The sequence below is a fragment of the Pseudomonas sp. MF09150 genome (assembly GCF_059862355.1).
Window position 1 is genome coordinate 1 of sequence record NZ_JCBCUS010000009.1, and the last position, 115,343, is coordinate 115,343.

General features: G+C 64.3%; 82 protein-coding genes and 1 pseudogene (1 of these 83 running past the window's edge). 42 read left to right on the forward strand and 41 right to left on the reverse strand.

All coding sequences use genetic code 11. From position 1 onward, the window contains the following. Positions 1–573 precede the first annotated feature (573 nt). The 3 genes from AC19YX_RS28060 (at position 574) to AC19YX_RS28070 (ending at position 3,021) form a co-directional block, all read left to right on the forward strand. Positions 574–1,215, forward strand: coding sequence for a DUF6708 domain-containing protein (locus tag AC19YX_RS28060; protein ID WP_500607548.1), 642 nt, complete (start codon positions 574–576; stop codon positions 1,213–1,215). A gap of 73 nt (positions 1,216–1,288) precedes the next feature. Beyond that, complete coding sequence (locus tag AC19YX_RS28065) at positions 1,289–2,059, forward strand: DUF6708 domain-containing protein (RefSeq protein ID WP_500607549.1); 771 nt, start codon at positions 1,289–1,291, stop codon at positions 2,057–2,059. 467 nt (positions 2,060–2,526) lie between these two features. Then, entirely contained in the window at positions 2,527–3,021 is a 495-nt protein-coding gene (locus AC19YX_RS28070) for a DUF6708 domain-containing protein (protein ID WP_500607550.1), read from the forward strand. A gap of 324 nt (positions 3,022–3,345) precedes the next feature. On the opposite strand, the gene AC19YX_RS28075 is transcribed toward AC19YX_RS28070, so the two are convergent. After that, entirely contained in the window at positions 3,346–4,299 is a 954-nt protein-coding gene (locus AC19YX_RS28075; protein WP_500607551.1) for a GlxA family transcriptional regulator, read from the reverse strand. 98 nt (positions 4,300–4,397) lie between these two features. Between AC19YX_RS28075 and AC19YX_RS28080 the strand changes: the two genes are divergently transcribed. From AC19YX_RS28080 to AC19YX_RS28100, 5 genes are all read left to right on the forward strand, one after another. Further along, positions 4,398–5,192: an MBL fold metallo-hydrolase gene (locus AC19YX_RS28080; protein WP_500607552.1), complete on the forward strand. Its 795-nt coding sequence runs from the start codon at positions 4,398–4,400 to the stop codon at positions 5,190–5,192. Positions 5,193–5,270: 78 nt separating this feature from the next. After that, positions 5,271–5,780 carry a sigma-70 family RNA polymerase sigma factor gene (locus tag AC19YX_RS28085; RefSeq protein WP_421549547.1) on the forward strand — a complete coding sequence of 170 codons (510 nt, stop codon included), beginning with the start codon at positions 5,271–5,273 and terminating at the stop codon, positions 5,778–5,780. After that, on the forward strand, positions 5,777–6,760 hold the full coding sequence (locus tag AC19YX_RS28090; RefSeq protein ID WP_500607553.1) for a DUF4880 domain-containing protein: 984 nt from the start codon (positions 5,777–5,779) through the stop codon (positions 6,758–6,760). The genes AC19YX_RS28085 and AC19YX_RS28090 overlap by 4 nt, the downstream gene beginning before the upstream one ends. A gap of 134 nt (positions 6,761–6,894) precedes the next feature. Then, positions 6,895–9,312 (forward strand): TonB-dependent siderophore receptor, encoded by a 2,418-nt coding sequence (locus AC19YX_RS28095; RefSeq protein ID WP_500607554.1) that lies wholly within the window; start codon positions 6,895–6,897, stop codon positions 9,310–9,312. A gap of 182 nt (positions 9,313–9,494) precedes the next feature. Then, positions 9,495–10,730 carry a dienelactone hydrolase family protein gene (locus AC19YX_RS28100; RefSeq protein WP_500607555.1) on the forward strand — a complete coding sequence of 412 codons (1,236 nt, stop codon included), beginning with the start codon at positions 9,495–9,497 and terminating at the stop codon, positions 10,728–10,730. A 25-nt stretch (positions 10,731–10,755) separates the two neighbouring features. Here the strand turns inward: AC19YX_RS28100 and AC19YX_RS28105 are convergent, their stop codons facing one another. The 15 genes from AC19YX_RS28105 to AC19YX_RS28175 all read right to left on the reverse strand — a co-directional run bounded on the left by AC19YX_RS28105 (position 10,756) and on the right by AC19YX_RS28175 (position 25,211). Further along, complete coding sequence (locus tag AC19YX_RS28105; RefSeq protein WP_421549551.1) at positions 10,756–11,760, reverse strand: AraC family transcriptional regulator; 1,005 nt, start codon at positions 11,758–11,760, stop codon at positions 10,756–10,758. Between the two features lie 316 nt (positions 11,761–12,076). Next, positions 12,077–12,700 (reverse strand): NIPSNAP family protein, encoded by a 624-nt coding sequence (locus AC19YX_RS28110; RefSeq protein WP_078473997.1) that lies wholly within the window; start codon positions 12,698–12,700, stop codon positions 12,077–12,079. 96 nt (positions 12,701–12,796) lie between these two features. Then, positions 12,797–13,789, reverse strand: a complete 993-nt coding sequence (locus AC19YX_RS28115; RefSeq protein WP_500607556.1) for a 3-hydroxybutyryl-CoA dehydrogenase — start codon at positions 13,787–13,789, stop codon at positions 12,797–12,799. Then, the gene (locus AC19YX_RS28120; RefSeq protein ID WP_500607557.1) at positions 13,786–14,904 is read right to left on the reverse strand and encodes an NAD/NADP octopine/nopaline dehydrogenase family protein; all 1,119 of its coding nucleotides are present in this window, start codon (positions 14,902–14,904) and stop codon (positions 13,786–13,788) included. Before AC19YX_RS28120 ends, AC19YX_RS28115 begins: the two co-directional genes overlap by 4 nt. Positions 14,905–15,006: 102 nt before the next feature. Beyond that, on the reverse strand, positions 15,007–16,194 hold the full coding sequence (locus AC19YX_RS28125) for an alpha-hydroxy acid oxidase (protein ID WP_500607558.1): 1,188 nt from the start codon (positions 16,192–16,194) through the stop codon (positions 15,007–15,009). Positions 16,195–16,299: 105 nt separating this feature from the next. Next, complete coding sequence (locus AC19YX_RS28130; RefSeq protein WP_201131770.1) at positions 16,300–17,577, reverse strand: OprD family porin; 1,278 nt, start codon at positions 17,575–17,577, stop codon at positions 16,300–16,302. Between the two features lie 277 nt (positions 17,578–17,854). Further along, positions 17,855–18,346 (reverse strand): flavin reductase, encoded by a 492-nt coding sequence (locus AC19YX_RS28135; protein WP_078473992.1) that lies wholly within the window; start codon positions 18,344–18,346, stop codon positions 17,855–17,857. 19 nt (positions 18,347–18,365) lie between these two features. Beyond that, positions 18,366–19,325: a PDR/VanB family oxidoreductase gene (locus AC19YX_RS28140; RefSeq protein WP_201131771.1), complete on the reverse strand. Its 960-nt coding sequence runs from the start codon at positions 19,323–19,325 to the stop codon at positions 18,366–18,368. 76 nt (positions 19,326–19,401) lie between these two features. Next, positions 19,402–20,142, reverse strand: coding sequence for an SDR family NAD(P)-dependent oxidoreductase (locus AC19YX_RS28145; protein WP_201131772.1), 741 nt, complete (start codon positions 20,140–20,142; stop codon positions 19,402–19,404). Between the two features lie 10 nt (positions 20,143–20,152). Then, the gene (locus tag AC19YX_RS28150) at positions 20,153–20,629 is read right to left on the reverse strand and encodes an aromatic-ring-hydroxylating dioxygenase subunit beta (protein ID WP_078474010.1); all 477 of its coding nucleotides are present in this window, start codon (positions 20,627–20,629) and stop codon (positions 20,153–20,155) included. Positions 20,630–20,648: 19 nt separating this feature from the next. After that, a complete protein-coding gene (locus AC19YX_RS28155; protein ID WP_078473989.1) occupies positions 20,649–21,923 on the reverse strand; it encodes an aromatic ring-hydroxylating oxygenase subunit alpha in 1,275 nt (424 codons plus the stop codon). Between the two features lie 46 nt (positions 21,924–21,969). Next, complete coding sequence (locus AC19YX_RS28160) at positions 21,970–22,494, reverse strand: nuclear transport factor 2 family protein (RefSeq protein WP_078473988.1); 525 nt, start codon at positions 22,492–22,494, stop codon at positions 21,970–21,972. A gap of 15 nt (positions 22,495–22,509) precedes the next feature. Next, positions 22,510–22,869, reverse strand: coding sequence for an IacB protein (locus AC19YX_RS28165; protein WP_078473987.1), 360 nt, complete (start codon positions 22,867–22,869; stop codon positions 22,510–22,512). A 30-nt stretch (positions 22,870–22,899) separates the two neighbouring features. After that, positions 22,900–24,072 (reverse strand): acyl-CoA dehydrogenase family protein, encoded by a 1,173-nt coding sequence (locus AC19YX_RS28170; RefSeq protein ID WP_078473986.1) that lies wholly within the window; start codon positions 24,070–24,072, stop codon positions 22,900–22,902. Positions 24,073–24,098: 26 nt separating this feature from the next. Next, positions 24,099–25,211, reverse strand: coding sequence for an amidase (locus tag AC19YX_RS28175; RefSeq protein WP_500607559.1), 1,113 nt, complete (start codon positions 25,209–25,211; stop codon positions 24,099–24,101). Positions 25,212–26,003: 792 nt separating this feature from the next. On the opposite strand from AC19YX_RS28175, the gene AC19YX_RS28180 reads away from it, so the two are divergent. The 7 genes from AC19YX_RS28180 (at position 26,004) to AC19YX_RS28210 (ending at position 34,382) form a co-directional block, all read left to right on the forward strand. Then, positions 26,004–27,155 carry an ABC transporter substrate-binding protein gene (locus AC19YX_RS28180; RefSeq protein ID WP_201131774.1) on the forward strand — a complete coding sequence of 384 codons (1,152 nt, stop codon included), beginning with the start codon at positions 26,004–26,006 and terminating at the stop codon, positions 27,153–27,155. Between the two features lie 107 nt (positions 27,156–27,262). Continuing rightward, positions 27,263–28,300, forward strand: a complete 1,038-nt coding sequence (locus AC19YX_RS28185; RefSeq protein WP_201131775.1) for a branched-chain amino acid ABC transporter permease — start codon at positions 27,263–27,265, stop codon at positions 28,298–28,300. Beyond that, on the forward strand, positions 28,297–30,099 hold the full coding sequence (locus tag AC19YX_RS28190; RefSeq protein ID WP_421549556.1) for a branched-chain amino acid ABC transporter ATP-binding protein/permease: 1,803 nt from the start codon (positions 28,297–28,299) through the stop codon (positions 30,097–30,099). The genes AC19YX_RS28185 and AC19YX_RS28190 overlap by 4 nt, the downstream gene beginning before the upstream one ends. Positions 30,100–30,122: 23 nt before the next feature. Beyond that, positions 30,123–30,926 carry an ABC transporter ATP-binding protein gene (locus tag AC19YX_RS28195; RefSeq protein WP_078474009.1) on the forward strand — a complete coding sequence of 268 codons (804 nt, stop codon included), beginning with the start codon at positions 30,123–30,125 and terminating at the stop codon, positions 30,924–30,926. An 82-nt stretch (positions 30,927–31,008) separates the two neighbouring features. After that, a complete protein-coding gene (locus AC19YX_RS28200; RefSeq protein ID WP_500607560.1) occupies positions 31,009–31,995 on the forward strand; it encodes a ketopantoate reductase family protein in 987 nt (328 codons plus the stop codon). Between the two features lie 25 nt (positions 31,996–32,020). Further along, entirely contained in the window at positions 32,021–32,797 is a 777-nt protein-coding gene (locus AC19YX_RS28205; RefSeq protein ID WP_201131777.1) for a class II aldolase/adducin family protein, read from the forward strand. A 13-nt stretch (positions 32,798–32,810) separates the two neighbouring features. Beyond that, positions 32,811–34,382 (forward strand): methyl-accepting chemotaxis protein, encoded by a 1,572-nt coding sequence (locus AC19YX_RS28210; protein WP_500607561.1) that lies wholly within the window; start codon positions 32,811–32,813, stop codon positions 34,380–34,382. Positions 34,383–34,402: 20 nt separating this feature from the next. Here the strand turns inward: AC19YX_RS28210 and AC19YX_RS28215 are convergent, their stop codons facing one another. Continuing rightward, on the reverse strand, positions 34,403–35,383 hold the full coding sequence (locus AC19YX_RS28215; protein ID WP_500607562.1) for an AraC family transcriptional regulator: 981 nt from the start codon (positions 35,381–35,383) through the stop codon (positions 34,403–34,405). A 321-nt stretch (positions 35,384–35,704) separates the two neighbouring features. On the opposite strand from AC19YX_RS28215, the gene AC19YX_RS28220 reads away from it, so the two are divergent. Further along, a complete protein-coding gene (locus tag AC19YX_RS28220) occupies positions 35,705–37,048 on the forward strand; it encodes a spinster family MFS transporter (protein WP_500607563.1) in 1,344 nt (447 codons plus the stop codon). A gap of 177 nt (positions 37,049–37,225) precedes the next feature. Then, positions 37,226–37,702: a MarR family winged helix-turn-helix transcriptional regulator gene (locus tag AC19YX_RS28225; RefSeq protein ID WP_078473977.1), complete on the forward strand. Its 477-nt coding sequence runs from the start codon at positions 37,226–37,228 to the stop codon at positions 37,700–37,702. A 12-nt stretch (positions 37,703–37,714) separates the two neighbouring features. On the opposite strand, the gene AC19YX_RS28230 is transcribed toward AC19YX_RS28225, so the two are convergent. Then, on the reverse strand, positions 37,715–38,500 hold the full coding sequence (locus tag AC19YX_RS28230) for a sulfite exporter TauE/SafE family protein (RefSeq protein ID WP_078473976.1): 786 nt from the start codon (positions 38,498–38,500) through the stop codon (positions 37,715–37,717). A gap of 365 nt (positions 38,501–38,865) precedes the next feature. Here AC19YX_RS28230 and AC19YX_RS28235 point away from each other — a divergent pair, with 365 nt between their 5' ends. Together AC19YX_RS28235 and AC19YX_RS28240 are read left to right on the forward strand one after the other, a co-directional pair. Next, positions 38,866–40,125 (forward strand): MFS transporter, encoded by a 1,260-nt coding sequence (locus AC19YX_RS28235; RefSeq protein WP_500607564.1) that lies wholly within the window; start codon positions 38,866–38,868, stop codon positions 40,123–40,125. A 603-nt stretch (positions 40,126–40,728) separates the two neighbouring features. Then, positions 40,729–40,989 (forward strand): hypothetical protein, encoded by a 261-nt coding sequence (locus AC19YX_RS28240; protein WP_078474112.1) that lies wholly within the window; start codon positions 40,729–40,731, stop codon positions 40,987–40,989. A 15-nt stretch (positions 40,990–41,004) separates the two neighbouring features. Here AC19YX_RS28240 and AC19YX_RS28245 read toward each other — a convergent pair whose 3' ends face one another. From AC19YX_RS28245 to AC19YX_RS28255, 3 genes are all read right to left on the reverse strand, one after another. After that, positions 41,005–41,538, reverse strand: a complete 534-nt coding sequence (locus AC19YX_RS28245) for a DUF3087 family protein (RefSeq protein WP_078474113.1) — start codon at positions 41,536–41,538, stop codon at positions 41,005–41,007. A 282-nt stretch (positions 41,539–41,820) separates the two neighbouring features. Next, positions 41,821–42,567 carry a DUF533 domain-containing protein gene (locus AC19YX_RS28250; RefSeq protein ID WP_201131784.1) on the reverse strand — a complete coding sequence of 249 codons (747 nt, stop codon included), beginning with the start codon at positions 42,565–42,567 and terminating at the stop codon, positions 41,821–41,823. Positions 42,568–42,689: 122 nt separating this feature from the next. Beyond that, complete coding sequence (locus AC19YX_RS28255) at positions 42,690–42,884, reverse strand: hypothetical protein (protein ID WP_421549563.1); 195 nt, start codon at positions 42,882–42,884, stop codon at positions 42,690–42,692. 299 nt (positions 42,885–43,183) lie between these two features. On the opposite strand from AC19YX_RS28255, the gene AC19YX_RS28260 reads away from it, so the two are divergent. Together AC19YX_RS28260 and AC19YX_RS28265 are read left to right on the forward strand one after the other, a co-directional pair. Beyond that, positions 43,184–51,874, forward strand: coding sequence for a glycoside hydrolase family 94 protein (locus AC19YX_RS28260; RefSeq protein ID WP_500607565.1), 8,691 nt, complete (start codon positions 43,184–43,186; stop codon positions 51,872–51,874). Positions 51,875–51,964: 90 nt separating this feature from the next. Next, positions 51,965–52,696 (forward strand): Crp/Fnr family transcriptional regulator, encoded by a 732-nt coding sequence (locus AC19YX_RS28265; protein WP_201131786.1) that lies wholly within the window; start codon positions 51,965–51,967, stop codon positions 52,694–52,696. Positions 52,697–53,078: 382 nt separating this feature from the next. On the opposite strand, the gene AC19YX_RS28270 is transcribed toward AC19YX_RS28265, so the two are convergent. From AC19YX_RS28270 to AC19YX_RS28280, 3 genes are read right to left on the reverse strand one after another with little or no spacing between them, the layout of a single operon-like run. Next, positions 53,079–53,612 (reverse strand): hypothetical protein, encoded by a 534-nt coding sequence (locus tag AC19YX_RS28270; RefSeq protein WP_500607566.1) that lies wholly within the window; start codon positions 53,610–53,612, stop codon positions 53,079–53,081. Then, a complete protein-coding gene (locus AC19YX_RS28275; protein ID WP_500607567.1) occupies positions 53,587–55,383 on the reverse strand; it encodes an N-acetylmuramidase family protein in 1,797 nt (598 codons plus the stop codon). The genes AC19YX_RS28270 and AC19YX_RS28275 overlap by 26 nt, the downstream gene beginning before the upstream one ends. A 24-nt stretch (positions 55,384–55,407) precedes the next feature. Next, positions 55,408–56,370, reverse strand: coding sequence for a hypothetical protein (locus tag AC19YX_RS28280; RefSeq protein WP_500607568.1), 963 nt, complete (start codon positions 56,368–56,370; stop codon positions 55,408–55,410). Positions 56,371–56,632: 262 nt separating this feature from the next. On the opposite strand from AC19YX_RS28280, the gene AC19YX_RS28285 reads away from it, so the two are divergent. The 7 genes from AC19YX_RS28285 (at position 56,633) to AC19YX_RS28315 (ending at position 64,841) form a co-directional block, all read left to right on the forward strand. Next, positions 56,633–57,328, forward strand: a complete 696-nt coding sequence (locus AC19YX_RS28285; RefSeq protein WP_500607569.1) for a Crp/Fnr family transcriptional regulator — start codon at positions 56,633–56,635, stop codon at positions 57,326–57,328. Positions 57,329–57,511: 183 nt separating this feature from the next. Next, positions 57,512–57,940 (forward strand): hypothetical protein, encoded by a 429-nt coding sequence (locus tag AC19YX_RS28290; protein ID WP_238596250.1) that lies wholly within the window; start codon positions 57,512–57,514, stop codon positions 57,938–57,940. Then, a complete protein-coding gene (locus AC19YX_RS28295; RefSeq protein WP_500607570.1) occupies positions 57,937–59,430 on the forward strand; it encodes an ATPase domain-containing protein in 1,494 nt (497 codons plus the stop codon). Before AC19YX_RS28290 ends, AC19YX_RS28295 begins: the two co-directional genes overlap by 4 nt. A gap of 9 nt (positions 59,431–59,439) precedes the next feature. Further along, positions 59,440–61,041: a diguanylate cyclase domain-containing protein gene (locus tag AC19YX_RS28300; protein WP_500607571.1), complete on the forward strand. Its 1,602-nt coding sequence runs from the start codon at positions 59,440–59,442 to the stop codon at positions 61,039–61,041. A gap of 363 nt (positions 61,042–61,404) precedes the next feature. Further along, entirely contained in the window at positions 61,405–62,010 is a 606-nt protein-coding gene (locus tag AC19YX_RS28305) for an SCO family protein (protein WP_020296877.1), read from the forward strand. Next, a complete protein-coding gene (locus tag AC19YX_RS28310; protein WP_078473966.1) occupies positions 62,010–62,498 on the forward strand; it encodes a copper chaperone PCu(A)C in 489 nt (162 codons plus the stop codon). Before AC19YX_RS28305 ends, AC19YX_RS28310 begins: the two co-directional genes overlap by 1 nt. Positions 62,499–62,753: 255 nt before the next feature. Next, entirely contained in the window at positions 62,754–64,841 is a 2,088-nt protein-coding gene (locus tag AC19YX_RS28315; protein WP_500607619.1) for a sensor domain-containing protein, read from the forward strand. Positions 64,842–64,859: 18 nt separating this feature from the next. On the opposite strand, the gene AC19YX_RS28320 is transcribed toward AC19YX_RS28315, so the two are convergent. The 3 genes from AC19YX_RS28320 to AC19YX_RS28330 all read right to left on the reverse strand — a co-directional run bounded on the left by AC19YX_RS28320 (position 64,860) and on the right by AC19YX_RS28330 (position 68,333). Continuing rightward, positions 64,860–65,771: a universal stress protein gene (locus AC19YX_RS28320; protein WP_500607572.1), complete on the reverse strand. Its 912-nt coding sequence runs from the start codon at positions 65,769–65,771 to the stop codon at positions 64,860–64,862. A 110-nt stretch (positions 65,772–65,881) separates the two neighbouring features. Continuing rightward, positions 65,882–66,955, reverse strand: a complete 1,074-nt coding sequence (locus AC19YX_RS28325) for an NAD(P)-dependent alcohol dehydrogenase (RefSeq protein WP_020296873.1) — start codon at positions 66,953–66,955, stop codon at positions 65,882–65,884. A 139-nt stretch (positions 66,956–67,094) separates the two neighbouring features. Next, the gene (locus AC19YX_RS28330) at positions 67,095–68,333 is read right to left on the reverse strand and encodes an MFS transporter (protein ID WP_500607573.1); all 1,239 of its coding nucleotides are present in this window, start codon (positions 68,331–68,333) and stop codon (positions 67,095–67,097) included. A gap of 396 nt (positions 68,334–68,729) precedes the next feature. Between AC19YX_RS28330 and AC19YX_RS28335 the strand changes: the two are divergent. Both AC19YX_RS28335 and AC19YX_RS28340 read left to right on the forward strand, forming a co-directional pair. Next, positions 68,730–69,861, forward strand: a pseudogene (locus AC19YX_RS28335) (HlyD family secretion protein). After that, on the forward strand, positions 69,858–71,447 hold the full coding sequence (locus tag AC19YX_RS28340) for a DHA2 family efflux MFS transporter permease subunit (protein ID WP_078473962.1): 1,590 nt from the start codon (positions 69,858–69,860) through the stop codon (positions 71,445–71,447). Before AC19YX_RS28335 ends, AC19YX_RS28340 begins: the two are co-directional and overlap by 4 nt. A gap of 6 nt (positions 71,448–71,453) precedes the next feature. Here the strand turns inward: AC19YX_RS28340 and AC19YX_RS28345 are convergent, their stop codons facing one another. The 8 genes from AC19YX_RS28345 to AC19YX_RS28380 form a co-directional block, all read right to left on the reverse strand. Next, complete coding sequence (locus tag AC19YX_RS28345) at positions 71,454–73,520, reverse strand: YehQ C-terminal OB-fold domain-containing protein (RefSeq protein WP_500607574.1); 2,067 nt, start codon at positions 73,518–73,520, stop codon at positions 71,454–71,456. Then, positions 73,517–74,644: a VWA domain-containing protein gene (locus AC19YX_RS28350; RefSeq protein ID WP_500607575.1), complete on the reverse strand. Its 1,128-nt coding sequence runs from the start codon at positions 74,642–74,644 to the stop codon at positions 73,517–73,519. Before AC19YX_RS28350 ends, AC19YX_RS28345 begins: the two co-directional genes overlap by 4 nt. Beyond that, a complete protein-coding gene (locus tag AC19YX_RS28355) occupies positions 74,641–77,097 on the reverse strand; it encodes a DUF5682 family protein (RefSeq protein ID WP_500607576.1) in 2,457 nt (818 codons plus the stop codon). The genes AC19YX_RS28350 and AC19YX_RS28355 overlap by 4 nt, the downstream gene beginning before the upstream one ends. Beyond that, positions 77,081–78,181, reverse strand: a complete 1,101-nt coding sequence (locus AC19YX_RS28360) for an ATP-binding protein (RefSeq protein ID WP_078473958.1) — start codon at positions 78,179–78,181, stop codon at positions 77,081–77,083. The genes AC19YX_RS28355 and AC19YX_RS28360 overlap by 17 nt, the downstream gene beginning before the upstream one ends. A gap of 33 nt (positions 78,182–78,214) precedes the next feature. After that, the gene (locus tag AC19YX_RS28365) at positions 78,215–81,898 is read right to left on the reverse strand and encodes a DUF4132 domain-containing protein (protein ID WP_500607577.1); all 3,684 of its coding nucleotides are present in this window, start codon (positions 81,896–81,898) and stop codon (positions 78,215–78,217) included. A 107-nt stretch (positions 81,899–82,005) separates the two neighbouring features. Further along, a complete protein-coding gene (locus AC19YX_RS28370; protein WP_020295525.1) occupies positions 82,006–82,446 on the reverse strand; it encodes a carboxymuconolactone decarboxylase family protein in 441 nt (146 codons plus the stop codon). Between the two features lie 107 nt (positions 82,447–82,553). Then, positions 82,554–83,996: a mechanosensitive ion channel domain-containing protein gene (locus AC19YX_RS28375; RefSeq protein WP_500607578.1), complete on the reverse strand. Its 1,443-nt coding sequence runs from the start codon at positions 83,994–83,996 to the stop codon at positions 82,554–82,556. Between the two features lie 139 nt (positions 83,997–84,135). Next, positions 84,136–85,008, reverse strand: coding sequence for a pirin family protein (locus AC19YX_RS28380; protein WP_500607579.1), 873 nt, complete (start codon positions 85,006–85,008; stop codon positions 84,136–84,138). A 219-nt stretch (positions 85,009–85,227) separates the two neighbouring features. On the opposite strand from AC19YX_RS28380, the gene AC19YX_RS28385 reads away from it, so the two are divergent. Both AC19YX_RS28385 and dkgB read left to right on the forward strand, forming a co-directional pair. Continuing rightward, positions 85,228–85,764 (forward strand): PaaI family thioesterase, encoded by a 537-nt coding sequence (locus AC19YX_RS28385; RefSeq protein ID WP_500607580.1) that lies wholly within the window; start codon positions 85,228–85,230, stop codon positions 85,762–85,764. A 238-nt stretch (positions 85,765–86,002) separates the two neighbouring features. Beyond that, a complete protein-coding gene (dkgB, locus tag AC19YX_RS28390) occupies positions 86,003–86,806 on the forward strand; it encodes a 2,5-didehydrogluconate reductase DkgB (protein WP_500607581.1) in 804 nt (267 codons plus the stop codon). A 54-nt stretch (positions 86,807–86,860) separates the two neighbouring features. On the opposite strand, the gene AC19YX_RS28395 is transcribed toward dkgB, so the two are convergent. Beyond that, the gene (locus AC19YX_RS28395; RefSeq protein ID WP_078473952.1) at positions 86,861–87,289 is read right to left on the reverse strand and encodes a chemotaxis protein CheY; all 429 of its coding nucleotides are present in this window, start codon (positions 87,287–87,289) and stop codon (positions 86,861–86,863) included. 599 nt (positions 87,290–87,888) lie between these two features. Between AC19YX_RS28395 and AC19YX_RS28400 the strand changes: the two genes are divergently transcribed. Then, positions 87,889–88,203 (forward strand): hypothetical protein, encoded by a 315-nt coding sequence (locus AC19YX_RS28400; RefSeq protein WP_500607582.1) that lies wholly within the window; start codon positions 87,889–87,891, stop codon positions 88,201–88,203. Between the two features lie 29 nt (positions 88,204–88,232). Here the strand turns inward: AC19YX_RS28400 and AC19YX_RS28405 are convergent, their stop codons facing one another. From AC19YX_RS28405 to AC19YX_RS28420, 4 genes are all read right to left on the reverse strand, one after another. After that, entirely contained in the window at positions 88,233–88,949 is a 717-nt protein-coding gene (locus AC19YX_RS28405) for an MgtC/SapB family protein (RefSeq protein ID WP_020295518.1), read from the reverse strand. A gap of 345 nt (positions 88,950–89,294) precedes the next feature. Further along, the gene (gene mgtA / locus AC19YX_RS28410) at positions 89,295–92,060 is read right to left on the reverse strand and encodes a magnesium-translocating P-type ATPase (RefSeq protein WP_201131801.1); all 2,766 of its coding nucleotides are present in this window, start codon (positions 92,058–92,060) and stop codon (positions 89,295–89,297) included. 745 nt (positions 92,061–92,805) lie between these two features. Beyond that, on the reverse strand, positions 92,806–94,143 hold the full coding sequence (locus tag AC19YX_RS28415; RefSeq protein ID WP_078473949.1) for a lysine N(6)-hydroxylase/L-ornithine N(5)-oxygenase family protein: 1,338 nt from the start codon (positions 94,141–94,143) through the stop codon (positions 92,806–92,808). Between the two features lie 131 nt (positions 94,144–94,274). After that, complete coding sequence (locus AC19YX_RS28420) at positions 94,275–94,757, reverse strand: sigma-70 family RNA polymerase sigma factor (protein ID WP_500607583.1); 483 nt, start codon at positions 94,755–94,757, stop codon at positions 94,275–94,277. A gap of 327 nt (positions 94,758–95,084) precedes the next feature. Between AC19YX_RS28420 and AC19YX_RS28425 the strand changes: the two genes are divergently transcribed. Genes AC19YX_RS28425 through AC19YX_RS28435 form a run of 3 tightly spaced genes read left to right on the forward strand, consistent with a single transcriptional unit; the run spans position 95,085 to position 99,630 of the window. Next, on the forward strand, positions 95,085–96,257 hold the full coding sequence (locus AC19YX_RS28425) for an efflux RND transporter periplasmic adaptor subunit (RefSeq protein WP_500607584.1): 1,173 nt from the start codon (positions 95,085–95,087) through the stop codon (positions 96,255–96,257). Next, positions 96,258–98,228 carry a MacB family efflux pump subunit gene (locus tag AC19YX_RS28430; RefSeq protein WP_500607585.1) on the forward strand — a complete coding sequence of 657 codons (1,971 nt, stop codon included), beginning with the start codon at positions 96,258–96,260 and terminating at the stop codon, positions 98,226–98,228. Between the two features lie 7 nt (positions 98,229–98,235). After that, complete coding sequence (locus tag AC19YX_RS28435; RefSeq protein WP_500607586.1) at positions 98,236–99,630, forward strand: efflux transporter outer membrane subunit; 1,395 nt, start codon at positions 98,236–98,238, stop codon at positions 99,628–99,630. A gap of 151 nt (positions 99,631–99,781) precedes the next feature. Here AC19YX_RS28435 and pvdP read toward each other — a convergent pair whose 3' ends face one another. Next, positions 99,782–101,404, reverse strand: a complete 1,623-nt coding sequence (pvdP, locus tag AC19YX_RS28440) for a pyoverdine maturation tyrosinase PvdP (protein WP_500607587.1) — start codon at positions 101,402–101,404, stop codon at positions 99,782–99,784. A 186-nt stretch (positions 101,405–101,590) separates the two neighbouring features. On the opposite strand from pvdP, the gene pvdM reads away from it, so the two are divergent. The 6 genes from pvdM to AC19YX_RS28470 all read left to right on the forward strand — a co-directional run. Then, the gene (gene pvdM / locus AC19YX_RS28445) at positions 101,591–102,946 is read left to right on the forward strand and encodes a pyoverdine-tailoring dipeptidase-like protein PvdM (protein ID WP_421549524.1); all 1,356 of its coding nucleotides are present in this window, start codon (positions 101,591–101,593) and stop codon (positions 102,944–102,946) included. 9 nt (positions 102,947–102,955) lie between these two features. Next, positions 102,956–104,236 (forward strand): pyoverdine-tailoring periplasmic protein PvdN, encoded by a 1,281-nt coding sequence (gene pvdN / locus AC19YX_RS28450; protein WP_500607588.1) that lies wholly within the window; start codon positions 102,956–102,958, stop codon positions 104,234–104,236. 30 nt (positions 104,237–104,266) lie between these two features. After that, a complete protein-coding gene (gene pvdO / locus AC19YX_RS28455; RefSeq protein WP_500607589.1) occupies positions 104,267–105,175 on the forward strand; it encodes a dihydropyoverdine dehydrogenase in 909 nt (302 codons plus the stop codon). Between the two features lie 212 nt (positions 105,176–105,387). Beyond that, the gene (locus tag AC19YX_RS28460) at positions 105,388–107,037 is read left to right on the forward strand and encodes a cyclic peptide export ABC transporter (RefSeq protein WP_421549523.1); all 1,650 of its coding nucleotides are present in this window, start codon (positions 105,388–105,390) and stop codon (positions 107,035–107,037) included. A gap of 127 nt (positions 107,038–107,164) precedes the next feature. Continuing rightward, positions 107,165–113,662, forward strand: coding sequence for an amino acid adenylation domain-containing protein (locus AC19YX_RS28465; RefSeq protein ID WP_500607590.1), 6,498 nt, complete (start codon positions 107,165–107,167; stop codon positions 113,660–113,662). Then, a protein-coding gene (locus AC19YX_RS28470) for an amino acid adenylation domain-containing protein (protein ID WP_500607591.1) crosses the window boundary here: on the forward strand, positions 113,662–115,343 show its 5' portion. It continues 6,979 nt past the right edge of the window; the window shows 1,682 of its 8,661 coding nt (coding positions 1–1,682); the start codon lies at positions 113,662–113,664; the stop codon falls past the right edge of the window. Before AC19YX_RS28465 ends, AC19YX_RS28470 begins: the two co-directional genes overlap by 1 nt.

Here is a 115,343-nt window from a genome sequence, read left to right on the forward strand (position 1 = left end):
ACATCCGACCACGCAAGCGATTTAACTGGCTGTGTCCGATCGAGGTATTCACTCAGCTGATGGGCTTGCAACATGAGGCTCCTGCTTCAATTCAATAACCGTGTTGCACTCAGCTCCTGCAACCGCCCTGCTAAAAGTTTACCGCTCAGGGCAGGTAAATTGCCAAATTATTGCATCCAGTAATAATGACAGTCCACCTGCAGCACCTCCTTCTGTAGACTTAAAAAAACTTGATTACAACCCAAAAACAACAACCCCCAACATTTCATACAGTCCAACATCGAAGGCTCTTATCATACAAGGAAAAATTGCATTACATACATCTCATGAAATTACCGCAATGGACCTTGAAGTTTCTTTTTGGCCTGACAATAGCGATGAGGTCGGATGTGCTCGCCTGCTAACGAAAGAGGATAAGTTGGACGACATAGGAAATAGGCACTGAATATGGTAACGCCAAAACTTGAACCGCCATGTGCAGGTTGGCAGTCGGATCTACCAGGACCTGGGTGTGCTCCACCCCCCCTCATGACTCTGGGGTACGATGCCCCTAATCACTTAGATGAGATTTACTTGGAGCTTCCTCGTAATTCTTCAAAAAAACGGGGGATCATTATTTGGTTCTCGGCTGTGTTAATTTATTTTTTGATAGACTCCGTCTTGGAGTCTAGGTTACGTGAACATAAAGATCCTACTACTATCATTCTTTGGTTTGGGACATTTGTGGTTTCACTATGGGCCTGCACTGTATTTTTTCGACTCGATGCTGCACCTCCTAGAGATGAACCGATTCGTTTCAACCGCGCCCGCCAACGCATCTATGCCTACAACTTTAAATACCGCTGGTGGAACCCTTTCGAGCCTTGGCGAGTAGTCCCCGTGGCCTACGACTGGCCACAAGTCCGCGCCGAACGTTGGAAGCAACGTGGGACTACTGCCCAGGGCGCACTCATCATCAAATGGGGCGTGGTCCTGTCCATCGTCGAACCCGGCACCAATAAGGTCATTGATCGCTTTCCCCTGAGCACCATGGGCGCCGACGAGTTTGCCTGGGCTTATATCTGCACTTACATGCAGCAAGGTCCCTCGGCCCTGCCACCGCCAGGGCCACCGCACGACCATAACGATGTGCCCTGGTACAACTTGGCCCTGCGCCTGGCACCGAAGGTGAAGTGGCCTGCCGACATGGATCGTGAGTCGCGGACGGCGCCATGAGCAGAAACCATTAGGTGGCGTTGCCACCCTGCAAAATAAAAAATTTAGACGATAAGGCAGAGAGTTTTTGAATATGGAAAAACCAGAACTTGAACCTCCTTGTTCAGGATGGCAGGAAGACTTGCCAAGACCAGATGTTCACCCTCTCGCCGAACTAACTTTTACAATTGGTATTGTGAACTCCCAAGATGACAGCTTTCTAGAGATATCAAGAAGTCCATCTCGCATGAGAGGGTTCATGTTTTTTTTCGGCGTTGTAATCATGCTTTGGACATGCAAAATGGCCTTAGATACGATTTATTATTTTAAGTACCTAGACGTAAGCACGATACTAATAGGCATCGGATGCATAATATTGTCCATTTGGATAGTCTCATTCACAATCCGAGTAGACATATCTCAACCGCGAGATCTTCCCATACGCTTCAACCGCTCCCGCCAACGCATCTACGCCTACAACTTCAAATACCGCTGGTGGAACCCTTTCGAACGTTGGCGAGTTATCCCCGTAGCCTACGATTGGTCACAAGTCCGCGCCGAACGCTGGAAAAAGCGCGGCGCCACTGCCCAAGGCGCGCTCATCATCAAATGGGGCGTGGTCCTGTCCATCGTCGAGCCCGGCACAAATAAGGTCATTGATCGCTTTCCCCTGAGCACCATGGGCGCCGACGAGTTTGCCTGGGCTTATATCTGCACTTACATGCAGCAAGGTCCTTCAGCCCTGCCGCCACCGGGGCCACCGCACGATCATAACGATGTGCCCTGGTACAACTTGGCCCTGCGCCTGGCACCGAAGGTGAAGTGGCCGGCCGAGATGGATCGTGAGTCGCGGACGGCGCCGTGAGAAGAAGTTCATACCTTAAAGAAGATGCCAAGTCACACACGTTGAGCATCAGTGGCTCCATTGCTGAAAACCCAACTCATAACATCTATGCCATTGAACTACAGGTCTCATTTTTGCCGAATGTAAGATATGAATCTAGTGTGGCGCGCCTAGTAGCCAAAGAAGATAAAAAATATAATTAAACCAAGGATAACAGAGTGACATTCCCTCGACTAAAACCACCTTGCTCTGGATGGCAAGAAGACCTTCCCGAGCCAAGCGAGCCATCTACCGCAATGATCTATCTTGATACTCCAAACCATCAGAATGATATTTATTTGGAAGTTAGTCGAAACTCTTTAGCTAAACGAGGAGTTGTCACTATAGCTTGCTTGCCAGCAATGATTTGGTTCTTAACCACTCCCACCCTAATCATAGATACATTAGCTCTTGGCAATATAGAACTGATAGTTATCGGAATAACAAGCATGGCTGCCGCTATTTGGACGATTACGCTAGGACTACGGATGGACATCTCTCCCCCACGTGATGAACCAATTCGCTTCAACCGAGCCCGCCAACGCATCTACGCCTACAACTTCAAATACCGCTGGTGGAACCCCTTCGAACGTTGGCGCGTTATCCCCGTGGCCTACGACTGGCCACAAGTCCGCGCCGAACGTTGGAAGCAACGTGGGACTACCGCCCAAGGCGCACTCATCATCAAATGGGGCGTGGTCCTGTCCATCGTCGAGCCCGGTACCAATAAAGTTATCGATCGCTTTCCCTTGAGTACCATGGGTGCCGATGAGTTTGCCTGGGCTTATATCTGCACTTACATGCAGCAAGGTCCTTCAGCCCTGCCACCGCCAGGGCCACCGCGCGACCACAACAACGTGCCCTGGTACAACTTGGCCCTGCGCCTGGCACCGAAGGTGAAGTGGCCGGCCGAGATGGACCGTGAGTCGCGGACGGCGCCGTGAATTGAAGGTCATGAGGGTATCGGACAGGCGTTAGTCGGGGCGGTGGTTTCCTGTAGTTCGATGGAGTCTGGCAAAAGCAATAAGCCACTTTGTATGCGTAATGAAGCGCTTATCACACAGTCAAAAAGCAGCGGTCATGGGCTAATGCCGATCAGTTAAGAATGAACAGGGTATTTGTAGTGAAGGAGCTTGCTCCCGCTGGACCGGCCGGTGCGTCGGTGCGTGGCAGTCTCATTGTTGGGGCCGCTACGCGACCCAGCGGGAGCAAGCTCCCTCGTCACAGGTTACTTTGCGTTCGATCTATCGATTAGCATCACCCGCACCCTACTCGCCACCCCCGTATCGCTGCCGATAATCCTGCGGTGCCAGGCCGGTCAAGCGCTTGAACATGCGGCTCAGGTTGGAGTCGCTGCTAAAGCCCAGTTGTTCGCTGATCTGGCCGATGGAGGCGCGGCTGTACAGCAGGCGCTGGCTGACCTGGTTGAGTTTGATCGTGCGCACCCAAGTCGCCAGCGGCTGGCCTTGTTCGGCAGCGACGCGGCGGGCCAGGGTGCGTTCGGCCAGGCCCAGGGCGGCGGCCAGGCGCGCGACCGTGGCCTGTTCGGCCGGGGTGTCTTCGACCCACAGCTGCACCTGGCGCAGCAGCGGGCTGGCGTGTTCGATCAGGCTCAGGCCCTGGAAGGCGGGGTGGGCCTGGACCGGGCGTGGCAGGACCATCAGGCGCTGCAAATCCTGGAACACCTCGGCCCCCAGATGCTGCTGGATCAGCTCGCTGGCCAGAGGCAGGTAACCGTTGACTCCGCAGGCGCTGGCCACGTCCTGGTCGAATACCCACAAGCGTTCGTTGCGCCACTGCACCTCGGGGAATTGCCGACTCATGGCGTCCACCAGCCACCAGGTCAGGGTTGCGACCCGGCCCTGCAAGCGACCACTGGCCGCCAGCAAGCAGACCCCGGTGCAATAGCTCCACAGCGGTACCGGCAAGCGTGCCAGTTGCCGCAGCAAGGGCTGATTGGCGGCCAGCAAGGTACTCACCTGCTGCACCGATTCGGCCCAGAAGCTGGGCACCAACAGTGCATCCAGGGCCGCGTCATCCACTCCTTCGGCAGCGCTCAGCAGCACGCCATGGGCGCAGGCGACCGCGCCGGGTTGGCGGGCGACGTAGCACAGGCTGAACGCTTCATGCCCGACGCGGCGGTTGGCGGCGAGCAGCAGGTCGGCAAACGCCAGCAGGCCGGCGGGCATGCAATCGGGGTAGAGCAACAGGCCGATCTTCATCGCGCCTCCGGCAGAATTTGAATGAGATCTGTCAAAGCTGGCCATTCTGCAAGCCGTCGCCGCTGTCGACAATAGGTGCTCTGCCACGGAGGTCTTTGATGCGTATCCACCAGCTTCGCAATGCCACCCTGATCATTGAGTCCGGCGCCTTTCGGATTCTGGTCGACCCGATGCTTGCCGCGCGCCATGGCCTGCCGCCGCTGTGCCTGCGTGGCGGCTGGCAACGCAACCCGCTGGTGGACCTGCCGCCATCCGCCGCGGCGGCGCTGGACGGGGTCACCCATTGCCTGATCACCCATTGCCGCAAGGGCCATTTCGACCACCTGGACCGGGCCGGCGTGGAGTTTTTGCGGGAACGGCAGATTCCGCTGATATGCACCCCACACGACGCCCCGTACCTGGCCCGGCGCGGTTTGCGGGTGCAACCGCTGCCCCGGGATCACCAGCGGCCCAGCGCTTTTCTGGGTGGGCAGATTCGCACCCTGCGCTGCACCCATGGCCGGGGCCTGGTGGGACGGTTGATGGAGCACGGGGTCGGCTACTTTATCCAACTGCCCGGCGAACCCAGCCTGCACCTGTGCGGCGATACCGTGCTCAGCCCGGTTTTGCGCCGGTTCCTGACCGAGCAGCAGCCCGATATCTGCGTGGCCCCGGCCGGTGGCGCGCGCCTGGACCTGGGGGGCGAAATCATCATGGGCCTGGACCAGGTGCTGGAACTCACCACTCTGCTCAAGGGCCAGGTCGTGGCCAACCACTTGCAAGCCCTCAACCACTGCCCGGTGACCCGCGACGCCCTGCTGGCCGCGGCCCGCGAGGCCGGCCTGAGCCAGCGGTTGTGGGTACCTGAAGATGGCGAGGTGCTGCATTTCGAAGCACGCGAATCAAGGCGCTGAAAAATCCCGAGCGCAACTTAATGAGAAGCATTACCATAAACGCCCTTGTCGCTCGCGCTGGTCATGGAATCTTCTTCAATGCTGTCCACCCCTTCCCTGCATCGCGTCGTCGGTGAGCTGTACGCCCAGCACCATGGTTGGGTGGTGCAGTTGCTGCGACGCAAACTCGGTAATCAGGATCAGGCCCTGGACCTGGCCCAAGACACCTTTGTGCGGATACTGCGCAGTGAGCAGGTGCCGCTGCTGCGCGAGCCCCGGGCCTACCTCAATACCGTGGCCAGCCGTTTGTGCGGGCAGTACTTCCGGCGCCAGGCCCTGGAGCGGGCGTATCTGGAATCCCTGGCGGCGCTGGAGCCACAGTACCTGCCCTCGCCGGAAACCCGATTGCTGGTGCTTGAAGCCCTGGACGCCGTGGGCCAGGTGCTCGACGGCCTGGGCGCGCGGGTGCGCGAAGTGTTTTTGCTGTCGCAGCTGGACGGCCTGACCTACCCGCAGATTGCCGAGCGCCTGGACCTGAGCGTCAACGTGGTGCAGAAAGCCATGCTCAAGGCCTTCCGCCATTGCTACACGGCGGTCTACGAAGCATGAAACCCTTCCCGTCGCTGGACCCTCGGCAACGCCTCGATCCGCAGGTGGTGGAGCAGGCGATGCTGTGGATTGTGGCCCTGCAATCGGGCACCAGCGACGCATCGGAACACGCCGCCTGCCTGGCCTGGCGCCGCCTGGATGCGCAACACGAACTGGCCTGGCAACGGCTGGCCGGGCTCGGCCATGGCCTGCGCGAGAGCGTCGGGCCCTTGCCGGCCGCCGGCGCACGCAAGCTGCTCCAGGCACGCGGGGCCAGCTCGCGGCGCAACGTGCTCAAGGGCCTGGCCGGCCTGGGCGTGGTGGCGATGGGCGGGCTCAGTGTGCGCGAGCGCCTGTTGTTGCCGGAGCTGTTCAGCGACTACCGCACCGCCACCGGCGAACGCCGCGACCTGCAATTGGCCGCCGATGTGCGCCTGCAACTGGACACCCACACCGCCCTCGATATCCGCGGCGACGCTGCCCAGCGCGAAGTGCTGTTGAGCCTGGGCCGGCTGCTGCTGGAGGTCGGTGCCGGCACCCCGCACAGGGTCCGTACCGAAGATGGCTGGGTGCACCCGGCGCCCCTGTCGAAGCTGATGATCAGCCTCGCCGAGGGCAACCCATCAGGCACCCGGGTCCAGGTGCTGCTGGGCAGCGCAGCGATCAGCCCCCGCCAGGGCACCAGCGTGCAACTGGCGGCGGGCCGGCAATTGCTGTTCGACCCGCGCGCTGCCGGCCCCAGCGAGAACCTGCCGGCGTCCGCCTCGGCCTGGACCCGTGGCCTGCTGATCGCCGAGCGCATGCCTCTGGGCCAAGTGGTGGCTGAACTCAACCGTTACCGCAGCGGCGTCTTGCGTTGCGACCCGGCGGTGGCGGCGCTGCCGGTCTCCGGCTCGCTCTCCCTCGACCGACCCGATGCCAGCCTCGATCTGCTGGCCCGCACCCTGCCGATTCGCATCCAGCGTGTGCTCGGTTACTGGGCCAGCGTGGTGCCGGCCTGAGCACCTGCCCCCGATCCGAGGCGCAAAACTTTTTTCACCCCGGGCGGCAGTTTTTTCGTTCTCACGCATCAAGACCAGGGAAGACGCTGAAAAACAGCGCATCGCCTTCCCTTCTCAACCTATGGACAGTCTTTATGCACAGCCGCCTCACCCCGCTTGCCGGCGCCCTGCGCCTGGTCCTGTTCGGCCTCTCCCTCGGTGGCGTCAGCCACAGTGCACTGGCGGCCGACAGCAGCGCCCAGCACCAACCCCAGGCCTATGACATCCCGGCCGGCAGCCTGGACCAGGTGCTGGGCGCCTTCGGCCAGCAATCCGGGGCGATGATCGCCGCCGATTCGGCAATGACCCAGGGCCTGCACAGTGCCGGCCTCAAAGGCCGGATGGACGTGACCCAAGGCCTGGAGCGGCTGCTCGCGCCCCTGGGCCTGGCCGCCGTGGCCGATGGCGCCGGCTACCGCGTGCAGCCGCGCCCGACAGCCAGCGGCACGGCCCTGGAACTGGGGGTGACCAACGTCGGCGCCAATCAGTTGGGGACCATCACCGAAGGCACCGGCTCCTACACCCCGGGCACCATCGCCACCGCCACGCGCCTGGTGCTGACCCCGCGTGAAACCCCGCAGTCGATCTCGGTGGTCACGCGCCAGGTCATGGATGACTTTGGCCTGAACTCGATCGATGACGTGATGCGCCACACCCCGGGCGTCACCGTCAGCACCTACGACAGCGACCGCACCAGCTTCAATTCCCGGGGTTTTGCGATCAAGAACTTCCAGTACGACGGCATCCCGACCCTGCAGGATGCGTCCTACTCCGCCGGGCAGACCCAGACCGACATGGCGATCTATGACCGCATCGAAGTCCTCAAGGGTGCGCCGGGCCTGCTGGCCGGCGCCGGCGGCCCGGGCGGGGTGATCAACCTGATCCGTAAAAAGCCGACCGATGAGCTCAAGGCCAGCGTGCAGCTGGGCGCCGGTTCCTGGGACAGCTACAGCGCGCAGCTGGATGTCGGCGGGCCGCTGACCGACAGCGGCAATGTCCGCGGCCGCGCAGTGGCGGTGCAACGCGACAAGCACTCGTTCATGGACCACTACGAGCGCAAGACCAGCGTCTACTACGGCATTCTCGAAGTCGACCTGGACCCCGACACCCTGCTGACCCTGGGCGCCGACTACCAGGACAACGACCCCAAGGGCTCCAGCTGGTCCGGCAGCGCCTCGCTGTATGACAGCAAGGGCGAGCCCATCAGCACCCCGCGCTCCTACAACAACGGCGCCAATTTCAGTGGCTGGGCCCAGTACACCCGCACCGCCTTCGCCACCCTGGAACACAGCTTTGAAAACGGCTGGGTCGCCAAGGGCCAATACAACCACCAGATCAACGGCTACCACGCGCCCATGGGCAACCTGATGTCGCCCAACGCCAGCACCGGCCAAGCCTCGTTGCTGTCGCGCAAATTCACCGGCGAAACCGTCAGCGACAGCGGCGACCTGTACGTCAGCGGCCCCTTCAGCCTGCTCGGCCGCGAACACCAGTTGGTGGTGGGCAGCTCGGTGTCCAAGGCGGACTGGACCGGCAAGAACTACACCGACGCCATTCAGGTCGACAACAGCTACGACTACTACAACTGGGACGGCAACGGCCGGGTGCCGGACTGGGGCAAGGTCAGCCAGGTCAACGACGAAACCACGCGCCAGAGCGCCGGTTACGTCGCCGCACGCTTCAGCCTGGCGGACGACCTGTCGCTGCTGCTCGGCACCCGGGTCGCCAACTTCCAGGTCACCGGCAACACCGACCTGCAACAGAGCGGCAAGGTCGTGCCTTACGCCGGCCTGGTGTACGACCTCAACGACAATTTCTCGGCCTATACCAGCTACACCGAAATCTTCCTTCCGCAAAACTCCCGCGACCGCAACAACAAGATGCTGCGGCCCAACGAAGGCAAGAACTATGAAGTCGGGATCAAGGGCGAATTCTTCGGCGGCCGCCTGAATTCGAGCCTGGCCTACTTCGAAGTGCACGAAAAAAACCGTGCCGTCCCGGACGAAGCCTATAACGCCAACCCCGACTACAGCGTCATCGACTACGCCGAGATGGGCATCACCTCCAAGACCAAGGGCTACGAAGCGGAAATCTCCGGCGAACTGGCCCCCGGCTGGCAGCTGCAAGGCGGCTACACCCACAAGGTCAGCCGTGATGAAAGCGGGGCCAAGGTCGGCACCTCCGAGCCCGAGGACCAACTGAGCCTGTACACCTCCTACAAACTTGGCGGCAGCCTCGACAAGCTGACCCTCGGCGGCGGCACCCGCTGGCAGGGCGAATCCTGGCGCGTGCTGACCAACTACTCGAAAAACGGCGCCAAGGAAAAATTCTCCCAGGACCCGTACTGGCTGGTGGACCTGATGGCGCGCTATCAACTGACCGACAACCTCTCGGCCACCCTCAACCTCAACAATGCCTTCGACAAGAAGTACCTGACCAACATCGGTTTCTTCAACGCCGCCTACTACGGCGACCCGCGCAACCTGATGCTCACCACCCGCTGGGACTTCTGACCCCGCCCGCCCCGCGCCGTGGCAAACGGCGCGGGCGCATTCTTCTCCCTGCTTGCCGCACTTCTGCACGATCCGGCTAACGACTTGCCAATTCCGGCTTTTTTCGCCCTGCCCCTCGCTCCTAGAGTGCCTGCCACGGCCACGCAATCGCGGGCCGACCCGTCGACAACGAGGAAAGTGCCATGGGCAAGATGATCGAGATCCAAGCCACAGACGGCAGCGGCCACTTCAGCGCCTACCTGGCCCTGCCAGCCTCGGGCAAAGGCCCCGGGGTGGTGATCGGCCAGGAGATTTTCGGGGTCAACGCCACCATGCGCGGCGTAGCCGATTTGTATGCCGAGGAAGGCTATGTGACCCTGGTGCCCGACCTGTTCTGGCGCCAGCAACCGGGGATCGAGCTGGGCTACACCGAGGCCGATTTCGCCCGTGCCATCGAGTTGTTCCAGGGGCTCGACCTGGAGCTGGCGGTGCAGGATATCGACGCCGGCTTCCAGGCTCTGCGCCAGATGGAGCAGGTCGAGCCCGGCGGGCTGGGCTATGTCGGGCTCTGCATGGGCGGCAAGCTGGCCTACCTCACCGCGACCCACACCGACGTGGCCTGCGCGGTGGGTTACTACGGCATGGGCATCGAGCACCTGCTGGACCAGGCCGAGCAGATCAAGGGCCGCCTGGTGCTGCATTTCGCCGAACAGGACAGCTACTGCGACGCCACCGCGCGGGCGCAGATCCAGACCCGCCTGGGCGGGCGCGAGTCCGTCGAGATCTACACCTACCCCGGGGTCGACCACGCCTTTGCCCGCAGCGGCGGTATGCATTACGACAAGCCGGCCGCACTGATGGCCCACCAACGCAGCATCGCTGCGCTCAAGCGCGAAATCGGCCCGCACTACAACCTGTCTGAGCTGTGGGACAAACACGTCAAATACGAATTTGCCCTGCGCGATGTGCCGGCAACGATGGCCACCATGGTTGCCGAACCCTACGTCAACCACATCCCGACCATGACCGGCGGCGTCGGCCAGCTTGAGCTGAGCCGCTTCTATCAGCATCACTTTGTCCACGGCAACCCGGAGGACATGAAGCTGGTGCCGATCTCGCGCACCGTCGGCTCGTCGCAGATCGTCGACGAATTCATCATGAGTTTTACCCACACCAGCGCCATCGACTGGATGCTGCCCAACGTCGCGCCCACCGGCCGTTACGTGGAAATCCCCATGCTCGGGGTCATCAAGTTTCGCGGCGACAAGCTGTGCCACGAACACATCTACTGGGACCAGGCCAGCGTGCTGGTGCAGATCGGCCTGCTGGACCCCACGGGCTTGCCGGTGGTGGGGGCCGAAGCGGCGAAAAAACTGCTCGACGAGCAATTGCCTTCCAACACCCTGATGCATAGCTGGACCGCCAGCGCCGGGCAGTGAGCCACAGCCGACGCCCGCCCGGCGCCTAGCGGCTGCGGGTGTGGTGCGGCAATTCGCCGAAACGCTGGTGATAGTAATGGGCGAAACGGCCCAGGTGCGCGAAACCGTGGGCCAGGGCAACCTCGGTGATACTCAGGTCGCGCCGCGCCAGCAAGCGTTCGCGGGCAGCCTCCAGGCGCAGGGCGCGCAGACGTTCCATTGGCGTCTGGCGGTAGCAGCGCTGGCACAGGCTGTTGAGGCTGCGCACGCTCATGCCGCCCACCGCCGCCAGCTCGGCCAGGGTCAGGGCTTCACCCAGGCGCTGGCGCATCAGGGTTTCGATCTTCGCCAACTGGCGCAAGGCCTGGCGCTGCCCCGCCGATTCCGGGTCCGGCAAGCGCGGCGCCAGGCCCCGGGGCGGATGCGTCAATAAAAACAGGGCCAGACTGTGTTCCAGGTGCTGCACCCAGGGCTCGGGGGAGGCCTGCTCGCCGTGCAGGGCCATCTGGTCCAGCACGTTGCCCACCAGACGCATCCAGACCCGGGTCTGCATCGGGTCCAGGCAATAGGCCGATGGCAGTGGCTGATCCACCCCTCCCGCGTCGAGCACCTGCTGCCGGCCCTGCTCCAGCAGGCTGCGCGGAACCCGCAACATCAATTGCTCGCAGCCGCGCTGCCAGACCAGGCGCGCCGCCTGGCAGCGGGACAGGACCACCACCTGCCCGGCTTCCAGCTCCAAGCTCACACCGTCGCAGTCGACCCGGGCACGGCCATTGAGGAGCATCTGCACCAGCACAAAATCGCTGAACGGGCGCAAGCGCACTTCAACTTCCGCGCCATAACGCAGGGCGAACACCTGGCAACGCCCCAGATAGCGGCGAAACAACGCGGTGTCGACCCCATCGCCGCGCCACAGCAGGTCATGCTCCACCAGCTCCCGGCTCAGCAGTTGATGGCTGTGCAAAGGCGCCTGACTGGTAAATACCGGCGTCTGACACAGGTACGACAGGTCAAGGTCAGGGGATTGGGCGGTACTGGTGAATGCGGCCACGGTTCAGAGCCTTGGGCGCTGCGCGGTTTGGTCCAGGGTTCTTGCGGTCATCAGGGGCACCCACGGCTAGGTCATGGCCCGCTCTGGCGGCGGGCCTTTGCCTACTGGCGAGCAAGCTTCATGCCGCCACAAGCCTCGGTAAGCTCGATGGATAAGCATCGGCCAGCCAGCGGATAGCGCAGGGCTGTTGGGCCCCCGGGCTGCAACACATCGGGGCGTACGCTGCCTGCGCGCCCGAGCAATGGGCGAGCAGTCGGCAGCGACATGGGTATTCCCTGCACAGGCGTGTTACCTGCCCGCAGTCGGCAGGCGCCCTTCACTGCAACGGCGAAAACGCCGCCGGCAGATACAGCGTGGAATGCATGTCGCGCAATTGCGGGCCGGAGTTTTCCGGCGGCCAGACCCCGTCGCGCACCGCGCGGCTGCGCACTTCCAGGCGTTGTTCGAGGCTGGCGTAGGGCCAGATGTGCAGGTAGCGCGGGGTGCGGCCGTCGGTGGCGTAAAAGGCGGCGTACACCGCTGAATAGCCCTCGCCGGTGCGCGGACCGATGGCCTGGCGCCAGCCATCCAGGGTCGGTGTCAGGCCGGTGGGCACCAGGTCATATACCCGAAACTCGTAGAACGGCCCGTGGGCGCCGGCCGGCAACGGTTCCAGGAACGGAAACAGGCTGTAGTTCTCGACCCGCATATCCGTGAGCCAGGGCGCTACGCCAAAGGCGTCGGCCGTGTGCAAATAGCGTTCGCGCTCGGCCTGGCGTGCGCGCTCGTCGACAAACCCGCGCAGCACCGCGATCTGGTTCAGCGGGCCGATCTCCGAGGCCCAGCAGCCCATCAATTGCACGCCCTCGGCGCATTCGCCCAGGCGCCCCTGCAGCTGCTCCATGGCAGGGCCGACGGTGCGCACGCGCAGGGTAAACGTGATCAGTTCATACAGCTTCATGACAACCTCTAGCGGCGTCCGAGGGCCTGCGCCAGCACCCGCGAACCTGGGTAAAGGCCGGCGCAGACAGGCCGCGCCGACCAGATAAAACGGGTTTCAGGGGCCCTCCAGGGCACCGTTGAAACGCGGTGCCAGGCCCATCAGTTCCAGGCGCTGGGTGAAGGTGGCGAGGCGTTCGAGCTTGTAGGCATCGATGTCGACCTCGCGATAATCATAAAAACCCTGGCCTTCGCGCAGGCCGTTGCGCCCCTGGGCCATGTGCTCGGCGATCACCTTGGGCGGCAGGAAACGCGGGTCGATGGCGCCGGCCAGGTAATGGGAGGCGTAGTACAGAATGTCGCCGCCGCCCCAGTCGATGAACTCCAGCAGGCCGAGTACCGAGAAGCGCAGGCCGAAGCCGACGCGAATCGCCGTGTCGATGTCTTCAGCGCTGGCCACGCCCTCCTCGACCATGCGCGCCGCCTCATTCATGGCCAGGGCCTGGATCCGCGGCACGATGTAGCCGGCGGCCGGCGCGCATTGCACCGCCACCTTGCCGATGCGCTTGAGCAGGCTCATCAGGCGCTCGACCACGGCCGGGCTGGTGGCCGGGCTGCGGCTGACTTCCACCAGCGGCATCAGCAGTGCCGGGTTCAGCCAGTGGGCATTGACGAAACGCTCGGGGTGGCTGACCAGCGCCGCCAACTCGGTCACCAGGAAGGTCGAGGTGGTGGAGGCAATGATGCTGTCGCTGGCGCAGGCAGCGCTGAGCCAGGCAAAGGTCGCGGCCTTGACCTCCAGCACCTCGGGCACCGCTTCCAGCACCAGGGGCGTGGCTTCAAGATCCGCCGCACTGTGCTCGCGGTCGCACAGCCGCAGGCGGCCCATGGCCTGTTCGGCCTGGTGCGCCTGCAACACCTCCAGGCGCACCAGGCTGGCCAACTCGCTGCGCAGGTGGCAGATCACCTCGGCAAAATAGCTGGCTTGCTGCGCCGCACTGCGGGGCTTGATATCGATCAGGGTCACCTCCAGCCCGGCGTGGACAAAGGCCAGGGCGATGCCCTCGCCCATGCGCCCGGCGCCGACCACGCAGATCCGCGCGCCGTTCACGAGGCCAGGTCCTGCACCAGGCCCTGGCTCAGCAAGCGGGTCATCTGCTCGCGGCTCAGGTGCGCCAGCCCGAGGTTTTCCAGGGTCCGGCCCTGGGCATACAGGTCGATGCCGCTGACCACCGTGGCCAGGCTCAGCAGGCCCTGGGCCACCGGGGTCGGGACCTGCGCCCAGCGCCCGACCGAAACCAGGAACGACAAGCCCAGGCGCGTGTCTTCGAGCATGTAGCGGTGGGTCTGCAGATCGATGTCTTCGCGCCAGTCGCCGCTGTCGGTCAGCTTGCCGTGGGCGCCACGCCCGTACATCCATTCCTCGCCGTCGCTGGCGTAGTGATCGGCCAGGGGAAAGTGCGGCGCGCCGTAGCCCAGGGCTTCGCGGATGGCCATGCGTTCGGCGTCGAGGGCGCTGGTCACGCGCCGGATCGACGGCACCGTGCCTTCGTTGTGGATATCCCAGGCCGGGAAATGCTCCAGGGGCCCGGCGTTCATCAGGATCAGCGGCGGATGGATGATCGGGCCGGCATTCATCAGGGCCCCGCTCAAGGCATCCTCGATCGGCTCGACACTGGGATAGGCCTCGCGCAGCACGGCAAACGCTGCGTCGCTCAAGCGGCTGGGAAAGACCCCGGTCGGCAGGCGCGTGGCGTAGCCGCTGATCACCAGGCGCTCAGCGCCATGCTTGCGTGCCAGGTAGGGCAAGGTGCCGGTTTCGGCAAAGGCGACCTCGGCGTGGTTGCCGGCCGTGGCCATGGCCTGGGCAAACACCAGGCTGCCGAACGTGCCGGGCGGCAGGAACACCACCTGGCCCTGTTGCAGCAGGGGCGCCAGCTCATCGGCCAGGGCCGGGTGCGAGGTCGAGGGCAAGGCAATCACCAGCAGTTGCGCGTGGTCCACGGCAGCGGCCAGATCACTGCACAGCTGCAGGCAATCCCCCAGCTGGCCCACGCTCAACTGCCGCTCGCCGCGATAGTCACGGACCTGCAGATGGCCGATGCGCTGCAACTGTTCCAGGGCCTGTGCATCGCGCCGCCAGAGCCGCACCTGATGGCCTTTTTCCGCCAGTTCCACTGCCGCCGCGTAACAACCGTGGCCACCGCCGATCACACTGATATTCATAAGCACGCTCCTGTAAAAAGAGCCTTGATCCTAGCGGCCACGCCCCACCGCGACTGCGCGAAACGCGCAAGCACTGTGCCGATTCTGCAAGCCAATGCGCACCTAGGCACCCTGGCCGGGACGGCGGAACAAGGCCTCGCGGTCCAGATGTTCCAGGTGGCTGCACCCCATCAGATTGAGGGTCAGGCGCAGCTCGTCACCGAGCAGGTCCAGGGCCCGTCCGACGCCGGCTTCACCGGCCACCGCCACGCCGTACAGGGTCGAGCGCCCGAGCAGCACCGCGTCCGCCCCGAGGGCCACGGCCTTGGCAATATCACTGCCGCGACGGATGCCGCCATCGAGCAGCAGGCACAGCTTGCCGGCCGCCACCGGGGCAATCGCCGCCAGTGCCTCCAGGCTGCTCATGGCACCGTCCAGTTGGCGCCCGCCATGGTTCGACACCACCACCCCATCCAGGCCCAGGGCGATGGCACGCTCGGCATCGGCCGGGTGCAGCACGCCCTTGAGCAGCAGGCGCTCGCCCCACTGATCGCGCAGGCGCTGGAGCATCTCCCAGTCGAGCAAGGTGTCCATCTGCCGGCCGATAAATGCCATCGAGCCCAGGGCATTGCGCTCGCCCTCGGGCAGATAGGGATTGAGGTTGCCCATGCCCGGCAGGCCGTGGGGCCACATCACCTGCTTCAGCCAGCGCGGGTGGCGCAGCACGTCGAACTTGTTGCGCCAGGCCAGTTGCCGTGGCCGGGCAAAATTGCGCCGGTCCCATTCACGGTTGCCCAGGACCATGGCGTCGCAGGTCAGCAACAACGTCCGGCTGCCGCCGGCCTTGGCCCGGCGCAACAGGTCCGCCTGGACCTTGGGCTCGCCCATGGCATACAGCTGGAACCACAGCTCGACGCCGGGCACCGCGGCGACGATCTGCTCCATGGAGTTGTTCGACGCCGTGCTCAGGCTGAACGGCAGGCCGCGCGCGGTAGCGGCACGCGCCAGGTGGATATCGGCGTCGCGGTGCAGCAGGCCGTTGTAGCCGGTGGGGCCGATCAGCATCGGCAGTGGCAGACTGCGCCCCAGCACATTGCGCCGGGTCGCCGGCGGGTGGCACGGCACCAGCGCCCGGGCGTGCAAACCATAGGCACTGAACGCCGCCTGATTGTCACCCAGGGTCAGCTCGGCCTCGGCGCCACCGCTGAGGTATTCCCAGGCGAAATGCGGCAGGCGCCGCCGGGCCAGTTCGGCCAGCTCGGCAATACTGTGGACCCGACTCAAGTCGGTGCCGGTATAGAAACGGCGCATAGGCACTCCGTAGACGCGCGAAAAAAAAGACCCGGAGGAGCAATCCGGGCAAGAGGGAAGCGGATAAAAACGCCGCCCGATGCGCAGGCGGCGAGACGCGGTGTTTTAGAACTTCCAGGTGTAGGTGGTGATCAGGCGGTTCTCCTGATAATCCGGGCCCGCGGCCCGACCACTGCCATAGCGGGTCTTGACGTCGATGCGTCGCCATTCAAAGCCCAGGTCCTTGAGGGTGCCGCTCTGCACCACGTAGCCGAGGACGATGTTGCGTTCGCTCTCGACGTTCTGGTCCAGGGCATTGCTGCCACGGTCGACCCCGGTACCACGGATGTAACGGGTCATCAGCTTCAGGCCGGGCACGCCCATGGCGGCGAAGTTGTAGTCGTAGCGCAGTTGCCAGGAACTCTCGTTGGGCTTGACGAAGGCCACGGTCGACCAGTTCACCAGGTACGGCTGCGGCGCATAGCCGTTGAGGGTGGGAAAGGTCGACTCGCCGAGCATGCGCTGGTAACCGATGCCGAAGGCATGGCCGCCTTTTTTCAGGGTGGTCATCAGCCCGTAGGAGCGGTTGTCGATCTCGCCGTACAAGGCCTTGCCGTCTTCCTTGTTATTGAAGTAACGCAAGTCGGTCTTCAACCCATAACCCGCGCCCAGGTCATGGTTGTACATCAACCCCAGGTAGTGCTGTTGATAGATATCTTCCAACTGCCCATAGAAGTAAGTAGCCGATAAGTTGGGACTGAAGGCATAGGTACCGCCCCCGAAGTTGAGGCCATCACTGCGCCGCTGTATATCCGGGCCGTTAAACAGGTACATCTTTTCCCGATTGGAAGATTCCCGCGAACTGATCTCGGTAAAGCGCCCGCCGGTCAGGGTCAAGTTGTCGATTTCCTTGGATTCGATCTGCACCCCGTGATAGGTGGTGATCAACTGCCGCGAATCGTCGATATACGCCACCGGCAAGGTCGGTCGCAGTTCACCGATCTTGAGTTCGGTCTTGTTGTAACGCACTTTGCCGGTCAGCGCCGCGCGCCCGTAATCGCGAACCTGCTCTCCCTTGCTGTCGTCGTAGGGGATGATGCTGTCGGGGCCGCGACCGCCACCGCCGTCCAGGCGATAGGCGTATTGCGCCGACAGATCAAGGCCAAACTGCAGCGTGCCCTCGGTATAGCCGGAGATAGCGCGAAAATCGAAACCCTGGGTCCAGCTGCCGATCCGCGACTTGGGCGCATCCGATTGCTTGAAGTCACGGTCGATGTAGAAGTTGCGAGTTCCCAGGCTGATCTGTCGATCATCGACAAAATCGGCCTGCGCAATCAATGGCGTGAAGATCCCCATCACAGCCGTGGTGCAAAGGCCACGGTTAACCCAGCTCTTCTGAAACATGGAACTTTCCTTTCTTTTTATGACATGCACAAAGGCACGACGAGTGGAAGCAGATCAAATGAGCAAAAGAGTAACTTTGGCAGTCAACCTGCAATATTGTTTTTATAACCACTAGAAATGAAAGCAGCTGCAAGTTGCCAGCCTCAACCTTCGAGCTGAAAGAGGCAAACTTACAACATGACACTCACTACTTTCACGCAGCTTATAGAGCCTGCTTATTGTTCTTGTTTCTTGTTTCTTACTTATTGCTTCTACCTTGCAGCTTGTAGCTGGCAGCTCAAATCTGCCTCTGCCCTATTTCGTGATAAGCACGGTTGAAATAGACCAGCCCCTGCTGTCCTTCGCTGTTGCGAATCCCCAGGACCTCGCAATAGAAAATCGTGTGCGACCCCACTTCATGGGCCTGGGCGATGCGGCAGTCGAAGCTCACCAGCGCTTCGTCCAGCAGCGGTGCACCGCTTTCCAGGGTGGTCCAGCGGGCGCTGGAAAAACGCTGCTCGGCGTCCAGGTCGCGGTTGGCGAACACCCCGGACACGTCGCGCAGTTCAGGGGTCAGGACGTTGACGCTGAGCACGCCATTGCTCTTGAAGTGCACATTGGAAAACGACGAGCGATTCATGCACACCAGCAGCGTCGGCGGCTGATCGGTAACGCTGCACACTGCCGAAGCGGTGAAGCCGAAACGACCGGCGGGACCGTCGGTGGCGATGATGGACACCGCGCCGCCGAGCATCGCCATTGAGTTACGAAATCCAGTTGTATCGACCATGGTATTAACCTCCGGTGTATCAGATATCCAGCACCAGCTTCTTGGACTTGGCCCGCGAGCAACACACCAGAATCTGGTCGTTGGCCTGTTTTTCTTCATCTGTGAGGTAGACGTCGCGGTGGTCCGGCTCGCCTTCCAGGACGTCGCACAGGCACGTGCCGCAGACCCCCTGTTCACAGGAGATCTCGATTTTTATCCCGACCGCGCCCAGGGCCTCGACAATGCTTTGGCCCTCGGCCACCTGCACCGTCTTGCCGCTGCGCGCGGCGTGCACTTCAAAGCCCGCACCCGAGGCATCGACGTCGACCTGGAAGTACTCGCGGTGCACATGGTCGTCGGCGTAACCCTGGGCGATGGCCTGGGCGATCACCCAGTCCATGAAGCCCGCCGGGCCGCAGACATACACGTGCACACCGGCTTGCGGGCTGCCCAGGACCTTGGCCAGGTCGAGCTTTTGCGCATCCGCTTCGTCATCGAAGTGGGTGTGCAGGCGCGGGGCGAAGGCGGCGTTGCCCAGCTCCTCGAGAAAGGCGCTGCGGCTGCGGGAACGTGCGCAGTAGTGCAGTTCGAAATCGCTGTCGCGGGCATTCAGGGCATAGGCCATGGCCACCATCGGGGTGATACCGATGCCGCCGCCGATCAGGATCGAACGCCGCGCATCCGGTGCCAGGGGGAAGTGGTTGCGCGGCGCGCTGATCTCGATTTCACGGCCTTCAAGCAACAGCTCGTGGACCGCCAGCGATCCGCCGCGCGAGGCCGGGTCCTTGAGCACGCCCAGGCGATAGGCCAGGGGCTGGGCCGGGTCGCCGCACAGCGAGTACTGGCGCACCAGCCCCGGCTTCAAGTGGACATCCACATGGGCCCCGGCCTCGAACGCCGGCAACGGCTGCCCCAGTGGGTCGGCCAGATCCAGCACGACGACGCCGTCGCCCTGCTCTTCGCGCTTGCGCACGACGACTTTCAATACTTGATCGCTCATACAGGATCATCCAGATTTCGTGGTAACGGGCCGCGCCATGGCGGCCCTGCGTGTGGGTTCGCGACCCTGATCGGGGTCAGCGCATAAAGAGCCCGCCGTTGACATCCCAGGTTGCGCCGGTGGTGAAGAAGGCCTCTTCGCTGGCCAGTTGCACCACCACGCGGCCGATAAAGTCGGCACTGCCCAGGCGCTGCACCGGAATCCCCTTGATCAGGGTTTCCAGGCGCTCGGGTGGCACCGCCGCACGCACCGCCGGCGACTCGATCGGCCCCGGGGCAATGGCATTGACCGTGACCCCGGACGCCGCCAGCTCCTTGGCGAAGATCTTGGTCAGGGTGATGATCGCGCCCTTGGAGGCGGCGTAATGCGCGCCGGTGGCGGTGCCGCCGTTCTGCCCGGCCAGGGACGCCATGTTGATGATGCGCCCGTAGCCCTGGCTGGCCAGGTAGCCGCCCAGCACCTGGCAACCGACGAAAGTCCCGCGCTGGTTGACGCTGGTCACCCGGTCGAACTCCTCCGGGCTGATCTGCATCAGCGGCGTGGTCATGGTCATCGCGGCGTTGTTGACCACCACGTGCAGCACGCCCCAGGTGCGCAGCACCGCCGCCAGCGCCGCCTCGAAATCGGCCTTGCTGGCCACGTCCAGTTGCAACGCCAGGACCCGCTCGCCGCTGGCGTCGAGTTCCCGGGCGGTGGCCTGGGCCGCGGCCAGCGAAAGGTCGCTGAGCACCACCCGGTACCCCGCCGCCAACAGCTGTTCGGCAATGCTTGCACCCAGCCCGCTGGCGGCGCCGGTGACCAATGCTACCTGTGTCATGCCTGGCTCCTCAGAGGATGTAGCCGATACCGGCGAGGGTGTCGGTGGAGTTGATCAACTGGATCAGCTTGCGCTGGATCTTGAAGCTGTCGCCGCTGCGCACCAGCTGGAAAGTGACATCGGCGGTGTACTGCTTGAGCACGTCCTTGCGGAACTCGCGCAGGTTCTGCGCACAGCGCACGGTAACCACCCCACCCTCGTCGGCCAGCAGGCGAAAGCGCGACTGGCTGCGCACGGTACGCGCCCGTGGCGTGGTCGAGATCGACTCGCCACTGGTCAGGCGGGTGACCCGCAGCTGGCGCATATGGTGGTTGTCATAGGCGTAGTTCAGGGTGTTCTCGAAGTCGGTTTCCAGCGGGTCGATGGGGATGATGTAGGTCGCATCCTCGGTCCACAGGTCGAGCCAATCGACGAAATCGCCATGGTCGAGCATGTCCGCTTCCTGCCAGATGAAGGCAGTGACTTGGTTGAGCAATTGCAGATTGATCATGGGGTTCTCCGTCGACTCAGGCCGACATCATCTTTTTCCACTGCTGGTAACCAGCGCGCATTCCGGTCTCGGCACTGACGTCGCTGACCAGGCCATCGGCGCTCGGGGTTTCGCCCGGCAGGCCACGGTTGAGCATGATCCACAGGTCGGTGCCGGCACTGGCGCCACGCTGTACCCGCTCCCAGGCCTCGGAGTCGTCCGGGGTGCCAAAGCCCATCGGGCCCTGGAAGTGTTCGTGCAGGCGCAGGCGGTAGCGGTTGGCCACGGCCGGGCCGCCGTCCATGGTGATCACTGCGTGATGGATCTCGGTTTCATCCACCGCGATCGGTTGCAGCACGCGGAAGAACGCCATCGAGCAGGCGATGTTGGGGAACAGATTGAGGTTGAACCCGGAGCCACCGACCGCCCGCACGATGCGGCGCACGGCCTCCTCGTCCTGGCCTTCGGCGCGCAATTGCTCGGCCAGTTCCTGGAAGCGTTCCGGGATCGGCAGGTCGAGGTTGGCTTCCAGGTCCACCAGATCAGGGATCATCACCATCACGCTGTGGCCGTTGCCCAGGTCTTCGACATAGCCCGGGCCTTCGACGAAATCGAACAGCTCCAGGGTCTGTTCATCCACCGAGGACAGGAACGACTTGTGCACCAGCGGGAAGTGGTAGGCATCGGTGGTGTTTTCGAGCTGGATCTTCCAGTTGCCAGGGAAGCGGAAACGGTGTTCGCCGCCGACTTTGACCGGGTAGCCGGCGCCCTGCTTCATGAACAGATCGATCCACTTTTTGGCCGGCCCGAGGAAGTCCGACAGTGGTTCGATGTCGTCCTTGAAGGTGGCGAAGATCATGCCGTTGTACTGCTCGACCCGCAGGCTCACCAGGGGCAGCTCGCTTTTGTCCAGGCAATCGCCATAGCTCTCGGGGTGCGGCACGCCGCGCAGGCTGCCGTCCAGGGCGTAGCTCCAGCCGTGGTACGGGCAGACGAAGCTGTTGGTCTTGCCCTTTTTGTGCTCGCAGACCGTGGCCCCACGGTGGCGGCAGCGGTTGAGCAGGACGTGCACATCCTTCTTGCGGTCGCGCACCACGATCACCGGCTGCTTGCCGACGTAGGTGCTCTTGTAGCTGCCGGAGTCGGGAATCTCACTGGCGTGGGCGACCCAGATCCAGGTGCTGTAGAAAATCTTGTCCAGTTCCTGGTCGAAGATCCGGCCATCGGTGTAGAGCGAGGTGTGCACGCGGTCGTGCAGCACCAGGTCGGCCGGGCTGGATTCCAGGGTTACGGTGTTTATCAGGTTATTCACGATCACTCCTTGTCGGCGTGTGGCGCCGACTCTAAGAATTCTGGGGCTATGCCTTGGCCGGCACCGGCAACTGGGCGTCGCTGTTCCAGCGGTCCACCGGACGGCTGAACAGGTTTTCGGTCTGGAAATGCGCCATGCGCCATTGCCCCTGCTCCCGGGCGAAACGCACCGTCAGGCGCGCGCTGTTGAGGTGCGAGGCGCCGCTGGCGAAGGTCGAGGTCTGCAACATCACCCAACTCGCGTCTGCGGCATCGCCCTGGACCTGGATCAGCTCCGAGGTCAAAAAGTGCACGTTGAGGGCAAAGTGCGCGGGCTCGACCATGTAGGTGGCGAACATGGCGCTGATCGCCTCGCGCCCCCGGTAGCCGCCGAAACTGTCGCGGTACTTGGCGCCCTTGCCTTCCCACACCGCGTCGAGGGTAAACAGCCCCGCCAACTCGGCGAGCGGCGAACCGACACCCAGTTCGTCGCACAGCAGCATGTAGCGGTTCATGCAGGCCCGGATCGCGTGCTCGCTTTGCAGCTGGTCAAGCTGCTGCTCCAGGGCCTCGATGCGCTCTTGTGATGACATGGGGTCGGCCTCGGCTCAGCGCTGGATGATCAGTTCGCGGCCGGTACGGGCCTCGACCTTGCAGTACTTCCAGAGTTTGTACGGGCCATCGCCCACCGACGTGGTACGGAACAGGTTGCAGGCGGCGTGCACGGTCTCGATGTCCGGCACGTCGGCCAGCAGGTAGGTGGTCCAGGGCCAGCCGGCAGACGGCCCGACCATGCTCTGGTCGTCGTCCATGTTGCCGAGCACGGTGACCCCCGGCAGGTCGGCGATGCCGTGCCACATTTCGCCGAAAGCGGCCCAGACCTCCAGGGCCTCGGGGCGCGGCGCGTCGAAGAAGTTCTGGTTGATGCCAATGCAGAACAGCACTCGCAGGGCTTTTTTATCGGTCATGAAATTCACCAGTCAAAGGTTGGAAAAAAATTACAGGTAACCCGGCAGCGGCTTGTTGCCGAAGAAAATGGCGCCGGCGTTCTGGTAGGTCATGTCGCCCATGAAGGCGTGCTGGGTGATGACCTGGGTGTCGTTGACGAAGCGCGACAGCGGGCTGCTGCGATACACCCCGCTCATGCCCGAGAGCATCTGCGCGGTGCGCGCCACTTCGGCGGCGACGCGGGTGGCGTGGGTCGACGACAGGCGCAGCATGTTGGTCTGCTCAAGGGTCACCGGGTCGCCGGCCAGGACACTGCTCCAGGCGTCATCGATGGCCTGGTAGAACCAGGAACGCGCGGCGCGCAACGAGGCTTCGGCCTTGGCCATCTCGACCTGGGCCAGGGGCCGGTCGGACAACGACGGCGCACCGGTCACCGAGATGCGCCCGGAGGCCATGCCGCTCAGTTCATCCAGGGCCGCGCGGGCCACGCCAAGACCGACCACCGACAACACCTGGGTGGCGAACGACAGCGACGGGTAGCGGAAAAACGGCTCGTCCAGGTTCGCCGGCCCGCCGCGGACGAAGGTCCACTCTTCGGGCACCACCACGTTCTCCACCACCACGTCGTGGCTACCGGTACCGACCAGGCCGACCACGTTCCAGGTTTCCTCGATCCGCACCTTTTCCCGTGGCATCACGGCCAGGCGCGGCAAGCCGAGCATCTCGCCGTTTTTCGGGGCGATGCCAACGCCGATCAATGAGGCGCCCATGCAACCGCTGGAGAATTTCCAACGGCCGTTGACCTCCAGGCCACCCTCGACAAAGGTCGCCGGCTGCGGCGGGAAGATACCGCCGGCGAACACCACGTCCGGGGAGTCGGCGTAGATTTTCTTGATCGTGTCCAGGGGCAGCGCCGCCAGGTACACCGGGCTCATGCCGAAGCTGGCGACCCAGCCGGCCGAACCGTCGGCGATCGAAATATCTTCGACCATCTGGCAGAACTCGGCAGGGGAACGCTCGTCGCCGCCAAAGCGCTTGGGCACCAGGGCGCGGTACACGCCGAGGGTGCGGAAACGCTCGATCACGTCGGCTGAAATGAACTTCTGGCGATCGAATTCTTCGTCCCGGGCCCGGGCCCGGATCTCCACCAGCAATTGCTGGAATTCTTCACCCGCGGTGATCGGCGCGCCGCGCTGATGGTCCAGCTCGCTAAGCACAGTCATGGGTTTCTCCAATGTAAGCATGACGATTAGTCTTCCAGACGCCGGACCAGCTCGCGGGCCACTGCACAAAGCAGCTCGTCCGCGCCGTGGGCGGCAATGAGTTGAAGGCCTACCGGCAGTCCTGAAGCGCCTTCCAGGGGAAGACTCAGGGCCGGGTGACCGGAAAGGTTGAACGGCCGCACCAGGGCGGTCATGCCCAGCACCGCACGGGTGTCGGCCGCATCGGCCAGGGCCAGCGGGTAGTCGGGCATGGTCGGCATGGCCAGGATCGGGAAGCGCGCCAGCGCCGCATCGACCTCGGCGCTAAAGGCCTGGCGCACGCGTTCGGCCTCGGCCAGGGCGGCGGCGCTGGTCTGGCCGGCGGCCTGCAGGCGGCCGGCGATATCGGCGCCAACCCGCCCACCGGGCAACAGATGGCCACAGGCGGCCCAAGTCTCGGCATTGATTACCACCATGCCGGCGTCATAGGCCGCCGCCATGCCGGGCAATGGTTGCTCGCCGAGGTGCAAGCCGCAGCGCTCCAGGGCCTGGTTGACGGCCGCCTGGATCTCGGCGGCAGCCACCACCGGCACCACGCCGATGCTGATGTGGTCGACGGTTGGCAGTGGGCCAAAGCTGGGGTCGATGACCTGCATGGCCTCGATCAGGCGCTCGATGCTGGCGGCCAGCGGGCCGACGCAGTCCAGGGTGCTACGGGCCGGCATCACGCCTTCACGGCTGACCCGGCCAAAGCTTGGCTTGAGCCCGAACACCCCACAGCAGGCGGCCGGGATGCGCACCGAACCACCGGTGTCGGTGCCCAGGGAGAAATCACACAGGCCGGCTGCCACCGCGGCGGCCGAACCGCTGGATGAGCCGCCGGGAATACGCCCCGGGTAACGCGGGTTCGGCGGCGTGCCGACCCAGGCGTTAATCCCGGTGGTACCAAAGGCCAGCTCATGCAGGCTGGTCTTGCCGCTGATCCGGCAACCGGCCGCGAGCAAGGCCTGCACCACCTGCGCATGCTCGGTGGCAGCCGGCGCATCGGCCAGTGCATAACTCGAAGCGCGGGTCGCATAGCCGGCGATATCAATGGTGTCTTTGACCATTACCGAGCTGCCGCTCCCACCTAACGCTAATTCTTCGACGACGATCGACATGCCTTTCACCTGCTTCCTAGATCACTGGCCCACTCTCGCCAGAACGGATGTACCCGACCGCAACCGGGGGGCAATCGCTTAAATCTAAAATCATAATATTTACGTGAAATGTCAATTGAATTTTCCCAAATAAAAGAGTGTGTATTTTCGGTGCATTTTTTACCCGATCGCACCAGTGGCGTGCACTTTGGTAACAGACCTTAAAAAACCCTAAAAACCCCTAAATCAGTCTTTTTATCGTTATTTATCAACAATATATGAACATGATGAAAATCACTCTCAACAAACAAAAGGCGCAGACACAGCTCGAAACACGCAAAAAAATACGTTCCGATTCAATAAAAAAAATGGCTCAAAACAGGCCATTTTCAAGACTTAAAAAACACCATTTTTTGCACTTTTCAGAGGCCGTCTCCAACCCTGAAAATGCCCTTCCTTGATCCAGATCAACGCCTTGCTCCACACGGTGTGCATGGGCTTTTTGCGGGCCCGCCAGACACCTCGATCCAGCCCCCGCCACCGCCCCCTCAACCGACCCTCGATTGCCCCATCGTCAGCAAGGCGCGGTAACACCCGAGGCGCCGTGCTTCAGATTTTTCTGGCATGCAATCTGCTTTTGCCGTCCTCGCCTCCTGGCCGATGAGTCATCGGTCGGTCAGCACAGGCGGCGTCAGGTGAGCCACCACGACGCCCATGCCACTCGATAAAAACAGGCCACCCCCGTCGCCCTCGGGCGTCGGGAGGGCTAGCCACTCGCCCCTTGCATCGCCTTGCAACGCTTCGGAGAAAGTCATGTTCTTCAGAAAAGCCGTGTCCACGTTGTTGTTGAGTGTCGCCTGCGCCAGTGCCGCGCAGGCTGAAGTGAAAGTCGGGGTGATCACCTCCTCCACCGGCCCCATCGCCCTGGTCGGCTTGCCGCAGAAGAACACCGTCGCCCTGCTGCCGACTCAGGCCGGCGAGCAGACGGTGAAGTACATTTCCCTGGATGACGCCAGCGACCCGACCGCCACCGTCAAGGCGCTGAAGAAGCTGATCGACGAAGAAAAAGTCGACGCAATCATTGGCCCAAGCGGCTCGCCCAACGCCATGGGGGTGATCCAGTTCGTCGCCGAAGCCGGCGTGCCATTGCTGGCGCCAGTCGGCACTGCCGCAGTGGTGCTGCCCATGACCGAGCAGAAGAAATGGGTGTTCAAGACCACCCAGAACGACGACCTGATCGCCAAGGCGCTGTTTGAGTACATGAGCAAAAAGGGCGTGAAAACCCTGGGTTTCATCGGCACCGCCGACCCCTACGGCGAGAACTGGGCCAAGGTCATGGGCGGCTTGGCGGCCGAGCACGGGATCAAGGTGGTGGCCAATGAGCGCTTCCAGCGCCAGGACACCTCCGTCACCGGGCAGAGCCTGAAAGTACTGGCCGCACGCCCCGACGCGGTGCTGGTGGCGGCCCCCGGCAGTTCGGCGGTGATGCCTCAGACCACCCTGTTCGACCAGGGCTATCGCGGCCAAGTGTACCAGACCCACGGCGCCGCCCTGCCGGACTTCCTCAAGCTGGGCGGGAAGAAGGTCGAGGGCACCATCCTCGCGGCGAGCCTGATGCTGGTGCTCGACGAAATCCCTGATTCCCACCCGTCGAAAAAGATCGCCAGCGACTACACCGCCGCCTACCAGAAACTCACCGGCAGTGCGCCCGCGACCTTTGGCGGCAACACGTTCGACGCCGGCCTGCTGTTGCAGAAGGCGATCCCGATCGCGGCGCAGAAGGCCGCACCCGGCACCCCGGAATTTCGCGCGGCACTGCGTGATGCCCTGGAGCAGAGCCACGAACTGGCCGGCACCCAGGGGGTTTACAACATGACCCCGCAGGACCACAGCGGCTTCGATGAGCGCGGTCGCGAGCTGATCGTGGTCAAGAACGGCAACTGGACCCTGTTGCGCGACAACTGATCGAACCCGGGGCACGTCATGCCTGACGTGCCCGACCCGCCTCGCGGCCGACCCCGCCGAGGCCGGTCCAGCGTGATTTTCAACCGGTAGAAAAAAGAGCTCTCATTATGAATTTCCAGATAGCCATGCTGCTGGGCCAGGACGGCATGACCAATGGCGCAATCTATGCGCTGCTGGCCTTGTCGATCCTCCTGGTGTTCACCGTGACCCGGATCCTGCTGATCCCCCAGGGTGAATTCGTGACCTATGGCGCCTTGACCATGGCCAGCTTGCAGGCCGGGCAACCGACCGCACTGATCTGGCTGCTGCTCGGGCTGACGCTGATCGACTGCCTGCTCGACCTGTGGGCCGCCGCGCGTTCGAGCCGGGCCTTTGCCTTTCCGAAACGGATCCTGCTCAAGCTCGGCTATGCCCTGCTGATCGCCGGACTGATCCGCACCCTGCCCCTGGCCGAACTGCCGATGGCGATCCAGGCCCTGCTGACCCTGGCGCTGGTGGTACCGCTGGGCCCGCAGATCTACCGCCTGGTGTTCCAGCCGATCGCGTCGGCCAGTTCCCTGGTGCTGCTGATCGTGTCGATTGCGGTGCACGTGAGCATGGTGGGTATCGCTCTGCTGCTGTTCGGCCCTGAAGGCGCGCGCACCGCGCCGTTCTCCGAGGCCGGCCTGGAGCTGGGCCCGGTGACGTTCAACAGCCAGACCCTGTGGGTGCTGGCGGTGTCCCTGGGGCTGATCGTCGGGCTTTACCTGTTCTTCGAGCGCACCCTGTACGGCAAGGCCCTGCGCGCCACAGCGGTGAACCGCATGGGCGCGCGACTGATGGGCATCTCGCCGACCCTGGCGGGCAAGTCGACCTTTCTCCTGGCGGCGCTGATCGGCACCTTGTCGGGGATCCTGATCGCACCCATCACCACCCTGTATTTCGACTCGGGCTTCATCATCAGCCTCAAGGGTTTCGTCGGCGCCATCATCGGCGGCCTGGTCAGCTACCCGGCGGCCGCCCTCGGCGCCCTGGCGGTAGGCCTGATCGAAGCGTTCTCGATGTTCTGGGCCAGTACCTACAAGGAAATCATCGTGTTCACCCTGATCATTCCGTTCCTGCTCTGGCGTTCGCTCACCAGCCGTCATGTGGAGGAAGAAGAATGAACCCGCGCTACCTGTTGCTGGCCCTGGTGCTGATCCTCGGCATTGCGCCGCTGGCCTTGCCGCCCTACTACGTGACCCTGCTCAATTACATCGGCCTTTACACCCTGGTGGTGCTGGGGCTGGTGCTGCTGACCGGCGTCGGCGGCATGACCAGCTTCGGTCAGGCGGCCTTTGTCGGCCTGGGCGCCTACACCTCGGCCTACCTCACCACCACCGAGCAACTGCCGGTGTGGCTGGCCTGGGCCGGCAGCTCGCCGTGGCTGAGCCTGCTGGTGGGGGTAGTGCTGACTGCCGGCGTGGCGCTGCTGCTGGGGGCGCTGACCCTCAAGCTGTCGGGGCATTACCTGCCGCTGGGCACCATCGCCTGGGGCCTGTCCCTGTATTACCTGTTCGGCACCCTGGAGTCCCTGGGCGGCCACACCGGGGTCAGCGGCCTGCCGTCGATCTCGCTGTTCGGCCTGCAACTGGACAAGGGAGAAAAGATTTTCTACCTGATCTGGGTGATTCTGCTGGTGGCCATCGTCATCACCCAGAACCTCCTCAACTCCCGGGAAGGCCGGGCGATCCGCGCCCTCAAGGGCGGCCAGTTGATGGCCGAGTCCATGGGGGTCAACACCTTCCGCTCGAAGATGGTGATCTTTGTCATCTCCGCTGTGTTCGCGGCGATCTCCGGCTGGCTGTACGCCCACACCCAACGCTTCGTCAACCCGACCCCGTTCGGCCTCAACATGGGCATCGACTACCTGTTCATGGCGCTGATCGGCGGGGTCTCCAGCGTCTGGGGGGCACTGCTCGGCGCCGGCATCCTGACCATGCTCAAGCAGTGGCTGCAGGACTTGCTGCCGCACTTGCTGGGTAACACCGGCAACTACGAGACCATCGTCTTCGGCGTGCTGATCGTGCTGTTGATGCAACGCGCCCCGGGCGGCCTGTGGCCCATGCTGGTGAGCTGGCTGCCGGCGCGTCTGAAGATGCGCCGGGCAGCACCTGCGGTCGACCTCAACGCCGCCGCCCTGCCGCGCCGCGAGTTGCCGGCCCATGGCCAGAAGATCCTCGAAGCGCTGCATGTGACCAAGCGCTTTGGTGGCCTGGTGGCCAACAACGACATGAGCCTCGCGGTGCACAGCGGTGAAATCCTGGCCCTGATTGGCCCCAACGGCGCCGGCAAGAGCACCCTGTTCAACCAACTGTCCGGGGTCGATACCCCGACCTCCGGCGATGTGCTGTTCATGGGGCGCAAGGTCAACGGCCTGAGTTCACGGCAAGTGGCACGCATGGGCCTGAGCCGGACCTTCCAGCACGTCAAGCTGCTGCCGGACATGAGCGTGCTGGAGAACGTCGCCATCGGCGCCCACCTGCGCGGCCGGCAAGGGGTGATGGCGGCAGCGCTGCACCTTGAGCGGCGTGAAGAAGCCGAGCTGCTCAACGAAGCACGGCGCCAGCTGGAACGGGTCGGCCTCGGCGACTGCCTGCATGAACAGGCCGGCAGCCTGGCCCTGGGCCAACAGCGGATCCTCGAAATCGCCCGCGCCCTGTGCGCCGACCCATGCCTGCTGCTGCTCGACGAGCCGGCGGCCGGCCTGCGCCTGAAAGAAAAAGAAGCCCTCGGGGTGCTGCTCAGCCGCTTGCGCAGCGAAGGCATGGCGATCCTGCTGGTGGAGCACGACATGGACTTCGTCATGGGCCTGGTGGACCGGGTGGTGGTCATGGAGTTTGGCCAGCGCATCGCCCAGGGCCTGCCCGAAGACGTACAGAAAGACCCGGCCGTACTCGAAGCCTATCTGGGAGGCGTGGAATGAGCAGCGCAATGATCAATACGCCGATGTCGGTGCCCTCTGAGCCCCACGGTGCAGCCCTCGCGCAGCCGCGTAACCTGGTCAGCGATGCGGTGCTGGAAATCCGCGACCTGAGCGTGGCCTACGGCAAGGTCGAAGCCCTGAGCAACGCCAGCCTGAGTGTGGGCAAGGGCCAGATCGTCACCGTGATCGGGCCCAACGGCGCCGGCAAGACCACCCTGCTCTCGGCGATCATGGGGGTCCTCGGTTCCCGGGGCCAGGTGCACTTCGACGGCAGCCTTGAAGGCCTGCCGGAGGTCGAGGTCATGGTCGCGCGCGGGCTGGGCCTGGTGCCGGAAAAACGCGAGCTGTTCACCAGCATGAGCGTGGCCGACAACCTGCTGCTGGGCGCCTTCCAGCGTCATCGCCGGGGCGATCGCGATTACGCCGCCACCCTCAAGGAGGTCTATGACCTATTCCCCCGGCTGTGGGAGCGCCGCGAGCAACTGGCGGCGACTCTTTCAGGTGGCGAACGGCAGATGCTCGCCGTGGGCCGGGCGCTGATGGCCAAGCCCAAGCTGCTGATGCTCGACGAACCGAGCCTGGGCCTGGCGCCGCTGATCACCCGCGAGATCTTCCGCATCATCAGCGCCCTGCGCGAACAGGGGGTGTCGATCCTGCTGGTGGAACAGAACGCCCGCGCCGCGCTGCGGGTCGCCGACTACGCCTATGTGCTGGAGACCGGGCAGATCGCCATGCAGGGCCCGGCCCGGCAACTGGCCGACGACCCTCGGGTGATCGAGGCCTACCTGGGGCTGGCCAGCAAACACCAGGAAATGCTCGCCACCTGAGCCCCCCTGGCGCCGCCACCTTGCAGCGCCCGCCCTGGCCAGTCATCGGCCAGGGCGGCCTGCCCTTGAAACTGGAGTCGCAATGAACACGTCCCCCATGCGCATCTGCATCGCCGGTGCCGGCGCCATCGGCTGTACCCTGGCCGCACGCCTCGCCGCCAGCGGCCAGGCGGTGAACGTGCTGGCCCGTGGCACCACCCTGGCCAGCATCCAGCGCGACGGCATCCAGCTGTCGGACCTGGACGGCGAGCACCGGGTCCGGGTCAATGCCAGCGACGATCCCCGAGCCTTCGGCGAGCAGGACCTGGTGCTGCTCTGCACCAAGGCCCCGGCGCTGGCCCAATTGCTGCCGCAGATCCAGCCGCTGATCGGCGCCGACACCGTGGTGGTGCCGGTGATCAACGGCGTGCCCTGGTGGTATTTCCACGGCCAGGAGGGGCGCTTCAGCGGGCAGCGGGTCAAGGCCGTCGACCCGCAGGGCCTGTTGACCGGCGCCCTGGACCTGCGCCATGTGCTGGGCTGCGTGGTGTTTATCACCGCCCACTGCCCGGCGCCTGGGGTGGCCCTGGCGAACAACCCGCACCTGATGATTTTCGGCGAGCCCGACAACCGCCTCAGCCCGCGTCTGGAGCGGGTACGGGCGCTGATGGAAAGCGCCGGCATCGAGGCCCGGGCCACCGACCGCATCCGCGACAACCTGTGGACCAAGATCATCGCCAACATCACCTCCAACCCGTTGTCGGTGATCACCGGCGCCACCCTCGAACAGCTCTACAGCCTGCCGGAACTGCGAGCACTGGTCAGCGCCTCGCTCCACGAAACCCTGCTTACCGCCGCCGCCCATGGCGCCCGGGTCAGCATCGACCCGCAGACCTTTCTCGAACTCGGGGCAGGCATGGGCCCGGTGCGCACCTCGATGCTGCAGGACTACGACAAGGGACGCCCGCTGGAGCTGGCGGCGATTGGCGACGCGGTACTGGAACTGGCCGAGCACATGGCCATCGCCATGCCGATCACCCGCAACCTGATTGCCCTGGCGCGTTTTCGCGGCGACCAGGCGCGCCACTGAACCTCACCCGCACAAGGACTTCGACATGTCGCAACTGACTTCCCCCACCGCCTCGCAGCCCACGCAAAATTGCAGCACCGAAGAGTGGGCCCTGCGGGTTCAACTGGCCCACTGTTACCACCTGGTGGACTTCTTCGGCTGGACCGAAACCATCTTCAACCACATCTCCGCGCGCCTGCCCGGGCCGGCGCACCATTACCTGGTCAACCCGTTCGGCCTCAACTACAGCGAGGTGACCCCGGCCAACCTGCTCAAGGTCGACCTCGACGGCAAGAAGCTCGAAGACTCGCCCTACGACGGCAACCCCGCAGGCTTCGCCCTGCACAGCGCGGTGCACGGCGCACGGGACGACATCCAGTGCCTGATCCACACCCACACCACGCCGATCTCGGCGGTGGTGATGAAAAAAGCCGGCTTCGGCCACAACGATTTCTACGGCGCGCAACTGTACGGCCGCGTGGCCTATCACACCTTCGAAGGCATCACCCTGTTCGACGACGAGAAGAGCCGGATGATCGACAGCCTCGGCGACAAGCACATCCTGGTGCTGCGCAACCACGGCATCGCGGTGGGCGAAAGCAGCATCGCCAAGGCGTTTTTCCTGTTGTGGACGGTGCAGCGCGCGGCGGAAATCCAATGCCAGGCCGGCGCCCTGGGCGGCGAAGACAACCCGTTGAGCGCCGAGATCGGCGAGAAGTGCGCCGACCTCACGGCCATGCTGATCCGCGACAGCGGCTTTGCGGTCAAATTCTTCGACGCCATGGTGCGCAAAATGCACGCCGAGCGTGGCCCGCGCCGCTGACCAGGAGCCTTGTATGGCCAACCCTTTATTGCCAGCAGTCAGCGGCACGTCCCTGGCCGAGCCGGAGATGCCGATCTCGCGCCTCGACCCCCAGGGCACGCTGCTGTGGTGCAACGACGCCTACCTCGACCTGTGCGGCTACAGCCGCGAAGAACTGCTGGGCCAGCCGCACCAGATGATCAACCACCCGCAGATGCCGACCCGGGTGATCGAGCGCATGTGGCCCACTTTGCGCAGCGGCACGCCCTGGACCGCGCCGCTGATGGGCCGGCACAAGCAGGGCGGAACCTTCTGGTGCAGCCTGTATGTGGTGCCGCTGTACGACGCCGGGCAGTTGACCGCACTGGGCACCACCTACCACCCGCTGCCCGGCGAACTGCTGGCGCCGACGCAACGCCTCTACCGCCGCCTGGGCACCGGGCAGCACCCACAAGGCCTGGGCGCGCGCCTGGTGCAACACGCCCGCAGCCTGGGCCTGAGCTGGCTGCTGGCGCTGGCGGTGGGCGGCGCCGTGCTCGGTGGCTGGCTTGCCCCGGGTGCCGGGCTGCTGGTCCTCGGCGGGCTGCTGGCCGCCAGCTGGCAATGGCGCGCCCGGCAACGGGCCGATAGCCGCCAGGTGTTCAGCCGCCACCCGCAGGTCTACAGCGACGGCCTGCTGGCCGCCCTGCACGGCGACCACCCAGGCCACGCCAGCCGCTTCGGCATGGCCCTGGACACGCAGAAAACCCGCATGCGCACGGTGATGGCGCGCATTCGCATCAACGGCCAGACCCTGCGCCAAAGCGCCGAGGAATCGTCGCTGCTGGTCCAGGCCCAGGCCGGGCAGTTGCAGCGCCAACTGCAAGAAGCCGAACAATCGGCGGCGGCGATCCACCAGATGAGCGCGACCATCCAGGACCTGTCGCGCAACCTGCATCAGGCAGCCCAGGCCACCCAGGCGGTGGACCGCCTGGCCCACGACGGCGAGCGCATCGCCGAACAGAGCCAAAGCTCGATGACCGGCCTGGGCACCTCGGTGGCAGACATCGGCCAGGCCGTCAGCCAACTGGCGGAGTCCATCGAGTCCATCAGCGGCATCGCCCAGGTGATCCGCAGCATCGCCGAACAGACCAACCTGCTGGCCCTGAACGCCGCCATCGAGGCCGCTCGCGCCGGGGAAACCGGGCGCGGCTTCGCAGTGGTCGCCGATGAAGTGCGCAGCCTGGCCACCCGCACCCGCGAGTCCACCGAACAGATCCAGCACTCCATCGAGCGCTTGCGCAGCGGCAGTGCCCACGCCCTGGCTACCGCCCAGCGCGGCCAGTCGGCGACGCGCCAGTCACGCAACGATGTGGAGCAACTGCAACAGGCACTGCACCGGATCGGTGGCGAGGTCGGGCAGATCACCGGCATGAGCCTGCAGATGGCCACGGCCATCGAACAGCAGGGCCAGGTCGCGGAGCAGATCAACCAGCAGATCACCCAGATTGTCAGCCTGGCGCAAACCAGCAGCGAGCAATCCCGGCGCAGCACCCAGATCGGCCAGGAACTGCACCGCCTGGCCAATTCCCAACTGGAGTTGGCGGAGCGTTTTATCGACGGTTGAGGCGCTGTCGACAGCGCAGGTCAGGCCTGGCGACGCAGGGTCGCGGACGGCAGGCAACCGTACTGGCGGCGGTACTGGGTAGCGAAATGGCCGAAGCTGCTGACCCCGTGGTTGAGCAGGATATCGGTGACGCTGCCCGCCGGCCCGGCCTGTTGCAGGGCGGCGTGCACCAGGGCCAGGCGCCGGGTGCGCAGGTAGTCACTGGGGGTTTGCTGGAGGAACCGGGCGAAGCCGTTTTGCAAGGTGCGCACCGAGACTTCGCAATGCCGCGCCAGCTGCGCCAGGGCGATCGGTTCCCCCAGGTGCTGTTCGATGTAGTCCCGGGCCTTGATCACATGGCGCGGCATCGGTTGGCGCTGCTCTTGCAGCAGGTCCGCCGAGTAGTTGTGGGGCAACTGGGTCAGCAGCACCGACAGCAGGTAGTCCGACAGGCCGCCGCCCATGGCCGAGGCCAGCAGGCTCTGGCTGGCCGCGCCATGCAGGCGGCAGATGTAGTCCAGGGTGGCGCGCACCACGGCCAGGCCCGGGTGCCCGGGGTCGACCTGGATCTCGAACACCAGGGGCTGGCGCAAGCGGCGGTTGAGCAACTGCTGCAACTGGCGCTCCAGGGCTTCGCGCTCGATGCGCAGGATCAGGTTGCGGCAGTCCTTGTCGATGCGGATAAAACTGCGCTGGGACGGCGAGGAGATGGTCAGCCCACCCTTGTGCAGCACCGCACTCTGCTTGCCCAGGGAGACCATGCCGCCCCCTTCGAGGGTGACCCGGATCAGGTAGAAACTGGTGATGTCGCCGGCGTCGATATCCACCGGCGCGCCGTAATGCAGATCGAACAACGCCGAGCTGCCGAAGAACACCCCGTACAGCCGCGAGTGCAAGGCCCCGCCCTGCTGCATGCGCATGTGGTGCGGCCACAGGTAGTGGCTGACCTTGTCCCTGACCTCGCCAAACCCGGCGGAATTCAGCAGGCAGTGACGGTCGAGCAAGGACAGGTCATCAAGCATGGAAAAAACCTCGGCAAGCCGCCGGCCAGAGCCAGCGAACAGGTGAAAAATTACTGGAAACGGAAAGCAATTTTCACGCCACGCCACGGCTTTTTGCATCTGCGGAACAGGCCCTGCGCCTGGCGCATAGAGCCGCGCTCGGCAAGGGCCTAAAAAGGTTCCGGGCCCGCTGCCAATCCCTCGCAGCCCCGCCCATTTGCCCAATAACAACACTCCCGTGCACCCGGCACAGGCAACCGGGTAACGCCGACGTCACCGATTCACCCATTGGCAAGACCTGCTGCCGCCGACCGCTCAGCCACCCACAAGGGGCCAACGTACATGACCAGCACCGCCACCACCCGGGTCACCGCAAAAAGCTACGCCTACGAATGGTACGTCGTTGCCATTTGCATGCTGGCCTACATGTTTTCCTTTATCGATCGCCAGATCCTGGCGCTGATGATCGAGCCGATCAAACAGGATATGCAGCTCTCGGACACCCAGTTCAGCCTGCTTCACGGCCTGGCGTTCTCGCTGTTCTATGCCTTTATGGGGATGCCCATCGCGCTGCTCGCCGACCGTTTTTCCAGGCCGCGGATCATCGCCATCGGCATCGCGTTCTGGAGCCTGGCCACCGCCCTGTGCGGGCTGTGCACGACCTTTGCGCAGATGTTCCTGGCGCGCATTGGGGTCGGCATCGGCGAAGCCGCGCTGTCCCCCGCCACCTACTCCATGCTCAGCGACATGTTCCCCCGGGAAAAACTCGGGCGGGCGGTGGCGATCTATTCCATCGGCTCGTTCATCGGCGGTGGCATGGCCTTCCTGATCGGTGGCTATGTCATCGACCTGCTGAAAAACCTCGACAGCCTGATGGTGCCGCTGCTGGGAGAAATGCGCCCCTGGCAGCTGACGTTCGTCCTGGTCGGCCTGCCGGGCCTGCTGGTGGCGCTGCTGATTGCCCTGACCGTGCGCGACCCGGCGCGCCAGGGCCTGAAACTCGATGCCGACGGCCAGGTACGGGCGCCGAGCATGGGCCAGGCGCTGCGCTTTCTGACGCTGCATCGCAAGACCTTCAGTTGCCATTACCTGGGGTTTTCCTTCTATGCCATGACCCTGTTCTGCATGCTCAGTTGGTCGCCGGCTTTTTACATGCGCAGCTTCGGCCTGGCCCCGAGCCACGTCGGTTACCTGCTGGGGGGCATCGTGTTGCTGGCCAACACCAGCGGGGTGTTCTGCGGCGGTTGGCTGGTGGACTGGCTCGCCCGCAAGGGCTACAGCGACGCACCGATGCGCGCCGGGGTGATCGGCGCCCTGGGCATGGCGCTGCCGGCGGTGCTGTTTACCCAGGTCGGTGATTTGGGCTGGTCGCTGGGGCTGCTGGCGGTGGCGATGTTCTTCGCCTCGTTCCCGATGCCGGCCTCGACGGCGGCGATGCAGATCCTGCCGCCGAACCAGATGCGGGCGCAGATCTCGGCCCTGTTTTTACTGATATCGAACCTGATCGGCCTGGGCCTGGGCACCAGCCTGGTGGCCCTGGCCACCGACCGTCTGTTCCACGATCCGTTGCAGGTGGGCGCCTCGATCTCCCTGCTCAATGCCGGCGCCGTGGTCCTGACCCTGGTGCTGCTGGGCAAGGGTTGCAGCCACTTTCGCGCCAGCCTCAAGCACGAAGGGCTGGCCTGAGGCCGCGGCCCAAGGGCCTGCGCGCGCGGCTGTGTCGCGGGTGGGCTCGCTGGTTTTTTGCCAGGCCCGGCGCGACAATGGCCGCCGCGCTACGCCATGCCCGGGCCTGCTGCGGTCGACAGCCCGCGTGCAACCCTCTATAAAGCCAGCTCATCAGAAAAGACTACGCGACCCTTTATGACCACCCCGAAAAAACGCCTGAGCCGCTACAACCCCGCCAGTGAAGATTTCAAGAAAGAAGAGTTTCCCTTCTATTGGCTGGCGCGCCTGCACGGTCGTTATTCCATGGCCATGGAAAAGGCGCTGAAGAAAATCGACATGGACATTCCGCGCTGGCGGATCCTGTTTATCCTCAAGGAAAACGGTGAGTCGAGCATTTCCGAAATCTCGATCCACGCCATCGCCAAGCTCTCGACCATCACCAAGATCGTCTACCGCATGAAGGCCGACGGCCTGGTGGAAACCAACACCAGCGCCAGCGACGGGCGGGTAACCCAGGTGTCGCTGACCGACCTGGGCCGCCACACCATCGAAGAGATCCAGCACGGCACCAGCGATATCTTCCGCACCAGCTTCAAGGGCCTGACCGAAGCGCAGATCACCAAGCTCAACGGGACCCTGGAAAAGATCTTCAACAACCTGCCGGAAGACTGATTCCGAACCGGCTTAGAACGCCAGTTTGTAGCCGATGGAAAACAGCATCACCGCCAGGCACGGGCGCAGGATTTCATCCGAGACGCGCCCGGTCATATGGCTGCCGACCCAGATCCCGGGCAGCGACCCCATCAGCAGGAACCCCAGCAGGTGCCAGTCCATGTTGCCCATGCTGGCGTGGCCCAGGCCGGCGACCAGGGTCAGGGGCACGGCATGGGCAATCTCGGTGCCCACCAGGCGTTTGGTGGCCAGGAACGGGTAGAGAATAAACAGCGCCACGGTGCCCAGCGCGCCGGCACCGATCGACGTCAGGGCCACCATGGTCCCCAGCACCAGGCCGGTGACCACGGTCAGGGCATTGAGCTTCGAATCGCTGAGCTGGTAGTGATCACCGGCATGCCGTTGGGCGAAGGCCAGCAACTTCTTCTTGAACAGAATCGCCAGGGCCGTCAGCAGCAGGACCACACCCAGCGCCTGCTTGATCACCGAGTTCAGGGCCTGGGGATCGCCGTCCAGGTTGTTCAGGAACCACAGGGTCGCGAGCACCGCCGGCACACTGCCCAGGGTCAGCCAGCCGGTGATCTTCCAATCGATGTTTCTGTTCTTCTGGTGTACCAGCACCCCACCGGACTTGGTGATGGCTGCATACAGCAGGTCGGTGCCCACGGCAGTCGCCGGGTTGATACCGAACCACAGGAGGATGGGGGTCATCAACGAACCGCCCCCGACGCCGGTCATGCCGACAATAAATCCGACTACCAAGCCTGCAATCACAAACCCAAAATTACCGACATCCATTAACACATGTCCTACACATCACGCGGCTATATAAAATTCTGGCGGCAGCATAGCGATTTTTCTTATAACCACTTATATCGATATGATCTGACTTTATAACCAGTCAACCATAAGCCGTGGTGAGGGAGCTTGCTCCCGCTCGGCTGCGCAGCAGCCGCAAACCCCGAGCCCGCCGTGGGCCCGGAGCAATCACGGGACAGTCATCGACGCCCCCGCGCGCTGAAGCGCCACCCTGGCCCAGCCGGAGCAAGATCCCTCACCCTCATTAACCAGAGCAGCGCACATTGATACTTCGCTGGGCAACGAAGTGTCAGCCCTTGCTGGCCCGCAGACTGTGGCTTCCACACCGTCCAAGGCAAAGCGCAATGAATCGAGCAGTATTCTTCGGCAATAAAGTGCTGCTCACGGCCTTTGTCCTGGCCATGCTCGGCTGGGGCATCGGCTTTTATGGGCCGCCGATTTTCATGTACGCGGTCATCCAGCGCAGCGCCTGGTCCCTGAGCCTGTGCTCGGCCGCCGTCACCGTGCATTTTCTGGCCGGAACCCTGGTGGTCGCCAACCTGCCCCGGCTGTACCGGCGCTTCGGCCTGCCGCGCGTCACCTGCCTCGGCACCCTGCTCCTGGCCCTGGGCCTGCTCGGTTGGGCCCTGGCCCGCGAGCCCTATCAGCTGTTTATCGGTGCCCTGCTCAGCGGCCTGGGCTGGGTGACCCTGGGCGCGGCGGCGATCAACGCGATCATTGCTCCCTGGTTTGTGCGCAAGCGCCCCGCCGCCCTGGCCATGGCCTACAACGGCGCGAGTCTGGGCGGGGTCATTTTTTCATCGGCCTGGGTCTACCTGATCGACCGCCTGGGCTTTGCCATGGCCGCGCTGCTGGTGGGCACCCTGGCCCTGGTGACAGTGGCGAGCGTCGCGCGCCGGGTGTTGAACAAAAGTCCCGCGCTGCTCGGCCAGCATCCCGACGGACTGGAGCCCCAGCCCACGCCTGCAGCGCCGACCGCCCCTTCCACCGACGCCCCGGTTTCCCTGTGGCGCAACCGCCAATTTCTGACCCTGGGCGCCGCCATGGCCTTGGGCCTGGTGGCGCAGATCGGCCTGATCGCCCACCTGTTTCGGGTCCTGGTGCCGCGTTTTGGCGAACAGCAGGCCGGCCTGGCCATGGGCCTCGCAACCCTGAGCGCCATCGCCGGCCGCACCCTGGTGGGTTGGCTGATGCCCCCCGGCGCCAACCGCCGGCATATCGCCTGCCTCAGCTACGGCGTGCAACTGACCGGCTGCATCGCCCTGTTCCTGGCTGGCGCCCATGACAGCCTGATCTGGCTCGGGGTGCTGCTGTTCGGCGCAGGCATCGGCAACGCCACCTCGCTACCGCCGCTGATCGCCCAGACCGAATTCAGCAGCCAGCACAGCCAGCGGGTGGTGGCCCTGATCGTGGCCTTCGCCCAGGGCTGCTACGCCTTCGCTCCGGCACTGTTTGGCGCCTTGCTGGCCATGCCGCAAAGCGCCGGGTCGAGCAGTGGGTTGTTTATCGGCGCGGGGCTGATTCAGGTACTGGCGATGGGGGTCATGGCCTGGGGCGGACGCTCCAGCAGCAGGCAAGGCGAGCGGACGGCGATCCATGCCTGAGTCGCACTCCTCGTAGGCCACCTGCCTTTTGGAGCATTGAAATCCCATTCGTATAGATACATCAGCGCCCAGCCTCCTCGATAACACGGGGAAACCTGGGCTCATAACACAACAACAACGACAGCCAGTGGCCCGTGCCGTGAATAAGAACGACCGGCAGTAGCAGCACATTGATCAGGACAAATACCCACAGGCCACTGTGTTGCAAAAAGCGGGTATCAAGCCCCCAAGCGGCCTTGAACGAGTTCCAGGGCCAGGGGAATTTACTGGTTTGCCCCGGCGGCGGGAATTTAGGGCGGAGTTCAAGGGCGGGATATAAGGGCAGTCTGAAACTGACTCAGGTTGGGCAGGCCATGTGGACGCTGAAGAACGACAAAGCGTTTCGTGTCCCTAGGCTTCCACCTCGAGACGGGCATAAATCGAGGCCGGATTGTTGGAGACGATGCGTCGACCCGAATCGGCAGGCATTGAACACAGGTTCCCGATCTGTCCTGTGATTGCAGGTGGCCTTCAGTCAGGACCCTGTACCCGCACCACACAGGGCGCGCACCACCCACCGTGGCTGTTTATACTGCGCGCCCTTCCCCTTCAATGGACTGAACCATGACCGACGAACAACTTTGCCTGGTTTTTATTCCGGCCCTGGTCGCCGTGCTGCACCACGCCGAGCAAGCCAAGGGCGCGCCGTTGAGCGAAAGCGAAGTGCTGGAGATTCGCGACGGCGCGGTGTGCATGGCGATGTCGTTCAGTACCGCGTTGCAGATGGAAGAAAAACGCGGTTACCCCGATATCGTCGCCGAAGATTGCTGGGCCCAGTGGCAGTTGGCACGAGCCGAGCTGAACGCCCCTGACACCGGTGAGTGACCTCGACACTCGGCGTTAGCGGGCGACCGCGATCTTTTTCACCGTCTCGATCCATTGCGGGTCCAGGCGTGGCTGATCGGTGTCTAGGCCCATGGCCTGCATCGCTTCCTTATGCTGGTCGGCCTCGCGCACCAGTTGGTCCTGGCCGCTGGAGTTGGCGTCGAGCTGGTGCATCTGGTGGATCCCCTGGTGGTAGAAACGCAGCAGCTTCATGGCCGCCGGGTCCCGCGCCTGCACGCCAGCCGTCACGTGGTGCATGACGTTGGTCACGCTCATCAGGCTGCGCTTGAGCTGCCAGCCGTAGACCGCTGCGGCCATCCACGGCTGGGACCAGAAACGCACGCGCATCAGGCCGATGCTCAGCGCGAGGCCGGCCGCCACCCCGGCCACGTTGAGCCAGAAGTTGTCGCCACCGGGCTGGCCGAACAGCAGCACCGCCGCGCTGGACAGGACCATGGCCAGGGACAGGAAAATCAGCGCGATAAACAGCGTGCTGCGGCGCGTCTGCTGGCGGTAGGTGGCGGGGTCGAACGGCTTGATCTCGAACATGGCGGCAACGGGCTCTGATAAGGAACAGGCAAGAAGATTGCCGGGCATTATCACCGTCACCACGCCGCTGCGCCGATTAAATCGCCCGCTGCGACAAAAGCACGCAGTGGGGTCATACCGATCATTCGAGCACCAGAGCCGGCGAACAATGCTGTGGCGAAGTAACTGGCTGCCGTTGGACCAGCCGCTGCGCCGGCGTAGCAGTCCCATTTCAGGGCCGCTGCGCGGCCCAGCGGGAGCAAGCTCCCTCGCCACACGTGGGTGTTGGCCCTCGGACGAGCCTCAGGCCGCGCCGCCCCGGGCTTGTTGTTCCAGGTGCAATTGCAGTTCGGGCTCGATGCCCAGCGCCGCCGCCAGTTCGTCCAGGTAATTGCGTTCGGCGGCCTGTTGCTGGTCCACCAGCATCACGCTGGCCAGGTACATTTCTGCGGCCATGCCCGGGCCGTCGGCGGCTTGCGCCACATCGGCGGCGTCCAGCGGCCGCGCGACTTCGGCGTCGAGCCATTGCTGCAGGTCGGGGTCGTCGGTGTGGCGCCCCAGTTCGCTGCTGATCAACTGCTGCTCCTGTTCATCGATGCGCCCATCGGCCTTGGCTGCGGCGATCAGGGCCCGCAGGATGGCATGGCTATGGGCCTCGGCTTCCGGCCCGGCCAGCAGGTCGACGGTGCGCAGGGCCTCGGGCGCGACGGCCGCCGGTTGCGCGGTGCTGGCCTGTTGCTGCTGCCAGGCCTGGTACGCCTGGAACGCCATCATCCCCAGAGAGGCCAGGGCTGCGTAGCGGTTGCCCGAGGTCCGCCCCTGAGGCGTGGCGCCACCCAGGCCCGAACCGCCCAGCAGGCCGCCGAGCAAACCACCCAGGCCACCTCCGCCGCCCGCCGCCCCGCTTGAGCCCAATAACCCGCCGAGCAGCCCGCCCAAGCCACCCAGCCCGGTAGAAGCGCCCCGGGATTGCGGGCTGGCGCCGCTCTGGGAGTTGATCGAGGCCTGGCCGGCCCGCAGCAGTTGTTCCAGCAGATCACTGGTGTTCATGGCATCGCCCTCATGGATCGCGCGCAGCGAAAAAGGCAACGATAGCCCTCGCCGGCCAATGCGCCATGACCGTCCGGCCGGGGCGTGCGCTGTGATCCTGAGCGTGAGGAGGCCGGGCCGCGCTAAGTGCGCGGGGGCGGCTCATTGAGAAACAGGTTCCAGACCTTGTACGCCTCGTGCTGGCGGCGGTTGGCGATCTCCCATTCCGGCCCTGTCAGTTGGTGTGCGGACACCAGTTTCATCATGTCGCAGGTGGCCGCATCCAGCTCCATCAGCAGTTGATGGGATCTGTACCTGAAATCGTCGACGTTGTTCATGGTGGGGGTATGCCTGTGACCGAGGCCGACTTCGCAAGTGGCGAAGCCATGCACCCGGCACAAGGTCGACAACCGACGGAGGCGATTAATTGTCATCGCCCGATAAACGGTCGCAGGCGCCGTATACGGCGCCTGCCCCGCTATGTTCGCCAGCGCACAGACACCTCCCCCCCGAGCTGGACAGACTCAGACCCTGAGAAGCTGCGTCCCGCGAGGTCTGGCACCCGATAACGCCCGCCTCGCTTATTGCCCCCGCTTCGGCGCTTCTCCGGTCGAGGGCACGCTCTGCCAAGGAAAACATGGACAGTCATTGGACCCTCAAACTCTTTCGGTTCTGGCGTCTGCCTGCCGTCCATTACCGCCAGTGGAGCGAATCGCGGCGCAAGTTCGAATATGAACCGCTGCTGCGCTCCGAGCTGTTCAGCGCCGAACAGATGGCACACCACGGCACCCTGCTGGCGCAGCAACATCGCCTGAGCCCGGGGAACACCGCCGATACCCTGCTGGCGCGCCTGGCTGACAACGAAGCGACCCTGGCCAGCAGCTGCCGGGCCCTGACGGCCGCGCCCCTGTCCTCGCGCCGCGCGACCCCGGCCGCCGAGTGGCTGCTGGACAACTACTACCTGGTGGAAGAGCAGATCCGCACCACCAAGACCCACCTGCCGCGTGGCTACAGCCGGCAATTGCCGCGCCTGGCCGAAGGCCAGTCGGCGGGTCTGCCACGGGTCTACGACATTGCCCTGGAAACCATTTCCCATGGCGATGGCCGGGTCGACGGCGACAGCCTGGGGCGCTTCGTCGAGTGTTATCAGAGCGTGATGCCGCTCAAGCTTGGCGAGCTGTGGGCGATTCCGATCATGTTGCGCCTGGCCCTGATCGAGAACCTGCGGCGCGTGGCCTCACGGGTCATGGCCAACTGGGATGACCGCAACCTGGCCAACGACTGGGCCGATCGCCTGATCGAAACCGCCGAGCAGGATGCCAAGAGCGTGGTGCTGACGGTGGCTGACATGGCGCGCTCGGGGCCGCCAATGACCTCCTCGTTCGTCGCCGAACTGGCGCGCCGCCTGCAAGGGCAGAACGCCGCGCTGGTGCTGCCCCTGGCCTGGATCGAACAACTGCTGGGCGAGTCGGGGCTGAACATCGAGCGCCTGGTGCAACTCGACGCCCAGCAACAGGCTGCCGACCAGGTGTCGATCAGCAACAGCATCGCCAGCCTGCGCCTGCTCTCGGCCACCAACTGGCGTGAGTTCGTCGAGCGCATGAGCCACGTCGAACAGGTGCTGCGCAGCGACCCGGCGGGCCTGTATGAGCGCATGGATTTCGCCACCCGCGACCACTACCGGCACCGGGTCGAACGCCTGGCGCGGCAGTGCTCGCTCAGCGAAGAACAGGTGGCGCGCATTGCCATCGACCTGAGCAACAGCCAGCCGCCACAGGACCCCGCCGCCGTGGCCAGCCATGTCGGTTACTACCTGGTCGGCCCCGGTCGCGGCGAGCTGGAGCAACGCATCGCAGCACGGGTGCCCCTGGCCCAGCGCTGGCAGCGCCTGCTGCAACGGGCGCCTTTGAGTTTCTTTCTGCTGCCGGTGGCGCTGCTGTCGCTGCTATTGGCCTGGTCCTTTATGCAGTCGGTGCATGAGGACGGACACGCGTTTTACCTGCTGGCCCTGCTGGCACTGCCGACCCTGCTGATGAGCAGCCGCCTGGCAATCGGCCTGATCAACTGGCTGGTGACCCTGACAGTGGCGCCCTGCATCCTGCCGCGCCTGGACTACAGCGAAGGCATCCCGGAGCAGGCAAGGACCCTGGTGGTGGTGCCGACCCTGATCGCCAACGCGGCGGATGTCGAAGAACTGGTCGAAGGCCTGGAAGTGCGCTTCTTGGCCAACCGCGACCCGCACCTGCACTTCGCCCTGCTCAGCGACTTCATGGACGCCGACAGCGAGGTGCTGCCCGAAGACGCCGGCTTGCTGCAACTGGCGCAGCAGTTGATCGAAGGCCTGAACCGCAAATACCCGGAGGCCGAGGCCGAGCGCTTCTTCCTCCTGCATCGCCCACGGCGCTGGAATCCGGCCGAGCGCAGCTGGATGGGTTATGAACGCAAACGCGGCAAGCTGGCGGAACTCAATGCGCTGCTGCGTGGCCAGGGGTGCGAGCGCTTCGCGCTGATCGTCGGCGATATCCAGGCCCTGCCCCGGGTCCAGTACGTGATCACCCTGGACACCGACACCCAATTGCCGCGCGATGTGGCCATGCAATGCATCGGCGCCATCGACCATCCGTTGAACCACCCGGTGTTCGACCCGCAGACCGGGCAGATCAGCGCCGGCTACGCGATCCTCCAGCCACGGGTCGGCATCAGCCTGCCGAGCACCGCGCGCTCGGCCTATGCCCGTCTGTTCGGCAGCGATGCCGGGGTCGATCCCTACACCCGCGCGGTGTCGGATGTGTACCAGGACCTGTTCGAACACGGCTCGTTTATCGGCAAGGGCATCTACGCCGTGGACGCCTTCGAGCATGCGTTGCAGGACTGCTTTCCGGATAACCGGGTGCTCAGCCACGACCTGATCGAGGGCTGCTACGCCCGCTCCGGGCTGCTCAGCGATGTGCAGCTGTTCGAGGAATACCCCTCGCGCTACAGCGCCGACGTCAAGCGCCGTCACCGCTGGATTCGCGGCGACTGGCAGTTGCTGCCGTGGCTGATGCCCTGGACACCCAAGGCCAGCGGCGGGCTCAAGCGCAACCGGCTCAGCGCCCTGGCCTGCTGGAAGATTTTCGATAACCTGCGCCGCAGCCTGGAGCCCGCAGCGTTTCTGATCATGCTGTTGTGGGGCTGGTTCGGTGCCTCTGAGCCCGTGTCCTGGACCCTGGCAGTGTTGATGCTGGTGCTGATCCAGCCGCTGTGCAGCGCGTTGCAGGAACTGATGCACAAGACCGTCGACGTGCCGATCGAACAACACCTGGCCGCAGCCCTGCACACCTGCTCCCAACACTTCACCCGGGCCCTGCTGCCGCTGATCTGGCTGCCCTATGAAACCTGGTACAGCCTGGATGCCATCGGCCGCACCCTGTGGCGCATGCTGCTGAGCAAGCGCCGGCTGTTGCAGTGGCAACCGTCGCGGGAAGTCGAGCGCGGCCACGGCCATTCCCTGGCCGGGCAATACCGCAGCATGTGGATCGCTCCGCTACTGGCCCTGATGCTGCTGGCATTGCTGCCACTGCCGGCGCTGCTCAGCGCCGGGCCCTTTATCCTGATGTGGCTGGCCAGCCCGGCCATTGCCTGGTGGCTGAGCCGACCGTCGCGGCGCGCCGAGTTTCATCCCTCCAGCACCGAACTGCGGTTTCTGCAAACCCTGGCCCGGCGCACCTGGGCCTTCTTCGACCAGTACGTGGGGCCAGCCGACAACTGGCTGCCACCGGACAATATCCAGGAGCAGCCGCTGTTCGCCGTGGCCCACCGCACCTCGCCGACCAACATGGGCATGGCCCTGCTGTCGCACCTGGCGGCCCACGACTTCGGCTACCTGAGCAGCGGCCGCCTGCTGCAACGCCTGGAACAGAGCCTGGCGAGCATGGCCCAGTTGGAACGCTATCGCGGACACTTCTACAACTGGTACGACACCCTGACCTGCAAACCCCTGCCGCCGCTGTATGTGTCGACGGTGGACAGCGGCAACCTGGCCGGCCTGCTGCTGACCCTGCGCCCGGGCCTGCTGACCCTAGCCGATGCGCCGCGGCATGACTTGCGCCTGGCCAGCGGCCTGGTGGATACCCTGGACGTGCTGCAGGACGCACTGAACACGGCCGGCCTCGACAGCCGCGAAATCGAGGTCCTGAGCCTGCAGGCCCGGGCGATGCAACACCGCCTGAGCCACAGCGCCAACGGCTCCAGCGCGCAGTTGCTGAGCCTGCTGGAGCAGATCAGCGCTCACGGGGCCAACAGTGCGCTCGAGGGCGACGCCGAGGTGCTGTTCTGGCGCGCCGAGCTGGCGGCGCAATGCCTGGACCTGCGCAGCGAACTGGAGCGCTTCGTGCTGCCCGCGCAACAGGATGGCAGCAACCTGCCACCCCTGAGCTGGCGTCAGTTGGCCGAACTTGACCTCAGCCTCTGGGTGCCCGAGCAGCAACCCCGGGTCAGTGCCGTCCGCGCCTTGGCCAGCCAGCGCCTGGCCACCCTGGAGCAATTGACCGACCAGATCAGCGACCTGGCCCGCATGGACTTCGGCTTCCTCTATGACCGTCAGCGCAACCTGTTCGTGATCGGTTACAACGCCGACGAACGCAAGCTCGACGCCGGTTACTACGACCTGCTGGCCTCGGAAGCGCGCCTGACCAACTTTGTGGTGATCGCCCAGGGCCAGTTGCCCCAGGAGGGCTGGTTCTCCTTGGGCCGCCTGCTGACCAGTAATGGCGGGATGCCGGTGCTGCTGTCCTGGTCCGGCTCGATGTTCGAATACCTGATGCCAATGCTGGTGATGCCCAACTACGAAGGCACTCTGCTGGACCAGACGTGCCGCGCCGCGGTCGCCCTGCAGATCGAGCACGGCAAGCAGCTGGGGATTCCCTGGGGGGTGTCCGAGTCGGGCTACAACACCCTGGATGCCCAGCTCAACTATCAGTACCGGGCCTTCGGCGTTCCCGGCCTGGGCCTCAAGCGTGGCCTGGGCGAAGACAGCGTGGTCGCGCCCTACGCCAGCGTGCTGGCGTTGATGGTGGCGCCCCAAGCGGCCTGCGATAACCTGCAACGCCTCAGCGAGTTGGGCCTGGCCGGGCGTTTCGGCCTGTATGAAGCGGTGGATTACACCGAGGCTCGCCTGCCGCGCGGGCAGAGCCAGGCCATCGTCCAATCCTTCATGGCTCACCACCAGGGCATGAGTCTGCTGTCCCTGACCTGGCTGTTGCTGGATCAACCGATGCAGCGGCGCTTTGAATCCGATCCACAGTTCCAGGCCACCGCCCTGCTGTTGCAGGAGCGCGTACCGAAAACCGCCGCCCAGTACCTGCATGCCTCCAGTGCCCCGGCGGCCGATGAAGCGGCGAGGGTCAACGAGACCAAGCTGCGGGTGTTCACCGACCCCGACCGCAAGCGCCCGGCCCTGCAGCTGTTGTCCAACGGCCGCTACCACGTGATGGTCAGCAGCGCCGGCGGCGGCTACAGCCGTTGCAACGAACTGGCGGTGACCCGCTGGCATGAGGACAGCACCTGCGACAACTGGGGCATGTTCTGCTACCTGCGGGATGTGGCCAGCGGTGCCTTCTGGTCCGCCGCGCACCAGCCGACCCTGGGTCGCCCGGCAAGCTTCGAGGCGATTTTCACCGATGCCCGTGCCGAGTTCCGCGTGCGCGAACTGGACTTCGACACCCACAGCGAAATCGTCGTCTCCCCCGAGGACGACATCGAACTGCGGCGCCTGCACGTCACCAACCGCGGCCGCACCCGGCGCAGCATCGAGCTCACCAGCTACGCCGAAGTGGTGCTGGCCTCAGCCATCAGCGATGCCATGCACCCGGCGTTCAGTAACCTGTTCGTGCAGACCGAGCTGCTGGCGCCGTTGCAGGCGATCATCTGCACCCGCCGGCCGCGCTCCAATCATGAAACCCCGCCCTGGATGTGCCACCTGCTGGCCGCCCACGGTGTGGACATCGATGCCATTTCCTACGAAACCGACCGCGCGCGCTTTATCGGTCGTGGTCGCAGCGTGGTGGCGCCGGCGGCCATGGAACCGCAGATCGAGCAGTTGTCCGGCACCGCCGGGCCGGTGCTCGACCCGATTGTCGCGATCCGCTGCCGGATCACCCTGGATGCCGGGCAGACCGCAACCATCGACTTCGTGACCGGGGTCGCCCAGAGCCGCGACAGTTGCCTGCAACTGATCCACAAATACCGCGACCGGCACCTGGCCGACCGGGTCTTCGACCTGGCCTGGACCCACAGCCAGGTGCTGTTGCGCCAGCTCAATGCCTCCCTGGCCGATGCCCGGCTGTTCGAGCAGATGGCGGCGTCGATCATCTACGCCAACGCCACCCTGCGCGCCGAAAGCAGCCTGTTGCTGAGCAACCGCCGCAACCAGTCGGGGCTGTGGGGCCAGGCGATTTCCGGCGACCTGCCGATCGTCCTGCTGCAAGTCGGCGACCTGGCCAACATCGAGCTGGTGCAGCAGATGGTCAAGGCCCACGCCTATTGGCGGCAGAAGGGCCTGGCGGTGGACCTGGTGATCTGGAACGAAGACCAGGCCGGTTATCGCCAGCAATTGCAGGACCTGATCATGGGCCTGGTGACCTCCGGCAGCGAAGCCAGCCTGATCGACCGTCCCGGCGGCATCTTCGTGCGCCCGGCCCAGCAGCTGTCGAGCGAAGACCGCACGCTGATGCTGGCGGTGGCGCGCCTGGTGATCAACGACACCCGGGGCAGCCTCGCCGAGCAGGTCCAGCGCCGGCGCGCCGACCCGCTGCTGGCGCGCCTGGAACCGAACCTGGTGCGCCGCGAGCGCCTGACCCGGCAGCCGGTGGCGACGCAGATACCGCAGCTGATCCTCGATACCCCCTTCGGCGGCTTCAGCCCCGATGGCCGCGAGTACATCATGACCCTGCACCCGGGCCAGCCGACCCCGGCGCCCTGGTGCAACGTGCTGGCCAACGCCCGGCTGGGCACGGTGATTTCCGAAAGCGGCGGGGCCTACACCTGGAACGAAAACGCCCACGAATATCGCCTCACGCCCTGGAACAACGACCCGGTCAGCGATCCCAGCGGCGAGGCGATGTACCTGCGCGACGAAGACAGCGGGCACTTCTGGTCGCCGACGCCCCAGCCATGCCCGGGCAGCGGCAGTTACCGCACCCGCCACGGCTTTGGCTACAGCGTGTTCGAGCATGAAGAAGACGGCATCCAATCCGAACTGTGGGTGTACGTGGCGCTCGACGCGCCGCTCAAGTTCTCGCGGCTGATCGTGCGCAACCGCAGCGGCCGGCCACGCCGGCTTTCGGCCACGCACTATGTGGAATGGGTGCTGGGGGACCTGCGCAGCCGCTCGGCGATGCACGTGGTGACCGAAAGCGACCCCTTCAGTGGCGCGCTGTTTGCGCGCAACGCCTACTCCATCGAGTTCGGCGCACGGGTGGCGTTTCTCGACACCGACGCCAGCGACCGCAGCTTCAGCGGCGACCGCACCGAGTTCATCGGCCGCAACGGCACCCTTGCCGCCCCGGCGGCCATGACCCGGGCCAAGTTGTCCGGGCGTTGCGGCGGGGCCTTCGACCCGTGCGCGGCGATGCAGGTCGGGCTTGAACTGGCTGACGGCGAAAGCCAGGAAATCGTCTTTCGCCTGGGTGCCGAACGCGATGCCAAGGCCGCGACCCGCCTGGTCCAGCAGTACCGCGGCAATCGCGCCGCCGCCCTGGAACTGGAAGCCGTGCACCAGCACTGGCGCAGCACCCTAGGCGCGATCCGGGTGACCACCCCGGAGCCGGCCCTGGACGTGCTGGTCAATGGCTGGCTGATGTACCAGGTGATCGCCTGCCGCTTCCTCGGGCGCAGCGGCTTTTACCAGTCCGGCGGCGCCATCGGCTTTCGCGACCAGTTGCAAGACAGCATGGCCATGCTCCACGCCGACCCGCAGGCCGCGCGCCAGCACCTGCTGCTGTGCGCCGCCCACCAGTACCCGGAAGGCGACGTGCAGCACTGGTGGCACCCACCGCAAAACCGTGGGGTGCGCACCGGCTGTTCGGACGACATGCTCTGGCTGCCCCTGGCCACCAGCCGTTATGTGCAGGTGACCGGCGACCGCAGTGTGCTGGAGGAAAAGGTCGGCTACATCGAAGGTCGCGCGCTGAACGCCGGCGAGGAGTCCTACTACGACCTGCCCGGCGTCTCGTCCCTGGAAGAAAGCCTCTACCATCACTGCCAGCGCGCCATCGAGCGCGGCCTGACCCAGGGCATCCACGGCCTGCCGTTGATGGGCACCGGCGACTGGAACGACGGGATGAACCGGGTCGGCGAACAGGGCCGGGGCGAAAGCATCTGGCTGGGCTTTTTCGGCCATGAAGTGCTGGAGCAATTCGCCGCCATCGCCCGGCTGCACGACGATGGCGCCTTCGCCCAGCGCTGCCATGAGCAGGCAACCGCCCTGCGCAGCGCCCTGGATCAACACGCCTGGGACGGCGCCTGGTACCGCCGGGCTTATTTCGACGATGGCCAGGTACTGGGCTCGGCGGCGAATCAGGAATGCCGCATCGACTCCATCGCCCAAAGCTGGTCGGTGCTCAGCGGCGCCGCCAGTCCCGAGCGCCAGCAACAGGCCATGACCGCCCTCTACCAGCACCTGGTGCGGCGCGAGGCCGGGGTGGTGCTGCTGCTCGACCCGCCGTTCGACCAGGGCAGCCTGGACCCCGGTTACATCAAGGGCTACGTGCCCGGCGTACGCGAGAACGGCGGCCAATACACCCACGCCGCCGTATGGGCGAGCATGGCCTTCGCCCGCCTGGGTGACAGCGCCAAGGCCTGGGAACTGTTGCGCCTGATCAACCCGGTCAGCCGCCGCAGCGCCGCGCAAGTCGACATCTACAAGGTCGAACCCTACGTGATGGCCGCCGATGTCTACGGCGTGGCACCGCATACCGGGCGCGGCGGCTGGACCTGGTACACCGGCTCGGCGGGCTGGATGTACCGCCTGGCCGTAGAGTCGCTGCTGGGGCTGGTACGCAGCGGCGACACCCTGCGCTTCGAACCGGTGCTCCCCGGCGACTGGAGCGGCTACAGCCTGGACTACCGCTTCGGCGCCAGCCTGTACCGGATCGAGATCAGCCAGCAACCGGGCGCGCAGCACAGCATCAGCCTGGATGGCCAACCGCTGGCCGAGCCATTGCTGGCTTTGCGCGACGACGGCCAGGAGCACCGAGTGCAGGTGATCTGCCCGGCCCCGCTGCGACTCGACCACCCACAATCGTTAGGCACAACGGGCAGCGCCACAGCGTCGGTGCCAGGGCCATGAGGGATAACAGACAGCGACGCCGTTGTGGACTACCCTGACCAACCGGGAAATGGCTCCTGGGGGAATGGCTTCTAAAAGGTGGCGCTGCATATGCTGGATGTACACAAGCCACACCAGAACTACCTGCTGGCCGCGCTCCCGGAGCCGGTCAAGCAGCGCCTGATCCCTGACCTGGAACAGATCGCCCTGCCCCTGGGCAAGGTCCTGTACGAATCGGGGGACGTCCCGCGCTACGTGTACTTTCCCACCGACGCCATCGTGTCCCTGTTGTATGTGATGGAAAGCGGTGCCTCGGCGGAAATCGCCGTGGTCGGCAACGAAGGGCTGGTGGGCGTGTCATTGTTCATGGGCGGCGAAAGCACCCCGAGCCGGGCCATTGTGCAAAGCCCGGGACACGCCTTTCGCCTGCCCGGGCAACGGCTCAAGGACGAGTTCAACCGCCACGGCGAAATGCTCCTGCTGATGCTGCGCTACACCCAGTCGCTGATCACCCAGATGGCCCAGACCGCCGTCTGCAACCGCCACCACTCCATCGACCAGCAACTGTGCCGCTGGCTGCTCCTGTCCCTCGACCGCCTGCCCGGCAACCAGCTGATCATGACCCAGGAACTGATCGCCAACATGCTCGGCGTGCGCCGCGAGGGCGTCACCGAAGCCGCCGGCAAGCTGCAGCGCCTGGGAGTGATCGAGTACAGCCGAGGCCACATCACCGTGATCGACCGGCCCCAGCTCGAACAACTGAGCTGCGAGTGCTACGCCGTAGTGCGCAACGAAACCGCACGCCTGCTGCCCTATTTGCCGGCCCACCGTTTGGGCGGCTAGGGCTTGGTGCTGTGGGAGCGCACCTTGCGCCTGGGGCGCAGTGTTGTGTGGGTGGAACGGGGTTCTTTGCAACATCGTGGAGGTTTTCAATAGCTGCGAACAATGGGGGTGAACGTGTTAAGCGTTTAGGCTCGTCTTTACAGCAACTTTTAACCACCCCTTTAGCACGAGATGGAGCTCTTCATTATAAAGTTCACTTTGAAAAACTTTTGAAACACCCTCAACAAAACTGTTGAAAACGAGATAGCTAACATCAGCATTCGAAACAGATATATTGATGCATTCACCCTACACATTTAGCCATGGTACGACCACCTTACAACTGACAACAAAAGTACTCTGCTCCCTGCTGCTAACAACATGAAGCATCAACTTCCATTAGCTACTCCCCACTCCAAGCATTGCGGATTTTAGGATTTCCATTCAATAACTCAAGCGAACCCGATTGTGTATCTTTATTTGCTTTCAAGACTGTCGAAACGTTCGGAGCATCTACAAAAACCCCAAGATTGTATTCTTTATTTCCCAAGCTCCAATTTTGAAAGACGGTATACTCCACCCCTGAATTCACGAAACTCAAGGTATAATCCCCTCTCGCATCATTTATGACGCCGCCGCCCCTAAAATAACCACTGTAGCGAAATTTAGACCAAGACTCTTCATTTTGCTCATGTGGATATTCAAGCTCCACACCTCCAACTTCCCCAAACCGATAAACCAAGTACGCCGAGCTTTCACCCTCACAAATGGAGGCGATTTTTTTTGTATTATTTTCCGTAAAAGACATAATATTTCTTTCAGTTTTCTTGCAGAGACTTTCACTCCTCTGAGCATGAGCGCTTTGAAAAAAAGCAAACCCAACCATAATAAAACACAATACTAATAACGTATTAACGATTGAACTTCGCATACTCATTATAAAATTTCTCTATATTTTTTGCATAATCCGGATTTATTGATCGCCACTCCGAACCGTTATGACCCGCGGCAATCTTCTCAAAATTTTTCTGCCTAAGCCCATCTAGTAAAACAGGGTTATTTTTAGCAAACTTGAGAAATGCTTTAATATGTTCTGCATCACCGAGAGACATTGCAGCCGTAAACGCTTTAACGCTATCAAACCCTGCCGCTCGATAGTTGAAACCCATTATTTGAAACTTCCCCCACGAACACGCTTGGAGTGCTGCCTCTTCATCTAATCGATAAGCCGTAATCAGCCTTTCATATTGAGGCCGGCCATAGGGTCCGTACACGTCGATGGCCGCTACTTCTTTTCCAGTCCCCACATCCTTGTAGACTCCGCTGCTACCTTTTTTAGCTCTTTTATAAGCGGGGCCATAAATTTCCGGATGAGACTGTCTTAATTTGGGTAATTTGGTGAGACGCGCAAACCAATGTCTCTCAAAGAGAATCGCTGGTATTGTCTCGTCATCTACATCTACAAAAGACGAGTGCGCTGACTCTTGTCGGGCGATCGCATAAATTAGCCCCGGCTCGCATTTTAGTTCTTTTGCTGCTGAGTTTATTTCTTCACCCGTAAGATCCTCACCTTTATAAACTCCTAAAAACTCTAGCTCTATATCTTCACCATAAAGTGTGATGACTGGATGAAGACGGACAGACAACATGTCAAACATTCCAACCGGATGAAAGTGATAAACCTTCGCCCCCTCCGGTAACCCAATATCCGCCGCCACCTCCCCCCACCAACGCAATTTCATCACGCGGTTCTTTTCCGCTTTCACATTGTCCATGGCCCACTTGCCGAGCTTGACCGCGATCTCGGAGATCACGCCGTACTTGCCGGCCCAGGACGGGACGTGCCATTCGCTGGTGTGATAGGCGATCAAGCCTCCCACGCGCTTTGCTAGCGCTCGATTCTGCAAGGCGGCGTCCAGGTTTTCTTCACTGAGTTCGCCCTGGTTGTTCAAGCCCATGAGTTGGCGGATGTGTTTGAAGAATGGGGTTTCTTCGGGTCGCTGGCCGCCTCTGAGGAAGTCGACGAAGGCGCTGGCGGTGCCGTCCCACCAGGTTCCGGCTTGGTTGCTGGCGGCGTCGACGACGTCGAAACCGGGCCAATGCCAGGGGGTCAGGCGGCGGTCGGTGTCTTTGGCCCAGCCGTGGACGATGGAGCCGTCTGCTGCCAGGACTTGGACGTTGACCCAGCTCTGCTGGTGGTCATCCTGCTGCACGGTGGTGTGGCGGGTGATGCCCGTGGTCCAGTCTGTCGCCAGGTCGATGACCGAGGGGGCATCGTCTCTGGGTTCGGCTTTGATCGGGTCGCCCTGGCGCAGCCGCACCAGGGTCCAGTGCTGTTTCGGCAGGTTTTCGGCGTAACGGCGGCTGTCGAGCAGAAAGCGCGGCACATCCTCGGCGCTGAAGATTTCCAGGTGCAGCATGGGGCGCGAGGCCGGCTGGTTGGCCAGCAAGGTTTCGGAGCTGGAGACTTGCTGGCCCAGGTGGCCGATGACCTCGCCCATGCTGAGCGGAATCGGTGGCACAGGGATCTCGATGTTGTCGAAGGCGGCGGGTGCGCTGAACGCCTCCAATTCCTCCAGATACACCCGACCCGGAACCTGCAGCTCAGTGATTTGAACGCCGTCCGGTTGGGTGGCAATACCGCCCTCGACAATGCGCCGGACCAGGCCCCATTTATCATTCCCTGCCATCGGCTCGATTTCGATCACTGAGCCGCGGACCAGTATTCCCAGTTAGGTGCTGCTATCCAGCGCCCTGACCGTAAGGCCCTCAATCAGTTGGTCGTTCAGGGTCCACTGGTTTTTGGTCTTCAGGCCGGCGCGGTGCTGCTTTTTGGGCCACCACCTGGGCGTTCGGTCGAGGGTTGCCTGGTAGCTCGCGCCATCGGCCAGGTGCATATAAAGGCTGTACAGGACAAGCTCCGGCGGCGATATGACGGCGGCGGGCTTGCACATCGGAGGCTGCGGCTTGGGTTGGCTGCCGAGCACGACGGTTGCGACCGGCGGCTCGCCGCCAAACCAGCGATTGGGCAAGGTTGTGGGCAGGCGGTCCAGGCTGTAGAGGGGGAGCCAGGGCTCAGCCACGGGTTCGCGTGTCCAGGTGGCAACCGAGGGCGGCTGGATGCGGACCTTGGCCCAGCCGTTTTGCAGTTCCATCAGTGCAACGCGTGCGTACAGCGGCAGCCAACCGACGGTGGGGCCGTGGGCTCGGGTTGCCAGTCGGGTGCCGTAGTCGGGTTCGACGCTGGCTGACGCTAAATCGTCGTCGCTGGCGGGGGCCGGCAGAGGGGGTGCTTGCAGACGGTGACGGACCAGGACAAAGCCGGTGGAGTAAGGTCGCAACACAGCCGTGGCCTGGGCTTCTTGACCTTGATCGGCATTAGCGAGCGGTTCGGCACCGGCCTCCAGAGGTGTATCGGCCACCGGCGTGGCATCCAGGTAATGCTCATCGATTCGGTAGGCGACGATCTCTCCGTCGGCCACGCATTGCACCCCCTCCTCGGTGGAAAACACGTTGGCCGTGCCACGGTCGAAATGGATGCCGCCGTGAAAGTGGCCATTGTTGCCCAGGGGGAAATGGCCACCGTCCGCAAGCGCCAACCCGGCGTAGGCGTCCTGGACATCCGCAAAGGTTTTGCCGTCCTGGGCGTTGAAGGGGTAGCCCATTCGGGAGGTGGGTTTGGGGGCAACGGTCATCCTTGATGTGCTCCAACGGGTTCAACGGGTGAACTGCCAGACCCAGGTCTCGCCATAGGCGTGCGAGCTGGTCCCGGCTGCGGGAATCTAAGGCCCGGATCGAGAGCGGGGCTATAAGGTGAGTCTGAAACTCAGCCGCCGGTCTTTTGGCCTTCCCCTCTTCGCCACACTCTGTGCTGTAGCGAACAGACCCGCTGCCGGATGTTGCCCACACTGCATCACCACTCATCCTCTGCTACCTGATGCGCTACAGGACCTTCGCATGCCAGCCACCTTGATCCGCAGCGCACACAATCAGCTGATCCAGGGTTTGCCCCCGGGGCAGCGCCTGAGTGTGCTGGCCCATTGCGAAACCGTGGAGCTGAGTTTCGGCAAGGTTTTGTGCGAGGCACGCCAGCCGCTGGAGCACCTGTATTTTCCGCAGACCGCGTTTATCTCCCTGGTGGCGACCCTGCGCGGCCACCCGCCGCTGGAGATGGGCCTGACCGGCAACGAGGGGGTGCTTGGGGCCAGTGTGCTGCTGGGGGTCGAGACGGCGCCGTTGCGCGCGGTGGTCCAGGGCGCCGGTAGTTGCCTGCGCATGGGCCTGGGCCAGTTGCCCCTGGCCCTGGCCGCCAACCCGCTGTTGCGCGCGGCGCTGGATCGCAGCCTGTATCGCCTGCTGCTGCAACTGTCGCAAACGGCGGTGTGCACGCACTTTCATGAAATCGAACCGCGCCTGGCGCTGTGGCTGCTGATGATTCACGACCGCGCCCACGCCGACCACTTCCACCTGACCCATGAGTTCCTCGGCAATATGCTCGGTGTGCGGCGCAGCGGCGTGACCGTGGCCGCCGGGGTCTTGCAGCAGCGCAAGCTGATCCGCTACAGCCGTGGCGAGATCACCATCCTCGACCGCACGGGGCTGGAAGCGGCCGCCTGCGAGTGCTACGCCACGCTGAATCGACAAACGCCGTAGGCCCATTGCCCGATTCTGGACAAGGTCCAGGCAATCGCAGTGCCACTATGTGCGCTAACAGACAGACAAGACCCGGGCGCCCCTCCAGACTGTCGCGACAGGTATACGGCACAGGCCTTGATGCCTCGCCGGCACTGGTCGCGACACACCGCCTGGCCCCAACAATTTTAGTGAACCAAGCCCATGGAAAGCGAAGACAAGCGCCGGATCACGGAATCGCTGACCCGGCGTGCCGGGGAGAGTCCGAGTGCCCCGCAGGTCGCCGCCGCCACGGTGTCGACCCTGCAGGCTATGGACGCCGCCCTGACGCCTATCATCGGCCAGCGCGGAGTCGCCGCCCTCTACAGGCGCAGCCTGTTCCTCTGCACGCCCGGCTGCGACGGCCTGACGGCGGTGCTTGAAAACGTGCACAGCGTGATGGAGCTGGCGCCACTGGAGCAGTTTCTGGCCGGGCAACACAGCGCCGACACCTTCACCGCCAGCGTCACGCTCCTGACCACGTTCAACGAGTTGCTCGCCACCCTGGTCGGCCCCTCGCTCACCGAACGTCTGCTTCGTTCTGTGTGGGAACACTCTTTTAGCGGTACAGCCCCGCAGGACATTTCGCCATGAGCAGCAAAGTGACAATCAACCGCCTGGCTACCGGGGTTCCAGGCCTGGATGAAGTACTGGGCGGCGGGCTGCCGGAGTTCTCCTTCAACCTGATCGCCGGTCCCCCAGGCTGCGGCAAGACCACCCTGGCCCACCAGATGATGTTCGCCCTGGCCACGCCGGAACGCCCGGCGCTGTACTTCACCGTGCTCGGCGAGCCGCCGCTGAAGATGCTGCGCTACCAGCAGCAGTTCGACTTTTTCGACAGCGAGTCGGTCAACCATTCGGTGCGCTACATCAACCTGGCGGACGACACCTTGGCCGGCGACCTGGACGAAGTGCTGCGGCGCATCGTCGCCGAAGTCGAGGCCCATGGCCCGGCGCTGGTATTCGTCGACTCGTTCCGTTCGGTGGTGCTGGCCAGCCGCACCCAGGACAACCCCAACAACAACCTGCCGCAGTTCGTGCAACAGCTGGGCATGTTGATGACCACCTGGCAGGCCACCACCTTCCTGATTGGCGAGTACTTCACCGAGACCGACACCAACCCGATCTTCACCGTGGCCGACGGCCTGATCTGGCTGCGCCAGAGCGTCCAGCGCAACTCCATGGTGCGCAAGATGGAAATCATGAAAATGCGCGGCCAGCCGACCCTGCCCGGCCTGCACAGTTTTCGCATCAGCCAGGCCGGGGTGAAGATCTTCTCCCCGAGCGCCTGTCACAGCCCGGCACCCGGGGCACTGAGCCCGCAGCCGTTGAGCGAGCGCCTGCCGATGGGCGTGCCGGGCCTCGACGAGATGCTCGGCGGCGGCCTGCCCGGGGGGTACTCGCTGCTGGTGGCCGGCCCGTCCGGTTCGGGCAAGAGTATCCTGGCCGCGACCTTCCTCGCCGAAGGCGCACGCCGGGGCGAGACCGGGGTGATCGCAGTGTTCGAACAACACCCCAGCCGCTCCCATAACCCGGGCCTGATGCAGTTGATCGAGTCGGGCCAGGTTGGTCTGGTGGACAGCCGCGCGCCGGACCTGTCGATCGATGAGATCGTCCACCTGCTGCTGGACGAGATCCATCGGCTCAAGGCAACCCGGGTGGTGATCGATTCGCTGTCCGGGTTCGAGCTGGCCCTGGCGCCGACCTTCCGCGAGGACTTTCGCGAGTCGCTGTCGCGCCTGGTCAGCGCCATGGCCCAGGCCGGGGTCAGCGTGCTGATGACCTCGGAACTGGAAGACCGCTACACCGACCTGCGCTTCAGCCCCTATGGCACGGCCTTCATGACCGACGCCATCATCGTCCAGCGCTACATCGAGGTCGACAGCCGCCTGCTGCGGGTGATGGCAGTGGTCAAGGTGCGGGCCAGCACTCACTCCGACCAGTTGCGTCTGTATGACATCGATGACCGCGGGATCCGCATCGGCCAGATGCTGCCCGACCGTGAAGGGTTGCTGGGTGGCCGGCCATCGCGCAAATCGGCGGTGGACGTGCCCTTGCCCCTGCACAGCCTCCCTGAGCAGTGAGCGGCACTTATGAACGATGCCCGCAGCGATAACCCGCGCTCACTGACCGCCGCTCAGCAAGAGCTGGCGCAGTTGCGGGTGCAGACGCTGGAAGTGCGGGCGACCCTGGCACGCCTGCAGGATGAGGTGGTGCAGGCGCAGCGCGGCCCGGCGAATACGTTGCTGGAGGCCAACCAGGAACTGGTGATCCGCCTGCTGCGGGCTCAGGACGAGGCGCAGACGGCGGCCAAGGCGCTGCACGAGATCTCCCACTCGATCGGCATCGATGACCTGACCAACCTGCCCAACCGCCGGCAATTGCTCACCCGCATCGAACACGCCATCGCCAACGCGGTGCGCCTGGGCGATGGCTTTGCCCTGCTGTTTCTCGACCTCAACGACTTCAAGGTGATCAACGATCGCCTTGGCCATGGGGTAGGCGATGCGATGCTCAAGCAAGTCGCGCAGTGCCTCAAGGCCTTGGTTCGCGAGACCGACACCGTGAGCCGCTACGGCGGCGACGAGTTCCTGATCCTGCTCAATAACGTGTCGCGCAAGGCCGATGCGACCCGGGTCGTGGAAAAAATCATCAGTTCCCTGAGTACGCCGTACCACGTCGGCCAGCACGAGTTGAGCCTGAAGGTCAGCATCGGCATCTGCCTGTACCCCGATGACGCCGAGCACCCGCAGCAACTGATCGACCAGGCCGATGCCGCCATGTATCGGGCCAAGCGCCAGGGCAGCGGCGGTTTCGAGTTTCACGACCCACACCTGCTGCCGGGCATCGCCCTGCCAGCGCCTTTCGGTGACATCAGCCACGACCGGCGCGGGAATGAAGCGGAACACCTGCATATCGGGCAATTGCGCGAGGCCAACGAGCAGCTGGTGATGGCCGCCCTCAGCGCCCAGCAGCTGCAATCGGGGGCCGAGCAGGCGTTTCTGCAGCAGAAGGACCTGTTGGCCAAGGTCGCCCATGAACTGCGAACTCCCCTGACCCCGCTGAGCCTGACGGCCGGCATGCTGTTGCGCCTCAAGCATGAGGAGCTGCCGCGGATCCAGGCAATCATCGAGCGCCAGGTGCGGCATATGTCGCGGCTGGTGGAAGACCTGGTGGACGTGTCCCGGGTCAGTGCCGGCAAGTTGCGCCTGGACCGGCAGCCGATCGACCTCGGCGTGATCATCACCGAGGCCCTGGAAACCTGCCATGAGGCAATGGAACTGCGCCGGCAGCAGATCAGGGTGCAACTGCCGAAACAGGAAATCCCCGTCAACGGCGACTCGCTGCGCCTGGCGCAGATCTTCGGCAACCTGTTGGGCAATGCCTCCAAGTACACGCCGCTGGAAGGTGAGATCGCGCTTTCGGTGCATGTCGCCGAGGGGGCCGTGGAAGTCATCATCAGCGACACCGGGATCGGTATCTCGGCCGCCATGCTGCCTTTTATCTTCGAGCCCTATGTGCAGGATGTGCACGCCATGAAGTTCGATGGCGGTGGGCTCGGCATCGGCCTGACGGTGGTCCGCGAGCTGGTGCTGGCCCACGACGGCCACGTCTCGGCCCACAGTGCCGGGCCGGGCCTGGGCAGTCAGTTCGTGCTCAAGTTGCCACTGCTGGGGTGCACAGTCGAGGCCTGAAACCCCACAGTTACTGGGGTTACAGGGCCAGCGGCGGCGCTGCCCGCGCACCTGCGGCGCAATGTCGCATGGAACAGGCATGGGGCCAGCCTTGCGCAAACCGCATCTGCCCACCGCCGGTTTTTCCTTGGTCTGCGTGCAGCCCGCCCACAGCAGTGCCTGCGCGGTTTTTCAGGTGGTCGCGAGGGCTGCCGGCGCAGCGTTGATCCAGGGCCTGGCGTGGCGGTTCGGGGGCGGGCCGCGGTGACCTGTCGTCGTGCTCCGGCGCCCCAACGGCCCGGGGTTTGTTAATATCCGCGGCCTTGAAACAAACCCACCGCCTGGCCTTCTTCGACTGCCAGCCTTGGCAAAGGGCAGTAATGCATGAGTGTTTTAGTCACCCGCCGCAAAGTGATTGCCGGCATGGGCCTGCTGGGCCTGGGCCTGCTCGCCGGCTGCGACAGCAGCAGCAAACTCTCCTACAAGTACGGCAAGGACTTGAGCGACAAGATCCTCGGCCGGACCTTCAAGCTGCGCGACACCGACGGCAATCAGAAGCTGCTGTCGAGCTACCGGGGCCTGATGCCCATGGTCTTCTTCGGCTTCACCCAATGCCCGGCGGTCTGCCCCACGGCACTGGCGCGGGCGGTGCAGGCCAAGAAGTTGATGGGGCGCGACGGTGATCGCCTGCAGGTGATCTTCATCACCCTGGACCCGGAGCGCGATACGCCCGAGGTACTCAAGGCCTACGTCAAGGCCTTCGACCCCAGTTTCGAGGCGCTGTACGGCACCCTGGAAGAAACCGCGGAGACCGCCAAGGAGTTCGGCGTGTTCTATGAAAAGATCCCCAGCGGCTCGACCTACACCCTGTCCCACAGCGCCACCAGTTTTGTCTTCGACTCCCGCGGCGTACTGCGCCTGGGGCTGTCCCCTTCCCTGACCGCGCAGGAATGCGCGGAAGATCTGCTTACCGTGATGGAGGTCTGCTGATGCACCCCGCCCCTCGTAACCCTGCTTTTGCCCGCCGCGCCAAACAGGCCGTGGCCATTCTTTCGCTGCTGGGCCTGGCCTGGCACGCGTCGGCCCAGACCCGGGTCGACGACGCCTGGGTCCGCGCCACCGTACCCGGCCAGCAGGCCACCGGCGCGTTCATGACCCTGACCGCCGACAGCGACAGCAAACTGCTGAGCGTGCAATCGCCGGTGGCCAAGACCGTGCAGATCCACCAATCGAGCATGAACAACGACGTGATGCGCATGGAAGCCGTGCAAGCGGTGGACCTGCCGGCCGGCAAGGCGGTCAACTTCGACCCCCACGGCTATCACGTGATGCTGATCGACCTGGTGGCCCAGGTGAAGGAAGGCGACCAGGTGCCGCTGACCCTGACGGTGCAGAACGCCAAGGGCGAGCAGGAGTCGATCCAGCTCCAGGCGCCGGTGCGGGCGCTGAACATGCCTGAGCACCACATGCAGCACTGAGCCTTGATCGGGTAATGCCAGCGGCCTTGAATCCTCCCGGATCAAGGCCGTTTTGCTGTGTGCGGCCCGGTGCCCCGTCCCTCTGACAGCCCTGCTCCCGAGCCTCAAGTACAGCGCTGAACCCGACAAAACCTGTACTAAAGAACCATTGTCAGACAAAAACCTGTTTGCTATTCAGTGCGGCCTCTTTTTGAGCCCCACCCGCAGGCGTGTGTTGCCCCTGTAAGCGGTCTGGCCAATACCCGTTTCGAGACCCTGACGATGATAGAAAACTCCGATGTGATGTACCGCCTGCTGGTACAGAGCGTGATCGACTACGCCATTTATAGGCTGACCCCGGACGGCATCGTCTGTAACTGGAATGCCGGGGCCCAACGGGCCAAGGGCTACACCTCGGAAGAAATCGTCGGCGAGCATTTCTCGGTGTTTTACGACCCCGTGGAACAGGCTGCCCAGACCCCGCAACAGAACCTGGATACCGCCCGCGACACCGGGCGCTTCGAAGCCGAGGGCTGGCGCCTGCGCAAGGACGGCAGCTCGTTCTGGGCCCGCGTGGTGATCGATGCCATCCATGACGATGACGGGCAGTTGGTCGGCTTCGCCAAAATCACCCGCGACATCACCGAACGCCGCCAATATGAAATGGACCTGCTGCAGGCCAAGGAACTGGCGGAAAGCCAAAGCGAGAAAATGGCCTCGCTGTCGATGTTCCTCGATTCGGTGATCTCCAATATCCCGTCCAGCGTCATGGTGCAGGACGTCGCCACGCGGCAGATCCTGCTGGCCAATCCCCAGGCCGAACGCCTGTTCGGCAACGAGCGCCGGCACATGATCGGGCGCACCGCCAGCGACTGCATGGCGCCGGCCATCGCCGGCTATATCGAACACCTCACCGAGCATTGCCTGCACCACGACGGCCTGCACCTGACCGAAGATCGCCTGGACACCCAGTCGGGCACGCGCACCCTGCGCACCCGCACCCTGCTCAGCAAAAGCACCGAGGCCCGTGGCAACTATGTGTTGCAGATCGCCGATGACGTCACCGATGAAATCGCCGCCCATGCCCAGATCCATCACATGGCCCACCACGACGAACTTACCGGCCTGCCCAACCGCACCCTGTTCCATGCCTGCCTCGACGAAGCCCTCAAGGAAGGCAGCCGGCGGCAGAACCTGACGGCGGCGCTGTGCCTGGACCTGGACAACTTCAAGAACATCAACGACGCCCTGGGCCATGCCTTCGGCGATCGCCTGCTGCGGGCCCTGGGCCAGCGCCTGCGCGGCGTGCTGCGCGACCAGGACACCCTGGCGCGGCTGGGGGGCGATGAGTTCGCCATTGTCCTGCCCCACCTCGCCAGTGCCGAAGACGCCCAGAGCACCGCGCGCCGCTTGATCGAGGCAGTCGCCCCGCCCTTCCTGATCGATGGCCACAGCTTTGCCGTGGGCCTGAGCCTGGGCATCGCCATCGCCCCCGACGACCACAACACCCCGGAGCAACTGCTGCGCTACGCCGACATGGCGCTGTATGAAGCCAAGCGCAACGGCCGCAACCGCTATGAACTGTTCCGCGCCGAGCTGGATGAAGCGGCACGCCGGCGCCGCGTGATGGAGACCGACCTGCGCACCGCCCTGCACCTGGGGCAGTTGCAGCTGTATTACCAGCCGATCATCGGCCAGCACGACCAGCAGATTTCCGGCTACGAGGCCCTGATGCGCTGGCAGCACCCGAGCAAGGGGCTGATCATGCCGATGGACTTTATCCCCATCGCCGAAGAAACCGGGCTGATCCACGAGATCGGCGCCCGCGCCCTGAACCTGGCCTGCCAGGAAGCCGCGAGCTGGGCCACCGAGCAATCGGTGGCGGTCAACCTGTCGCCGATCCAATTCAAGAACAACGATCTGCTGGGCATCGTGCAACTGGCCCTGGCCGACTCGGGGCTGGCACCGTCGCGCCTGGAACTGGAGATCACCGAGTCGGTGCTGCTGGACAACAGCGAAGGCAACCTGCGGACCTTGCAGGCCCTCAAGGAATTGGGGGTGTGCATCGCCCTCGATGACTTCGGCACCGGCTATTCGTCACTGGGCGACCTGCGCTCGTTCCCCTTCGACCGGATCAAGATCGACAAATCCTTTGTCAAGGACATGGGCCAGAGCCGCGAGGCGCTGTCGATCATCCGCGCCATCACCGGGATGAGCAGCAGCCTGCTGATCAAGACCACCGCCGAAGGTGTGGAGACCCACGAACAGTTCAACCAGTTGCAGGCCGAAGGCTGTTCGCACTTCCAGGGCTACCTGTTCGGCCACCCGCGCCCGGCGGCGGAGCGCTGCAAGAAACTGCCGTGACCCGGCGCCGGGCCGGGCCTACCCCTGGCCCAGGGGCTTGACCGCCAGCACGCTGCCGGGCATCGAGTACAACGCGCGCTCGGTGGTGCTGCCGATCAGCCGGCCAAAGCCGCTACGGTGCACGGTGCCCATGACCACCACGTCCACCAGAAACTCGTCGACGAACTCGGCGATGGTCGGCACCGGCGGGCCCATGACGAAATGCCGCTGTTCGGGCGGCACCCCGTATTGCTCGGCCAGGGCGATAAAGGCGCGGTGCAGGGATTCGCGCAACTCTTCCATGATGTTGCTGGCCCAGGCGGACGCCGTCATCGGCACCTCGGGGTTGAAGGCCGGAGTCAGGTCGTAGGCGTACAGCAGATGCAACTGCGCGTCGCATTGCAGGGCCAGGGCATTGGCGGTCTGGATAATCTGGCCGTTGTGGCCGCTGATCAGGGTGTCGGGATCGGCCGGGTCGACGGCGGCAACGATGCGCCGTGGCAGCGCATGGGCCACCTGATTGACCAGGTACACCGGCACCGGGCATTCGCGCAGCAGGTGGCAATCGATGGGGGTCACGAACGCGCGCTTCAGTGCCGATTCCAGCACCACGTCCTTGATCAGCAGGTCCGGCTGAAACTCCGCGACATACTGCAACATGTCCTTGAGCGGCTCGGCGGTCCAGACCACCTGGGTGGTGACCTTGACCCCCTGCTCGCGCATCCACTGCGCCTCCACCTGCAACCAGTGTTCGGCCCGTTGCAGATAACGCTCGCGCGCCGCGTCACTCATGCGCTCCTCCCACAAGTGGATGCGCGGCGGCGGCTCGACAAATATCAGCGCATGCAGGCTCGCCTCACTGGCCAGGGCCAGGGCGGCGGCACGCCGCGCGGCGGGTGAGCGGTGCTGCTCGGGGTCGACGATCAACAACAGGCGCTGATACTGGCTCATTTTTTCTCTCCATGACCTTGAGTGTCGGGTATGGAGCCCATGGTGAGCGCTCTGCCGGCGCGGCACTTGATCTCCATCAAGCCAGTGCCGCGCCGAGCGTCATCCGCCACTCAGGGGGTAATGGCAATCTTCATGACGCCATCGCGCTGATGGGCGAAGAGTTCATACGCGGCCTCGATGTCATCCAGCTTGAAGCGGTGGGTGACCAGCGGCGAGAGGTCGACGCAGCCGCTGGCGACCACTTCCATCAAGCGCCGCATGCGCTCCTTGCCGCCCGGGCACAGGGTGCTGACGATGCTCAGGTCACCGAGGCCGGCGGCAAAGGCATCGAGAGGGATATGCAGGTCGCTGGAATACACCCCCAGGCTCGACAGCGTGCCGCCCGGGCGCAGCACCCGCAGCGCCGACTCGAAGGTGCCCTGGGTGCCGAGCGCCTCGATGGCCACGTCCACCCCACGGCCCTGGGTCAGGGCCATGATCTGCTGCACCACGTCGCCATTCTTGAAATCCACCACATGGGTCGCGCCCAGGCCACGGGCGACCTGCATGCGCTCGGCCACGGTGTCGATGCCGATGATGGTGGTCGCGCCCTTGAGCCGCGCCCCGGCCACCGCACACAGGCCGATCGGCCCTAGGGCGAACACCGCCACCGTGTCGCCGATATCCACCGCGCCGCGCTCGGCCCCGGAGAACCCGGTGGACATGATGTCCGGGCACATCAGCACCTGTTCGTCGCTGAGGCCATCGGGGATCGGGCACAGGTTGGCCAGGGCATCCGGCACCAGCACGTATTCGGCCTGGCAGCCGTCGATGGTGTTGCCGAACTTCCAGCCGCCGGCGGCACGGAAACCGTGGCGGGTGTCGGGTCCATCCTGGGCGCCGCAGCCGCAGAGGCAGGCGAAACTCTGGCCGCTGGGAGTGATGGCGCCGGCAATCACCCGCTGACCCTCGCTGAACCCGCGCACCTGGGAACCCAGGCGTTCAATGATGCCCACCGGTTCGTGGCCGATGGTCAGGCCCTTGGCCACCGGGTACTCGCCGCGCAGGATGTGCACGTCGGTGCCGCAGATGGTGGTGGTGGTAATGCGCACCAGCGCATCCAGCGGGCCGACCTCAGGGATGGTCTTGTCTTCGAGCACGATCCGGTTTTTCTCGACGAATACCGCCGCCTTCATCTTGGCCATGAGCATGATCTCCTGTTGGATTGAGCGATCACTACAGGCTGCGCCCCAGGCGCCACCCAGGGGTTGATCATGGTCAACAAAGCGCGGATTGACAGCCGCGGATGCTCCCTGAAGCCTGCCCAGCGCTCTATTGCGGGGCTTACGCGTGGATCGGAGCGCTGCTATTGCGACGAACGGCGAGTTGCATAAAGGCCGCCGAGGCTAAAGCGCACAACGCGCCCAGGGCGATGGTTGCACTGTAGCTCTGGTACAGATCGAACAGCAGCCCGCCCAGACTGCCTCCGGCCAACGCCGCAACGCCCACCGAGACATACAGCGCACCGAGGATGGCCCCCAGGTTTGCGGTGCCGAACCAGCCAGCCGCCACAGACGGATAGAGGGCGATGCAACCGCCATTGGCCAGGCCGAACAACAGCGCGAACAGGCCGAGGGTCACTGGGGTCTGGGCGCCCAGCCACAGCCCATTGAGCCCGCCCAGGATCAGGGTCAGTACCAGCAGCAGGCGGTGGGCGCCGATGCGGTCACCCAGGCGCCCTAAAAACAGGCGCCCGGCAATATTGCCGACGCCGATCAGGCCAATGAACAGGTTGGCCTGCGCGCTCGATACGCCCAGCGCCCGTGCATAAGGGTTGATATGCACCAGGGCGCTGAACAGCCCCACGGAACCCAGGAAAATCGCCACGAAGTAACACCAGAAACGCGCTGTGCCGAGGGCTTCCCCCAGGCGCATGCCCTGAGACGCGCCAACACCCGGGCCCGGCGCGCCGACGCCGGGCCTGGCGCCATCCGGCAACAGGCCCAGGGCCTGGGGCGAGCGCCGGACCAGCAGCGCCATGGGCAAGCCAACCAGGGCTATCACCAGGGCAAAGATGCGCAGGGTCAACTCCCACGACAGGTGCTGCATCAGCAAACCGGCCGCCACCGGCCCGATAAACGTACCGACCCCGGTGCCCGCCAGCGCGATGCCCGACGCTTGGTTGCGCTGGATGACAAACCAGCGCTGCACGGTCGCAACCAGGGGCACATACACCAGGCCGACACCCAGCCCGACCAGCGAGCAGAACAGGGCAATAAACAGCGACAACGAGCCGGACGCATAGCTGCTGAAGAAAAAACCCAGGGCCAGCAACACCACCCCGGCTCCCACCACGGCCCGGGGCGAGGTGCGATCGGCCAGGGCCCCGGAAAAAACCCCGGCGCCGTAATAGATAAACGCCGTCAGTGAAAACACCGAGGCCACGGAAAAGCGCCCGACGGCAAAGCTGTCCTGAATGGGCACGAAGAACGCGCCAAAGGAGTACGCCGCGCCAAAAATCAGGGTCAGCAGCACATGCGCCGCACCCACCACATACCACCCTGGAAATACTCTGGATTTCATCCTGTCGATCCTGCGTCTGCCTGAGACCCTTGGAGGTAGCGCCCGCGCCCCAACATGTACATACAACCATATGCAAGTTTTCGACCAAGCAAATCCAGTGCCCTGCGCTCACCGTCGACAGGCTAAAAAATCATTGGTTAACAGTGGGTTGAGCGCCTGAAGCGGTGTTCGGGGTCGGGGGTTTGTCACTGCCGCATCGGGCCGGCATGCGGTGTTTGGTAACGGCCATGACTTGTAATGAACCTGTGCTGCGGCACACCGCCGAGCCTGCCCCAGCACGCTTGCCTGGCAATAGGTGGGTCCCACAACCGGATGATCGGCAGCAATCCGTACTTGTTAGAAAATATTACATGAATCATATTACGCACATAATATTTCAGCCTCGGATGCCCTCCCATGACCAGCCTGTCCGCCGCCACCGAAACCGCCATCACCCCGCCACCGGCCCCATCGCGCCGACGCAAACCCCTGCTGTTCGGCGCCCTGGGCCTGGCTGCCCTGGTGGCGCTGGGGGTGTACGCCGAGCACTGGTGGAGCGCCGGGCGTTTTATCGAAACCACCGACGACGCCTACATCGGCGGCGATGTGACGGTGATCGGGCCCAAGGTCGCCGGGTATATCGAGCAGGTGCTGGTCAGCGATAACCAGCGGGGTACAGGCCGGTGATCTGCTGATTCGTCTGGATTCGCGGGACTACCGCGCCAACCTGGACAAGGCCGAAGGCGCGGTGGCCGGCGAAGAAGCGTTGCTGGCCAACCTCGACGCCACCGAGCAATTGCAGCACGCGGTGATTGGCCAGGCCCGGGCCGGGATCGACGCCACGGGGGCGGAGATGAGCCGCTCGCGGGAAGACAATGCGCGCTACAAACGCCTGGTGGGCAGCTCGGCGGTGTCGGTGGAAAGCGCCCAGCGCGCCGATGCCACGTTCAAGACCGCCCAGGCCCTGAACGCCCGGGCCGAGGCTGAGTTGCTGGCCAGCCAGCGGCAGTTACAGGTGATTGCCACGCAAAAACTCCAGGCACGCGCCGCGTTGATGCAGGCCCGGGCCGAGCGCGACCTGGCGCGCCTGAACCTGGCCTACACCGAGCTGCGGGCGCCCGTGGACGGGATGATCGGCAACCGCCGCGCGCGTCCCGGCGCCTATGCCCAGGCCGGCTCGCAACTGCTGTCGCTGGTGCCGGCCAGCGGCCTGTGGGTAGACGCCAATTTCAAGGAAGACCAGCTCGAACACATGCTCCCCGGCCAACGGGTGGTGATTCGTGCCGACGTGCTACCCGGGCGTGAATTCCACGGTCACCTCGACAGCCTGGCACCGGCCACCGGCGCGCAGTTCAGCGTGCTGCCACCGGAAAACGCCACCGGCAACTTCACCAAGATCGTGCAACGGGTGCCGGTGCGGGTGATCCTCGACCCGGCGGACGGCGTGCTTGGCCAACTGCGCCCGGGGCTGTCGGTGAACGCGGCAGTCAACACCCTGCATGAAGACCCCGCGCCGGCCTCGGCCGTGGCCCAGGCCAGCGCGCCATGAGTCGCGCCCTCGCCGCTCCGGCGTTGCCCTTCGATGCCGCGAGCATGGCCACCGCGACCAAGGTCTTCGCCTTTGCCAGCATGTGCATCGGCATGTTTATCGCCCTGCTGGATATCCAGATCGTCTCGGCGTCGCTGCGGGATATCGGCGGCGGCCTGTCGGCCGGCACCGATGAAACCGCCTGGGTCCAGACCAGCTACCTGATTGCCGAGATCATCGTGATCCCGCTGTCCGGCTGGCTGTCGCGGGTGTTCTCCACACGCTGGCTGTTCTGCGCCTCGGCCGTGGGCTTCACCCTGGCCAGCCTGCTCTGCGGCGCGGCCTGGAACATCCAGAGCATGATCGCCTTTCGCGCCCTGCAAGGCTTTCTCGGCGGCTCGATGATCCCCCTGGTGTTCACCACCGCGTTCTTTTTCTTCACTGGCAAGCAGCGGGTGATTGCCGCCGCCACCATCGGCGCAGTGGCGTCTCTGGCGCCGACCCTGGGCCCGGTGATCGGTGGCTGGATCACCGATGTTTCATCCTGGCACTGGCTGTTCTACATCAACCTGGTGCCGGGGATTTTCGTCGCCGTGGCGGTGCCGATGCTGGTCAAGATCGACCAGCCGGAGCTGTCGCTGCTCAAGGGCGCCGACTACCTGAGCATGGTCTTTCTCGCGCTGTTTCTCGGCTGCCTGGAATACACCCTGGAGGAAGGCCCGCGCTGGAACTGGTTCAGCGACAGCACCATCCTCTGCACGGCGTGGATCTCCGGGCTGGCCGGGCTGGCGTTTATCGGCCGGACCCTGCACGTGGCCAACCCGATTGTCGACCTGCGGGCGCTCAAGGACCGCAACTTCGCCCTCGGCTGTTTCTTTTCGTTCGTCACCGGCATCGGCCTGTTCGCGACCATTTACCTGACCCCGCTGTTCCTCGGCCGGGTCCGTGGCTACAGCGCCCTGGACATCGGCATGGCGGTGTTTTCCACGGGGGTGTTTCAGATCCTGGCGATCCCGCTCTACGCCTTCCTCGCCAACCGTCTCGACCTGCGCTGGATCATGATGACCGGGCTGGGGTTGTTTGCCCTGTCGATGTGGGACTTCAGCCCGATCACCCACGACTGGGGCGCCCGCGAACTGCTGCTGCCCCAGGCCCTGCGCGGCATTGCCCAGCAACTGGCGGTGCCGCCGGCGGTGACCCTGACCCTCGGCGGCCTGTCCCAGGCCCGGCTGAAACATGCCTCGGGGCTGTTCAACCTGATGCGCAACCTGGGCGGGGCGATCGGCATCGCAGCCTGCGCCACCGTCCTCAATGACCGCACCAACCTGCACTTCACCCGTCTCGCCGAGCACCTGAACAGCAGCAACGAGGCGCTCAACCAGTGGCTGGCCACGGTCGGCGGCAACTTCGCCAGCCAAAGCCTGGGCGGCGACGCCGGGCTTAATGCCAGCCTGCATCAACTGTGGCTGCTGACCTACCGCGAGGCGCAGACGCAAACCTATGGCGATGCGTTTTTGATGATCATGCTGTGCTTTATCGTCGCCACTGCCATGGTGCCGCTGATGCGCAAGGTGGCACCGCCCACGGCCCCGGTGGCCGATCACTGAGGCCCTTCAGCGGGCGGGAATTTCGCCACCGGCGGCCTGCAAGTGCTGGTATTGCAGGCACAGGTAGTGGGCAATGATCAGCCGCGCCGGCACCCCGGCCTCCGGCGCCATGCGCTCAAAGGCGCTGTAGCCCGCCGCGCGCAGGGCCAGGCCGCGCTGCTGCAAGGCCTGGTCGACACCCGACGCCACGTGCGGGTCCACCCCACGCTCGGCCTGCTGGCACAACCAGCCGGCGAACTCCGGTAGCAGGTGGCCGCTGGGCAGCAGCACCTCCTGCTCTGGCGCGTCCAGCGTCTCATCCACAACCGCCAGCGGCGTTGCGGTGGCCGGTGCCTGATCGAAATGCAGCGCATCGAGCAACGGCTGGCCGGGAGCGGCATCGGCGCGAATCAGGCTCAAGGGCTCGGCAATCAGCCGGCCCGCCTGCTCATAGACCCGCGCCACCAGCCGCGCCCCCTCGACCCAGGGTTCGCCAGCCACTTTCTCGATCCGGCCGATGGCGTGCCGGGTGTAGGCCGAATAGCGCAACTCGACCCACAGGGTCGCGCCCTGATGGTCGTGCAGCGGCCAGACCAGGGTCTGGCGTGTGCTGTCGAACTGCACCGTGCCCACGGCAGCCGGCTGTAACAGCGTCCAGTCGTTCATCGGCCGCGCCGGGGTCAGCAGGCTGCGGCGCTGGGCCGAACGGGCCTGAAGCAAAGCGCTCCAATCCGCTGCCGCCGGCAGTTGCTGCCACTGCGCCGTGGTCAATGGTTCAAGCACGGTGGCCTGTACCGACTCGGCCACCGACAGGCGCCCGTCGCCATTGACCTGGGCGCCCATCAACGACAACCGCCGGCCGCTGGCATGGGCCGGCGACAGCAGACCGCTCCAGGGGCCCGGATGGCGGTAGCGCAGCAACGGGTTGAAGCCGCGTTGCAGCTCGGGCCGGGCCTCGGTGCAGGACAAAAAACCCTGTTGCGCCGGGCTCCAGAACACCAGGCTCAAGCCCTGGTAACCGGATGCCGTGCGCCAGGCATTGGCGCCCAGCCCCCACAGTTCCAGGGCCGTCGATGGCGTGTACTGGCTGCGCGCCTGGCCCAGCAGGCGCACCGGTTCTTCGCCACGTTGCGCGGCGCTGGCCAAGGCCTGGAGCAAGGCATAACAGCGGCTCAGTTCATCGAACAGGCGCTGGCCATCGGCCCCGGCCGCCCGCTCCAGCAGCAGTTGCACCTGATCCGCCAGGCGCCGCAGCGACAGGGCCAGGCGCGGGTAATCGGCGCCCTGGGCCCACACCGCCAGGGTCACGTAACGCTGCTGCATGGCCTGGGACAAATGGGCCAGGCCCACCGCCACCGACTCCTCCAGCAACTGCCGCGCGCCCTGGCGCAATCGGCTGCGCGCGGCCTCCCGCAGGGCCGGGCTCGACTCGGCATTGGCGCCGCCCAGCGGCTCGGGCGCGATCAGTTCCAGCCCTTGCCGACGGCGCAGCGCCAGCACCGCCGCCACCTGGTGCTTCTCCAGGGCGCCGCTGCGCTGGTCGACGAGCATGCCACCCAGGGGGCCGCCCATATAGCGCAGGGTCAGGGGTGGCGTGCCCAGGGTCAGGGTCAGGTTGTGCTCGCCGCCCAGGTGCAGCTCCTGTTCCATGTCCAGGTCCATGACGAACTGCCAGGCCCAGCGATAACCCGGCTTGCCCCCATGCTTGAGCAACTCGGCATGGGGCAGCGCGAGCAAGCTGTCGAGCAGCACCTGGCGCTGATCCGGCGCCGGTTCGGGCTCGGCGCCAGGCGCCAGCGGCGGGCCCTGCTCGGCCAAAATCTCACGCAAACCCAGGGCGCCGGCCAGGATGTGCTGGCACACGCCGCTGGCCGGGCAGCTGCACTGGGCAAAGGCCGGCCCGCGCTGATCAAAGCGCAGTTGATAAGGGCCGCACTCCAGCAGCAGGTGCTCCGCGCCCTCCTCCAGCAGCCGTGGCGGGCTGCTTTCCAGGTCTTTATAGGCGCGGCGCAACAGGCCGCGATTGGCCAGGGCGACAAAGGCTTCGTCGTCAAAACTCAGCAGTTGCGCCAGCAGCGCCGGGCGCAGGCTCATGAGATCACCTTGAGCAGCCAGTGGGCCAGGCGCTGCGGGCTCAGGGCGGCGATCTGCATGCCGCAGGCGGCAAGGCTGGTGGCCATCTGCCGGTCGTAATCGGGGTTGGCCTGGTCGTCGAGAGCGGCCAGCCCGAGCAGGGTCACCCGAGCCTCGGCCAGTTGCTTGACGGTGCGCAGCAGCTCATTGGGCGATGCCCCTTCGTAGAAGTCACTGACCAGCACCAGCACCGTGCGCTGGGGGTTTTCCAGCAACTGGCTGCAGTAGCGCAGGGCCTTGCCGATATCGGTGCCGCCCCCCAGTTGCACGCGCATCAGGGTTTCCACCGGATCGCCCGCATGCTCGCTGAGGTCGACCACGTCGGTGTCGAACACCACCACCTTGACCCGCAGCGCCGGCAGCCCGGCGAGAATCCCGGCCATTACCGCGCTGTGAATCACCGAGTCAGCCATGCTCCCGCTCTGGTCCACGCAGAGGATGATGTCCCACGGCAGGCGCCGGCTATTGCGCTGGAAGAAGTACAGTTTTTCCACCACCAGCCGCTGGCGCTCGACGTCGTAGTGCTTGAGGTTGCGCCGCAGGGTGCCCAGGGCATCGAAATTGCGGGCCACGGCCATGGGCGAATGGCGCTGGCGATTGAGGCGCCCAGACAGCACCTGGCGCACCTGCGGCTCCAGCCGCTGGCGAATCTCTTCCACCACCTGGCGAATGATGCGCCGCACCATCACCAGCACATCGCCCTGCAAGTGCCCGCGCAGGGCAAGCAAGGTGCGCAACAGCTGTTGGTTGGGTTCCAGGCGCTCCAGGGCCTGGGGGTCGGTGACCAGCTCGGTCAGGCCGTAGCGGTCCAGGGCGTGCTGCTCGATCACCTCCACCGTGTCCACCGGGAACAGCTCGCGCACCTCGCCCAGCCAGGTCACCAGGGTCAGTTGGCTCGGGTCGAGGGAGCCGGCGCGAGCGTCTTCACGCAGGCCCCGGCCCTGGTATTCACGGCCGTAGAGGTATTCCAGGGCCACGTCCATGCGCGCCGCCCGGCCTTCCAGCCCGGCGCCGCCGGCGGCGTCACACAGGGGTTTATCGGCGTATTTGCCCAGCACCAGGCGCCAGCGTTCGAGGGGGGTCATGGCGTCATCCAGGGGTCGAGGCCGTCGCCCTGCAACACCAGGGCCAGGCTTTGCGACAGGCGCAGGTTGGCCTGGACCTGATCGGCCTGCAGCGAGGCATGGCGCAACCGGCCCAAGTCATCGGCGCCGTGCAATTGGGCGACCCGGGTTGCGATGCGGTCGGTTTCACGCGGGGTCATTTCGGCAAAGGCCAGGCGCAGCTCCGGCAGGCAGGCGACAAACTGCGCCTCGCCCCACTGATTGAGCAATGGGTCCAGCACCTCGAGCAGGCTGGGGACCTGCCATGCGCTCTCGCGAGCGGTGGACAGCAAGCCGCGCAGGTAGGCCACGGCTTCCTGGGGTTGACGCAGGCCGTGCAGGTGCCCGGCCAGTTCCGTGGCCAGTTGTGCTTCGGACAAGCGCCCGGCCAGGTACAGCAAGCCGGCACAGGCACCGCGCAGCAGCAGGTTGGGCTGCTGGTGCAACTGGCTGACCAGGGCCCAGTACAACGCCTGATCCAGCTCCGCACCCGCGGCCCCGGCCAGCAATTCGCGCAACTGCACCAGGCAGGCCACATGCCCCAAGGCCTCGGCTTCGCTCACGCCCTGGGCGCCGAGGTAGGTGGCACGCTGATAGGCACTGCGCAGCAACCCCGGCAAGCCCGGCAGATGCGCGGCCTGCAACGGCTCGCGGGACTCCAGCAGCAGCGACAGGCTGGCCGTGGCCGCCACCAGCGAGGCAAATACCGGGTCGGCGCCTATGGCGTCCGCCAGATGCTGCAAGGGCGTGGCCAACTGCTCATGCAGCCCCAGCACACAGGCCTGCACCAACAGCGCCGCCGCACCCCGGGCATCGGCCACGCCGTCGCCGGCCTGTTGCTCCAGGCGCTGGGCGAAGCGACTGGCCACCGCCTGGGGCAGGGTCGCGCCATACACCGACGCCTCCACCAGCGCTCCTTCGGTGCTGGCCGTCCAGGCGTACTCCCAGTGTTCCTGGAGCAGATGCAAACCGTGGCCGCCGACAAAATCCGGGCCGCCGGTGCGCCAGGCGAAGGGGATGCCCAACAGCAGCAGGCCATGCAGCAACTGGCTGCTGCGCCGGTGTTCGGCGCGCCGGTACAGGTCCAGCACCACACGGCGCGGCTGCGAGTCGTGGAGCTTCAGGCGCTGGCGCCGGGCACGGTATTCCACGTCCTTGACCAACGGCGGCGTGCCAGCCCCGGGCGGCACCCGGCCCAGGGCCTGGCCGGTGAAACAGGCGCGGGCCACTTGCCGCACCCGGACGCCGTCGGCGTCGGCATCGCCCTGGATAAAACAACTGAGGATGGCGTCGTCGACATCCACCCGGATCGGCGCATCACGCCCGCGCAGGGTGGCCAGGCGCAGCATCTGTTCGTAGGCGGCGGTGAGGGTCGGCAACGGCAGCGCCACGGCCTGCTCGCGGAGCTTTTCCGCGACCTCGAACAACAGCTCCAGGGCCGCCGCCTGCCGTGGCCGGGCCGGAGCCTGCGCGCTGCGCTGCGAGTGCTTGAGCTGGGCGTGCCACAGCCGCTGGTGCCAGGCCGGCGCGGTCATGCCGGCGGCGTAGCCATTGAGGCGTTCCAGGCGGTCGAAGCTGTAGCGGATCAGCGCGCTGGCTTCATCGGTCAGCCCGGCGCGGCTGATGGCCGGCCGCTCGACCCCGGTCGCCAGCAAGCCCGGCAACGCGACCGCGTGCAGGCCGCCGACCACCACCAGCACCGGCCCCTCCCCCGGACGCCGGGCGGCCAGGGCCTGCTGGATATGCCAGGCCATTTCCGCCTCACGGGCCAGGGTGCCGTCGGCCTGCAGCTCGTCGTGGCTGCAATCCAGGCGCGCCAGTTGGCAATAGGCCGCGACCCGGGTCAGGTGCTCGGACCAATCGCCGCGGGTCGCCGGCACCTCGAACAGGTGCTCCCAGAGTTCTTCGTGGTCGCGGCAGCCCAACTGGCTGGCCAGGCGTTGCAGGTGTTCGCTGCGCCGGTAATGACCTTCGTCGAGCAGCGAGTCCTGGCCGAGCTCCACTTCGGGCGGCGACGCCTCCAGGGCGCATTGCTCGGCAAAGTCGAGGTCGATAAAGCGTGCGGGAATGCCCTGGGCCGCTGCGGCGCGCAGGGCCACCAGCTCCGGCGAATAGTCACAGAACGGGTAATAGGCCGCGCGCCGCGAATCCGCCGCTGCGCCGCCCACGGCGTAGGTGTAGATCGCCAGGGGCATCTGCGCTTGGGGGTGCACCAGCAGCGGCAGCAACGGGTCGAAGGACCGTGGCCCTTCCACCAGCACCACGCTCGGCGGATGGCTGGCGAACAGTTGCTGCAATTGCCAGGCGCAACCTGGGCTGTGGTGGCGCACGGCAAACACAATCAACTCATCGCTGGCCAGGCTCTGACCCAGGGCGCGCAGGCTGGCGCTGTCTAGCCCGGTGCCAGCCAGGGACGCCTCAGCGATCAAGCTCACGCCGCGCCTCGAGCACCCGCTGCCATTGCGGTTGGCGCTGGGCCCGCTGGCGCACCACCACGTCGAAATAGTGGCGCAGCTTGCCGCCGTCCTCGGGGTTGTCCTTGAGCACGGTGCCGATCAGTTGCCGGGCAATATGCTCGCCGCCGACCACGCCGTTGCCGAAGTAGTGGGCATCCAGGCTGGCGGCGTACCCCACCGCCACCGCTTCGGCGGCCGACATCACCGCGCTGGGTTTCTCCAGCACCGTGCCTTCGGCGGTGGCGCCGTGGCGCAGGTCGTTGAACGCAGTCACCAGCAGTTCGAGCACGTCGGGGCTGAAGTCGACCTTGACCTGGGCCTGTTGCAACAGGGCTTCGGTCTGTTCGCGCACCAGCTGGGTTTCCAGGCGCCGGTCGCTGATGGGGCGCACGGTTTCGAAGTTGAAGCGGCGCTTGAGGGCGCTGGACATCTCATGCACGCCCCGGTCACGCAAGTTGGCGGTGGCCAGGATATTGAACCCCGGCGCGGCAAATACCGTGGCCTCTTCGCCCTTGAGTTCGGGTACGTGCAGCACTTTGTCCGAGAGCAGGCTGATCAGGCTGTCCTGGATCTCGGGCTGCATGCGGGTGATTTCTTCGATCCGGCACAGGCTGCCGCTGCGCATCGCCTCATACATCGGGCCGCGCACCAGGGCGCGCTGGGTCGGGCCTTCGGCCAGCAGCAAGGCGTAGTTCCACGAATAGCGGATCTGCTCCTCGGTGGTCCCGGCCGTGCCCTGTACCGTGCACAACGACTGGCCGCAGATCGCCGCCGCCAGCAGCTCGGAGAGCATCGACTTGGCGGTCCCCGGCTCGCCCACCAGCATCAACCCACGGTTGCTCATCAGGGTCACGATGCAGCGGTCGATCAGGGCATCGTCGCCATAGAACTTGCGCCGCACCTGCAACGCCCCGTCGCCGAGGATAAACCCGCGCACCGCACGCGGTGACAGGCGCCAGCCGCTGGGGCGCGGGCCGCTGTCGTGCTGTTGCAGGCGCGCCAGTTCTGCGGCGTGGGCCTGTTCGGCCGGGGCCTTGAGCATTGCGCCAGGCGCAGGGGTCATGGGCGTGGTCCTTTAAGGTGGCGTGCCAGACGTTCAGTATTCACTTTTCTTTTCCCAATCCGGGTCGAACCCTGTGCCCTGGGCGGCGATCGAGCGCAGGTCGTGGTAGCACTCCGAGAGCAGAATCGTCGGCACCTCGGCCAGGGGCATGCTGTAGCCGCCGCGGTAGAACGTCAGGTCGACCAGGGCCACGGTGCGGTTGCTCTCCGGCAGCGGGTTGCCGGTAAAGCGGATATCGGCCGACAGCCCGAGGCTGACAAAGGACTTTTCATAGGTGTAGAACCAGCCGGCATCCTCGGTCGCGCCCCGGGTATAACCCAGCTTCAGCGCGCGGCCGCGCAGGGCGAAGGCTTCCAGCAGGTGGCCCTTGAAGTCCTCGATGGCATGGGCATCGCCCTGCCCTTCGGGCAACTGATAGACGCCCTTGCCCAACTGTTGGAACAGCGGCGTCACTTCGTAGTCCACCAGGTGCTGCTGCCACTGGGCCAGTTCCTCGGCGCCCAGCAGCGAGTCGTGGGCCAGGCGCACCTGGGCGTCGTCGGCCAGGGTCAGCGGGTTGTCCTCGCAATCGGTCAGGCTGCCATCGTCCAGCGGGCGGAAGCTGGCCACTGCCCGATCCCCCTCGACCTGCACCCAGACCAGGCGCTGCAACAGCCGGCGCATGATCGGGTGCTGGTTGAGGTAACGCTGCCAGTCCGCGTACGGCCACTCACGGCCCGTGCACAGAGCTTCGTAGAGGCGCTCGGTCTGCTGTTTGACGATGCTGGCCAGGGATTTCTTGGCGCTGGCGAACTGCTTCTTCGCCTCTTTGGCTTCGTCGGCGTCGTCGTCCTGGCGCGGGTCGGGCAAGGCGGCGATTTTCTTGCCGTCGGGGTTGTACAGCTCGATCTTGAAGTCGGCCAGCAAACGCGCGCTGAACAGCCGCTCGCCGTAACTCAGCTCCAGCAGGCCGTGCTCGTCGAAGCCGGCCGACGGCAAGGTGCGGTCCGCCAGCTCGGCCAGGGTCCAGTGGTTGCGTTCGGCCAGGGCCTGGGCTTGCAGGATGGCTTCTTCCTGAAAGCCTGCGGTGCGAAAGCGACTGGCAATGGACAGCAACAGCTGGGTCGCGGACGGGTGCTCGACCCAGGCCAGCATGGCGATCAGCGCCTTGCCCTGGGACGCGCGGGTGCCATAGAACTCCTTGAGGTAACGCCCGGCCGGGGCCGCAGCATCAGCCCCGGCACAGGCCGCCACCACCGCCAGCAAGCCTTTGCTGGCGGCCGCCGAGCCTTGGGGCTGGCGCATGAAACGCGGCAGAAAGCTGGCGCTCAGCTCGTCCAGGCTCTTGCCCAGGTGCGGGCTGTCCTTGTAGTCGTCCGGGTAGCGCTGGATGAAAAACAGGGTGTTGGTGGCATGCTGCTCAGCCAGCTGCTGGGCCTGCTCCAGCGGGATCGGCCGTGTGTCTTCGGCGAGCCAGGTTTCCAGCACGAACTGGCCGAAACGCTCGCGGCCGCGGGCCTCGAACATCCCGCAGAAACGCCGCAGCAACGCCCCCGGCTGCGCCGACTTGAGCTTGACTGCCTGGGCCAGCAGGCCCTGGGCCGCCAGGGCCGGAACCGGCTCCTGGGTATCGGCCCAGCGCAATTCGGGCAAGGCGTCCCACGGGAACCACACCAGGTCCTTGGGCGCGCCCTTGGCCATGGCCTTGCTGGTGTCGATGACCCATTGTTCGCGGTCCAGGTACTGCTCCACCGGCTGGCCCATTTGCTCCAGGGCTTCGATCATGGCGGTGCGCACGCCGTCGTTCTTGTCCTTTTTCAGGGCCTGTTCCAGGGCCGGGATCGCCGGCTGATGGCCCAGGTTGCCGAGCCACTTGGTGGCCAGCAGCCGGACCTCGGACTTGCCGGAGCCCAGGGCGGCAATCAGGTGCGCCTCCTTGCCCGGCAGCTGTTCCAGAGCGCGCTGGGCCAGGGCCCGCTCACCCTGGTTGGAGCCCAGGGCGATCTCGAACAGACGGTTGATCAAGGACGCGGGCGGCGCTGTCATCTTGACCACCGCGGCGTACAGCGCGTCGGTGTGATACACCTCCAGGGCCGCCAGCGCCTGCTCCAGCCAGCCCACGTGCAGGGCAAAATACGGGGCCACGGCGTCGGCATCCCAGCCCTCGGCGAACCCGTTATTGAAGCAATCCTGCAACAGGCTGTCGCCGTCGCGGCCACGGTCCTCGAGCATCTGTGCCAGGGCCATCAGGCTCAGCGAATCGTCCTGTCGATAGGCTTGCTCCAACGCGCGACAGGTGATGTGGCTCAGGCGGCCCTCGCCACTGCCCAGGGCGTTGCAGAAATCCAGGACCTTGAACGCCATTACCGCGGTCAACGCCTCGCTGTCGGCGAAGGCCTGCATCGCCGAGCGGGAAAAGTACTCGCTGTGGTCTTGCGGCAGCTCACGGGATGCCGGCGGCACCACCTCGGTCGAGGCCAGGAATGCCTTGAGCTGATTCAGGGCCGCAGCGCTGTAGTTGGGCCACAACTCCGACTTGCCGGCGGTTTTTTTCTCCGGATGGGCGGTGTAGTACTCGGTGATGCTTTCGTTATGCCGGTCGATCAGTTGATTGAGGTCGGCCCACAATTGCTCGACCACTTCCAGGCGCTCGGGGGTCAGCGCCACCGCCCAGTCAATCACCGGGCCGCTGTAGTGAACCGGCCCCTGCTCGTGGGCAGGCTCGGCGTCCCACTCGGCAAGCAGGCCGCGCACCGAGGCCGCACGGTCGGCTTCGGCCAGGGCCCGGGCCTCGGCGCGCAGGGGCGAATCAGCCAACTGGTCGGCCAGGGCCCACAGCAGGCGCAGGGCATGGGCGCGCTGCTCGGGCTTGCCGCCCTGGATCATCAGGGTCAGGGGTTGCAGGGCACCGCGCTGGCACTTGAGCAGCAGCGGCGCCGCCTGCTCACGCACTTCGCGATTGCCGCCACAGGCCATCTCACACAGCTCACCGGCCATGGCGCTCATGACCGGCGGATCGAGGTCGTTCATCAGGTTCAGAACCTGGTGCTTGAGGTACATGTCCCCCGCCAGCAGCAACGGCCGCAGCGCCTCGACATGGCGCAGCACCCACTGTGAATAACCGTCCATATAGGGCACCAGGTAGATGCCGTAGCCCTGGCGGTAGGCGTCGTTCGAGCCGCTGAAACACGCGGTCAGCAGCGCCGACGGCGGCAGCTGCGCTTCCAGCAGCAGGGTTTCCATCAAGGGTGCGCTGATGCGCTGGACGATGCGGGTTTCGTCGGTCTGCGGGTCGCGCAACAGCTCGACGCTGTGGGTCAGGAGCAGCTCCGGCCAATGGCTGCCGTCGGCCATGCTGATGCCGAAGCGGCGTGCCGGGCAGGCTTGCAGCACCCGCGCCCAGCGCAACAGCTGGGCCGGGTCGACATTGGTCAGATCGTGATACAGCTGCGGCCCGAGGCTGCCGACCCGGCACGCGTGCCCGCTCAAAATGTGCAGGTAGTTGGCGACGGCGTAACGCTGGCCCAGTTCGGCCAGGACCTGCGGCCCATCGCCCTGGCGCACATAGGTCAGGATCGCCTCGGCCAGGCCGGCGCGGCCGCCGTTATCGGGCAAGTGGTCAAGGGGTTCGAGGTAGGTCTGCAGGCGCTGTAGCCAGACGTTGCCCGGCACGTCGCGCGCCGCTGCGGCCGGCGTTGCGCTGGCCCCACCCAATACCTTGCCTATCCATTTGAGCATCTGTCGTCCTGTTCGCTATCGGTCCGTTTCGGGCGCGCAGGATATAACACAATGTCCCTCGGCGGCAGGGCGGCCTGCGCCGCAGGTGCCCTGCCCGGGCCGTTCGCTTATGCCTGCGGCAGCTTGCGGAAGCCCACGGCCAGGCGGTTCCAGCTATTGATGGTGGAGATTGCCACGGTGAGGTCGACCATTTCGCTGGGGCTGAATGCGCTGGCCAGCAGCTCGTAGTCGGCGTCCGGGGCGTGGGTCTGGCTGATCAGGGTCATCGATTCGGTCCAGGCCAGGGCGGCCCGTTCGCGCGGGGTGAAGAACGGCGCCTCGCGCCACACCGACACCGCGTACAGGCGGCGCTCGGTCTCGCCACCCTTGCGCGCATCGGCGGTGTGCATGTCGACGCAGAAGGCGCAGCTGTTGATCTGCGAGGCGCGCAGCTTGACCAGCTCGATCAGCGATTTTTCCAGGGGCAGTTTCGACACCGCGTTTTCCAGGGCCATCATGGCTTTGAGGGCATCGGGCGAGGCGGTGTAGAAATCGATACGAGGTTGCATGAACGTGCTCCGGTACAAGTGAATGTGCCGCTACGTTAAGCCCGCCACCGCTGCCGACCCATATCCAATTGTGACAAAGATGAGGTGGCCAATCGGCCACCGCCGGCCTAGGTGTGGCTGCGCAACCACTGCATAAAGCCTTTTTTCGCCGGGGTCGGGGGCAAGTCGGCGGTCAGCACCTGGGCACTGTGCAGGCGCAGGTCGAGCAGGTTCTTCATGGCCTCGCCGATATCCTGGCGCGCTTCCAGGCACGGCTTGAGGTAGTCCTTCTCGATGCGGTACAGGCTGCAGAAGGTCTTGGCGCTGAAGTCCGCCGGCACCGACTGCTCGGCCAGGATCCCCGCTTCGCCGATCACCTCCCCCGGCCCCATGCGCCCGGCCTCGAACGGCACGCCGGCGCGGCTCAGGGTCACCGAGACCACGCCCGACTCGATGATGAACAAATGGTCGCTGACCTCCCCCGCCGGCAGGATCATCGCCCCGGCGCGGAAGGTCTGCAGGTGCATGTTCTGGCTGAAGGTGTCTTTTTCCTCCTGGCGCAGGGTCGAGAAAATCGACGAGCTTTCGAGCAAGGCCCGGGGCCGCGACAGGTTGCTGGGGGCGGCGCTCTCGCCAGTGGACAGCAGGCTCACCCCGGCGGTCTGCAGGTGGCGAAACGCCAGGTCATACAGCTGATTGCGCACCTCGCGCTTGAGCCCCATAGAGGCCACGAAGCCACTGATTTCGTACTCGATGCCGGCGCTGCCGGAGCTTTTGAGGGCCACGCTGGGCGCCGGGGTCGCCAGCAACTGGCGACAGCCGAGCATCGCCCGCTCCAGTGCCTCGATCACCCGGTGCGGCCGGGCATGGGGGCTGACCTGCACACTGATGGACACCCCGTGCATATCGCTGGGGCGGCTGAAGTTGATGATCTTGGCCTTGGCCGCCAGGGAGTTGGGGATCACCGCCATGCTGCCCTGGGCGGTTTGCAGGCGCGTGGCGCGCCAATCGATATCGGTGACCCGGCCTTCGGTGCCGTCGATGGAGATCCAGTCATCGAGCTGATAGGGCTTGGTGGTGTTGAGCACGATCCCGGAAAACACATCGCTGAGGGTGCTCTGCAACGCCAGGCCGACAATGATCGCCACGGCCCCGGAAGTGGCCAGCACGCCCTTGACTGGCAGGTCGAGCACGTAGGCCAGGGCGGCGATGATCGCGATCAGGAAGATCACCGCCCCCAGCAGGTCCTGCAACAACCGCCCGGTGTGGCCGACCCGCTGCATCATCAGGGTGCCCAGAAGCACGGTCAGGGTGCGTGCGCCAAACAGCCACCAGCCAATCTGCAAACCGGTGGCCGCCAGGTGCAGCGGTACGTTCTCCGGCCAGGGTGCCGGCTGCATGGGGTTCATGCCTTCGTTGAACAACAGCAGGCTGAACAACGAGAAAATCAGCACCCTCACCGCCAGTTGCCACCGGCTGCCCCGGCTTCCGATCAGCCGCCACAACACAATGTCGATAAAGATCAGCGCCAGGGCGCAGAGCAACGGGTGATCGGTGAGGACAGACGGCATCGCGCAACTCCAGCAAACCAGTGGCGCGAAGATCGCACACCACCTGCAGCAGCAGGTATAGCTGGAAATAAAAAATCCGGGGAATGGCGGGAAGGCGGGCTGCGGCGCGGGGCTCAGGCCCGGCCGCAGCGATGGCTACCTAGTGCGCGGCGTCCATCCGGCCAAAGCCACCGGACTGGAAGTCGATGAAGGCCTGGTGGATTTCCTGCTCGCTGTTCATCACGAACGGGCCGTGGCCGACGATGGGCTCGTCGATCGGCTCGCCGCTGAGCAGCAGCACCACCGCATCGTTGTTGGCCTCCAGGCTCAGTTGCTGGCCGTCGCGCTCGAACAGCACCAGTTGCCCTTCGCGCGCCAGTTCCTGGCCATTGACCTGGACCGTGCCATGCAGCACCACCAGGGCGGTGTTGCGCCCGGCGGGCAGGTCCAGGGTCAGGGGCTTGCCGGCGTTGAGGCGGATGTCCCAGACGTCGATCGGGGTAAAGGTGCGCGCCGGTCCCTGTTGCCCGGCGAACTCACCGGCGATCAGCCGCAGGTTGCCGGCGTCGTCAGGCAGGCTGATGAGCGGGATATCGCCATCGATCAGGGTCTGGTAGCCGGGCGCGGCCATCTTGTCCCGGGCTGGCAGGTTGACCCACAACTGGACCATTTCCAGGGTGCCGCCACGCTGGGCGAAACCCTGGGAGTGGAACTCCTCGTGCAGGATGCCCTTGGCGGCGGTCATCCACTGCACGTCGCCGGCGCCGATGTTGCCGCCGCTGCCGGTGGAATCGCGGTGCTCCAGTTCGCCCTGGTAGACGATGGTCACGGTTTCGAAACCGCGATGGGGGTGCTGGCCCACGCCACGGCGCTCGGTGGTCGGGCTGAACTCGGTGGGTGCGGCGTGATCGAGCAGCAGAAACGGGCTGATGTGCTGGCCCAGGTTGTCGTAGGAAAACAGCGTGCGAACCGGGAAACCATCGCCCACCCAATGTGCTCGGGGGCTGGTGTAGATACCGATGATGTTCTTCATGGCGGGCCTCGAAGGGGTGGATAAAAACCGATGCGCCACCTTAAAGCAGCGCCCCGGGGCGCACTAGACGGCAAAAATCAGTTACTGCGTTCCATGGAGAGGACGATGGTGCACGCACCCCCAGCTTCCGACCTGTGGCGGTTTTGACACTGGCCGATGAAATATTTCGAGCATAATATTCACCCCTCATCGTCCTGTCCGCTCCCAGAGGAAATGCCCATGCAAAGCCCATCCCGTGATGCCACCCTGGCCCAATGGATCGCCCAGGAGCAGGCCATGCGCGCCCGCCTGGCCGGGCCCGGGAGCCTGAGCCTGGCCGAAGTCAGCGCGCTCTCGCCCAGTGAATTCTTCGAAGGCATCGGCAATGGCGAACTGCCCTCGCCGCCGATTGGCAGCCTGCTGGACTTTATCCCCATCGAATGGTCGGCCGGGATGTTCCTGTTCCAGGGCACACCGGATTCACGGCACTACAACCCCCTGGGCAGCGTGCACGGCGGCTACGCCGCGACCCTGCTCGACTCGTGCATGGGCTGCGCGATTCATACCCAACTGAAAAAGGGCCAGGGCTATACCACCCTCGACCTGCGCATCAGCTACGTCCGCGCCCTCACCGGCAGCAGCGGCCCGATCCGCGCCGAAGGCAAAGTCGTGCACCTGGGCCGCTCCACCGCCCTGGCCGAAGGGCGCATCTACGATGTGGATGGGCGCCTGTATGCCACGGGGTCGACCACCTGCATGATCTTGCAGCCGCGGTGAAGACGGCTGTGCCACCAGGCTGCGCTGGCCATGACAGGCGCTGTGCACATCCGGGGTATCTCCGGCGTTATTGAGGGACTGCGCAGCCTAGCGGCAGCGGCTACAGGTGCGAGTCTGGATGCGGGCGGACGATGGATTCGTGCGTGGGGGGCAATATTGCTTTGCCCGACCTTGGGTTTTTCTTCGGGCGGCAGGTGCGGATACTCGGGGCATTCCCACCACACTTCAGGAGTTTCTTATGTCTGTACCCGCCTTTGGCCTTGGCACGTTTCGTTTGCAGGGCCAGGTTGTGATCGATTCGGTGAGCACGGGCCTGGAGCTGGGTTACCGGGCAATCGACACCGCGCAGATTTATGACAACGAAGCCGAGGTCGGCGAGGCCATTGCCGCCAGTGGCATCGCCCGCGACCAGCTGTTTATCACCAGCAAGATCTGGGTCGCCCATTTCGCCGCCGACACACTGATCCCCAGCCTCAAGGAAAGCCTGCGCAAGCTGCAAACCGACTACCTGGACCTGACCCTGATCCATTGGCCCTCCCCCGATGACCAAGTGCCGGTCGAGGAATTCATGAGCGCGCTGCTGGAGGCCAAGCAACTGGGGCTGACCCGGCAGATCGGCATCTCCAATTTCACCATCGACCTGATGCAACAAGCGATCAAGGTCGTCGGCGCCGAGCAGATCGCCACCAACCAGATCGAGCTGCACCCCTACCTGCAAAACCGCAAGGTGGCGGAGTTCGCCCGCCGCGAGGGGATCCAGATCACGTCCTACATGACCCTGGCCTACGGTGAGGTGCTGAACGATCCGGTGATCCAGCAGATCGCCACGCAGCATCAGGCCACGCCGGCGCAGGTGACCCTGGCCTGGGCCATGCAGCTGGGTTATGCGGTGATTCCGTCATCGACCAAGCGCGCCAACCTGCAAAGCAACCTGGGCGCCTGTGACCTGCGCCTGACCGAGGACGACATGGCGCGCATTGCCGGCCTGGAACGCGCCCATCGCCTGACCAGCCCCGCCGGCCTGGCGCCACACTGGGACTGAGCCAAACCCCAGGGTGCTGACGCAGGCCCTGGCCGTTTTCGCTGGCGCAGGTGGTTAAAAAGCGTGCAGCTTGCGCTGGCTGTTGAGGCTGGCTTGCTCCAGAGAGGGGTCGACCCAGGCCATCAGGCGCTTCAGGCTTTCCCGGTCCGGCAGTTGCTGCTGGTTGAGCTGGATCTTCTGCTGACGGCGCGACAGCACCTGGGATTGCTCCAGGCGTTGCCCGTCGTAGATCAATGCGTGGTTGATCTGAGGGTTGTCCAGACAAAAGGACAGCAGATCGAACTGGGCCTGGCCCACAAACGCGGCACTGATGATCAACAGGTCGAACGGTTCACACCCGTACTCCACCAGGGTCAGCAACTCTTCCAGGTGGTGAACCGGGGCAATCCGGAAATAGCGCAGCTGGTTCAAGTCCCTTTCTATTTTCATGCGATTGAAGTGCTGCTCATCGGCAATCAGGACACGCAAGGTTTTATTCAACATTTTTTGTCAGACCGTGACGGTTAATTCAGCGGGATGAACGTTCTAGCTCCCTAGAGATCCGGGCAGAGGTTATGCAAGTCGATAGGGGTTTGCTGTAGGAACAATCTGAAAAGCGATTATAGAAACCTCATACCCGCGGCCCCTTTCAAAGACCCGAAAAATTCACTTAGGTGCCACCCCGACAAAACAAAAAGTCCAAGCGCCCCGTAGCAAGCGTCAAGTTTCAAGCTCCACGCGAGTTGGGGCTAGGGGCTGGGCGAGTGAATTGTCGCTTTGTTTTGTAAGGCTTTTCCTAGAGAATCCCAACGGTCATTTTTGGGTGCTGCGGGCTCTTGTTCTGTATCGGGTGGGTGGCTAGTCTCCGGGTGTCGTTGCACATCAGCGATCGGGTTTAGCAGCTCGTTGGGTATATGAACGCTTGGTACGCACATGACTTGTCCGACTTTTCCAGTCAGGACAGGCACTGTTATGGCGGCTATGTGTGGGGCACCTTCGGGTGCGCCGGGTTCCTATACCTCCGGTCTGCTAACCCGCACATGGCTGCCACCTTTCGTTTAGCAGCGAGCGAGGGCAGCCCCACCGGTATAGGAGCTGCACCCATGAAAAAACTCGTTCCCGATCCCCCCTCTTTCCTGACCGATGCACTCGGCAGCCCCGCCAGCCGCACTTTTGGCTGCCGCGATGCCCGGCAGCGTTCGCTGTTGGCGATTCGTGAAGGGTTCAATGCTGAAGAGGCACTGATCCAGGTGTCGCAGCTGCTGTTGAGCGCCGAGGAGGTGTCGGATGAAATCAGCAGCGCCAGCGGCGTCGAGCGGGGCCTGATCTGGTCGATGATCCATTGCGTGGAAACCGCGCGGGCCATTGTCGACGCGCTGCTCGACGGGGCCAAGGTCAAGGCCGGCAACGTCCCCTGAGCGCTTGAATCGCGAACGGTGACCGCGTTTCACTCGGTGGTGCTCGGGCTCCAGAACGCCTGCTGCACCAGCGGCGAGGTCGACAGCCGCGCCACCAGAGCATCGAGTTCGTCACCGTCGACCGAGGTGGTGGCCAGGGTCGCTTCGATCTCCACCTCCTCGCTGCCAAAGGCATGCACGTCGACGTCGCTGGCCGGGTAGTTGCTGCGTTCAAGCTCGGCTTCCAGCAGCGCCAGTACCGCCTTTTGCCGCGCGCGCTGGGCGATGACGTAGACGATATTGGTGACCTCGGCGGAAATCACATCCAGCGGCTGGCGGTTGATGTTATTGACGATCGGCCGCAGCAGGGTGTTGGCCGCCAACACAAACAGGGTGCCGAGCAACGCCTCCAGAATCAGGTCGGCACCGGCGCACGCCCCGACACCCGCCGACGCCCAGAGCGTGGCCGCGGTATTGAGGCCGCGCACATTGCCCTCCTCGCGCATGATCACCCCGGCCCCGAGAAACCCGATGCCCGACACCACATACGCCACCACCCGCACCGCACCCTCGGCGCCGCCCAGGCGGTTGGCCATGTCGACAAAAATCGCCGCCCCCACGGCCACCAGCACATTGGTGCGCAACCCGGCCGTGCGCTGGCGATACTGGCGCTCGAAACCAATCAAGCCACCGAGAACAAACGCCGCGCTGAGGCTGACCAGGGTGTCGACCAAAGAGGTCAGGTTGATGTTGTCGATGGCTTGCATGGGCAGGGTCCTTGTGCGAAATGGCAAAGCGGCGTGGGCCACTGTGCCAGGGGCAGATGAACATCTGTTGAAGGGGAGCCTGCGTCTATTGTGGCAAAGAAATGCACAAGCCCCTTTGTGACGAGGGAGCTTGCTCCCGCTGGGCTGCGAAGCGGCCCCAAAACCGGGCGACAAGGTGTATCAGGCACTACTCAGTGAGCTGGTTTGGGAGGGCTGCGCCCTCCAGCGGGAGCAAGCTCCCTCACCACAAAAGCTGAAGCCTGCCCCAACCCTCTTGCCGCTTGCCGCTTGCCGCTTGCCGCTTGCCGCTTGCCGCTTGCCGCTAAAAGCTCGCAGCTGCTCCTCTTACTGCCAACCAAAGCGCCGCACATAGAAGCCCTTCACCGCCTGGGTCAGCGCCATGTACGCCAGCAATATCACCGGTAAAAACACAAAATACAGCGACGGCAGCGCCTGCAATTTGAAGTAGTGCGCCAGCGGGCCCATGGGCAGGAAGATGCCGACCGCCATGATGATTCCGGTCATCACCATCAGCGGCATGGCCGCGCGGCTTTGCAGGAACGGGATTTTCGGGGTACGGATCATGTGCACGATCAGGGTCTGGGTCAGCAGCCCGACCACGAACCAGCCGGACTGAAACAGGGTCTGGTGGTCCGGGGTGTTGGCGTCGAACACGTACCACATCAGGGCAAAGGTGGTGATGTCGAAGATCGAGCTGATGGGCCCGAAAAACAGCATGAAACGCCCGACGTCCGCCGGCTGCCAGCGCTGAGGTTTTTTCAGCATTTCTTCGTCGACGTTGTCGAAGGGAATGGCAATTTGCGAAATGTCGTACAGCAGGTTCTGCACCAGCAGGTGCATCGGCAACATCGGCAAAAACGGAATGAAGGCACTGGCCACCAGCACCGAGAATACATTGCCGAAGTTCGAGCTGGCGGTCATTTTGATGTACTTGAGCATGTTGGCGAAGGTCCGGCGGCCCTCCAGCACGCCCTCCTCCAGCACCATCAGGCTTTTTTCCAGGAGGATGATATCGGCAGCCTCTTTGGCGATATCCACCGCGCTGTCCACCGAAATACCGATGTCGGCGGTGCGCAGGGCCGGGGCGTCGTTGATGCCGTCGCCCATGAAGCCGACCACATGCCCGTTGGCCTTGAGCAGGCGGACGATGCGCTCCTTGTGGGACGGGGTGAGTTTGGCGAAGACGTTGGTGGTTTCCACCGCCAGTGCCAGCTCGGTGTCACTCATGCGTTCGACGTCGTTGCCCAGCAGCAGGCCTTGCTGCTCCAGACCGACCTCGCGGCAGATCTTGGCCGTGACCAGCTCGTTGTCGCCGGTCAGCACCTTGACCGCCACCCCATGCTCGGCCAGGGCCCGCAGCGCCGGGGCGGTGCTTTCCTTGGGCGGATCGAGAAAGGCCACGTAGCCGATCAGGGTCAGGTCCTGTTCATCGGCCAGACTGTAGGTGTCGCGCCCCGGGGCCATGGCCCGCGCGGCCACGGCCACCACTCGCAGGCCTTCGCCGTTGAGCCCGGAAGTGACCTGACGGATCCGCGCCAGCAATTCATCGCTCAGGGTCTCTTCGGATTCGCCATGGCGCACCTTGTTGCACACCGCCAGTACCTCTTCCACCGCGCCCTTGCAGATCAGCAGGTGCGGATGTTCCTGCTCGGCCACCACCACCGACATGCGGCGGCGGGTGAAGTCGAACGGGATCTCGTCGACCTTCTGGAAGGCGGTGCCGACTTGCAGTTCGCGGTGCACTTCGACGTGCTCCAGCACCGCCACGTCCAGCAGGTTTTTCAGGCCGGTCTGGTAGTAGCTGTTGAGGTAGGCCATTTCCAGCACGTCGTCGGACTCCAGGCCCCAGACATCAACGTGCCGGGCGAGGAAGATTTTGTCCTGGGTCAGGGTCCCGGTCTTGTCGGTGCACAGCACGTCCATGGCGCCGAAGTTCTGGATCGCGTCCAGGCGCTTGACGATGACTTTTTTGCGCGACAGAAACACCGCGCCCTTGGCCAGGGTCGAGGTGACGATCATCGGCAGCATTTCCGGGGTCAGGCCCACGGCGATGGAAAGCGCGAACAGCAGCGCCTGCATCCAGTCGCCCTTGGTGAAGCCGTTGATGAACAGCACCAGCGGCGCCATCACGAACATGAAGCGGATCAGCAGCCAGCTGACTTTATTGACCCCGGTCTGGAACGAAGTGGGCGCGCGATCGGTAGCGCCGACGCGCTGGGCCAGGGCGCCGAAATAGGTGCTGTTGCCGGTGGTGAGGATCAGCGCGGTGGCGGAACCTGAGACCACGTTGGTGCCCATGAACAGGATGTTGTCCAGGTCCAGGGGGTTGCTGGTGCCTTCGTCCTGCTGGCGGGGGAATTTTTCCACCGGCATCGATTCGCCGGTCATTGCCGCCTGGCTGACAAACAGGTCCTTGGCGCTGAGTACCCGGCAATCGGCGGGAATCATGTCGCCCGCCGAGAGCACGATCAGGTCGCCTGGCACCAGTTGCTTGATCGGCAGCTCGAAGGTCCGCGCCCCGCGGTTGGCCAGGGTCGCGCTGGGCAGACGGGCCGCCGGTATCGCGGCGTCGGGGCTGAAGTCGCGGCGGATTACGGTGGCGGTGTTGCTGACCATGGCTTTCAAGGCATCGGCGGCCTTGTTCGACTTGGCCTCCTGCCAGAACCGCAGCAGGGTCGAAAGCACCACCATGGAGAAAATCACCGTGGCGGCCTTCATGTCTTCGGTCAGCCAGGAGATGACCGCCAGCAGGGTCAGCAGTAGGTTGAACGGGTTTTTATAGCAGTGCCACAGGTGCACCCACCACGGCAGGGGCTGCTCGTGCTCGACCTCGTTGAGGCCATGCCGGGCCTGCAGGCTGTCGGCCTCTTCCTGGCTCAGGCCGTCGGTGTGGCTGCCGAGGCTGTCGAGCAGGGTGGTGGCATCGCTGTTGGCCGCGCCGACCAGGGTTTGCGCGAGCGTCGGCGGCACTTCCCGGCTGACGCTGGCGTCGCTGAAGCTTTCCAGCAGCGCCAGGCGGCGAAAATGCCGGGAGAAATGCCGGGTCCGCAGAAAGCCGGCGAAAAACTCTTTCAACAGAGTGAGGTTCATGGTCGTGCCCCTAGCGGTCAGCGCAGGGAAACCCTTTGGCAGGCACAGCCACACCCCACTGGAACGACGCCCAGGCGGTTGCGGCCCGCAGGATTGAACCTGCGCGTCCGTGGCACGAGTCAGGCTTGGGGCCTGGCATCACGCACTGTTCAGAGTCGTTGAGAGAGACATCGAAACGCGGCCGGAGCTGGCCGCGATCGGGGGTGCCGCTTCTCGCTACACGGCGAGACAACGGCACAAGAAGCTGCGCGTTATCGAGCCGAGAATGCGCCGGTTATCGCAACCGGCCGACTACTGTCACTCGAACAAGTCCCCACTCCGGGTCTCCGCTATTGATGAAATCGCGCGCAGCTTACGCCGCGATATTTCGAGAGTAAATCAATAGTCGGAGTCTGATATTGCAATCAGATAGTTCTTCAGGGGAGGTTCAGGAAGAGAAGGACAAACAGCAAAATCGATCACCTATCGCGCACAAAAAGCAGTCCTGTGGCGAGGGAGCTTGCTCCCGCTGGAGGGCAAAGCCCTCCCAAATATTCCACTGCAATCGGTGCTAAAAACCCCAAGTACTTCAGCCCCCTGGTGGCTCGCACTGGGGGGCAGCCGACGCTCCAGGGCGGCGCATGCCCAACACCGCAATACCGCGTTTGTCAGGCACACCGCTCCCCCCTTGTTTGCGACCGCTGCGCGGTCGAGCGGGAGCAAGCGCCCTCACCACAAGACCTCTGGGCCTGCTCACTGGGGCCGATCAGCTCGCGGTGGCCAGCAACACATCCCTGACCGAACGGCTATGGCCACGGCTCTTGCCATGTTCATACAGGGAGCCGGCGATTTCCTCGGCGCGGATCGGCAGGATCGACAGCAGCGTGTCGCTCAAGCCGTGGCTGGCCTGGCTGAAGCCCTGCATATAGATGCCGGCCTTGCAGCGCTCATCGGTGAGCACGCGGTAGTTGCGGTCGACTTCGAACTCGCCCAGGTACTCCTGCAACGGGGCCAGCAGTTGACGGTGCATCTGCCGCTCGTAGCCGGTGGCCAGGACCACCGCGTCGTAGTGCTGCACCGAACGTTCGCCGGTGGCGTTGTTGCGCAGCACCAGTTCCACGCCTTGGGCGCTGGCAGTGGCTTGCTCGACGGTGGTCAGGGTGCGGAAGGCGTGGCGGGCGACCCCGGAGACTTTCTGCCGGTAGAAGATGCCGTAGATGCGTTCGATCAGGTCGATGTCGACCACCGAGTAGTTGGTGTTGTGGTACTCGTTGACCAGGCGCTCACGCTCGCTGCTGGCCTGCTGGAACACCAGGTCGGTGAATTCCGGCGAGAACACTTCGTTGACGAACGGGCTGTCGTCGGCCGGCTTGAGCGCCGAGCCGCGAATGATCATGTCCACCTGCACTGACGGGAAGCTGTCGTTGAGGTCGATAAAGGCCTCGGCCGCGCTCTGCCCGCCACCGATGATCGCGATCTTCATCGGCTGGCCGGCAACACACGGCTGCTCGGCCATGCGCGCCAGGTACTGGGAATGGTGGAACACCCGAGGGTCATCCTTGAGCGCCTGGAAGGTTTCGGGGATCCGCGGCGTGCCGCCGGCGCTGACCACCACCGAACGGGTGGTGCGCACCTGCTCCTGGCCCTGGGCATCACGGGAAATCACCCGCAGGGCTTCAACCTGCTGGTTGTGCAGCACCGGCTCGATGGCCAGCACGTCTTCGCCGTAGCGGCTCTGGCCCTGGAAGTGCGAGGCCACCCAGCGCAGGTAATCGTTGAACTCCATGCGGCACGGGTAAAAGGTGCCGAGGTTGATGAAATCCACCAGGCGCCCGTGGTGCTTGAGGTAATTGACAAAGGAGTAGGGGCTGGTGGGGTTGCGCAGGGTCACCAGGTCCTTGAGGAACGAGATCTGCAACTCGCTCTGGGTGACCAGGGTGTTGCCGTGCCAGCGGTAGTCCAGTTGCTTGTCGAGAAACAACGCGTCCAGCGGACCTTGAACCTGGCCACGCTCCTCCAGGGCAATGGCCAGCGCCAGGTTCGAGGGGCCGAAACCAATACCAATCAAGTCGTGAACGGTGGCCGATGCAATTGCCTGTGTCATTTCCAGTGTCCTCTGGATAAGCCCCTCAACGCGGGGAGAAAGCGACGGTGACCTGGTCGGCCCATGGCAAGACAGCAGGTCGTCTGTTGAGTAGGAACGAGGACAATGAAAAAAAATTTAACCCAGGGGGATCAGTGGGTGTCCCACTGACGCACGCGCACCCGGCAATGCTTCATGGCGTTGACGATGTGTTTTTCCACCAGGCTGCGGGAGATTCCCAGGCGCTCGGCGATTTCCGGGTGCGACAGGCCTTCGAGCTTGCGCAGCAGGAAACTGTCGCGGCACAGGGGCGGCAACTCGGCCAGGGCGCGTTGCAGCATGTCCAGGCGCTGGCTGTGGTCCATACCGGTTTGCGGCGAGGGGCTGAAAAAACGCTCTTCGTTGTCGAGCACTTCCAAGGGCTCGGACTGACGCAGCGCGTTGCGCCGATGGCCGTCGATCACCAGGTTCAGCGCGGTGCGGTAGAGAAAGGCGCGCGGCTGCTCGATGGGGGTGTCGCTGGCGCGTTCCAGCACCCGCACATACGCGTCATGCACCACGTCTTCGGCCACCTGGCGGTTGCCCAGCTTGGCGTTGAGGAAACTCACCAGCTCGCGATAGTAGTTTTCCAACATGACTCCCGCCCCCAAAAAAAGAGGGACTTTTGTCCTTGAGTAAGACGCTCCGCCAGGGCTTGTGCAGGGCATCAGAATGATGGCAGCTTATAAGCAACGCAATTTATAGTAATTCTCATGTAGATTTAAAGCGCTAACGCTGTGCCCGACGTTTATTTTGTGAATCCATACCTGTAACCCTATGTTTCCGGGCTTAAATCCGCTCCGCCGAACTTCGTATACTTGACAGCCCCCGTGTCTGCCGACCCTTCCGGCAGCGTCCAGCGGCGCCCCAGCTCGGGCAACACCTGGACCACGGGCCGATTTTTCCATTGGCCGGAACCCTGCATGAAACGTCCCCGTCATACCCGACGCGCACTGCTTGTAGCACTTTGTCTGATCCCCGTTATTGCCGTTGCCGCCTGGCAGATCCTGCCCGCAGGGCGAGATCAATTTGCCACCGTACAGGTCAGCCGGGGTGACATCGAAAGCAGCGTGACCGCCCTCGGCACCTTGCAGCCCAGGCGTTATGTGGACGTCGGCGCCCAGGCCTCCGGGCAGATCCGCAAGATCCATGTCGAGGCCGGCGACCCGGTCAAGGAAGGCCAGTTGCTGGTGGAAATCGACCCCGCCACGCAACAGGCCAAGCTCGACGCCAGCCGTTTCTCCATCGAAAACCTGCAAGCCCAACTGCAGGAACAGCGCGCCCAGCACCAGTTGGCCGAGCAGAAGTTCCGGCGCCAGCAAAACCTCGCCGCCGGCGGCGCCACCCGTGAAGAAGACGTGCAGACCGCCCAGGCCGAACTCAAGGCCACCCAGGCGCGGATCGACATGTTCAAGGCGCAGATCCGCCAGGCCCAGGCCAGCCTGCGCAGCGACCAGGCCGAGCTTGGCTACACGCGGATTTATGCGCCCATGGACGGCACCGTGGTCGCGGTGGACGCCCGCGAAGGCCAGACCCTCAACGCCCAGCAGCAGACGCCGCTGATCCTGCGGATCGCCAAGCTGTCGCCGATGACGGTGTGGGCCGAGGTGTCGGAGGCCGATATCGGCCACGTCAAGCCGGGCATGACCGCCTACTTCACCACCCTGAGCGGTGGCAACCGGCGCTGGACCAGCACCGTGCGCCAGATCCTGCCGATCCCGCCCAAGCCACTGAACGAAACCGCCCAGGGTGGCGGCAGCCCCAACAGTTCGAGCAAAAGCGGCAGTGGCCGGGTGGTGCTCTACACCGTGCTGCTGGATGTGGATAACAACGACAACGCGCTGATGGCGGAAATGACCACCCAGGTGTTCTTTGTCTCCAGCCAGGCACAGAACGTCTTGACCGCCCCCATTGCCGCCCTGCAGGGCAGCACCGCCGCCGATCGGCAGATCGCCCGGGTAGTGGCGAAAAACGGCGCCATCGAGGAGCGTGAAGTCCGGGTCGGCATCAGCGACCGCCTGCGGATTCAGGTGCTGGACGGCCTGAACGAAGGCGATCACCTGCTGATCGGTCCGGCCGAAGCCAGCGGAGGTTGAATGTTGACCCCGCTGATCGACCTCAGGAACATCCGCAAGTCCTACGGCGGTGGCGACACGCCGCAAGTTGATGTCCTGCGCGGGATCGACCTGTCGATCCACGCCGGCGAATTCGTGGCCATCGTCGGCGCTTCCGGCTCCGGCAAATCGACGCTGATGAACATCCTCGGCTGCCTGGATCGCCCGACGTCCGGCGAGTACCGCTTCGCCGGCGAAGACGTGGCACAACTGGGCAGTGACGAGCTGGCCTGGCTGCGCCGCGAGGCCTTCGGCTTCGTGTTCCAGGGTTACCACCTGATCCCCTCGGCATCGGCCCAGGAAAACGTCGAGATGCCGGCGATCTACGCCGGCACCCCCGCCGCCGAGCGCCATGCCCGCGCCGCTGCCCTGCTCGAACGCCTGGGCCTGGCCAGCCGCACCGGCAACCGTCCGCACCAGCTCTCCGGCGGCCAGCAGCAACGGGTGTCGATTGCCCGGGCGCTGATGAACGGCGGCCATATCATCCTCGCCGACGAACCCACCGGCGCCCTCGACAGCCACAGCGGCACCGAGGTCATGGCCCTGCTCGACGAGCTGGCCGACCAGGGCCACGTGGTGATCCTGATCACCCACGACCGCGAAGTCGCCGCCCGCGCCAAGCGCATCATTGAAATCCGCGACGGCGAAATCATCAGCGACACCGCCGACCGCCAACCGGGCGTCCAGGCCAGCGTCAACAGCGGCGCCCTGCAGGCGGTGGACCTGCGCCAGCGCCTGGCCGACGGCAGCGAACACAACGGCGCCTGGAAAGGCGAACTGGTGGACGCGGTGCAAGCGGCCTGGCGGGTGATGTGGGTCAACCGCTTCCGCACCGCCCTGACCCTGCTCGGGATCGTGATCGGCGTGGCCTCGGTGGTGGTGATGCTGGCGGTGGGCGAAGGCAGCAAGCGCCAGGTCATGGCGCAGATGGGGGCGTTTGGTTCGAACATCATTTACCTCAACGGCATCTCCCCCAGCCCCCGGGCACCGCGCGGTGTGGTCAGCCTCGACGACGTCCGCGCTCTGGCGAGCCTGCCCCAGGTGAAAATGATCATGCCGGTCAACGGTGACGACGCCAATATCCGCTTCGGCAATGTCGACTACGAGGTCTATACCGGAGGCAGCAACACGCTGTTCCCCGAGATTTTCAACTGGCCGGTGGTGGAAGGCAGTTTCTTCTCCGAAGCCGACGAAGCCAGCGCCGCGGCGGTGGCGGTGATCGGCGAAAAGGTCAGGGAAAAGTTCTTCACCGGCATCAACCCCATCGGCCAGTACATCCTGGTCGAGAACGTGCCGTTCCAGGTCATCGGCGTATTGGCCGGCAAGGGCGCCAGTTCAGGAGAAAAGGACAGCGATATCCGGGTGATGATTCCCTACTCGGCAGCCAACATTCGTCTGTTCAGCTCTCCCAACCCGATGTACGTGGTGATCGCCGCCGCCGATGCGAAAAAGGTCAAGGAAACCGAAAAGGCCATCGATGAACTGATGCTCAAGCTGCACAAAGGCCAGCGTGACTTCGTCCTGACCAACAACGCAGCGATGATCCAGGCCGAAGCCCGGACCCAGAACACTCTGTCGCTGATGCTCGGTGCCATCGCCGCGATTTCCCTGCTGGTGGGCGGTATCGGGGTGATGAACATCATGCTGATGACCGTGCGTGAACGGACCCGGGAGATCGGTATCCGCATGGCCACCGGCGCCCGTCAGCGAGACATCCTGCGCCAGTTCCTCACCGAGGCGGTGATGCTCTCGGTGGTGGGCGGCCTGACCGGTATCGTCCTGGCTATGCTGTTGGGCGGCTTGCTGATCGTGGGTGATGTGGCCGTGGCCTTTTCCCTGCCGGCCGTGCTGGGCGCCTTTGGCTGCGCCCTGGTCACCGGGGTTATTTTCGGCTTCATGCCGGCTCGCAAAGCTGCCCGGCTTGATCCGGTCACAGCCCTTACCAGTGAATGACCATTCTATGAAAGCGCAATTGACCCTACTGGCCGCCAGCCTGCTGCTGGTGGCCTGCGGCGGCACCGCCCCGCGTCCGGAGAGCGGCCTGCAGGCGCAGGCTTCGTGGTATTCGTCGACCGACGTCACCACCCAGCGCAGCAACCAGCAGTGGTGGACCCAGTTCGCCAGCCCCGACCTCGATCGCCTGATCGAACAGGCCCGAGGCGGCAGCTACGACCTGGCGGCCGCCATCGCCCGCGTCCGCCAGGCCCAGGCCAGCGCCGTGGTGGCGGGCGCGCCGCTGCTTCCGGAGATCAAGGGCGGGCTGAATGCCAATCGGCAGAAACTGTTGCGAGGCAACGGCTACAGCCAGCTGGATGCCGACAGCGACAACAAGGCCGTGGACTATTTCGACGCCAGCCTGAGCGCCAGCTACGAAATCGACTTCTGGGGCGGCAAACGTGCCGCCCGCGACAGCGCCGTGGAAGGCGTGCGTGCCAGCGAATTCGACCAGGCCACCGTGGAGCTGACCCTGCTCAGCGGTGTCGCCAACAGTTACACCCAGGCCCTGGCCCTGGGCGAACAGCAACGGATTGCCGAACTGAATCTGGCCAACGCCCAAAGCGTGCTGAGGCTGGTGCAGACCCGCTACGACTCGGGCTCCACCACCGCCCTGGAACTGGCCCAGCAAAAAAGCCTGGTGGCCGCCCAGCAGCAACAGTTGCCGCTGTTCAGGCAACAGGCTGCGGAGGCGATGATCACCCTCGCCGCCCTGCTCGGCCAGCCCGTGCAGGCCTTGCAACTGGGCCCGCAATCCTTCGCCGAGCTGCGCTGGCCGGAGATTGCCGCCGGCGTACCCAGCGAGCTGCTGCAGCGACGCCCGGACATTGCCGGGGCCGAAGCCCGACTGGCCGCCGCCCAGGCCGATGTCAGCGTGGCCCGCGCCGCCATGCTGCCCAGCGTGACCCTGACGGCCAACCTGGGATCGGGGGCCAACAGTGCCGGGGATATCCTGCGCAGCCCGTTCTATAACCTCACCGCCGGCCTGGTGGCCCCGATCTTCAACAACGGCCGCCTGAGCGCCGAGCGCGACAAGGCCAAGGCGCGCCAGGAGGAGTTGCTGGAGACTTACCGCGGCACGATCATCAACGGCTTTGCCGATGTCGAGAAAGCCCTGAACAGCATCAGCGGCGTCGACCAGCGCCGGCAGTGGCAGGACGAAGAACTGAACCAGGCGCAGATCGCCTTCCGGATTGCGCAAAGCCGCTACCAGGCCGGGGCGGTCGACCTGCTGACCGTCCTCGAGACGCAACGCACCCTCTACGCCGCCCAGGACCTCAACGTGCAACTGCGCCTGTTGCGCCTGCAAGCCAGCATCGCCCTTTACAAAGCCCTGGGCGGCGGCTGGCAAACCCTGTAGCCGCTCTGCGCTGCCCGGGATGGGCGCCGCGGGGTGTCAGGAATATGAGGGCTATCTGACAGGGCCAGCGTCCGAACGCGGCCCGAGCCTCCGGCAGCGGCTACAGGTGGACGCCACTGGGCGTGAGGCAGATGAGGATCACCCGCAGCAACTACGCAGGCGTGACCTTGAGGTGGCGCGCGTACCAGGGGCGTTGCGGGACTTTGCGGAACAGCTGGGCAAGCCGGTCCTTGTCGCTGCCGAAGGTGATGCGCAGCGCCAGTTTCATGGTCTCAGGGTCCATCTCCATCGACTTGCCTGCCTGCAACCCCGGCGTGGTGCTGCACCCATGGGTCACCGGGCCCAGCCACGGGTCACCGACCTCGACCCAGCGCCCCTGGGCGAACCAGGGCACACCGTTGACTTCCAGCCGCGTCACTTCACCCGGATGAAAACGCTCATGGGCTCGGAACCAGTCCTCGACGCGGTCGTCGATCCAGCCATGGAAATGCCAGAACACCGGGTTCACATGGGAGGAGAACGGGTCGCCGAGAAAATCATTTTCCGGCTCGAACCAGCGCGCGGCGAAATCGTCCGGATTGCGCGCCTTGGGCACCGGCGCGCCGTTGGACGGGTCACGCGGCACCGAGGCCCAGCGCATGTGCAGCCAATCGTGCAGGCCCAGTTCGACCTCAGAGCCGAACTGACCCAGGGTCAATTTCGCCAGATAGGCCGGGTCACGGTATTGCGACTCCCAGACCTGGAAGTTGCTGTTGTAGGTCTCGGCACTCTTGATGTCACTGACCCACTGCGTGTACTCGGCATCGTCTTCAGCCAGCCAGGTCGGCGGCAAGGCATAACCATCGTGATTGTCGAAGTAGCGCGCGAAACCCGCGCGGTCGCGCAGCAGTTCCGGCTGCGGCATCGGGAAGCGGCGCCAGGACGGCAGAGGCTGCAGGGAACGAGCAGTGCCGAGCATGTGCCGATGCATGAAAAAGAAATCAATCCCGGACCCGTTGCGGTCCTTGCGCAGGCCACGAGCGTCACGTTCCTGGTCCCGTGGCCCAGGTTGCCAGCCAATGCCGCGCAGGCCATTGCGACGCTCTTCGGACAGCTCGTGCCATTGATCCCGGGAGGCATGCCACAGCTGGTGAAACAGACGGTGCTCGGGTGACACCAGCCAGGCCAGCAAGGCCGGCTGCAAGCCGATCCGCTCACGGGCCTCGGGAAACACCTGCTTGACCGCAATGAAACGGTTGTCCTGTTCCAGCAAGGCCAGGGGCCGATCCAGGCTCAGCACTCGCCCGCTAAGGGTGCCACTGCCGGCATTGCCGAAACTGGCCCAGACCTCATCCAGCACCATGCGAAATTCATAGCTGGGTGCCCCGTCCACCGCGTTCGGGTCGATCAGGCGCCAGCTCAGTTGAGCGGGATCGGCCGGCGCCAGGTCGCCCAGCACCTGAAAACGAGGCTCGTCTTCACCACGCAGGCGCTGCGCCGTATCCAGGTAGCCACGCAGGCCGCGTCCGCGCGGGGCAATGTCGAGAAACAGCTCCAGGCCTTCTTGAGGAAGGCCTTGGAGCCCGGCATCGCGACCTTCGAAGCGCAGGCTCCAGACGCCGCGCAAGGTGTCCGCCAACTGGCGCCCGGCCGTGTCCGGCAGGTCGACGCTGGCCTCCCCCGGGGTCACGGGTTCATCGACCCGGGTCAATTCACGATGGGCAAAGTATGCCGCGGGCACGGCAGCGCCCGTCAGTGCCAAACCGGCTATGAAGCCTCGTCGAGAAATCGTCATCGCCCTACCTGTGTCAGCCATGAAGCAGGCTTTATCCAAGCTAGAACGTTGAGTTGGCGAACAAATTTAGGGCGTCGGCGCCGGTACGCCGATGCCCAGTAAATTTGTCCGGCCACCGCTCGTTCTTCCCAGATAGCAAAGGCCCCATGCACCCGCACCTCAACGGCGAACCTGACTGAGATGGCAATGAAAAAACCGCGTTCGAAGAAGGCTCTTTATATCGGCCTGCCTCTGGCCCTGGCTGTGTCCATCGGTGCCGGCTTCCTGGCCTGGAACTACCTGTGGAAGGACAACCCCGGTTACCCGCTCAAAGTGATGCACCAGGCGAGCGAGTTGCAGGAGCGGATCATTTCCTTTGATAGCCATATCTCCATCCCGCTGGACTTCGGCGCCGAAGGCAACGAAGTCGACAAGGACGGCTCGGGGCAGTTCGACCTGGTCAAGGCCAACCGTGGACGCCTCTCCGGCGCAGCCCTGACCATCTTCGGCTGGCCGGAAATGTGGAATGGGCCTAATGCCCCACACCGCCCGACTCCAGGTTTTGTCGACGAAGCCCGCAACCAGCAGGAGATTCGCTACAAGATCATTTCCGGCATGGTCCGCGACTTCCCCAACCAGGTGGCCATCGCCTATACCCCGGACGATTTCCGCCGCCTGCACGGCGAAGGCAAGTTCGCGATTTTCATCAGCATGCTCAATGCCTACCCCTTGGGTAATGACCTGAACCTGCTGGACCAATGGGCCGCGCGCGGCATGCGCATGTTCGGCTTCAGCTATGTCGGCAACAACGACTGGGCCGACTCGTCGCGGCCCCTGCCCTTCTTCAACGACTCGCCGGACGCCCTCAACGGCCTGTCTGCCATCGGCCAGCAGGCGGTGCACCGGCTCAATGATCTGGGGGTAATCATCGACGTCTCGCAGATGTCGACCAAGGCCCTGGAGCAGGTAATCCAGCTCAGCCGCAGCCCGATCATCGCCTCGCACTCGGCGCCACGGGCCCTGGTGGATATCCCGCGCAACCTCAGCGATCACGAGCTGCAACTGATCAAGGACAACGGCGGGGTGGTGCAGATTGTCGGCTTCCCGGCCTACCTGAAGCCCCTGAGCCAGCCGACCCGAGACAAGCTCAACGCCTTGCGCGCGCGCTTCGACCTGCAGCCCCTGCCCAACCTGGCCTTTGCCCTGATGCCCGGGGACCCGATCATTACCGTCTGGCCCGAGCAGCGCTTCGGCGAGTACGCCAATGCGCTCTACGCCATTCTCGAAGAAGAGCCCAAGGCCACGCTCAAGGACCTGGGGGACGCCATTGACTACGCAGTGAAGAAGATCGGCATCGACCATGTCGGCATCAGCTCGGACTTCAACGAAGGCGGCGGCGTGCAAGGCTGGAAGGATGTCAGCGAAATCCGCAATGTCACCGCCGAGCTGATCACTCGCGGCTACTCCGAAGCCGACATCGCCAAACTCTGGGGCGGCAACTTCCTGCGCGTGTGGGATCAGGTGCAAAAAGCCGCCAAACCCATCAAGCCTTCCGCCGAGTAGATCGCGCCCATGACTGACCGTAGAACTTTCCTCAAGCAGGCCGGCATTCTGGCCGCCAGCCTGCCTCTGGGCGCCAGCCTGGGTGCTCCCGCCCTGGCCGCCACCCTGCCGGGCCTGCCCCGGGACAAATGGGCACAACTGCGCCAGCTGTTTTTGCTGGACCCCGACTACATCCATTTTTCCAACTTCCTGATCGCCTCGCACCCCAAGCCGGTGCGCGACGCCATCGAGCAGCACCGCGCCTGGCTTGACCGCAACCCCGGCCTGGCCATGGACTGGGACCGCGAAGAAACCTGGAAGCACGAAGCCGAAGTGCGCCTCTGGGCCGGCCGCTACCTGCAAGCCAAGCCAGGCCAGATCGCCCTGACCGCCAGCACCACCGAAGGCCTGGCCATGGTCTACGGCGGCGTCCATGTGCGGCCGGACCAGGAGATCCTGACCACCGAGCACGAACACTACTCAACCCAGTGCGTGCTCGAGTACCGCACCCGCAAGGAAGGCACCCAGGTCCGCCAGATCAGGCTGTTCAAGGACCCACACCAGGTGTCGACGGACGAGGTCATCGCCTCGATTGCCCGCAGTATCCGGCCCAATACCCGAGTGCTGGGGATGACCTGGGTGCAGTCGGGCAGCGGGGTCAAACTGCCCGTCGGTGAAATCGGCAAGCTGGTGGCCGAGCACAACCGCGAGCGCGACGAAAAGGACCGCATCCTCTACGTGATCGATGGCGTGCATGGCTTTGGCGTCGAAGACCTGAGCTTTCCCGATATGCACTGCGACTTCTTTATCGCCGGCACCCACAAGTGGATGTTCGGCCCGCGCGGCACGGGCCTGGTCTGCGCCCGCTCGGAAGAGGTCAAGGACATCACCCCGACCATGCCGACCTTCTCCGAAGACAACAATTTCGCCACTTCGATGTCCCCTGGCGGCTATCACGCCTTTGAGCATCGCTGGGCACTGAGCAAGGCCTTCGAACTGCATCTGCAACTGGGCAAGGCCGAGGTCCAGGCACGGATCCATGAACTCAACAGCTACCTCAAAAAGCGCCTGCTGGAGCACCCCTCCATCGAGCTGGTCACGCCCCTGAGCCCCGAGTACTCGGCCGGCTTCACTTTCTTCCGGGTCAAGGGCCAGGACAGCGACAAGGTCGCGGCCTACCTGATGCAGAACCGCGTGGTCGCCGATGCCGTTGATCGCGACGTCGGCCCGGTGATCCGGACCGCTCCGGGCCTGCTCAACACCGAGGCCGAAGTCGACCGTTTCATGACCCTGCTCAGCCAAAAGCTCTGAATCCTGCGCCCCTTTCACTGGAGACCCACGATGCCCCGCTTCCCGCTACCCGCGCTGCGCGCCGCCTTCTCACTGCCCGCCCTGGCCCTGGCCGCACTGCTCGGCACCCTGCTGCCGAGCGCCGCCGAGGCCGCCGCGCCGCCCGTACCCGGCCAGGTGTTCAAGGACTGCCGGGACTGCCCGGAAATGGTCGTGCTGCCCAGCGGCAGTTTCATCATGGGCACCCCGGATGACGAAGTCGGGCGCCAGCCTGACGAAGGCCCGATACATGAAGTGACCTTCAGCAAGCCTTTCGCCCTCAGCCGCTTCACCGTGACCGCCGGCGAATGGGCGGTCTACCTGCGCGAAAGCGGCTACACGATGCCTGACGGAGACGCCCGCCCCGGTCGCGAATGCATTGCCGGCAAGCCACGCTACCCGGTGTCGCCGCGCCAGCCGGCGGTGTGCCTGACCTGGCACGAGGCACAGAGCTACATCGCCTGGCTGTCGAAGAAAACCGGCAAGGCCTATCGCATGCCCAGTGAATCGGTGCGCGAATACGCGGCCCGGGCGGGCAGCAAGGGGCCCTTCCCCTTCCCGTTCGATGAGGGCAAGGAATACAGCATCGCCAAACACGCCAACACCTACGGCCCCGAAGACGGCTTCAGCTACACCGCCCCCGTTGGCAGCTTCCCGCCCAACGCCTTTGGCCTGTATGACATGCACGGCAATGTCTACGAATGGCTGTCGGATATCATCCACGAAAACTATGTCGGCGCCCCCACCGATGGCAGTGCCTGGACCGACCAGCCCAACCCCGATGACGACTGCGACTACCGGGCCATGCGCGGCAATGACTGGACCGAAGCCCCGATCTTTTCCCGCTCCGGCAACCGCAACGATCGCTGTTCGAAAACCGCTGGTGACTGGCTGGGGTTTCGCGTGATGCGCGATCTGTAAGTCACCCAGACCGGGGAGCGCCGGCCCGTCGAGGGACCTGGCAGGCCGCGCCCGCCGCACATCGAACCGACTGCACACTGTCACGCAACGAGGGCTAAATCCCCCTCCCCCGAACTCGTCCTCTTACAGACAGCTCGCCAGGCGCACCCAAGCCTCGACGCGGGCTTCCACTCGCCCTTAGCACGTAGTCACGTCGCGACCGAGGTAGTTTCATGACCGCAGCACCCCGTAGCGCCATTCGCGAACTCTTGAGCCTGCTCAAGCCCTATCGTCCTATCGTGATCTCTTCCATTATGCTGGGCATCGTCGGCGGGCTGAGCGTCACGGCGCTGCTGGCCACGGTCAACCAGGGCCTGCACAACGCCGACGGCATGAGCAAAGGCGTGGTCCTGGCCTTTGCCGGCCTGTGCGCCCTGGCCTTGCTCAGCACCATTGCCGCCGATATCGGCACCAACTTCGTCGGCCAGAAGATCATTGCCAAGCTGCGCAAGGACCTGGGCGCCAAGGTCCTGGCGGCGCCCATCGAGCAGATCGAACGCTATCGCACCCACCGCCTGATTCCGGTACTGACCCATGACGTCGACACCATCAGCGACTTCGCCTTCGCCTTCGCCCCCCTGGCCATTTCCCTGACCGTGGTGATCGGCTGCCTGGGGTATCTGGCGGTGCTGTCGTGGCCGATCTTCCTCATGACGCTGATCGCCATCGGCGTCGGCTCGGCGGTGCAATATGTGGCGCAGACCAAGGGCGTCAAAGGTTTCTACGCCGCACGGGAAGCCGAGGACAACCTGCAAAAGCACTACCAGGCCATCGCCGAGGGCGCCAAGGAACTGCGCATCCACCGCCCTCGCCGGCATGCCATGTTCACCCGCAATATCCAGGGCACTGCCGATCACATCTGCGATACCCATATCCGTTCGATCAACATTTTCGTGATCGCCAAGAGCCTGGGTTCGATGCTGTTCTTCGTGGTGATCGGCCTGGCGCTGGCCCTGCAATCGCTGTGGCCGGCGGCCGATCCGGCGGTCATGAGCGGCTTCGTGCTGGTGCTGCTGTACATGAAAGGCCCGCTGGAGAACCTGATCGGCAACATCCCGATCATCAGCCGGGCGCAGGTGGCCTTCCGCCGCATTGCCGACCTTTCCGAACGCTTCTCGTCGCCGGAGCCGCACCTGCTGCTGAGTGCGGCCGAACACCCCGCGACGCCGCTCAAGCGCCTTGAACTGCGCGACGTGCAATACGCCTTCCCCCCGGTGGAAGGCAGCGTCCCGTTCAAGCTGGGCCCGGTCAACCTCTGCATCGAGCCGGGGGAAATTCTGTTTATCGTCGGCGAAAACGGCTGCGGCAAGACCACCCTGATCAAACTCCTGCTGGGCCTCTACACCCCGCAACAGGGCCAGGTCCTGCTCAACGGCAAGACGGTCGACGCCCAGGGCCTGGACGACTACCGCCAGCTGTTCACCACCATCTTTGCCGACTACTACCTGTTCGACGAACTGGTGCAGAACGACAAGGCCCTGCCACCCGATGCCGGGCAATACCTGGAGCGCCTGGAAATCGCCCATAAGGTCAGCGTGCGCAACGGCGCCTTCACCACCACCGACCTCTCCACCGGCCAGCGCAAGCGCCTGGCCCTGGTCAATGCCTGGCTGGATGAACGCCCGGTGCTAGTGTTCGATGAATGGGCCGCCGATCAGGACCCGACTTTCCGCCGGATCTTCTACACCGAACTGCTGCCGGACCTGAAAAAACTCGGCAAGACCATCATTGTCATTTCCCACGACGATCGTTACTTCGACGTCGCCGACCAACTGGTGCGCATGGAAACCGGCCAGGTCATCAGCGACAAGGCCTTTGCCTGATATCAGCAGCACCCCGGCGAGCGCCCAGCCGCTCGCCGTCCCCTCCCAGATGCGCCTAAATCCCCCCCGCCACACTTCGTCTTCATGACAACGCTTATTTCCTCTGCCGACGGCGACGAGATCGATCATGAATCAAATGAACCAACTACCTGACGACGACCTGCTGGCCTTGTTGATGGCCGACGAGGCTGGTAGTGAACAGTCCATCCAGCGCGCGACCGAGTCAGGGCCAAGTGAACTGTCCTTCGCCCAGCAACGGCTGTGGTTCCTGCAACAACTGGCCCCCGAGAGCAGTGCCTATAACCTGCCGCGTGCCATCCAGCTGCGTGGTGCACTGGACGCGACCGTGCTGCAGGACGCCTTGCAACACATCATTGATAAACATGACATTCTCAAGACCGCCTTCCTCGAGATCGAGGGGCAGCCCAGGCAGGTCGTGGTTCCCGAGGCACGGCTCAGGCTGTCGCTGGAAGACCTCTCGACACTGGAACCGACGCAACGCAGCCAAACCCTGCGCGCCCGCCTGGACGCGGAGGCCGGGCGAGCCTTTGACCTGAGCCAGGCGCCGCTGATTCGCAGCGCACTGCTGAGGATGGCGCCTGACGAGCACGTCCTGCTGCTGAACATGCACCACATCGTTTCGGACGCGTGGTCCAACCCGATTCTCATGCAAGACCTGGGCGCAGCCTATGAACTGGCTGGCAGTGGCGATCCAGGCCGCCTTGCCCGACCGGCGATCCAATATCACGACTACGCTCGCTGGCAACGCCGGGATTACCCACGGACACCCCAGCACGACGCCGCGGCCGCCTACTGGAAAACCTACCTGGGCGAGGAAATCCTCCCTCTTGAACTGCCCGCTGACTTCCTCGTGGCACAGGACACCCGCCACCCGGCGGCGTCTCATTCGCTGAGCCTGGCTCCCGAGCTGAGCCGCAACCTCAATGCCTTTTGCCAGGCTCATGGGCTCACGCCGTTCGTGGTGCTTCTGGGGGCCTGGCAACTGTTGCTGGGGCGCTACAGCAATCAGCACGACTTCACCGTGGGCGTACCCAACGCCACCCGCAACCAGAGTGAAACCCAAGACCTGGTTGGCTTTTTTGTCAGCAGCCTGATCTATCGGGCGCAACTGGATCACAGCCCGACCACACTCGACTTCCTGCAGCGTCTGCGCCAAGAGTCCCTGGCCGCCTTGGAGCACTCCGACTACCCGGTCGAGCTGATTATCGAAGACCTGCACGTGCAGCGCAGGACTCAAGCCAATCCGTTGTTCCAGACCCTGTTCAACTGGCGTGTCGCAGGCCCGCAACAAGGCCCCATGGCGTTGGGCGAACTGCAGCTGGAGTTTCTTCCCCTGGAGCAACAAGAGGCCAAGTTCGACCTGGCTCTGGAGGTCGAGTACCAACCACAGGCCATTCACGCCAGTCTTGAGTACAGCAGTGCACTGTTCAGGCCGGAGACCATCGAACGCATGGCGCAGCACTGGCAGAACCTGCTGCACGCGATGGTGGCCGATGCCAACCAGCGCATTGGCGATCTGGCGTTGCTGGATACTGCCGAGCAACAGGCGAGCATCGCGGCCTGGAACCCGGCTCGGGTCGAATTCCCGGCCACCCAGGGCATTCATCAGCTGATCGAACAGCAGGTCGAGCGCACGCCCGAGGCCGTGGCAGTGGTATTCGAGCAGCAGTCCCTGAGCTATCGCCAGCTCAATCAGCGGGCCAACCGGTTGGCCCATCAACTGATTGAAAACGGCGTCGGTCCTGATGTGCTGGTCGGCCTGGCGGTGGAGCGCAGCCTGGAGATGGTGGTCGGGCTGTTGGCGATCCTCAAGGCCGGCGGTGCCTATGTGCCTCTGGACCCGGCTTATCCACAGGAGCGGCTGGCCTACATGATTGAGGACAGCGGCATTCGCCTGCTGCTGACCCAGCCTACGGTATTGGGGACCCTGCCGATCCCGGACGGGGTGCGCACGCTGCTACTCGACACCTCCGAATTGGCTGGCTACAGCCTGGACAACCCACAGGTGGCGATCGACCCGGCCAACCTCGCTTACGTCATCTACACCTCCGGTTCCACCGGCAAACCCAAGGGCACCTTGCTCCCGCACCACAATGTGCTGCGCCTGTTCCAGGCCACCGACCGCTGGTTCAACTTTGGCCCGCAGGATGTCTGGAGCCTGTTCCATTCCTACGCCTTCGACTTCTCGGTGTGGGAGATCTTTGGCGCACTGCTGTACGGCGGCAAGCTGGTGGTGGTGCCCCATGACGTCAGCCGCTCGCCGGAAGAGTTTTATGCCTTGCTCTGCCGCGAAGGGGTCACGGTGCTGAACCAGACCCCGTCGGCCTTCAAGCAGTTGATGCCAGTGGCCTGCGCCAAAGAATCCGGCAACGCCCTGCGCTATGTGGTATTTGGCGGCGAGGCCCTGGAAGTGAAGGCCCTGCAGCCCTGGTTCCAGCGTTTTGGCGACCAGCAGCCGCAACTGATCAATATGTACGGCATCACTGAAACCACGGTGCACGTGACGTACCGCCCGATCACCCAGGCCGATCTGCAGGCAGACGCCAGCAGCCCGATTGGTGAGGTGATCCCGGATCTCTCCTGGTACTTGCTCGACAGCAGCCTCAACCCAGTGGCCAAGGGCTGCATTGGTGAACTGTATGTCGGCCAGGCCGGTTTGGCCCGTGGCTACCTCAATCGCGGCGACCTGACGGCCACGCGTTTTATTGCCGACCCATTCTCGACGTCGGGCGAGCGGCTGTACCGCACCGGTGACCTGGCGCGTTACCGCGCCGATGGGGTCATCGAGTACATCGGGCGTATCGACCATCAGGTGAAGATCCGCGGTTTCCGCATCGAACTGGGTGAGATCGAAGCGCGCTTGTTGCAACTGCCGGCGGTGCGCGAAGCCGTGGTCCTGGCCATGGACGGTGCCAACGGCCAACAGTTGGTGGGCTACATCGTCGTCCAGCCGGGGCAGTCGGCTGATGCCGAGCTGCGGGAGGCAATCAAGGCTCAACTGCGCACGGACCTGCCGGACTATATGGTCCCGGCGCACCTGCTGTTCCTCGACACCCTGCCATTGACCGGCAACGGCAAGCTGGACCGCAAGGCCTTGCCCCAGCCCGATGCCAGCCTGTTGCAACAGGCCTATGTGGCGCCGCAAAGCGAGCTGGAACAGCAGATCGCGGCGATCTGGCAGGACGTGCTGAAGCTGGAGCAGGTCGGCCTCACAGACGATTTCTTCGAACTCGGCGGGCATTCGCTGCTGGCGACCCAGGTAGTGTCGCGGGTGCGCCAGAGCCTGGGTCTTGAGGTGGCGCTGCGGACCTTGTTCGAGCACAGCCGGCTGGCGGAGTTTGCCGCGTCCCTGGGTTGCACGACTTCCGCCGGCGAGCCACCGCTGAAAAGGGTCGAACGCAACAAGCCGCTGCCACTGTCCTATGCCCAGGAGCGGCAGCTGTTTCTATGGCAGTTCTACCCCGAGAGCAACGCGTACCACATTCCGGCCGCCATCCGCATGCGCGGTGAGTTGGATATCCAGGCGTTGCAATACAGCCTGAATGCGCTTCTGGCACGCCACGAAAGCTTGCGCACGACATTCGTCGAACAAGGCGAACACAGCGTGCAAGTCATCGCCGACCACGCACTCCTTGGCCTGAGTATGGATCAGCGACCGGTGCAGCCGCTCTCCCCCCAACAAATCGAAGACTGCATCGAGCACGAAACCCGCAAGCCATTCAACCTGGCGCAAGGGCCTCTGTTGCGAGCCAAGCTCGTGTCCCTGGCCGACGACGAGTACCTGTTGCTGCTGACACAGCACCACATCGTGTCGGACGGCTGGTCAACCCAGGTCATGGTCGAAGAGTTGATCGAACTCTATGCAGCAAACACCGAGCAGCGTGCGCCGAACCTGCCCGAGCTGCCGATTCAGTACGCCGACTATGCGGTCTGGCAGCGGCAATGGATGGAGGCAGGCGAGCGCGAGCGGCAGCTGGCGTACTGGGTCGGGCAACTGGGCGGTGAGCAGAAGACACTGGAACTGCCGACCGATCACCTGCGACCTGCCAGGCAGAGCTTTCGTGGCGCGAAAATCGATGTGCCATTGAGCGCCGCACTGAGCCAGGGCTTGAAGGCGCTGGCACACCGCGAAGGTGTTACCCCCTTTATGTTGCTCCTGGCGTCGTTCCAGATCTTGCTGCATCGCTACAGCGGGCAGACGGATATTCGCGTCGGTACTCCTATTGCCAACCGCAATCGGGTCGAGACCGAGCGCCTGATCGGCTTCTTCGTCAACACCCTGGTGCTGAAGTCGGAACTGAACGGCCTGATGTCCGTCACTCAGTTGCTGGCGCAAGTCAAACAGACCGCTCTGGATGCCCAGAGCCATCAGGACCTGCCGTTCGAGCAACTGGTGGAAGCCCTGCAACCGGAACGCACCTTGAGCCAGAACCCGTTGTTCCAGGTGCTGTTCAACCATCACAGTGAGCAGTTGCAACAGCGAACCGATAGGCAATTGCCGAACCTGCAACTCGAAAGCCTGGAAGCCGACAGCCTTACCGCAAAATTCGACCTGGCCCTGGACACCTTCGACAGCAGCGAAGGCCTGCATGCCGTATTGACCTACGCCGCGGATCTGTTTGCACCCTCGACGGCCGAGCGCATGGCCCGGCATTGGCAGAACCTGCTGCAGACCATGGTCAGCGACCCTGAACAAGCCATCAGCGATCTGGCGATGATCGATGCCAGTGAACAACAGCTGATGGTCAACCACTGGAACGCGACGGCGGTCGACAATTCGCTGGAGCGGGCCATCCACCAGTTGATCGAAGAGCAGGTCGAGAGAACTCCCGATGCGCCGGCACTGGCTTTTGCCAGCGAGCAGTTGAGCTACCGCCAGCTCAACCAGCGGGCCAACCAGCTCGCGCACAAGCTGATCGAACTGGGCGTGGGCCCGGATGTGCGGGTGGGCATCGCCCTTGAGCGCAGCGTGGAAATGATCGTCGGGCTGCTGGCCGTGCTCAAGGCCGGTGGCGCTTATGTGCCGCTGGATCCGGCCTACCCCGAAGATCGCCTGTTCTACATGATGCAGGACAGCGGGCTGCGGCTGCTGCTGACCCAGCGCGCGCTGCTGGAGCAATTACCGATCCCCGAAGGTGTGCAGAGCCTGGAGTTGGATCAGGATCCGTCCTGGCTCGAGGGTTATGACAAGGCCAACCCGACCCGCCGCCTCTCCCCGGAAAACCTGGCCTACGTCATCTACACCTCCGGTTCCACGGGCAAGCCCAAGGGGGTCATGGTGCGCCACGGCGCGCTGAACAACTTCATCTCGAGCATGGCCCGGGCTCCGGGGCTGGCCAGCAGCGATTGCATGATGTCGCTGACCACTTTCTCCTTCGATATCTTCGGCCTGGAAATCTACCTGCCGCTCAAGGTCGGCGCGCGCATTGTCCTCAGCGGCCAAGGCATGAACCTCGACCCCCAGGCCATCCTGGACAGCGTGCAACGCCAGGGCGTCACCGCGCTCCAGGCAACGCCTTCGACCTGGCGGATGCTGCTCGACCACCCGCACCACGAGGCCCTGCGCAACTGCAAACTGCTGTGCGGCGGCGAAGCGCTGTCCGAGGAACTGGCAGCGCGCATGCTCGGGTTGTCGGCGCAGGTGTGGAACCTGTACGGCCCGACGGAAACCACCATCTGGTCGGCGGTCTACCCCTTGAGTCCGCAGCAGCCTGCGCCGTACCTCGGTCACCCGATCGACAACACCTCGCTGTACATCGTCGACCCGTACCTGGCCACCGCGCCTGTGGGCGCCGCAGGCGAACTGCTGATTGGCGGCGACGGTCTGGCCCGGGGCTATTTCCAGCGGCCGGCGCTGACGGCGGAACGCTTCCTGCCGGATCCGTTCGGGCCACCGGGCGCGCGGGTCTATCGCACCGGCGACCTGGCCCGGTATCGCCAGGACGGCGTGATCGAATACCTCAGCCGTATCGACCACCAGGTGAAGATCCGCGGCTTCAGGATCGAGCTGGGAGAAATCGAATCCCGGGTCCTGGAACTGGACGAAGTGCGTGAGGTGGCGGTCGTCGCCAATGACACCCACGCCGGGCCACAACTGGTGGGTTATGTCGTGGCCGTCGAACCTCCAGCCGTTGCCGAGCACCAGGCCCTGCACCTGAAACTCAAGGCCTGGCTCAGCGAAAGCCTGCCTGACTACATGGTCCCGGCGCACTGGGTGGTCGTGGAAAAACTGCCGCTCACGCCCAACGGCAAGCTGGATCGCAAGGCGCTGCCCGCGATCGATATCAGCCTGTTGCAAAGAACCTACGTCGCCCCGCACAGCGAGCTGGAAAAACAACTGGCAGCGATCTGGGCCAGCATCCTCAACGTCGAGTCGATCGGTTTGAACGACAACTTCTTCGAGCTCGGCGGGCACTCCCTGCTGGCGGTACGCGTGGTATCGCGGGTGCAACTGGAGTTGGGCATGCAGATGAGCGCACAACAGATGTTCCAGTCACCCACCCTCGGCGCCCTGGCCGGCGAACTGCAACAGTCCGGCAACCCGATCGACACCCTGAAACTGAGCAAGCTAGAAGCACTGTTCGACGAAATGGAGGAAGTTTGATGGACCAGAATATGGCCGCACGAATCGCCAAGCGGTTCATCACCCTGCCGTTGGACAAGCGCAAGCTGTTCCTGGAAAAGATGCTCGGCGAAGGCGTTTCACCCGCCAACCTGCCGATTCCTGCGGTGCAATCGGAGGTGGAGCTGATCTCCCTGTCGTTTGCTCAGGAACGCCAGTGGTTTCTCTGGCAACTGGAGCCTACGAGCACCGCCTACCACCTGTCTGTGGCCTTGCGCATGCAGGGCGAGCTGGATGTCCAGGCGCTGGAGCGCAGCTTCAATGCCTTGATCGAGCGCCACCAGACCTTGCGCACCACCTTTGAACAGACCGAAGACGGCGCGGTGCAGGTGATCGCTCCGCAGTGGTCGCTCAAGGTCGTTGTCGAGCGGGCCGAGCCGGTGCTGGACGAGCTGGCCCGCGAGCGCGTGATCAAGGCCTTCGTCGATGCCCAGACCCAGGAGCTGTTCGACCTGCAACAGGGCCCCCTGCTGCGGGTCAAGTTGCTGCGGCTGGCGGCCCACGAGCACATCATGGTGATCGCCCAGCACCATATTGTTTCCGACGCGGCCTCGCTGCAGGTCATGGTCAGCGACCTGGTCGAGCTGTATGCCGCCGCCAGCCTGGGGCAGCCGGCCGACCTGGCACCACTGCCGATCCAGTACGCCGACTACGCCATCTGGCAACGACGCTGGATGGAAGCCGGCGAGCGCGAGCGGCAACTGGCCTACTGGACGGACCAGCTCGGCGATGAACAACCGGTGCTCGAACTGCCCCTCGATCGGCCACGCCCAGCGGTCCAGAGCTACCGCGGCGCGCGCCTGGATATCGTGCTCGACACGGCCCTGGGTCAGGGCCTCAAGCAGCTCGCCCAGCAGGAAAACGTGACCCCGTTCATGCTGTTGCTGGCCTCGTTCCAGACCTTGCTGCACCGCTACAGCCGCCAGGACGACATCCGCATCGGCGTGCCGGTGGCCAACCGCAATCGGGTTGAAACCGAAGGCCTGATCGGCTTCTTCGTCAATACCCAGGTACTCAAGGCCGACTTCACCGAGGCGCTGCGCTTCTGTGACCTGCTGCAACAGGTCAAGCACACCGCGATACAGGCCCAGGCCTACCAGGACTTGCCATTTGGCCATCTGGTAGAAGCCCTGCAACCGGAACGCAACCTGAGCCTTACACCGCTGTTCCAGGTGCTGTACAACCACCGCGGCTCGGCCCGGGACGCCAGCAGCGAGAAAGCGACGCACCCGCAACCGCTGCTGATCGAAAGCCTGGACTGGGAAATCACCAGCGCCCAGTTCGACCTGACCCTGAACACGGTGGAGTCCGCCGAAGGCATCGCCGCGACACTGACTTACGCCACGGATCTGTTCGACCGCAGCACCGTCGAACGCCTGGCCGGTCACTGGCAGAACCTGCTGCGGGGAATCGTCGCCAACCCGCAGCAAGCCATCGCCGAGCTGCCCTTGCTGGACGCCAGCGAGCAGCAACAGAACCTCAAGCAGTGGAACCCCGATACGGCGCACTGCCCCAGCGAACGCTGCCTGCATCAACTGATCGAGGCCCAGGCCGAGCGCGCGCCCCAGGCCATTGCGGTGAGCCTGGGCCAGCAACGGTTGACCTATGCCCAGCTCAACAGCCGGGCCAACCAGTTGGCCCACGCCCTGATCGAGCACCAGGT

Bases quoted from the DNA above. Each gene is read 5' to 3' on its own strand.
- AC19YX_RS28405 (WP_020295518.1), bottom strand. From the start codon at position 88,949: ATGCAAGCCATCGACAACATCAACCTGACCTCTTTGGTCGACACCCTG.
- AC19YX_RS28125 (WP_500607558.1), bottom strand. From the start codon at position 16,194: ATGCGCCGTTTCTATACCGGCACCGACTTGAGTCGGGTCCACAGTATT.
- AC19YX_RS28120 (WP_500607557.1), bottom strand. From the start codon at position 14,904: ATGAATATCAGTGTGATCGGCGGTGGCCACGGTTGTTACGCGGCGGCA.
- AC19YX_RS28280 (WP_500607568.1), bottom strand. From the start codon at position 56,370: ATGACCGTTGCCCCCAAACCCACCTCCCGAATGGGCTACCCCTTCAAC.
- AC19YX_RS28245 (WP_078474113.1), bottom strand. From the start codon at position 41,538: ATGTTCGAGATCAAGCCGTTCGACCCCGCCACCTACCGCCAGCAGACG.
- AC19YX_RS28385 (WP_500607580.1), top strand. From the start codon at position 85,228: ATGCAAAGCCCATCCCGTGATGCCACCCTGGCCCAATGGATCGCCCAG.
- AC19YX_RS28255 (WP_421549563.1), bottom strand. From the start codon at position 42,884: ATGAACAACGTCGACGATTTCAGGTACAGATCCCATCAACTGCTGATG.
- AC19YX_RS28235 (WP_500607564.1), top strand. From the start codon at position 38,866: ATGAATCGAGCAGTATTCTTCGGCAATAAAGTGCTGCTCACGGCCTTT.
- AC19YX_RS28260 (WP_500607565.1), top strand. From the start codon at position 43,184: ATGGACAGTCATTGGACCCTCAAACTCTTTCGGTTCTGGCGTCTGCCT.
- AC19YX_RS28330 (WP_500607573.1), bottom strand. From the start codon at position 68,333: ATGAAATCCAGAGTATTTCCAGGGTGGTATGTGGTGGGTGCGGCGCAT.
- AC19YX_RS28180 (WP_201131774.1), top strand. From the start codon at position 26,004: ATGTTCTTCAGAAAAGCCGTGTCCACGTTGTTGTTGAGTGTCGCCTGC.
- AC19YX_RS28195 (WP_078474009.1), top strand. From the start codon at position 30,123: ATGTCGGTGCCCTCTGAGCCCCACGGTGCAGCCCTCGCGCAGCCGCGT.
- AC19YX_RS28395 (WP_078473952.1), bottom strand. From the start codon at position 87,289: ATGTTGAATAAAACCTTGCGTGTCCTGATTGCCGATGAGCAGCACTTC.
- AC19YX_RS28110 (WP_078473997.1), bottom strand. From the start codon at position 12,700: ATGAAGCTGTATGAACTGATCACGTTTACCCTGCGCGTGCGCACCGTC.
- AC19YX_RS28435 (WP_500607586.1), top strand. From the start codon at position 98,236: ATGAAAGCGCAATTGACCCTACTGGCCGCCAGCCTGCTGCTGGTGGCC.
- AC19YX_RS28265 (WP_201131786.1), top strand. From the start codon at position 51,965: ATGCTGGATGTACACAAGCCACACCAGAACTACCTGCTGGCCGCGCTC.
- AC19YX_RS28325 (WP_020296873.1), bottom strand. From the start codon at position 66,955: ATGGCCAAGATGAAGGCGGCGGTATTCGTCGAGAAAAACCGGATCGTG.
- AC19YX_RS28460 (WP_421549523.1), top strand. From the start codon at position 105,388: ATGACCGCAGCACCCCGTAGCGCCATTCGCGAACTCTTGAGCCTGCTC.
- AC19YX_RS28220 (WP_500607563.1), top strand. From the start codon at position 35,705: ATGACCAGCACCGCCACCACCCGGGTCACCGCAAAAAGCTACGCCTAC.
- AC19YX_RS28310 (WP_078473966.1), top strand. From the start codon at position 62,010: ATGCACCCCGCCCCTCGTAACCCTGCTTTTGCCCGCCGCGCCAAACAG.
- AC19YX_RS28095 (WP_500607554.1), top strand. From the start codon at position 6,895: ATGCACAGCCGCCTCACCCCGCTTGCCGGCGCCCTGCGCCTGGTCCTG.
- AC19YX_RS28425 (WP_500607584.1), top strand. From the start codon at position 95,085: ATGAAACGTCCCCGTCATACCCGACGCGCACTGCTTGTAGCACTTTGT.
- AC19YX_RS28085 (WP_421549547.1), top strand. From the start codon at position 5,271: ATGCTGTCCACCCCTTCCCTGCATCGCGTCGTCGGTGAGCTGTACGCC.
- AC19YX_RS28135 (WP_078473992.1), bottom strand. From the start codon at position 18,346: ATGGTCGATACAACTGGATTTCGTAACTCAATGGCGATGCTCGGCGGC.
- AC19YX_RS28305 (WP_020296877.1), top strand. From the start codon at position 61,405: ATGAGTGTTTTAGTCACCCGCCGCAAAGTGATTGCCGGCATGGGCCTG.
- AC19YX_RS28240 (WP_078474112.1), top strand. From the start codon at position 40,729: ATGACCGACGAACAACTTTGCCTGGTTTTTATTCCGGCCCTGGTCGCC.
- AC19YX_RS28225 (WP_078473977.1), top strand. From the start codon at position 37,226: ATGACCACCCCGAAAAAACGCCTGAGCCGCTACAACCCCGCCAGTGAA.
- AC19YX_RS28210 (WP_500607561.1), top strand. From the start codon at position 32,811: ATGGCCAACCCTTTATTGCCAGCAGTCAGCGGCACGTCCCTGGCCGAG.
- AC19YX_RS28345 (WP_500607574.1), bottom strand. From the start codon at position 73,520: ATGAGCCTGCGCCCGGCGCTGCTGGCGCAACTGCTGAGTTTTGACGAC.
- AC19YX_RS28360 (WP_078473958.1), bottom strand. From the start codon at position 78,181: ATGACCCCTGCGCCTGGCGCAATGCTCAAGGCCCCGGCCGAACAGGCC.
- AC19YX_RS28285 (WP_500607569.1), top strand. From the start codon at position 56,633: ATGCCAGCCACCTTGATCCGCAGCGCACACAATCAGCTGATCCAGGGT.
- AC19YX_RS28375 (WP_500607578.1), bottom strand. From the start codon at position 83,996: ATGCCGTCTGTCCTCACCGATCACCCGTTGCTCTGCGCCCTGGCGCTG.
- AC19YX_RS28320 (WP_500607572.1), bottom strand. From the start codon at position 65,771: ATGAGCCAGTATCAGCGCCTGTTGTTGATCGTCGACCCCGAGCAGCAC.
- AC19YX_RS28230 (WP_078473976.1), bottom strand. From the start codon at position 38,500: ATGGATGTCGGTAATTTTGGGTTTGTGATTGCAGGCTTGGTAGTCGGA.
- AC19YX_RS28350 (WP_500607575.1), bottom strand. From the start codon at position 74,644: ATGACCCCCCTCGAACGCTGGCGCCTGGTGCTGGGCAAATACGCCGAT.
- AC19YX_RS28090 (WP_500607553.1), top strand. From the start codon at position 5,777: ATGAAACCCTTCCCGTCGCTGGACCCTCGGCAACGCCTCGATCCGCAG.
- AC19YX_RS28140 (WP_201131771.1), bottom strand. From the start codon at position 19,325: ATGAGCGATCAAGTATTGAAAGTCGTCGTGCGCAAGCGCGAAGAGCAG.
- dkgB (WP_500607581.1), top strand. From the start codon at position 86,003: ATGTCTGTACCCGCCTTTGGCCTTGGCACGTTTCGTTTGCAGGGCCAG.
- AC19YX_RS28145 (WP_201131772.1), bottom strand. From the start codon at position 20,142: ATGACACAGGTAGCATTGGTCACCGGCGCCGCCAGCGGGCTGGGTGCA.
- AC19YX_RS28205 (WP_201131777.1), top strand. From the start codon at position 32,021: ATGTCGCAACTGACTTCCCCCACCGCCTCGCAGCCCACGCAAAATTGC.
- AC19YX_RS28430 (WP_500607585.1), top strand. From the start codon at position 96,258: ATGTTGACCCCGCTGATCGACCTCAGGAACATCCGCAAGTCCTACGGC.
- AC19YX_RS28250 (WP_201131784.1), bottom strand. From the start codon at position 42,567: ATGAACACCAGTGATCTGCTGGAACAACTGCTGCGGGCCGGCCAGGCC.
- AC19YX_RS28365 (WP_500607577.1), bottom strand. From the start codon at position 81,898: ATGCTCAAATGGATAGGCAAGGTATTGGGTGGGGCCAGCGCAACGCCG.
- AC19YX_RS28400 (WP_500607582.1), top strand. From the start codon at position 87,889: ATGAAAAAACTCGTTCCCGATCCCCCCTCTTTCCTGACCGATGCACTC.
- AC19YX_RS28290 (WP_238596250.1), top strand. From the start codon at position 57,512: ATGGAAAGCGAAGACAAGCGCCGGATCACGGAATCGCTGACCCGGCGT.
- pvdM (WP_421549524.1), top strand. From the start codon at position 101,591: ATGAAAAAACCGCGTTCGAAGAAGGCTCTTTATATCGGCCTGCCTCTG.
- pvdO (WP_500607589.1), top strand. From the start codon at position 104,267: ATGCCCCGCTTCCCGCTACCCGCGCTGCGCGCCGCCTTCTCACTGCCC.
- AC19YX_RS28300 (WP_500607571.1), top strand. From the start codon at position 59,440: ATGAACGATGCCCGCAGCGATAACCCGCGCTCACTGACCGCCGCTCAG.
- pvdP (WP_500607587.1), bottom strand. From the start codon at position 101,404: ATGACGATTTCTCGACGAGGCTTCATAGCCGGTTTGGCACTGACGGGC.
- AC19YX_RS28465 (WP_500607590.1), top strand. From the start codon at position 107,165: ATGAATCAAATGAACCAACTACCTGACGACGACCTGCTGGCCTTGTTG.
- AC19YX_RS28075 (WP_500607551.1), bottom strand. From the start codon at position 4,299: ATGAAGATCGGCCTGTTGCTCTACCCCGATTGCATGCCCGCCGGCCTG.
- AC19YX_RS28080 (WP_500607552.1), top strand. From the start codon at position 4,398: ATGCGTATCCACCAGCTTCGCAATGCCACCCTGATCATTGAGTCCGGC.
- AC19YX_RS28340 (WP_078473962.1), top strand. From the start codon at position 69,858: ATGAGTCGCGCCCTCGCCGCTCCGGCGTTGCCCTTCGATGCCGCGAGC.
- AC19YX_RS28215 (WP_500607562.1), bottom strand. From the start codon at position 35,383: ATGCTTGATGACCTGTCCTTGCTCGACCGTCACTGCCTGCTGAATTCC.
- AC19YX_RS28370 (WP_020295525.1), bottom strand. From the start codon at position 82,446: ATGCAACCTCGTATCGATTTCTACACCGCCTCGCCCGATGCCCTCAAA.
- AC19YX_RS28190 (WP_421549556.1), top strand. From the start codon at position 28,297: ATGAACCCGCGCTACCTGTTGCTGGCCCTGGTGCTGATCCTCGGCATT.
- AC19YX_RS28295 (WP_500607570.1), top strand. From the start codon at position 57,937: ATGAGCAGCAAAGTGACAATCAACCGCCTGGCTACCGGGGTTCCAGGC.
- AC19YX_RS28100 (WP_500607555.1), top strand. From the start codon at position 9,495: ATGGGCAAGATGATCGAGATCCAAGCCACAGACGGCAGCGGCCACTTC.
- AC19YX_RS28200 (WP_500607560.1), top strand. From the start codon at position 31,009: ATGAACACGTCCCCCATGCGCATCTGCATCGCCGGTGCCGGCGCCATC.
- AC19YX_RS28165 (WP_078473987.1), bottom strand. From the start codon at position 22,869: ATGACCGATAAAAAAGCCCTGCGAGTGCTGTTCTGCATTGGCATCAAC.
- AC19YX_RS28380 (WP_500607579.1), bottom strand. From the start codon at position 85,008: ATGAAGAACATCATCGGTATCTACACCAGCCCCCGAGCACATTGGGTG.
- AC19YX_RS28160 (WP_078473988.1), bottom strand. From the start codon at position 22,494: ATGTCATCACAAGAGCGCATCGAGGCCCTGGAGCAGCAGCTTGACCAG.
- AC19YX_RS28270 (WP_500607566.1), bottom strand. From the start codon at position 53,612: ATGAGTATGCGAAGTTCAATCGTTAATACGTTATTAGTATTGTGTTTT.
- AC19YX_RS28420 (WP_500607583.1), bottom strand. From the start codon at position 94,757: ATGTTGGAAAACTACTATCGCGAGCTGGTGAGTTTCCTCAACGCCAAG.
- AC19YX_RS28130 (WP_201131770.1), bottom strand. From the start codon at position 17,577: ATGTTTCAGAAGAGCTGGGTTAACCGTGGCCTTTGCACCACGGCTGTG.
- AC19YX_RS28415 (WP_078473949.1), bottom strand. From the start codon at position 94,143: ATGACACAGGCAATTGCATCGGCCACCGTTCACGACTTGATTGGTATT.
- mgtA (WP_201131801.1), bottom strand. From the start codon at position 92,060: ATGAACCTCACTCTGTTGAAAGAGTTTTTCGCCGGCTTTCTGCGGACC.
- AC19YX_RS28070 (WP_500607550.1), top strand. From the start codon at position 2,527: ATGGCTGCCGCTATTTGGACGATTACGCTAGGACTACGGATGGACATC.
- AC19YX_RS28175 (WP_500607559.1), bottom strand. From the start codon at position 25,211: ATGTCGATCGTCGTCGAAGAATTAGCGTTAGGTGGGAGCGGCAGCTCG.
- pvdN (WP_500607588.1), top strand. From the start codon at position 102,956: ATGACTGACCGTAGAACTTTCCTCAAGCAGGCCGGCATTCTGGCCGCC.
- AC19YX_RS28170 (WP_078473986.1), bottom strand. From the start codon at position 24,072: ATGACTGTGCTTAGCGAGCTGGACCATCAGCGCGGCGCGCCGATCACC.
- AC19YX_RS28185 (WP_201131775.1), top strand. From the start codon at position 27,263: ATGAATTTCCAGATAGCCATGCTGCTGGGCCAGGACGGCATGACCAAT.
- AC19YX_RS28065 (WP_500607549.1), top strand. From the start codon at position 1,289: ATGGAAAAACCAGAACTTGAACCTCCTTGTTCAGGATGGCAGGAAGAC.